General features: G+C 72.8%; 106 protein-coding genes and 4 tRNA genes (2 of these 110 only partly in view). 85 read left to right on the top strand and 25 right to left on the bottom strand.

The window, feature by feature from the left end; translation table 11 throughout:
• The 3 genes in view from Cch01nite_RS06000 to idi are tightly spaced (each overlapping or abutting the next) and all read right to left on the bottom strand, a layout consistent with a single transcriptional unit that may run on beyond the window.
• Positions 1-814, bottom strand: the 5' portion of a protein-coding gene (locus Cch01nite_RS06000) for a phytoene/squalene synthase family protein (protein WP_203749857.1). The gene continues 98 nt to the left of window position 1, outside the view; only the first 814 of its 912 coding nucleotides appear in the window; its start codon is at positions 812-814; its stop codon lies off the left edge, out of view.
• On the bottom strand, positions 811-1,845 hold the full coding sequence (locus Cch01nite_RS05995) for a polyprenyl synthetase family protein (protein WP_203749855.1): 1,035 nt from the start codon (positions 1,843-1,845) through the stop codon (positions 811-813). The genes Cch01nite_RS06000 and Cch01nite_RS05995 overlap by 4 nt, the downstream gene beginning before the upstream one ends.
• Entirely contained in the window at positions 1,842-2,417 is a 576-nt protein-coding gene (gene idi / locus Cch01nite_RS05990) for an isopentenyl-diphosphate Delta-isomerase (protein ID WP_203749853.1), read from the bottom strand. Before idi ends, Cch01nite_RS05995 begins: the two co-directional genes overlap by 4 nt.
• 61 nt (positions 2,418-2,478) lie before the next feature.
• Here idi and Cch01nite_RS05985 point away from each other — a divergent pair, with 61 nt between their 5' ends.
• The gene (locus tag Cch01nite_RS05985; protein ID WP_239069952.1) at positions 2,479-3,003 is read left to right on the top strand and encodes a MarR family winged helix-turn-helix transcriptional regulator; all 525 of its coding nucleotides are present in this window, start codon (positions 2,479-2,481) and stop codon (positions 3,001-3,003) included.
• A 10-nt stretch (positions 3,004-3,013) separates the two neighbouring features.
• Here the strand turns inward: Cch01nite_RS05985 and Cch01nite_RS05980 are convergent, their stop codons facing one another.
• Together Cch01nite_RS05980 and Cch01nite_RS05975 are read right to left on the bottom strand one after the other, a co-directional pair.
• Positions 3,014-3,805 (bottom strand): transglutaminase-like domain-containing protein, encoded by a 792-nt coding sequence (locus tag Cch01nite_RS05980; RefSeq protein ID WP_203749851.1) that lies wholly within the window; start codon positions 3,803-3,805, stop codon positions 3,014-3,016.
• Between the two features lie 45 nt (positions 3,806-3,850).
• Positions 3,851-5,341: an SDR family NAD(P)-dependent oxidoreductase gene (locus tag Cch01nite_RS05975; RefSeq protein WP_203749848.1), complete on the bottom strand. Its 1,491-nt coding sequence runs from the start codon at positions 5,339-5,341 to the stop codon at positions 3,851-3,853.
• A 214-nt stretch (positions 5,342-5,555) separates the two neighbouring features.
• On the opposite strand from Cch01nite_RS05975, the gene gad reads away from it, so the two are divergent.
• From gad to Cch01nite_RS05940, 7 genes are all read left to right on the top strand, one after another.
• Entirely contained in the window at positions 5,556-6,977 is a 1,422-nt protein-coding gene (gene gad, locus Cch01nite_RS05970; RefSeq protein ID WP_203749845.1) for a glutamate decarboxylase, read from the top strand.
• On the top strand, positions 6,974-7,837 hold the full coding sequence (locus Cch01nite_RS05965; RefSeq protein WP_203749842.1) for a YrhK family protein: 864 nt from the start codon (positions 6,974-6,976) through the stop codon (positions 7,835-7,837). Before gad ends, Cch01nite_RS05965 begins: the two co-directional genes overlap by 4 nt.
• Positions 7,838-8,454: 617 nt before the next feature.
• Entirely contained in the window at positions 8,455-9,825 is a 1,371-nt protein-coding gene (locus Cch01nite_RS05960) for a DUF6421 family protein (protein WP_373309809.1), read from the top strand.
• Between the two features lie 43 nt (positions 9,826-9,868).
• A complete protein-coding gene (locus Cch01nite_RS05955; RefSeq protein WP_203749838.1) occupies positions 9,869-10,282 on the top strand; it encodes a VOC family protein in 414 nt (137 codons plus the stop codon).
• Between the two features lie 123 nt (positions 10,283-10,405).
• Positions 10,406-10,657, top strand: a complete 252-nt coding sequence (locus Cch01nite_RS05950; protein WP_203749835.1) for a BatC protein — start codon at positions 10,406-10,408, stop codon at positions 10,655-10,657.
• On the top strand, positions 10,654-11,904 hold the full coding sequence (locus Cch01nite_RS05945) for a cupin domain-containing protein (RefSeq protein WP_203749832.1): 1,251 nt from the start codon (positions 10,654-10,656) through the stop codon (positions 11,902-11,904). The genes Cch01nite_RS05950 and Cch01nite_RS05945 overlap by 4 nt, the downstream gene beginning before the upstream one ends.
• A gap of 69 nt (positions 11,905-11,973) precedes the next feature.
• Positions 11,974-12,897, top strand: a complete 924-nt coding sequence (locus Cch01nite_RS05940) for a ferredoxin family protein (RefSeq protein WP_203749829.1) — start codon at positions 11,974-11,976, stop codon at positions 12,895-12,897.
• Position 12,898: 1 nt separating this feature from the next.
• Here the strand turns inward: Cch01nite_RS05940 and Cch01nite_RS05935 are convergent, their stop codons facing one another.
• On the bottom strand, positions 12,899-13,303 hold the full coding sequence (locus Cch01nite_RS05935; RefSeq protein WP_203749826.1) for a DUF6855 family protein: 405 nt from the start codon (positions 13,301-13,303) through the stop codon (positions 12,899-12,901).
• A gap of 152 nt (positions 13,304-13,455) precedes the next feature.
• Between Cch01nite_RS05935 and Cch01nite_RS22680 the strand changes: the two genes are divergently transcribed.
• The 4 genes from Cch01nite_RS22680 to Cch01nite_RS05920 all read left to right on the top strand — a co-directional run bounded on the left by Cch01nite_RS22680 (position 13,456) and on the right by Cch01nite_RS05920 (position 19,402).
• Positions 13,456-16,731, top strand: coding sequence for a hypothetical protein (locus Cch01nite_RS22680; RefSeq protein ID WP_239069950.1), 3,276 nt, complete (start codon positions 13,456-13,458; stop codon positions 16,729-16,731).
• Complete coding sequence (locus Cch01nite_RS22675) at positions 16,728-18,656, top strand: alpha-amylase family protein (protein ID WP_239069949.1); 1,929 nt, start codon at positions 16,728-16,730, stop codon at positions 18,654-18,656. Before Cch01nite_RS22680 ends, Cch01nite_RS22675 begins: the two co-directional genes overlap by 4 nt.
• Positions 18,657-18,863: 207 nt before the next feature.
• On the top strand, positions 18,864-19,175 hold the full coding sequence (locus Cch01nite_RS05925; RefSeq protein WP_203749823.1) for a hypothetical protein: 312 nt from the start codon (positions 18,864-18,866) through the stop codon (positions 19,173-19,175).
• A gap of 14 nt (positions 19,176-19,189) precedes the next feature.
• Positions 19,190-19,402: a hypothetical protein gene (locus Cch01nite_RS05920; protein ID WP_203749820.1), complete on the top strand. Its 213-nt coding sequence runs from the start codon at positions 19,190-19,192 to the stop codon at positions 19,400-19,402.
• Positions 19,403-19,459: 57 nt separating this feature from the next.
• Here Cch01nite_RS05920 and uxaC read toward each other — a convergent pair whose 3' ends face one another.
• Genes uxaC through uidA form a run of 3 tightly spaced genes read right to left on the bottom strand, consistent with a single transcriptional unit; the run spans position 19,460 to position 24,144 of the window.
• Complete coding sequence (gene uxaC, locus Cch01nite_RS05915) at positions 19,460-20,884, bottom strand: glucuronate isomerase (RefSeq protein WP_239069944.1); 1,425 nt, start codon at positions 20,882-20,884, stop codon at positions 19,460-19,462.
• A gap of 3 nt (positions 20,885-20,887) precedes the next feature.
• Positions 20,888-22,312, bottom strand: coding sequence for a glucuronide transporter (gene uidB / locus Cch01nite_RS05910; RefSeq protein ID WP_203749817.1), 1,425 nt, complete (start codon positions 22,310-22,312; stop codon positions 20,888-20,890).
• 47 nt (positions 22,313-22,359) lie between these two features.
• Complete coding sequence (uidA, locus tag Cch01nite_RS05905; protein WP_203749814.1) at positions 22,360-24,144, bottom strand: beta-glucuronidase; 1,785 nt, start codon at positions 24,142-24,144, stop codon at positions 22,360-22,362.
• 121 nt (positions 24,145-24,265) lie between these two features.
• On the opposite strand from uidA, the gene Cch01nite_RS05900 reads away from it, so the two are divergent.
• From Cch01nite_RS05900 to Cch01nite_RS05880, 5 genes are all read left to right on the top strand, one after another.
• Positions 24,266-25,279: a LacI family DNA-binding transcriptional regulator gene (locus Cch01nite_RS05900; RefSeq protein WP_203749812.1), complete on the top strand. Its 1,014-nt coding sequence runs from the start codon at positions 24,266-24,268 to the stop codon at positions 25,277-25,279.
• Positions 25,280-25,376: 97 nt separating this feature from the next.
• A complete protein-coding gene (locus Cch01nite_RS05895) occupies positions 25,377-26,762 on the top strand; it encodes a mannitol dehydrogenase family protein (RefSeq protein ID WP_239069941.1) in 1,386 nt (461 codons plus the stop codon).
• Positions 26,759-27,985, top strand: coding sequence for a D-mannonate dehydratase ManD (manD, locus tag Cch01nite_RS05890; RefSeq protein ID WP_203749808.1), 1,227 nt, complete (start codon positions 26,759-26,761; stop codon positions 27,983-27,985). Before Cch01nite_RS05895 ends, manD begins: the two co-directional genes overlap by 4 nt.
• Positions 27,982-28,482 carry a gluconokinase gene (locus tag Cch01nite_RS05885; protein ID WP_239069933.1) on the top strand — a complete coding sequence of 167 codons (501 nt, stop codon included), beginning with the start codon at positions 27,982-27,984 and terminating at the stop codon, positions 28,480-28,482. Before manD ends, Cch01nite_RS05885 begins: the two co-directional genes overlap by 4 nt.
• A gap of 161 nt (positions 28,483-28,643) precedes the next feature.
• On the top strand, positions 28,644-28,799 hold the full coding sequence (locus tag Cch01nite_RS05880; RefSeq protein WP_203749805.1) for a hypothetical protein: 156 nt from the start codon (positions 28,644-28,646) through the stop codon (positions 28,797-28,799).
• A gap of 103 nt (positions 28,800-28,902) precedes the next feature.
• Here the strand turns inward: Cch01nite_RS05880 and Cch01nite_RS05875 are convergent, their stop codons facing one another.
• The 7 genes from Cch01nite_RS05875 to Cch01nite_RS05845 form a co-directional block, all read right to left on the bottom strand.
• Entirely contained in the window at positions 28,903-29,568 is a 666-nt protein-coding gene (locus Cch01nite_RS05875; RefSeq protein WP_203749802.1) for an NUDIX hydrolase, read from the bottom strand.
• Entirely contained in the window at positions 29,565-30,644 is a 1,080-nt protein-coding gene (locus Cch01nite_RS05870) for an AAA family ATPase (protein ID WP_203749798.1), read from the bottom strand. The genes Cch01nite_RS05875 and Cch01nite_RS05870 overlap by 4 nt, the downstream gene beginning before the upstream one ends.
• The gene (gene pnuC / locus Cch01nite_RS05865) at positions 30,641-31,345 is read right to left on the bottom strand and encodes a nicotinamide riboside transporter PnuC (RefSeq protein WP_203749795.1); all 705 of its coding nucleotides are present in this window, start codon (positions 31,343-31,345) and stop codon (positions 30,641-30,643) included. Before pnuC ends, Cch01nite_RS05870 begins: the two co-directional genes overlap by 4 nt.
• Positions 31,346-31,864: 519 nt before the next feature.
• On the bottom strand, positions 31,865-32,425 hold the full coding sequence (locus tag Cch01nite_RS05860) for a GrpB family protein (RefSeq protein WP_203749792.1): 561 nt from the start codon (positions 32,423-32,425) through the stop codon (positions 31,865-31,867).
• Positions 32,426-32,983: 558 nt separating this feature from the next.
• A tRNA-Val gene (locus Cch01nite_RS05855) sits at positions 32,984-33,058 on the bottom strand.
• 28 nt (positions 33,059-33,086) lie between these two features.
• A tRNA-Cys gene (locus Cch01nite_RS05850) sits at positions 33,087-33,157 on the bottom strand.
• A 52-nt stretch (positions 33,158-33,209) separates the two neighbouring features.
• Positions 33,210-33,281: transfer RNA gene (locus tag Cch01nite_RS05845), tRNA-Gly, on the bottom strand.
• A 185-nt stretch (positions 33,282-33,466) separates the two neighbouring features.
• Between Cch01nite_RS05845 and Cch01nite_RS05840 the strand changes: the two genes are divergently transcribed.
• Positions 33,467-34,330, top strand: coding sequence for an aminotransferase class IV (locus Cch01nite_RS05840; RefSeq protein ID WP_203749789.1), 864 nt, complete (start codon positions 33,467-33,469; stop codon positions 34,328-34,330).
• A gap of 63 nt (positions 34,331-34,393) precedes the next feature.
• On the opposite strand, the gene Cch01nite_RS05835 is transcribed toward Cch01nite_RS05840, so the two are convergent.
• Positions 34,394-34,822 (bottom strand): SsgA family sporulation/cell division regulator, encoded by a 429-nt coding sequence (locus tag Cch01nite_RS05835; RefSeq protein WP_203749786.1) that lies wholly within the window; start codon positions 34,820-34,822, stop codon positions 34,394-34,396.
• A gap of 257 nt (positions 34,823-35,079) precedes the next feature.
• Between Cch01nite_RS05835 and Cch01nite_RS05830 the strand changes: the two genes are divergently transcribed.
• The 9 genes from Cch01nite_RS05830 to Cch01nite_RS05790 all read left to right on the top strand — a co-directional run bounded on the left by Cch01nite_RS05830 (position 35,080) and on the right by Cch01nite_RS05790 (position 43,084).
• Positions 35,080-35,152, top strand: a tRNA-Val gene (locus Cch01nite_RS05830).
• A gap of 193 nt (positions 35,153-35,345) precedes the next feature.
• Positions 35,346-37,346, top strand: coding sequence for a threonine--tRNA ligase (gene thrS / locus Cch01nite_RS05825; protein WP_203750104.1), 2,001 nt, complete (start codon positions 35,346-35,348; stop codon positions 37,344-37,346).
• A 3-nt stretch (positions 37,347-37,349) separates the two neighbouring features.
• Positions 37,350-37,922, top strand: a complete 573-nt coding sequence (locus Cch01nite_RS05820; RefSeq protein ID WP_203749784.1) for an HIT family protein — start codon at positions 37,350-37,352, stop codon at positions 37,920-37,922.
• Positions 37,923-37,929: 7 nt separating this feature from the next.
• Positions 37,930-38,541: a phosphatidylinositol phosphate synthase gene (gene pgsA, locus Cch01nite_RS05815; protein WP_203749780.1), complete on the top strand. Its 612-nt coding sequence runs from the start codon at positions 37,930-37,932 to the stop codon at positions 38,539-38,541.
• Positions 38,538-39,500: a phosphatidylinositol mannoside acyltransferase gene (locus tag Cch01nite_RS05810; RefSeq protein ID WP_203749777.1), complete on the top strand. Its 963-nt coding sequence runs from the start codon at positions 38,538-38,540 to the stop codon at positions 39,498-39,500. The genes pgsA and Cch01nite_RS05810 overlap by 4 nt, the downstream gene beginning before the upstream one ends.
• A 32-nt stretch (positions 39,501-39,532) precedes the next feature.
• Positions 39,533-40,729, top strand: coding sequence for a glycosyltransferase family 4 protein (locus Cch01nite_RS05805; RefSeq protein WP_203750102.1), 1,197 nt, complete (start codon positions 39,533-39,535; stop codon positions 40,727-40,729).
• Positions 40,726-41,391: a hypothetical protein gene (locus tag Cch01nite_RS05800; protein WP_203749774.1), complete on the top strand. Its 666-nt coding sequence runs from the start codon at positions 40,726-40,728 to the stop codon at positions 41,389-41,391. The genes Cch01nite_RS05805 and Cch01nite_RS05800 overlap by 4 nt, the downstream gene beginning before the upstream one ends.
• A 98-nt stretch (positions 41,392-41,489) precedes the next feature.
• A complete protein-coding gene (gene pdxS / locus Cch01nite_RS05795; RefSeq protein ID WP_203749771.1) occupies positions 41,490-42,422 on the top strand; it encodes a pyridoxal 5'-phosphate synthase lyase subunit PdxS in 933 nt (310 codons plus the stop codon).
• Positions 42,423-42,442: 20 nt separating this feature from the next.
• Positions 42,443-43,084, top strand: a complete 642-nt coding sequence (locus Cch01nite_RS05790) for an NUDIX hydrolase (protein ID WP_203749768.1) — start codon at positions 42,443-42,445, stop codon at positions 43,082-43,084.
• 6 nt (positions 43,085-43,090) lie between these two features.
• Here Cch01nite_RS05790 and kynU read toward each other — a convergent pair whose 3' ends face one another.
• Positions 43,091-44,344, bottom strand: coding sequence for a kynureninase (gene kynU / locus Cch01nite_RS05785; protein ID WP_203749765.1), 1,254 nt, complete (start codon positions 44,342-44,344; stop codon positions 43,091-43,093).
• Between the two features lie 61 nt (positions 44,345-44,405).
• Between kynU and pdxT the strand changes: the two genes are divergently transcribed.
• From pdxT to Cch01nite_RS05735, 10 genes are all read left to right on the top strand, one after another.
• On the top strand, positions 44,406-45,017 hold the full coding sequence (gene pdxT, locus Cch01nite_RS05780) for a pyridoxal 5'-phosphate synthase glutaminase subunit PdxT (protein WP_239069931.1): 612 nt from the start codon (positions 44,406-44,408) through the stop codon (positions 45,015-45,017).
• 15 nt (positions 45,018-45,032) lie between these two features.
• On the top strand, positions 45,033-45,788 hold the full coding sequence (locus tag Cch01nite_RS05775) for a YebC/PmpR family DNA-binding transcriptional regulator (protein ID WP_203749761.1): 756 nt from the start codon (positions 45,033-45,035) through the stop codon (positions 45,786-45,788).
• Positions 45,789-45,839: 51 nt separating this feature from the next.
• Positions 45,840-46,406, top strand: a complete 567-nt coding sequence (gene ruvC, locus Cch01nite_RS05770; RefSeq protein ID WP_203749759.1) for a crossover junction endodeoxyribonuclease RuvC — start codon at positions 45,840-45,842, stop codon at positions 46,404-46,406.
• Between the two features lie 81 nt (positions 46,407-46,487).
• Positions 46,488-47,099 (top strand): Holliday junction branch migration protein RuvA, encoded by a 612-nt coding sequence (ruvA, locus tag Cch01nite_RS05765; RefSeq protein ID WP_203749757.1) that lies wholly within the window; start codon positions 46,488-46,490, stop codon positions 47,097-47,099.
• Positions 47,092-48,144 carry a Holliday junction branch migration DNA helicase RuvB gene (gene ruvB / locus Cch01nite_RS05760; protein ID WP_203749754.1) on the top strand — a complete coding sequence of 351 codons (1,053 nt, stop codon included), beginning with the start codon at positions 47,092-47,094 and terminating at the stop codon, positions 48,142-48,144. Before ruvA ends, ruvB begins: the two co-directional genes overlap by 8 nt.
• Before the next feature lie 121 nt (positions 48,145-48,265).
• Positions 48,266-48,679, top strand: a complete 414-nt coding sequence (gene yajC, locus Cch01nite_RS05755; protein ID WP_203749752.1) for a preprotein translocase subunit YajC — start codon at positions 48,266-48,268, stop codon at positions 48,677-48,679.
• A gap of 129 nt (positions 48,680-48,808) precedes the next feature.
• Entirely contained in the window at positions 48,809-50,698 is a 1,890-nt protein-coding gene (gene secD, locus Cch01nite_RS05750; protein WP_239069930.1) for a protein translocase subunit SecD, read from the top strand.
• Positions 50,698-51,789 carry a protein translocase subunit SecF gene (gene secF / locus Cch01nite_RS05745; protein WP_203749746.1) on the top strand — a complete coding sequence of 364 codons (1,092 nt, stop codon included), beginning with the start codon at positions 50,698-50,700 and terminating at the stop codon, positions 51,787-51,789. The genes secD and secF overlap by 1 nt, the downstream gene beginning before the upstream one ends.
• Positions 51,790-51,836: 47 nt before the next feature.
• Entirely contained in the window at positions 51,837-52,373 is a 537-nt protein-coding gene (locus Cch01nite_RS05740; RefSeq protein ID WP_203750100.1) for an adenine phosphoribosyltransferase, read from the top strand.
• 133 nt (positions 52,374-52,506) lie between these two features.
• A complete protein-coding gene (locus tag Cch01nite_RS05735; RefSeq protein ID WP_203749743.1) occupies positions 52,507-54,840 on the top strand; it encodes a RelA/SpoT family protein in 2,334 nt (777 codons plus the stop codon).
• A 121-nt stretch (positions 54,841-54,961) separates the two neighbouring features.
• Here Cch01nite_RS05735 and Cch01nite_RS05730 read toward each other — a convergent pair whose 3' ends face one another.
• The 3 genes from Cch01nite_RS05730 to Cch01nite_RS05720 form a co-directional block, all read right to left on the bottom strand.
• A complete protein-coding gene (locus Cch01nite_RS05730; protein WP_203749740.1) occupies positions 54,962-55,522 on the bottom strand; it encodes a hypothetical protein in 561 nt (186 codons plus the stop codon).
• A gap of 145 nt (positions 55,523-55,667) precedes the next feature.
• Complete coding sequence (locus Cch01nite_RS05725; protein WP_203749737.1) at positions 55,668-57,449, bottom strand: DUF349 domain-containing protein; 1,782 nt, start codon at positions 57,447-57,449, stop codon at positions 55,668-55,670.
• Positions 57,446-58,240 carry a peptidylprolyl isomerase gene (locus tag Cch01nite_RS05720; protein ID WP_239069927.1) on the bottom strand — a complete coding sequence of 265 codons (795 nt, stop codon included), beginning with the start codon at positions 58,238-58,240 and terminating at the stop codon, positions 57,446-57,448. Before Cch01nite_RS05720 ends, Cch01nite_RS05725 begins: the two co-directional genes overlap by 4 nt.
• 160 nt (positions 58,241-58,400) lie before the next feature.
• Between Cch01nite_RS05720 and Cch01nite_RS05715 the strand changes: the two genes are divergently transcribed.
• From Cch01nite_RS05715 to Cch01nite_RS05695, 5 genes are all read left to right on the top strand, one after another.
• Positions 58,401-59,132: an MBL fold metallo-hydrolase gene (locus tag Cch01nite_RS05715; protein ID WP_203749730.1), complete on the top strand. Its 732-nt coding sequence runs from the start codon at positions 58,401-58,403 to the stop codon at positions 59,130-59,132.
• A 45-nt stretch (positions 59,133-59,177) separates the two neighbouring features.
• Positions 59,178-60,566, top strand: a complete 1,389-nt coding sequence (hisS, locus tag Cch01nite_RS05710; RefSeq protein WP_203749728.1) for a histidine--tRNA ligase — start codon at positions 59,178-59,180, stop codon at positions 60,564-60,566.
• Between the two features lie 70 nt (positions 60,567-60,636).
• Positions 60,637-61,692: an Rv2578c family radical SAM protein gene (locus Cch01nite_RS05705; protein WP_203749726.1), complete on the top strand. Its 1,056-nt coding sequence runs from the start codon at positions 60,637-60,639 to the stop codon at positions 61,690-61,692.
• A 103-nt stretch (positions 61,693-61,795) separates the two neighbouring features.
• On the top strand, positions 61,796-63,586 hold the full coding sequence (gene aspS, locus Cch01nite_RS05700) for an aspartate--tRNA ligase (protein WP_203749725.1): 1,791 nt from the start codon (positions 61,796-61,798) through the stop codon (positions 63,584-63,586).
• Complete coding sequence (locus Cch01nite_RS05695; RefSeq protein ID WP_203749723.1) at positions 63,583-64,386, top strand: GNAT family N-acetyltransferase; 804 nt, start codon at positions 63,583-63,585, stop codon at positions 64,384-64,386. The genes aspS and Cch01nite_RS05695 overlap by 4 nt, the downstream gene beginning before the upstream one ends.
• A gap of 20 nt (positions 64,387-64,406) precedes the next feature.
• On the opposite strand, the gene Cch01nite_RS05690 is transcribed toward Cch01nite_RS05695, so the two are convergent.
• Together Cch01nite_RS05690 and Cch01nite_RS05685 are read right to left on the bottom strand one after the other, a co-directional pair.
• Complete coding sequence (locus Cch01nite_RS05690) at positions 64,407-64,742, bottom strand: hypothetical protein (protein ID WP_203749721.1); 336 nt, start codon at positions 64,740-64,742, stop codon at positions 64,407-64,409.
• An 8-nt stretch (positions 64,743-64,750) separates the two neighbouring features.
• Entirely contained in the window at positions 64,751-66,994 is a 2,244-nt protein-coding gene (locus Cch01nite_RS05685; protein ID WP_203749718.1) for an MMPL family transporter, read from the bottom strand.
• A gap of 127 nt (positions 66,995-67,121) precedes the next feature.
• Between Cch01nite_RS05685 and Cch01nite_RS05680 the strand changes: the two genes are divergently transcribed.
• The 31 genes from Cch01nite_RS05680 (at position 67,122) to nusB (ending at position 100,054) form a co-directional block, all read left to right on the top strand.
• On the top strand, positions 67,122-68,495 hold the full coding sequence (locus tag Cch01nite_RS05680) for a replication-associated recombination protein A (RefSeq protein WP_203749716.1): 1,374 nt from the start codon (positions 67,122-67,124) through the stop codon (positions 68,493-68,495).
• 246 nt (positions 68,496-68,741) lie between these two features.
• Positions 68,742-69,368, top strand: coding sequence for a 30S ribosomal protein S4 (gene rpsD / locus Cch01nite_RS05675; RefSeq protein ID WP_203749714.1), 627 nt, complete (start codon positions 68,742-68,744; stop codon positions 69,366-69,368).
• Between the two features lie 147 nt (positions 69,369-69,515).
• Positions 69,516-69,881: a DUF948 domain-containing protein gene (locus tag Cch01nite_RS05670; RefSeq protein WP_203749712.1), complete on the top strand. Its 366-nt coding sequence runs from the start codon at positions 69,516-69,518 to the stop codon at positions 69,879-69,881.
• A complete protein-coding gene (locus Cch01nite_RS05665) occupies positions 69,881-70,237 on the top strand; it encodes a hypothetical protein (protein WP_203749711.1) in 357 nt (118 codons plus the stop codon). Before Cch01nite_RS05670 ends, Cch01nite_RS05665 begins: the two co-directional genes overlap by 1 nt.
• Positions 70,238-70,317: 80 nt before the next feature.
• Positions 70,318-72,996 (top strand): alanine--tRNA ligase, encoded by a 2,679-nt coding sequence (gene alaS, locus Cch01nite_RS05660; protein ID WP_203749709.1) that lies wholly within the window; start codon positions 70,318-70,320, stop codon positions 72,994-72,996.
• A gap of 1 nt (position 72,997) precedes the next feature.
• Positions 72,998-73,564, top strand: coding sequence for a Holliday junction resolvase RuvX (gene ruvX / locus Cch01nite_RS05655; RefSeq protein ID WP_203749707.1), 567 nt, complete (start codon positions 72,998-73,000; stop codon positions 73,562-73,564).
• Positions 73,565-73,622: 58 nt separating this feature from the next.
• Positions 73,623-74,774 (top strand): endolytic transglycosylase MltG, encoded by a 1,152-nt coding sequence (mltG, locus tag Cch01nite_RS05650; protein ID WP_239069925.1) that lies wholly within the window; start codon positions 73,623-73,625, stop codon positions 74,772-74,774.
• 104 nt (positions 74,775-74,878) lie between these two features.
• The gene (locus Cch01nite_RS05645; RefSeq protein ID WP_203749703.1) at positions 74,879-75,775 is read left to right on the top strand and encodes a shikimate dehydrogenase; all 897 of its coding nucleotides are present in this window, start codon (positions 74,879-74,881) and stop codon (positions 75,773-75,775) included.
• A 113-nt stretch (positions 75,776-75,888) separates the two neighbouring features.
• Positions 75,889-77,562, top strand: coding sequence for a GspE/PulE family protein (locus Cch01nite_RS05640; RefSeq protein WP_203749700.1), 1,674 nt, complete (start codon positions 75,889-75,891; stop codon positions 77,560-77,562).
• Between the two features lie 229 nt (positions 77,563-77,791).
• The gene (locus tag Cch01nite_RS05635) at positions 77,792-79,330 is read left to right on the top strand and encodes a type IV pilus twitching motility protein PilT (RefSeq protein ID WP_275407170.1); all 1,539 of its coding nucleotides are present in this window, start codon (positions 77,792-77,794) and stop codon (positions 79,328-79,330) included.
• Positions 79,327-80,559 (top strand): type II secretion system F family protein, encoded by a 1,233-nt coding sequence (locus Cch01nite_RS05630; RefSeq protein ID WP_203749698.1) that lies wholly within the window; start codon positions 79,327-79,329, stop codon positions 80,557-80,559. The genes Cch01nite_RS05635 and Cch01nite_RS05630 overlap by 4 nt, the downstream gene beginning before the upstream one ends.
• A gap of 153 nt (positions 80,560-80,712) precedes the next feature.
• On the top strand, positions 80,713-81,147 hold the full coding sequence (locus tag Cch01nite_RS05625; protein ID WP_203749696.1) for a type II secretion system protein: 435 nt from the start codon (positions 80,713-80,715) through the stop codon (positions 81,145-81,147).
• A 206-nt stretch (positions 81,148-81,353) separates the two neighbouring features.
• Entirely contained in the window at positions 81,354-81,803 is a 450-nt protein-coding gene (locus Cch01nite_RS05620) for a type II secretion system protein (protein WP_203749693.1), read from the top strand.
• Between the two features lie 122 nt (positions 81,804-81,925).
• A complete protein-coding gene (locus Cch01nite_RS05615; RefSeq protein ID WP_203749691.1) occupies positions 81,926-83,848 on the top strand; it encodes a type II secretion system protein in 1,923 nt (640 codons plus the stop codon).
• A 56-nt stretch (positions 83,849-83,904) separates the two neighbouring features.
• A complete protein-coding gene (locus Cch01nite_RS05610) occupies positions 83,905-84,606 on the top strand; it encodes a PulJ/GspJ family protein (protein ID WP_203750096.1) in 702 nt (233 codons plus the stop codon).
• Positions 84,603-86,501, top strand: a complete 1,899-nt coding sequence (locus Cch01nite_RS05605) for a hypothetical protein (protein ID WP_203749689.1) — start codon at positions 84,603-84,605, stop codon at positions 86,499-86,501. The genes Cch01nite_RS05610 and Cch01nite_RS05605 overlap by 4 nt, the downstream gene beginning before the upstream one ends.
• A 178-nt stretch (positions 86,502-86,679) precedes the next feature.
• The gene (locus Cch01nite_RS05600) at positions 86,680-88,449 is read left to right on the top strand and encodes a type IV pilus modification PilV family protein (protein ID WP_203749687.1); all 1,770 of its coding nucleotides are present in this window, start codon (positions 86,680-86,682) and stop codon (positions 88,447-88,449) included.
• Positions 88,442-89,137 carry a PulJ/GspJ family protein gene (locus Cch01nite_RS05595; protein WP_203749685.1) on the top strand — a complete coding sequence of 232 codons (696 nt, stop codon included), beginning with the start codon at positions 88,442-88,444 and terminating at the stop codon, positions 89,135-89,137. The genes Cch01nite_RS05600 and Cch01nite_RS05595 overlap by 8 nt, the downstream gene beginning before the upstream one ends.
• Positions 89,138-89,157: 20 nt before the next feature.
• A complete protein-coding gene (locus tag Cch01nite_RS05590) occupies positions 89,158-90,768 on the top strand; it encodes a hypothetical protein (protein WP_203749683.1) in 1,611 nt (536 codons plus the stop codon).
• On the top strand, positions 90,765-91,556 hold the full coding sequence (locus Cch01nite_RS05585) for a prepilin peptidase (protein ID WP_203749682.1): 792 nt from the start codon (positions 90,765-90,767) through the stop codon (positions 91,554-91,556). The genes Cch01nite_RS05590 and Cch01nite_RS05585 overlap by 4 nt, the downstream gene beginning before the upstream one ends.
• A 92-nt stretch (positions 91,557-91,648) precedes the next feature.
• Positions 91,649-92,713, top strand: a complete 1,065-nt coding sequence (gene pilM, locus Cch01nite_RS05580) for a type IV pilus assembly protein PilM (protein ID WP_203749680.1) — start codon at positions 91,649-91,651, stop codon at positions 92,711-92,713.
• Positions 92,710-93,408 carry a PilN domain-containing protein gene (locus Cch01nite_RS05575; protein ID WP_203749677.1) on the top strand — a complete coding sequence of 233 codons (699 nt, stop codon included), beginning with the start codon at positions 92,710-92,712 and terminating at the stop codon, positions 93,406-93,408. Before pilM ends, Cch01nite_RS05575 begins: the two co-directional genes overlap by 4 nt.
• Before the next feature lies 1 nt (position 93,409).
• Positions 93,410-94,210 carry a type 4a pilus biogenesis protein PilO gene (locus Cch01nite_RS05570; protein ID WP_203749675.1) on the top strand — a complete coding sequence of 267 codons (801 nt, stop codon included), beginning with the start codon at positions 93,410-93,412 and terminating at the stop codon, positions 94,208-94,210.
• A 157-nt stretch (positions 94,211-94,367) separates the two neighbouring features.
• On the top strand, positions 94,368-95,558 hold the full coding sequence (aroC, locus tag Cch01nite_RS05565; protein ID WP_203749672.1) for a chorismate synthase: 1,191 nt from the start codon (positions 94,368-94,370) through the stop codon (positions 95,556-95,558).
• 39 nt (positions 95,559-95,597) lie between these two features.
• A complete protein-coding gene (locus Cch01nite_RS05560) occupies positions 95,598-96,164 on the top strand; it encodes a shikimate kinase (protein WP_203750093.1) in 567 nt (188 codons plus the stop codon).
• Positions 96,161-97,276, top strand: coding sequence for a 3-dehydroquinate synthase (aroB, locus tag Cch01nite_RS05555; RefSeq protein WP_203749669.1), 1,116 nt, complete (start codon positions 96,161-96,163; stop codon positions 97,274-97,276). Before Cch01nite_RS05560 ends, aroB begins: the two co-directional genes overlap by 4 nt.
• Before the next feature lie 42 nt (positions 97,277-97,318).
• On the top strand, positions 97,319-97,759 hold the full coding sequence (aroQ, locus tag Cch01nite_RS05550; RefSeq protein WP_203749668.1) for a type II 3-dehydroquinate dehydratase: 441 nt from the start codon (positions 97,319-97,321) through the stop codon (positions 97,757-97,759).
• Between the two features lie 58 nt (positions 97,760-97,817).
• Positions 97,818-98,420, top strand: a complete 603-nt coding sequence (locus Cch01nite_RS05545; protein WP_308439208.1) for a hypothetical protein — start codon at positions 97,818-97,820, stop codon at positions 98,418-98,420.
• A 43-nt stretch (positions 98,421-98,463) separates the two neighbouring features.
• A complete protein-coding gene (locus Cch01nite_RS05540; RefSeq protein WP_203749664.1) occupies positions 98,464-98,937 on the top strand; it encodes a hypothetical protein in 474 nt (157 codons plus the stop codon).
• Between the two features lie 135 nt (positions 98,938-99,072).
• Complete coding sequence (efp, locus tag Cch01nite_RS05535; protein WP_203749662.1) at positions 99,073-99,636, top strand: elongation factor P; 564 nt, start codon at positions 99,073-99,075, stop codon at positions 99,634-99,636.
• 1 nt (position 99,637) lies between these two features.
• Complete coding sequence (nusB, locus tag Cch01nite_RS05530) at positions 99,638-100,054, top strand: transcription antitermination factor NusB (protein WP_203749660.1); 417 nt, start codon at positions 99,638-99,640, stop codon at positions 100,052-100,054.
• A gap of 98 nt (positions 100,055-100,152) precedes the next feature.
• Here nusB and Cch01nite_RS05525 read toward each other — a convergent pair whose 3' ends face one another.
• On the bottom strand, positions 100,153-102,453 hold the full coding sequence (locus Cch01nite_RS05525; protein WP_239069924.1) for a putative bifunctional diguanylate cyclase/phosphodiesterase: 2,301 nt from the start codon (positions 102,451-102,453) through the stop codon (positions 100,153-100,155).
• 197 nt (positions 102,454-102,650) lie between these two features.
• Here Cch01nite_RS05525 and pyrR point away from each other — a divergent pair, with 197 nt between their 5' ends.
• Genes pyrR through pyrF form a run of 7 tightly spaced genes read left to right on the top strand, consistent with a single transcriptional unit; the run spans position 102,651 to position 111,482 of the window.
• Entirely contained in the window at positions 102,651-103,238 is a 588-nt protein-coding gene (gene pyrR, locus Cch01nite_RS05520; RefSeq protein ID WP_275407169.1) for a bifunctional pyr operon transcriptional regulator/uracil phosphoribosyltransferase PyrR, read from the top strand.
• Positions 103,235-104,263 carry an aspartate carbamoyltransferase catalytic subunit gene (locus Cch01nite_RS05515; RefSeq protein WP_203749657.1) on the top strand — a complete coding sequence of 343 codons (1,029 nt, stop codon included), beginning with the start codon at positions 103,235-103,237 and terminating at the stop codon, positions 104,261-104,263. Before pyrR ends, Cch01nite_RS05515 begins: the two co-directional genes overlap by 4 nt.
• Positions 104,260-105,582 carry a dihydroorotase gene (locus Cch01nite_RS05510; protein ID WP_203749654.1) on the top strand — a complete coding sequence of 441 codons (1,323 nt, stop codon included), beginning with the start codon at positions 104,260-104,262 and terminating at the stop codon, positions 105,580-105,582. The genes Cch01nite_RS05515 and Cch01nite_RS05510 overlap by 4 nt, the downstream gene beginning before the upstream one ends.
• Entirely contained in the window at positions 105,579-106,118 is a 540-nt protein-coding gene (locus Cch01nite_RS05505) for a PH-like domain-containing protein (protein WP_203749651.1), read from the top strand. The genes Cch01nite_RS05510 and Cch01nite_RS05505 overlap by 4 nt, the downstream gene beginning before the upstream one ends.
• Complete coding sequence (gene carA, locus Cch01nite_RS05500; RefSeq protein ID WP_203749648.1) at positions 106,115-107,293, top strand: glutamine-hydrolyzing carbamoyl-phosphate synthase small subunit; 1,179 nt, start codon at positions 106,115-106,117, stop codon at positions 107,291-107,293. Before Cch01nite_RS05505 ends, carA begins: the two co-directional genes overlap by 4 nt.
• Entirely contained in the window at positions 107,293-110,631 is a 3,339-nt protein-coding gene (carB, locus tag Cch01nite_RS05495) for a carbamoyl-phosphate synthase large subunit (protein ID WP_203749645.1), read from the top strand. Before carA ends, carB begins: the two co-directional genes overlap by 1 nt.
• Positions 110,628-111,482, top strand: coding sequence for an orotidine-5'-phosphate decarboxylase (gene pyrF / locus Cch01nite_RS05490; RefSeq protein WP_203749642.1), 855 nt, complete (start codon positions 110,628-110,630; stop codon positions 111,480-111,482). Before carB ends, pyrF begins: the two co-directional genes overlap by 4 nt.
• Before the next feature lie 305 nt (positions 111,483-111,787).
• Here pyrF and Cch01nite_RS05485 read toward each other — a convergent pair whose 3' ends face one another.
• Entirely contained in the window at positions 111,788-111,958 is a 171-nt protein-coding gene (locus Cch01nite_RS05485; protein WP_203749639.1) for a hypothetical protein, read from the bottom strand.
• A gap of 234 nt (positions 111,959-112,192) precedes the next feature.
• On the opposite strand from Cch01nite_RS05485, the gene mihF reads away from it, so the two are divergent.
• The 5 genes in view from mihF to metK are tightly spaced (at most 53 nt apart) and all read left to right on the top strand, a layout consistent with a single transcriptional unit that may run on beyond the window.
• Positions 112,193-112,504: an integration host factor, actinobacterial type gene (mihF, locus tag Cch01nite_RS05480; RefSeq protein ID WP_203749636.1), complete on the top strand. Its 312-nt coding sequence runs from the start codon at positions 112,193-112,195 to the stop codon at positions 112,502-112,504.
• Positions 112,505-112,552: 48 nt separating this feature from the next.
• Positions 112,553-113,122: a guanylate kinase gene (gene gmk, locus Cch01nite_RS05475; protein WP_203749633.1), complete on the top strand. Its 570-nt coding sequence runs from the start codon at positions 112,553-112,555 to the stop codon at positions 113,120-113,122.
• 53 nt (positions 113,123-113,175) lie between these two features.
• Positions 113,176-113,439, top strand: coding sequence for a DNA-directed RNA polymerase subunit omega (gene rpoZ / locus Cch01nite_RS05470; RefSeq protein ID WP_203749630.1), 264 nt, complete (start codon positions 113,176-113,178; stop codon positions 113,437-113,439).
• Between the two features lie 10 nt (positions 113,440-113,449).
• Positions 113,450-114,661, top strand: a complete 1,212-nt coding sequence (coaBC, locus tag Cch01nite_RS05465) for a bifunctional phosphopantothenoylcysteine decarboxylase/phosphopantothenate--cysteine ligase CoaBC (RefSeq protein WP_203749627.1) — start codon at positions 113,450-113,452, stop codon at positions 114,659-114,661.
• Between the two features lie 21 nt (positions 114,662-114,682).
• Positions 114,683-115,343 carry the 5' portion of a methionine adenosyltransferase gene (gene metK, locus Cch01nite_RS05460; protein ID WP_203749624.1) on the top strand. It continues 542 nt past the right edge of the window, so 661 of the gene's 1,203 nt are visible here — the first part of the coding sequence; it begins with the start codon at positions 114,683-114,685; its stop codon lies beyond the right edge, outside the window.

The following is a 115,343-nucleotide window of genomic DNA, read 5'->3' as shown; positions in this document are numbered from 1 at the left end:
CCCGGCGGTGCTCGATGGTCGTCGCGGGCGTGGCGCGCAGGCGCCGGGAGAGCGCGGCGAACAGGTCGTGGGCCGCGCGGACCCCGCGCCGGCTGGACGGCGGGAGCGCGTCGATCGCCCGCGCGGCGGCGGCGAGGTCGGCGTCGACGTCGTCCAGCAGCGCGTCCCGACGTGCGTCGGTGAGGCTGCCCGGGCCGAGCCCGGGGAAGTACGCGCGCCCCAGGTCGTCCCGGTCCGCGGCGAGGTCGCGCAGGAAGTTGACCTTCTGGAACGCCGCGCCGAGACGCCGTGCGCCGTCCGCGAGGTCCGCGTAGCGCGCGTCGCGCTCGGCCGCCGTGCCGGGCTCGGACGCGAGGAAGATGCGCAGGCACATGAGACCGACGACCTCGGCCGACCCGTGCACGTACGTCGCGAACGTCCGCTCGTCGTGCGTGGACCGGACGAGGTCGGTGCGCATGGACGCGAAGAACGGGTCGACCAGGTCGGGCCCGATCCCGCACTCGCGCGCGGTGAGGGCGAACGCGTGCACGACGAGGTTGGTGGAGAAGCCCCGGGCCGTGGCGCGTGCGGTCTCGGCCTGGAGGTCGTCGAGCAGCGCGGCCCGCTCGTCACGGGTCAGGGGCAGCGAGGGCGCGTCGACGAGCTCGTCGGCGAGCCGGACGAGGCCGTACACGTCGCGGACGTGGCCGCGGACCGGCTCGTCGAGCAGGCGGCACGCGCGGGCGAACGACGTCGAGTACTGCGAGATCACGCACGTCGCGCTGGCCCGGGCGGTCGCGTCGTACAGGTCCGACGAGGAGGCGACCGTGCTCATGGCGTCCTCCCCACGGGTGCGAGCAGGTCGGCGGTGAGCCGTTCGACGACGCCCGCGACGGGCCCGGTGTCCCGCGCGACGAGCCGGGCCTCGCGGACGTGCTGCGCGACGAGGTCCTCGACGGCCTGCCGCGACCCCGAGCGGGTGAGGGCGTCGCGCACGTCGTCGGCGGCGGCCGCGGTCAGGTCGGGGTCGCCGAGGTGCAGCGCGACGACGGGCCAGGCCGCGGTCGTGCGCGCGTGCGCGACGAGGGCGGTGACGGTGCCCTCGCGGAGGTCGGACAGCGTGCTCTTGCCGGTCACGGCCTCGTCGCCGAACGTGCCGAGCAGGTCGTCCTGGAGCTGGAACGCGATGCCGAGGAGGCGCCCGAGCCGGTCGAGCCGGGGGAGCAGGTCGGCGGGGGCGTCCGCGAGGACCGCACCGGCCTGCATCGGCAGCGAGAACGAGTACACGGCCGTCTTGTGCTCCTCGACCGTGAGGACCTCCGCGAGCGACGGGTCGTCGACGCCGAGCCCGAGCCGGACGTCGCCGAGCTCGCCGCCGGCGGTCACGCGGACTGTCTCGTCGAGCAGGGCCAGCAGCCGGGCGACCGTCCCACGGTCCGTGTCGGTGGTCGCGATCAGCCGAGCGGCCCCGACGAGCGCGAGGTCGCCGGCCAGGATGCCGGCGGCCTGGCCGTACCGGTGGGCACGGGGGGCGGACGCGCCCGCCGCCCGGCCGCGTGCCTCGAAGGCGCCGGAGACGTTGGGCCGGCCGCGGCGGTGCAGGTCGTGGTCGATGACGTCGTCGTGCATGACGAAGGCAGTGTGCAGGAGCTCGACGGCGTCGGCGACGTGCCGGGCGACGTCGGCGCGGGTCCCGCCGAGCGCGTCGTAGGTGGCCAGCAGGAGGGTGGGCCGCAGCCGCTTGCCACCGGCGGATGCGCCCGCCATCGCGTCCCACAGCGCGCGGGACTCGGCGTCGGCCGCGCCGGCGGCCCCCGCGGCGAAGAACGCGGGGAAGGTCTGGCGGTCGAGCACCTGTGCCGTCATGACGGTCGGGTCAGTCCGGGTGCGCCGATCTCGGCGAGGCCGCGCACCTGCTCGACCATCCACGGGCTGAACGCCCACGGTGTCGCGGCCACGGCCCGTCCGAGGTCGACGGTCTCGACCCAGCGGACCTCGGCGACCTCGTCGGGGTTCGGCGTGGGCTCGGCGTCGGTGGTGGCGAACCACACGGGGCAGACCTCGTTCTCGACGACCCCGCCGGCGTCCGTCGCGCGGTACCGGAAGTCGGGGAGCAGCACCTCGACGTCGTCGACGCGCAGGCCGAGCTCGTGCCGTGCGTGCCGGGCGATCGCGTCGGTCAGGTCCTCGCCCGGGCGCGGGTGCCCGCAGAACGAGTTGGTCCAGACGCCCGGCCAGGTGGCCTTGCTCAGCGCCCGACGGGTGACGAGCAGCTGCCCGGCGGCGGAGAAGAGGTAGCACGAGAAGGCGAGGTGCAGGGGCGTCGTGGTGGTGTGGACCGTGGGGCGCGGCGCGGTGCCGCAGGGCCGGCCCTGGTCGTCGAGCAGGACGACGAGGTCGTCGGGGTCCTGCTCGGTGGTCACGTGCTCGGGCGCCATGGAGACACCGTAGGGCACGATTGCTAGACAGGCTAGTTGTCTCTCCGGCTAGCATTACCGCGTGGCAGACGACCCGGCGACACCTCACGCGGCGCACTACTGGTACGCCGACGATCCGTCCGTCGTCGAGGTCCTCGAGGCCGTCCGCCGGTTCCGGCGCGCGGACCAGGAGATGCGCCGTCGTCTCAGCGCCGGCATGGACATGAACGAGACCGACCTGCAGGCCCTGCAGCTCGTCATCGCCACCGAGTCCCGCGGCGGCCAGGCGCACCCGCGCGACATCGCCGCGCACCTGCGCATCTCCACCGCCTCCACCACCAAGCTGCTCGACCGTCTCACCGCGTCCGGCCACCTCGTGCGTGGCGTGCACCCCACCGACCGCCGCTCCGTCGTCGTGTCCAGCACGCCGCACGCCCACCAGGAGATCCGCGAGCGCCTGGAACGGATGCACGCCGCGATGGCGGCGATCGTCCGTGACGTCCCGCCCGACGCACGACCGCACGTGCGGGACTTCCTGCGGGCGATGGCCGCACAGCTCGACACCGAGGGGACGGTCGCACCGCTGACCCCAGGCCCGGCGCGCTGACTCGCCGCCCTCAGCCGAGCTCGACGAGCTCGCGCACGTCGTCGTCCGGCAGCGTGTCGGCGACCGCCGTCACGACGAGCTCGTCGAGCCGCGCGTACCCGTGGTGCACGTTGAGGAAGGCCGTGTCGGACGCGTCCCGACCGGTCGCGATGCGCACGAGCGTCGACCGCGGCGCGAGCGTCGTCGCGTCCACGACGCACCAGCGGCCGTCGACGAACGCCTCGGCGACGGCGTGGAAGTCCATCGGCGCGAGGCCCGGCGCGTACACGGAGACGAGGCGGGCGGGCACGTCCAGCGCCCGCAGCAGCGCGACGACGAGGTGCGCGTAGTCGCGGCAGACGCCACGGCGGTCCAGCAGCGTGCTGACCGCCCCGTCGGTCGGCTGGCTCGACCCGGGCACGTACGACAGCCGCGACCCGACCCACGAGCTGACCGCCGCGAGCAGGTCCACGCCGTGCAGCCCCGCGAACTCCGCGTGCGCCGTCGGGCCCAGCGTGTCCGACTCGCAGTACCGGCTGGGACGCAGGTAGCGCAGCAGGTCGACGTCCTGCGCACCCACCCCGGGCGCGCGACCGCGGACGGACGCCCGGTAGTCGAGCACGAGCCGCCCGGGGTCGGCGCGGACCACGTGCACCCGGGTGCCGTGCAGGTCGGCGAGCTCGCTCACCTCGACGGCGCGGCCGTCGAGCGTGACCGAGAGGTCCTCGTCGGCCGCGAGCTGGGCCGAGACGGCGAGCTCGAACGCCAGGGTGACGGAGGACGTGACGTCGAGGCTCAGATGGGCCGACAGGTCGCGTTGCACGCGCTCATCGTGCTGGACGCAGGGTCGGACCGCCCGGCGACGGGCTCACCAGGACGAGCGCACGTAGTCCTTGAGGAAGCACCCGAACAGCGGCTCGCCGGCCTCGCCGCGCACGATCGGGTCGTACACGCGGGCGGCGCCGTCGACGAGGTCGAGGGGTGCGTGGAAGCCCTCCTCCGCGAGCCGGACCTTCGTGGGGTGCGGGCGCTCGTCGGTGATCCAGCCCGTGTCGACGCTCGTCATGAGGATGCCGTCCTCCGCGAGCTCGGTGGCGCTCGTGCGGGTGAGCATGTTGAGCGCGGCCTTCGCCATGTTGGTGTGCGGGTGGCCGGGGCCCTTGTAGCCGCGGGAGAACACCCCCTCCATGGCGGACACGTTGACGACGTAGGCACGCCCGGCCGCGGTCGCGCGCATCGCGTGGCGCAGGCGGCTGACCAGGATGAACGGCGCGGTCTGGTTGCAGAGCTGGACCTCGAGCAGCTCCATCGGGTCGACCTCGTCGACCGTGGCGACCCAGCTGTTCGTCTCGGCGACGTCCGGCACGAGCCCGCCCGCGTCGATCGCGGTGCCGGCCACCAGGCGGCTCAGCGACGCCGCCTCGGCGGTCAGGGCCAGCTCGGCGACCCCCGCCTCGCGGGTCAGGCCGAGGGACGGGCTCGTGAGCTCGGTGACCGAGCCCGCGAGCGCGGCGGGGTGCGCAGCGCTGGTCCGCCCGAACGTCGTGATCTCGGGCAGCGGGCCGCCGGGCAGCGGCTCGAGCTCGGCGTCGACGAGCTTGGAGTAGGCGCCGGGGGAGCGGCGCACCGTCTGCGCGGCGTTGTTGATGAGGATGTCGAGCGGACCCTGCGCCGCGACGGTGTCGGCGAGCGCGACGACCTGGGCGGGGTCGCGCAGGTCGATGCCCACGATGGAGAGGCGGTCGAGCCAGTCGGCGCTGTCCGGCATCGCGGCGAACCGGCGGGCGGCGTCGCGGGGGAACCGGGTGGTGATCGTGGTGGCGGCACCATCGCGCAGCAGGCGCAGCGCGATGTACATGCCGATCTTGGCGCGCCCGCCCGTGAGCAGCGCGCGCTTGCCGGTGAGGTCCGTGCGGGCGTCCCGCTTCGCGTGGTTCAGGGCCGCGCACGCCGGGCAGAGCTGGTGGTAGAACGCGTCGACCTCGACGTACGGCTCCTTGCAGATGTAGCACGGGCGGGCCTTGAGCAGCGTCCCGGCCGTGGCGCCCTGCGCCGACGAGACGAGCGGGATGCCCTTCGTCTCGTCGTCGATGCGGCCCGGGCTGCCCGTCGCGGTCGCGTGGATCACGGCCCGGTCGGCGGCGCTGATCGCGTCCCGGCGCTCGGCGCGGCGCTGCTTCTTGGCGGCCTTGAACAGGGCGGACGTCGCACGGCGGCCCAGGGCGAGGTGCGGGTGGTCGGACGGCAGGCGGCTGATCTGGTCCGCGACGCGCAGGAAGACGTCCAGGTCGGCCGGGTCGACGCCGTCGGGGACGGCGGCGAGGCTGTCCGTCGAGAGGGCGGGGCTGGGCGCGGTCATGGTGGTGTCCTCGGTCGTCGTCGGGGGAGCCGACGAGCAGACGGGCACGGGAGCCGGGCGCGCAGGCCCGTCGATCCTACCGGCCCGGCACCAGCGCCTGAGGGGGACCATCGTCCGGCATGTCAGGTTCGTCACGAGTTGCTACGTTCGGGAGCGCGAGCCCCGCCGGAGACGGCAGCAGGCCGGCCCCCGACGGACGGACGGAGGAGCCACGGTGAGCGAGACGCCAGACAGCACGAACCCGTTCGGGCCGATCCACGGCCGGGCGAGCTTCCGCCAGCACTTCGACCGGACGGTGTTCCCGGAGCACGGGCTCAGTCCCGACGAGACCTACGAGCTGTTGCACACCGGCCTGATGCTCGACGGGCGCGAGACGCTCAACCTCGCGTCGTTCGTCACGACGTGGATGGAGCCGCAGGCCGAGGCGCTCATCCACGACTCGCTGCGCAAGAACCACATCGACCACGAGGAGTACCCCGCCGCGTCGCTCGTCGAGGAGGCGTGCGTGCACATGCTCGGCGACCTCTTCCACGCGCCCGACCCCGCGGCCGTGGTGGGTGTGGCGACGATCGGGTCGTCGGAGGCGATCATGCTCGGCCTGCTCGCGCACAAGCGTGCCTGGCGGGACCGCCGGGCGGCGCAAGGGCTGCCGACGGACCGGCCCAACGTGGTCTTCGGTGCCGAGACGCACGTGGTGTGGGACAAGTTCGCGAACTACTTCGACGTCGAGATGCGCAAGATCCCGATGAAGCCGGACCGTTTCGTGCTGGGTGCGGACGACGTCGAGGCACAGGTCGACGAGAACACCATCGCGGTGGGCGCCGTGCTCGGCACCACCCACATCGGTGAGGCCGACCCGATCGAGGAGATCAACGACCTCCTGGTGCGCATCAAGGCCGAGAAGGGGTGGGACGTCCCGCTGCACGTCGACGGTGCGAGCGGCGCGTTCGTCGCCCCGTTCGCCGAGCCGGACCTGCGCTGGGACTTCCGCCTGTCCCAGGTCGCGTCCATCAACGCGTCGGGGCACAAGTACGGGCTCGTGTACCCCGGGGTCGGGTGGCTGGTGTTCCGCGACGCGTCCAAGCTGCCCGAGGACCTCGTGTTCAGCGTCAACTACCTCGGCGGCGCGCAGCCGACGTACACGTTCAACTTCTCGCGCGGGTCGGCCATGATCCAGGCGCAGATGTACAACTTCCTGCGGCTGGGTCGCGACGGTTACACCGCCATCGTCGAGACGATGATCGCCAACGCCCGCCACCTCAACGAGGCCCTCGCGGCGTCCGGGCGCTTCGAGATCCTCAACCCGGGCCTCGCGGAGCCGGTCGTCACGTTCCGCATGAAGGACGACCCCGGCTTCGACGTCTACCACCTGTCCGCGCGGCTGCGCGAGGACGGGTGGATCGTGCCCGCGTACAGCCTGCCGCCGGACGCCGACGACGTGCACCTCATGCGGATCGTCGTCCGCCTGGACCTCAGCCGGCCGATGATCGACCTGCTGCTGCGCGACATCGACCACGCGTGGGACGCGCTCGTGGCCGAGCAGCCGGTGCTGCGGGCGTCGAAGAAGCCCGACGTGTGGACGGCGCCGGACAAGGCCGCCGCGCACAGCAAGGCCCGCACCGGTCTCGGGCGGTGACCACGCCCGACCTGGGGCCGCTGCCCGACCTGCCGGCGGGGTGGACGGCGGTCCGGACGCGCGGGCCCGGGCCGTTCGTCACGCACGCCGTGCTGGAGCGGCCAGACGGGGTGCAGGTCGAGTGGACCTCCCGGCGGCACCGCAAGGGCCTCGGGCTGCGCGCGCCCGGCGCCGCCCGTGCGCGTGGGCGGGCGTCGGCGTCGAGCTGGTGGATCGGGTCCCTGTTCGCGATCGGGTCGGTGTGCTTCGCGCTCGGGTCGCTGCCGCTGTTCTTCGACGCCGTCCCGGAGCGGGCGGTGGGGTGGACGTTCTTCGTCGGGTCGATCTTCTTCACGAGTGCCGCCTACCTGCAGTACGACGAGGCGGTGCACGCGCCGGCGGACGTGGTCACCGTGCAGCGCCGACCGCGCAGGCTGGCCTCGCTGCTGCACTGGCACCCGCGCCGCATCGACGCGTGGGCGGCGACGATCCAGCTCGTCGGGACCGTGTTCTTCAACATCAGCACGTTCGCCGCGACCCGCGCCGACCTCGCGGTGAGCCAGGAGCGGCACCTCGTGTGGGCGCCGGACGTGCTGGGGTCGGTGTGCTTCCTCGTGGCGAGCTGGCTGGCGTACTCGGAGGTCAACCGGGGGGTGCTGCCGCGGCCGGACCGGTCGGTGGGGTGGTGGGTCGCCGGGGTGAACCTCGCGGGGTCGGTCCTGTTCGGAGCGGCCGCCGTCGGGGCGCGCTACCTGCGCTCGACGGGGGAGCTCGCGAACGTGGCGCTGGTGAACGCGGGCACGTTCCTCGGGGCGGTCGGGTTCCTCGTGGGGGCGGCGCTGCTGCCCGTGGAGTCGGCGCGGGACCGGGCCGAGGCCTGAAAGGGGGCGGCCGTCCGGACCGTTGACCGCCTCCGGGCCGCCACGTACCGTGCAGTAACGCTGCCGTCCGAATGGTGAGATCGCTGATGACGCTCTTCCCGACCGTGGTCCTGACCGGCGCCCTGCCCCCTGCCTCACGGGCGCACCTCGAACGGCACGGCGTCGCCGTCGTCGGGGCGGACGACGACCCGGACGTCGAGGTCGTCACCGCTGGCGCCGTCCCCGCCGGGACCGCACGCGCGACCGTCGTGCTCACCGGCGCGCACCCGTCGCCCGAGGTCGTGACGCTGCTGCACACCCGGGGCGTCACCGTGCAGGACACCGGGCCCGGACGCGTCACGCTCGGCCGCCCCGTCCCGCTCGCCGGCGCGCCCGTCGACCCGGACCTGCTCGCCTGGACGTCCGACCTGCGCGTGGACGTCCCCGCGACCCTGACCCTCGACCCGGACACCGCCCGTGCCGCGGTCCGGGTGCTGCGCGACACCGACGCCGAGGGCGCCACGGGCCCGGTCGTCGTCGCGCTGTGCGACAGCGCTGCCGACGGCGCAGGACCGGTCGTGGTCGTGTCGGCGGACCTCGACCAGGAGCCGGCCGCGGTCGAGGTGCTGCTCGACGCCGTGCTCGCCGCGGCGGCCCACCGGCCCCTGACGGTCGAGCCCTCCGCCGCGGCCGACGCGAGGGCGGACCTCGCGTCGCACCCGGCCTGGCTGCGGCTGCGGGACGACGTCGGTGCGCTGCGCGCCCTGCAGGTCAAGGACGGCTCCATCCCGGACACCGACGCGCACCCGGAGGCCCGCCGGCTGGCCGCCGCCATCGCCGCCGCCGTGTCGACCCTCGTGCCGTTCGTCCCGCACGACGAGGACTACCTCGCCGCGGTCACCAAGGACCTCGCCCGGTGGGTGGACGACGGGTTCGGCGTGCCGGACTTCCTCGACTCGCTCGTCCTGTTCCACCCCGAACGGCTCCGCGTCGACGGCCTGCGCCACCTCGTGCTGTTCCCGATGTACACGCAGAACGGCAGCACCGACCGCCGGTTCGAGGCCGTCCTGCTCGAGGTCCGCTGGCCCGACGTCGTCGCGCACCTCGAGGCGACCCGGTTCTCGAACGCGATGTTCGTGCCGGTCCGGTTCCTCGACTTCACCGCCGGCTACGACACCAACTCCGCGGTGCTGTTCCCGGAGACCGTCGCGGTGCGCGAGATCCCCGTGTTCACGTGGGGAGCGATCTTCGCCGACCGGGAGGCCGCCCGGTTCCGCCGGGTCGTGCGCGCGGCCGCGGAGACGACGCGGCTCGCCCTCCCGCCCGACGCCGCCCGGCTCCTCGACGACCAGCGGCTCGCCGAGGAGACGTTCGTGCTGTGGGACCTCGTCCACGACCGCACCCACATGCGCGGCGACCTGCCATTCGACCCGTTCATGATCAAGCAGCGGATGCCGTACTTCCTCTACTCGCTCGAAGAGCTCCGCTGCGACCTCACCGCGTTCCGGCACGCCGTCGCGCTCGAGCGCGACGGCGTCCCGCACGCCCGGTACGTGCAGTACGCCGTGCTGTTCGACCGCATCTTCCGGTTCCCCGTCACCGGCACCCGCGTCCGCAACTACGACGGCCTGGGCGGGCAGCTGCTGTTCGCGTCGCTGCACCAGCACCACGTCCTGGACTGGACGGACTCCCGGCTGACCGTCGACTGGCCGCGTGTGCCGGACGCCGTCATCGCGCTCGGCGAGCAGATCGAGCAGCTGTACTGGCGCTCGATCGACCGGCCCAAGACCGCGCACTGGCTCGCCGCCTACGAGCTCGTCTCCGGCACGCTCACCCCGCACCCGGCGTCCGTGTGGGCAGGGGGCACGGCCGCGCTCCCCGTCGACGGGCTGCCCAAGGACCTCACCGACGCGGTGCTGCCCGACGAGTTCCCGCTGTCGATGTTCTACGAGGCGCTCGCCCGCAAGATCGGCGACGTCGTCGCGTCGACCTCGGGCATCACCGCCTGACGAACCCTCGTCACGGCCACGACGTCGTGCCACGGTAGGAGGCATGGCCGCACCCGACGTCCCCGTCGTGTCCGTGATGCTCGCCGTGAGCGACGCCGACGCGGCCGCCCGCTGGTACTGCGAGGCGCTCGGCGCGCGCGTGCTCTGGGACCTCGGCGGCGTGGTGGGACTCAGCATCGGCGGCGCCCCGTTCTTCCTCGGCGAGCCCGCGTCGAACGGCTGGGCCACCCCCGCCGACGCGGGGACCCGGACCGTGCGCGTCGAGGTGTTCGTCGACGACCCCGACGCCTTCGTCGCCCGTGCGGTCGCCGCCGGGGCCGACGGGACCGTCGACCCCGTCCGGGACCACCAGATGCCGTGGGGCCCGCACCGGCAGGGCGCGTTCGACGACCCGTTCGGCCACAAGTGGCTCGTCGGCGACCGCTCCCCGCTCGCCGCGCACCCCGCACCCGGCTGACCTGCGGCCGCACCACCGCGACCAGGACCCGGGACGGTCGGTCGCAGGGGTTGCCGCGCCCGGAGCCGCGCGTAGGTTGAGTCCGGGCGGCGACCGCCGCGGACACCGGCTACGGAGGTTCCGATGGGCTCGATCAACGACGACGACATCACCACGAGCGACGTCCCCGGCGGTGAGGGGGTCGCGGACGGCGGTGCCAACCCGGGCGGCCACGACGGCGGCGCGGACGGCGCGGCGGCGGGCGAGGGTCCCGCGGACGGCGGGGCGAACCCGGCCGGTCACGACGGCGGCGCCGACGGGTCCGCCGGTGAAGGACCGGCCGACGGGGGAGCGAACCCGGCCGGTCACGACGGCGGCGCCGACGGGTCCGCTTGAGCACCGACGGTGCGGGCCGGTCCACGGACCGGCCCGCGCTCGCACGCTGCGTCGCTGTCGACCACGGGACGTTCGCCCGCGAGCACTGGGGTCGCGCGCCGCTGCTGTCACGTGCCGCCGACCTCGGTGCCGGCTTCGCCGACCTGTTCTCGCTGGACGCGGTCGACGAGCTCCTGTCGGGGCGTGCCCTGCGCACGCCGTTCGTCCGCATGGCGAAGGACGGCGAGGTCCTGGCCGCCGACCGCTTCACGGCCCCCGGCGGGTACGGCGCGGAGGTCGGTGACCAGGTGAGCTCCGCGAAGGTGCTCCGGGAGGTCGCCGACGGCGCCACCCTCGTGCTCCAGGGTCTGCACCGCACGTGGGAGCCGATCGCCGAGCTCACCCGGGAGCTCGCCGCGGAGCTCGGCCACCCGTGCCAGGTCAACGCGTACGTCACGCCCGCGCAGTCGCGCGGCTTCGACCCCCACTACGACGTGCACGACGTGTTCGTGCTGCAGGTCCACGGGGAGAAGCACTGGACGATCCACGCTCCCGTCCACCCGGACCCGCTGCGGTCGCAGCCGTGGTCCGACCACCGTGACGCCGTCGTCGAGCGCGCGGCCGGGCAACCGGTCGTCGACGCGACGTTCCGGCCCGGCGACGCGCTGTACCTGCCGCGGGGGTGGGTCCACTCGGCGACCGCGCTCGGCGGCATCTCGGTGCACCTGACGATCGGGGTGTCCGCGTACACGCGGTACGACGTCGCCCAGGAGGTGCTCACCCTGCTCGCCGCGGACCCGGACCTGCGTGCCTCGCTCCCGTTCGGCCTCGACCTGACGGACCCCGCGACGGCGACGCCGCTCGTCGAGCGGACCGTCGCCGAGCTGGTCACCGCGCTCGAGAAGGCGCAGTCCGACCCGGCGACCCTCGAGGGTGTCCGGGGCGCGCTCGCCGCCCGCTTCGCGCGTGACGTCCCCGCCGCACCGGTCCGGCCGCTGGCGACCGTCGACGCGCTGGCCCGGTTCGGTGCCGACGACGTCGTTGTGCTCCGCGGCGGCCTGCACGCACGCCTGACGGTCGAGGGTCCGCGCGTCGTCCTGGCGATGCCTCGCACCGCGATCACCCTGCCCGTCGCCGCGCACCCCGCGCTGGAGGCCCTGCTCGCGGGTGACCCGCTGCGCGTCGGTGACCTGCCCGGGCTCGACCCGCAGTCCGCGGTCGTCGTCGCGCGCAGGCTCGTGCGCGAGGGCGTCCTCGTGGTGCGCTGACGCGCAGGACGAGGCGGGACAGGCGGGACGGGACAGGCGGGACGGGACAGGGACGGACGGGCCGAGGAGATGACCGGAACGAGCCGGCGGCCGGCCGGCTGGCGCCCGTGCAGCGACCTGTCGCTCGAGCGCGGCGACCCGTTGCGCGGCACCGCGGGCCGGGGTGAGCGTTGGCTGCTCGTCGAGGTCGACGGCGCGTGGGGCAAGCACGCGTTCCTCGACTCGACCCTCGACGCCGACCTCGCGGACCGGCTCGTGTCCCGCGTCGAACGCGCCGGGATCCGGACCCTCGCGATCCGGCGCACCGGCCTGCGCGCCGACGTGCGGCGCGCCCAGCAGACCTGGTCCTGGGCGTTCGTCGACGCCCGCCCGGGGCACGAGGAGGTCCGGTGGGGGAGCGTCGACAACCCGGTCGCGCTGCTGGACGTCCCCCTCGACGGCTCCGCGGGCGTGCCGTCGTCCGAGCCGGTGCTGTGCGTCTGCACGCACGCCCGGCACGACCAGTGCTGCGCGGTGCGGGGCCGACCCGTGGTGGAGACGCTCGCGGCGGCCTACCCGGAGCTGACGTGGGAGTGCTCGCACCTGGGTGGCGACCGGTTCGCCGCGACGATGGTCGTGTTCCCGGAGGCGCTCCTGTTCGGGCGGGTCGAGGAGGGCGACGCGACCCGGCTCGTCGAGCGGTACCGCGCCGGGCGGGTCGACGTCGGGACGTTCCGCGGCAGGGCGTCCCTGTCCAACGTCGAGCAGGCGGCGCACGCGTTCGCGCGCGACCTGACGCAGGACGACCGGATCGGCGCGTTCACCACGGTCGCGCACACCGAGCACGACGGCGGGTGGACCGTCGTGCTCGACCACGGGCCGGACCGGCTCGTCGTCGAGCTCGGCGCCGAGCTGTCGGAGCCGATGCTCAGCACCTGCGGCGCGACGCACACCGTGCGCGTGCGCCAGTTCGTGCTCCGCTCGCTCGCGACTCCCGGGCCGCTGCCCGGGTGAGCTACGGCAGCGCCCGGACCTGGTTGTTGCGCGCGTCGTGCGTGAGCTCGACGAGCCCCATCGCCTCGAGCAGCGGCGGCAGGTACATCCCGAACCGCCCGCGGTAGCCCGACCGGAGCCCGTACCACCCGCCGACCGGGTTGTCCGGCGAGCGCCCCCAGGACTCGACGGTGCCGTCGGCCGCGGGCTTCTTCTCGTCGGCGGCGCCCAGCGGCACCCAGTCGCCCCGCTCGACGAGCCACGCGTGCAGGTCCTCGACGGCGCGCAGCCGGTACCGCAGCGTGGTGGAGCCGACCTGGCACACCCAGACGGGCGGGTCGGCAGCCTCGTCCCGGTGCATCGTGTACTGCGACGTCCCCGGTGCCGTCGTGAGCACCCACGGGTCGTCCTTCGTCCCGGCGACCATCGTCCGCTCCTTCGCGTCGACCTGCGCGAGCCCATCGTGGCACCCCCACGCCCTCGCGGCGCGGGCCCGGTTGCGGCCGTCGCGGACACCACCTGGAATGTCAGGACGGACCGTCTCGGGCCGGCCGGGCGGCGGTCGCGACAGGGAGACCCGTGCGCCATCTTCTGCGTCCTGCCGGTCTCGGGCTCGTCGTCGCGGTCCTGTCGACGTTCACGACGGTCGGCGCCGCGCCGGCCGTCGCCCAGGTCGACCCGGCCGTCACCGGCACGCTCTCGCTGTTCAAGCGGATCGAGAACCTCGACACCGGGGCCAGCGAGGGCCGCCGAGAGCTGTGGACGATGACCGCGGTGAACACCGAGGACGCCACGTACACGTTCCAGGGGAACGGGCTGAACGGTGTCCAGTCGACCGTGGTGCCCGCGGGCGCCTACACGATCAGCGAGTCCGGCGGCGTGCCGGGGTACGCGTTCGTGAGCTGGGACTGCGGCGGTGCGGGGACGTTCACGTCGCCCACGCCCGTCGTGACCGTCCCCGCAGGCGGCTCGGTGACGTGCACCGTGCGCAACGACGCGCAGCAGTCGTTCCTCACGCTGCGCAAGGCGGTCGTGGGCGGCCCCGCGGCACCGTCGAGCTGGCAGCTGCAGGCGCAGGGCCCGACGAACGTCACCGGCACGGACGGCGTGCGCGTGCCGGTGAGGATCGGCCAGTACCAGCTGTCCGAGCAGGGCGGTCCCGACGGGTACGCGCCGAGCGACTGGGTGTGCACCGGCGGGCAGCAGGTCTCGGGCACGTCGGTCGTCGTCGCCCTCGAGCAGGACGTCGTGTGCACCGTCACGAACACGCGCGAGCAGACCACGGCGCACCTGCTCACGCTGGCCAAGGACGTCGTCGGCGGCCCGGCTCAGCCGACCGACTTCCTGCTGACCGGCACCGGCCCCGGCGGGACGGCGCAGGGCGTGTCCGGGTCGCCGAACGTGACCGACGTCCCCGTGGAGTCCGGCACGTACACGCTCGCCGAGAGCGCGCTGAACCCGCCCGCGGACGCCGGCTACACGGCCGGGCCGTGGACGTGCTCCGCCGGGACGGTCGTCGGCGACACGCTCACGCTGACCGACGCCGACGGGGACGTGACCTGCCGGATCACGAACACGTGGACCGGCGGGTACCTCACGCTCGTCAAGGAGGTCGTCGGCGGGACCCTGATCCCGGCGGCGTGGGTCCTGACCGCCGCCGAACCCGGAGGGGCGGGTCTGACGGGCCGCTCCGGCGAGCCGGCGGTCACCCATGTCGCCGTCCCCGCGGGGACCTACACGCTCGGGGAGGTCGGGCCGAGCAACTACACCGCGTCCCCGTGGACGTGCACGGCCGGCGGCACCGGTCCGACGACGGTCGCGGTCACGCCGGGCGCCGACATCACGTGCACGGTCACGAACACGATCGAGCGGGCCAGCCTCACGCTCGTCAAGCAGGTGGTCGGCGGGACGGCCGCCCCGGAGGACTTCACGCTGCACGCGGTGAGCCCGGGTGTCGTGATGAGCGGGACCTCCGGGTCTCCCGAGGTCACCCAGGTCGCGATCGAGACCGGCCAGACGTGGGCGCTCGCGGAGGACCCGGTCCCCGGCTACACCCCGGGACCGTGGTCGTGCACGGGCGCCACGGCGGTCGACGACGCGGTCGCGATCCTCGACCCCGTGGACGTGACGTGCACGGTCACGAACACCTGGACCGGCGGGACCCTGACGCTCGTGAAGGACGTCGAGGGCAGCTCCGCCTCGCCCGCGTCCTGGACCCTGACGGCGCAGTCCGCCGACGCGACCGTGCAGGGGACCAGCGGCTCGGTGCCCGTGACCGCCGTCCCGGTGCCGCCCGGCGACTTCACGCTGTCGGAGTCGGTCGTCGCCGGCTACACCGCCTCGGACTGGGACTGCGGCGTCGCGCCCGTGGTCGCGTCCGTCGTCACCGTCGGCGCGGGGCAGGACGTCGTGTGCACCGTCGTGAACACCGCGACGCAACCCCACCTGACGCTGACCAAGGTCGTGGACAACGGCGCCGGAGGCACCCTGCCCGCCTCGACGTGGCTGCTGGCGGCCGCAGGCCCGCTCACGATCTCCGGACTGACCGGCGACCCGTCGGTGACGCTCGCGGCCGTCGTGCCGGGCACGTACGCGCTCAGCGAGCAGCCCACCACGACCCCCGGCTACGACACGTCCCCCTGGGTGTGCCGCGCGGGTGCCACGGCGTTGCCCACCGTCGGCAGCACCGTGACGATCCCGGTGACCGCACCCGACGGGTCGCCCTTCACCGAGGACGTCGTCTGCACCGTGACCAACACCGCCCGGGCGCCGTTGCTGACCCTGCGCAAGACCGTCGACAACACCGGCGGCGGCCAGGCCGCCCCGACGGCGTGGACCCTGCTCGGCATCGGGGCCGGCGACCTGCTCGTCGGGTCCACCGGGACCGCCCCGGTCACCGACGTCCCGGTGCGCGCAGGGACGTACTCGCTGCTCGAGCTCGGCCCCCCGCTGTACGTCTCCGACGGCTGGAGCTGCGTGTCCGCCGCGGGCGTGGCCGTCGGGGTGTCCGCGGCAGGAGAGGTCACCCTCGGTCTGGGCGACGACGTGACGTGCACGGTCCACAACCGGTGGACCCGCGCACAGGTCACGCTCACCAAGAACGTCGCCGGCGGTCCCGCCGCCGCGACGGACTGGACGCTCGTCGGTGCGAGCGCGATCGGCGGGTTCTCGGGCGTGTCCGGCACCCCGGGGGCCACGGGGGTCGTCGGCCCGGGGGTGGTGACGCTCACCGAGGTCGCGCGCACGCCCACCGCAGCCCAGGGCTACACGCAGGTCGGGTGGGACTGCGGGCCGGAGCACCCCGTCGCCGGCGACCAGGTCACGGTGGCAGCGAACGACGAGGTGACCTGCGCGGTCACGAACGAGTGGCACGGCTCGCTCCTCACGCTCGCGAAGGTGGTGGACGGCGGCACCGCGTCCGCGACCGACTGGACCCTGTCGGCGGCCGGCAGCGTCTCGCAGGCCAGCGGCACGTCGGGCTCCACCGCGGTCACCGCGGCGTTCGTCGTGGCGGGTGGCTACCGGCTCGCCGAGTCGACCGGACCCGCGGGCTACCGCAGCGGAGGCTGGACGTGCGACGGTGGGACGCTGCTCGGCGACTTCCTCGCGATGCCGGGCGACACCGAGGTGACGTGCACGGTGACGAACACGTTCGAGGCGCTTCCCCCGCCGCCACCCCCGCCCGTCGGGCCCGTGGTGCCGGACCCGGGCACCGGCGACGACGTCGCGGCCGGCGGCCTGACCCTCGCCGCGACCGGTTCGGATGCGCTCGCGGGTGGTGTGCTGGCCCTCACCGCGCTGCTGATCGGCGTGGGGATGGTCGTGACGCGGCGCGCGCGGAGGGCCCGGGCGTGACCGTCCCGGCGGACGTCCGGGCAGCCGCGCGACGACGGCTCGCCGAGGTCACGCCGGACCGCCGCGACCTGTTCGAGCTTCGCCTCGAGCGCTGGTGGGAGGACCTGAGCGACGGCATCGGAACCGTCTACCCGGATGCCGGGGGCCTGCTCGTGGACCTCGTCGACGCCGCCGCGCAGGCCTACGTGGAGCGTGACCCCGAGCTGCACCGGCTCGACCAGGAGCGCACGCTCGCCCCCGACTGGTTCCAGCGCCCCGGGATGCTCGGGTACGCGACGTACGCCGACCGGTTCGGGGGCGACCTCGCGGGCGTCGCCGAGGGGATCGGCTACCTGCGCGAGCTCGGCGTCACCTACCTGCACCTCATGCCGCTGCTGCGCCCGCGGGAGGGCGACAACGACGGCGGCTACGCGGTCGCCGACTACCGGGCGGTCCGTGCGGACCTCGGCACGATGGACGACCTGCGCGACCTCGCCACCCGGCTGCGGCGCGCGGGCATCAGCCTGGTGCTGGACCTCGTGCTCAACCACGTCGCCCGTGAGCACCCGTGGGCGCAGGCGGCCCGCGAGGGCAGCGCCCAGCACCGGGACTACTTCCTCGTGTTCCCGGACCGCACCGTGCCGGACCAGTACGAGCGGACGCTCCCGGAGGTGTTCCCCGACTTCGCGCCCGGCAGCTTCACGTGGGACGACGACCTGCACGGGTGGGTCTGGACGACGTTCAACTCCTGGCAGTGGGACCTGAGCTGGGCGAACCCCCGGGTGTTCGCCGAGCTCGCGCGCGTCGTGCTGTTCCTCGCCAACCAGGGCGTCGAGGTGCTGCGGCTCGACGCGATCGCGTTCCTCTGGAAACGGATGGGCACGTCCTGCCAGAACGAGCCGGAGGTGCACGCCATCACGCAGGCGCTGCGGGCGCTCGCCCGGATCGCGTGCCCCGGGGTGCTGTTCAAGGCCGAGGCCATCGTCGGGCCGGCGGACCTCGTGCACTACCTCGGCGCGGGCGCCCGGCACGGGAAGGTCAGCGACCTGGCCTACCACAACGCGCTCATGGTGCACGTGTGGTCGATGCTCGCGGCGAAGGACGTGCGGCTCGCGTCCCACGCGCTGCGGGCGCTGCCCCCGGTGCCGTCGACGACGGCGTGGGTGACGTACGTCCGCTGCCACGACGACATCGGCTGGGCCGTCGACGACGGTGACGCGGCGGCCGTCGGGCTGTCCGGGCACGCGCACCGGGCGTTCCTGTCCGACTGGTACTCCGGCGCGTTCCCCGGGTCGGACGCGCGGGGGCTCGTCTTCCAGCACAACCCCGCGACGGGCGACCGGCGGATCAGCGGGACCACGGCGAGCCTCGCCGGGCTCGAGGCGGCCCGGGACGCAGGTGACGCCGACGCGGTCGACGCGGCCGTCGCGCGCGTGCTGCTCGCGCACGCCGTCGTCATGGGCTGGGGCGGCATCCCCGTGCTGTGGTCGGGCGACGAGGTCGCCCTGCCGAACGACCCCGACTGGGCCGACGACCCGGCGCACGCCGACGACAACCGGTGGGCGCACCGGCCGCCGCTGGACCTCGCGGCGCTCGCGCGCGCCCAGGACCCGTCGACCGTGGAGGGGCGGGTCCTGGGCGGCCTGCGACACCTCGCCCGGACCCGCGCCGACCTGCCGCACCTGCACGCCTCCGTCCGGCCCGACGTGCTCGGGCCCGACGACCCGGGTGTCCTCCTGGTGGCACGCCGGCACCCACGGGGAACGATGCTCGCGGCGTACAACGTGACCGGCCAGTGGCGGCCGGTCACCGGCTGGCGGCTGCGTGAACAGGGGCTCGAGGCGGCGGTCGACGCGCTGAGCGGCGAGCGCGTCACGCCCGGGGACGACGACCAGGTGTGGCTCGCACCGTGGCGCGCGGTGTGGCTGACGGCCGCCGAGCCGTGACGGCGGCCGAGGCGTAGCAGCCGCTGAGAGGTGACGGTCACGACTGGGGCTCGGACCGGGGTTTCCCCGCTGCCGGACAGCGACCCTTGCTCCCTACCGTCGACCCATCGGGCCGACCAGCGGCCCGCACCGCACAAGGGGGCACACCATGAGGCAGCACCAGCACCGTCCCGACGACGTCGGGGCCCCGCACCGCAGGGGGCACCGATGACCGCCACCGTCGACCACGTCCACTTCGAGTTCTTCGACTCGTCCGGCTTCACCGCCGGCACCACGAAGACCAAGAAGATCCACCTGCCCGCGCACGGGACGCTCTCGGAGACGAGCGTCACCGCGTCGGCCACGCCGTTCGACGCGTCGAACGAGGACCGCCAGCTCAAGGTCACGTCGATCGCGATCAGGTCGAAGATCCCGAACGCCGCCACCAACGACGACCCGACGGTCCGCGTGGAGGTCGAGAGCGTCGGCCCCGACGCACCGTTCATCTGGTACCTCAACCTCGCGATCGTCGAGCCGTAGGACGGAGCAGACCCATGAAGGCGCACGTGACGTACACGCAGGACGGCAAGATCACCTCCGTCGGGCTCGGCGGCCACCTGGCGGCCGAGGACGACGAACGGGTCGCGGAGGTCGACCTGCCCGCGAGCTTCCCGAAGCTGTCGGGACCGGACGCGGAACGGGCGGTCGCCCGGGCCGTGGCCGCACTGGTCGTCAGACCGGGCGGCACGCTCGGCACCGCGACGTGAGCGACCGAGCCCCCACCGGCCCGCCTCCCCGGCCGGTGGGGGCTCGACCGCGCACGCTCACAACCCGAAGACCTCGCGCGGCCGCCCGCGGACCAGGTCGACCACCGCCTCGGCGGCCTCGTCCTCGTCGAGGCGGTGGTCGGCCACGAGCCCGGCGAGGTAGCCGGCGTCGAGGCGCCTGGCCATGTCGTGCCGCGCGGGGATCGAGCACAGCGCCCGGGTGTCGTCGATGAACCCGCTGGTCCGGGACAGGCCGGCCGTCTCCGTGACGGCCGAGCGCCACCGGCGGATCGCGTCGGGGGCGTCCAGGAACCACCACGGCGCCCCGACGTACACCGACGGGTAGAACCCGGCCAGCGGCGCGAGCTCGCGGGAGAAGACGGACTCGTCGAGCGTGAACAGCACGAGCCTGAGGTTCGGGTGGGTGCCGAACCGGTCGAGCAGCGGGCGCAGCGCGTCGGTGAACGCACCGGGCAGCGGCAGGTCGTGCCCGGTGTCCGGCCCGAACCGCGCGGCCGTCGGACCGTGGTGGCCGCGGCGCACCCCCGGGTGGAGCGTCATCGTCAGGCCGTCCTCCGTCGCCATGCGCGCCATCTCCAGCAGCATGTGCCGGCGCAGCGCCGTCGTCCCGGACGGGGTCGCGACGCCCGCGAGCGCGGCCGAGTAGAGCCGCTCGGCGTCCGAGGCGTCGAGCGGCTCGGTCCCGACGTCCTCGTGGCTGTGGTCGGTGGAGACCCCGCCGTGCGCCCGGAACCACGCGCGGCGGTCCTCCATCGCGGCGACCCACCCGGCGTACGACCCGGTGTCGACCCCGGCCACCGCACCCAGGTGCAGCACGTCGCGGGCCCACTGCGGGCGCCCGGCCTCCAGGTACCGGTCGGGCCGGAACGTCGGCACGACCCGCCCGGTGAACGTCGGGTCGTCACGCAGCGCCGCGTGGGCCGCGAGGTCGTCGGCCGGGTCGTCCGTCGTCGCGAGGACCTCGATCCGGAACCGGTCGAACAGCGCTCGCGGACGGAACCCCGGCTCGGCGAGCCGGTCGCGGACCGTGTCGAACAGGTCGTCGGCCGTGGCCGCGCTCGGCCGCAGCGCGACGCCGAAGACGTCGACGAGCGTGCTCTCCAGCCAGTACCGCACGGGTGTCCCGCGGTAGACGTCCCAGTGCTCGCACAGCAGCCGCCACGCCGAGCGGGCCGCGTCGGGGGACAGCGGTCCCTGTCCGACGCCGAGCCGCTCGAGCGGGACTCCCGACGCGTGCAGGAGCCGGGTGACGTAGTGGTCGGGCGTGACCAGCAGCGTCGTCGGGTCGGGGAACGGCCGGTCGTCGAGGAGCAGCTGCGCCTCGACGTGGCCGTGCGGCGACAGGATCGGCAGGTCGCGGACCTCGTCGTACAGGCGTCGGGCGATCGAGCGCACCTCGGGCGCCGACGGCAGCAGCCGGTCGGGGTGCAGGCGCAGCGCCTGGGCGGTGAGCGTCGGCACGTCTCAGCCCTCCTGCGCGGCGCGGCGGGCGGCGACGTCGGCCACCATGGCCCGGAAGCGGGTCTCGGTGAGCGGGTAGAACACCATGATCACGACCCCGACGAGGATGAACGCCGCCGGGACGAAGCCCGCGATGTACCGGATGCCGTCCTGGGTCGCCTGGCTCTGCACGTCCTGGTGCGCGACGTACCCGACGATGCCGAGCCCGAACGCCGCGGCCGCGCCGCCGACGGCCTGCCCGACCTTGCGGGTGAACGAGAACACGGCGTACGTGGTGCCCTCGGTGCGCACCCCGGTCCGCCACTCGCCGTACTCGACGGTGTCGGCTTCCAGCGCCCACATCAGGGTGTTGACCGCCGCGAGCCCGACCCCGTAGAGGCCGAAGAACGCGATGGCGAGCCCCGGCAGCGTCGACGGCGTCAGCGCGATGCCGACGGCGGCGACGATCGCGACGACGCTGCTCGCCAGGTAGGCGGGCTTCTTGCCGACGGCCCGCACGATCCGGGGGATGAACCCGGCGACCACGAACATCACGCCGGTGCTCACGAGGGTCAGGACGATGAAGTAGTTCGCGTCGCCGAGCACGTCGCGGGCGTAGTACGCCTGCACGGTCTGCAGCGTGAACATGCCGACCAGGAACGACAGGGCGGACAGGCACAGCATGAGCAGCGGCCGGTTGCCCTTGAGCGTGGCCAGGCTCTGCTTGAGGCTCACGTGCGCGACGGTCCGGACCACGCGCTCCTTCGACGTGGAGAACAGCAGCATGTAGAGGCCGAACCCGAAGACGACGAACAGCAGTGTGGTGAGCGTGAGCGACTGCTGCAGGTTGTCCGAGCTCTTGATCTGCGGCGCGACGATGAACGCGAGCGCGATGATCGTCGCCGCGGTGCCCATCGACCGGAAGCTCGCCAGGCGAGCCCGCTCGACGGGCTCCTGCGTCATCGCGGACGCCAGCGACCCGTACGGGATGTTCACGAGGCTGTACGCCAGGCCCAGCAGCGCGTACGTGAGGTACGCGTAGATGAGCTTGCCCGTGCCGCCCAGCCCGCCCGGGACCGTGAACGTCGCCACCGACAGCAGCAGCAGCGGCAACGAGCCGAACAGGAAGAACGGCCGGAACTTGCCCCACCGCGTCATCGTCTTGTCGACCTGCCGGCCGGCCCAGATGTCCGCGAACGCGTCCCAGACCCGCACGACGAGGAACAGGGTCCCCGCGGCGGCGGCCGAGATGCCGACGACGTCGGTGTAGTAGAGCAGCAGGAACATCGACGTCATCGAGAACGCCAGGTTGTTGCCCGCGTCCCCGGCGGCGTACCCGAGGTACGAGCGGAAGCGGAGCTTCGGCGCGGCCGCCCCAGGTGCGGGCGTCTCGGGTGCGGGCGTCTCGGGTGCGGCAAGGACGGCAGGGACAGCGACGGTGCTGGTCATCTCGGCTCCTCGGTCGGGTGCGGCGGCGGCGGCACCTCGGGCGACGGTCACGGCTTGGTGGTCCAACGGCGGCGCAGCACGTGCGCGGCGGCCTTGGGGCGGCGGTCCCGGGTGAAGACGCCCTTCTTGTTGCCGTCCACCCGGAACACGCTGTTCGCGGCGGTGGCGAAGTCGGCGAAGTTCCACACCTGCTCACCGACCACCGCGTCGACCGCGTCGAACACGCGGTGGTTCATCTCCAGGTACTCGACCTGGTACTCCTCGGACCACGGCTGCGGGGTCAGGGAGTGCACACCGGCGACGGTGTCCGCGCCGTACTCGGTGATGATGATCGGCTTGCCGTCGGTCGCCCACGCCTGCAGCTCGGCGAGCCACGCCGCCTCCGCGGCGACCAGGTCGCCGGTGTTCACGTACCAGCCGTAGTAGCGGTTGAGCATGAGCACGTCGCCCAGCTCGGAGACCTGGCACCTCCCGTGCGGCGCGAGCATCACGTTGACGAAGCCGACGGGCCGCGTCGGGTCCAGCGACCGGGTCAGGGCGAACAGCGGCTCGAAGTAGGCGCGGGCCGCGTCCGTGTCGGACTCCGGCTCGTTCGCGATCGACCACAGCACGACGGACGGGTGGTTCTTGTCCCGCCGGACGAGCTCGCGGATGGCCTGCTCGTGGTTCCTCCGGCTGGCCTCGTTGATCGTCGACGGGGAGAACGTCACGTAGCTCTGCCCGCCGAAGATCCCACCCGCCAGGCCCATGTTCTGCCCGACCGCGGCCACCTCGTCGATGACCACGATCCCCTTGCGGTCCGCGTACTCGTACACCTCCTCGGCGTACGGGTAGTGCGACGTGCGGAACGAGTTCGCCCCGATCCAGTCGAGCAGCTCGAAGTCGTGCACCAGGTACGCGTCGTCGTGCCCCTTCCCGCGCACCGCGGTGTCCTCGTGCTTGCCGAACCCCTGGAAGTAGAACGGCTCGCCGTTGATCAGGAACTGCGTGCCCCGCACCTCGACCGTGCGCACGCCGACGCTCTGGTGGTAGCTGTCGAACGGCGCGCCCGCGGCGTCCAGCAGCTCGACCTCCGCGTCGTACAGGTACCCGGCACCGGGCTGCCAGCGGTGCACGTCGGGAACCGTGAGCTCGCCGCTCGCACCGTGCGCGGTCGCGACGACCAGGCCGCCGGCGTCCCGCAGCGTCACCCGCACCGAGTGCTCCGCGCCCCCGGCGACCGTGACGTCGTACGCGACGACACCCGTCGTGCCCTGCAGGTCCGTCACCACGACGACGTCGTCCACGTACGTCGTCGGCGTCGCGTGCAGCCACACCGACCGGTGCAGACCCGCGAAGTTGAAGAAGTCGTGGAAGTACCGCTGCCGGCGACCCTGCGGGGTCTGCTCGACGACACCCGGCGGGATCGTCTGGAACGACAGCTCGTTGTTCACGACGGCCGTCACCCGGACCTCCTCGCCCGGCGTCACCAGCGCGGTCACGTCCGCCTCGAACGGCGTGTACCCGCCCTCGTGCCGCGCCACCTCCGTGCCGTCGACCCACACGACCGCCGCGTGCGTCGCCGAGTCGAACCGCAGCGCCACCCGCTGACCGGCCCACCCCCGCGGCACCCGCACCGTCGTCTGGTACCAGGCGTCCCCGACGTGGTCACGACCCACGGTCCCCACCAGCACGTCGTTGTAGCTCGCAGGCACGGGCATCGCCTGCGCACCCGCCAGCGGGCCGTCCTGCCACCCCTCACGGCGACCCGCACCCTCCGGATCGAGCCGGAAGTCCCACACGCCGTTCAGCGACTTGCGCTCGCGGCTCACGGTGTCCTGGGGACGAAGCATCGGTGCTCTCCTCTCATCGCCGGCGGCGCATCTGCGCAGCAGCCGGTGCACCCATTGACCGCCCGCCGTCACCGGGCGACAAGCGGTTGCCATCACTTGCCGCCGTGCCTACGTTCGGCGCGTGGACGAACGTCGGGTGCCGACGATCTACGACGTCGCGGAGGCCTGCGGGGTCGCCCCCTCGACCGTGTCGCGGGCCTTCTCACGGCCGGGACGCGTCAATGCCGACACCGCCGCCCGGATCCGACGCGTCGCCGAGGAGATGGGCTACCGCGCCAACCCCCTGGCACGAGCCCTGCCCACCGGGAAGACGTCGCTGCTCGCCCTCGTCGTCTCCGACGTCACCAACCCGTTCTACTTCGAGATCATCCGCGGCGCCGAGCTCGCCGCCACCGAGGCCGACTACACCCTCCTCGTCGCCGACGTCCACGAGTCCGCGACCGCCGAGCGCACCGCCCTCGAACGCGCCCTGCCGCTCGTCGAGGGCGTCGTCCTCGGTACCTCACGCATGTCCGACTCGACCATCCGGGTCATGGCCAAGCAGCGCCCCACCGTCGTCCTCAACCGCGTCCTCACCGGGATCCCCAGCGTCATCACCGACAACGCCCGCGGCACCCGCCGCGCCGTGGAGCACCTCGCCGAGCTCGGCCACCGCTCACTCGCCTACGTCGCCGGACCCGAGGCCTCCTGGGCGGACGGGATGCGCTGGCGCGCGATGCGCGAGACCGCCGAGGAGCTCTCCCTCCGCGTCCACCGCGTCGGCCCGTACGCACCCACGCTCACCGGCGGGACGGAGGCGGCGCTCGCGGTCGCCGGCTCGCCCGCGACGGCGGTCGTGGCGTACAACGACCTCGTCGCGATCGGGCTGATGCGCGGGCTCGCGGCCGCGGGGGTGCGGGTCCCGCGGGACGTGAGCGTCGTCGGGTTCGACGACATCTTCGGCGCCGAGCTGTGTTCGCCGGCGCTCACCACGGTCGCCGCGCCGCTGCAGTCGCTGGGCCGGTTCGCCGTCCAGACCCTGCTGTCCGGCATGCGCTCGCGCACACCGCCCGACGCCCGGGCCGCCCTGCTGCCCGCGCAGCTCGTCGTCCGGGAGTCGACGGCCCGGCGGTCCTCGAGGCGGCGCGGCGCCTGACGCACGGCAAGTCATGGCAACCGATTGCCATCCGGTGTCCGGGGGGCGCTGAATCGTCGTATGCCCGACACCGGGCACACGACGTGGAGGTGGTGCCGTGCACGACGAGACGGGCTGGGTGCGCAGCGAGCCGCCGGCCCCCGTACGGGTCGTCCATCTGGGGCTCGGCGCGTTCGCCCGCGCCCACCAGCTCTGGTACACCCACCAGGCCAACGAGCGGGTCGACCCCGCGGACCGCTGGGGCGTCGCCGCGTTCACGGGCCGCTCGCCGGTCGCCGCCCAGGCCCTCGCGACGCAGGACGGCCGGTACACGGTGCTCGTGCGCTCGGCGGACGGGGACACGCCCACGGTGGTGGACTCCCTCGTCTCGGTGCACGACGGCACCGACGGGACCGCGTGGCGCGGGCATCTGAGCCGGGCCGAGGTCGGCGTCGTGACGCTCACCGTGACCGAGGCCGGCTACCGGCGTCTCCCGTCGGGCGGGCTCGACCGCGACCATCCGGGAGTCGCCCGCGACATCGCACGCCACGCGCGGGACGCCGAGACCGCCCCCGGGCGGCTCGTCGACGGGCTCCGGGCCCGCCGCGCCGCGGGAGCCGGGCCGATCGCCGTCGTGAGCTGCGACAACCTGCCCGACAACGGCGACGCGACCCGCCGCGTGACGCTCGAGCTCGCCCGTCAGGTCGACGCGGGCCTCGCCCGGTGGATCGAGGAGAACGTCTCGTTCGTCTCGACCATGGTCGACCGCATCACGCCCGCGACGACCGACGCCGACCGCGCCGCCGTCCGGACCCTCACCGGCCGGGACGACCGCTCGCCCGTCGTGACCGAGCCGTTCAGCGACTGGGTGCTGCAGGGCGGCTTCCCTGCCGGGCGGCCCGCGTGGGAGCTCGCCGGCGCGCGGTTCGTCGACGACCTCGCGCCCGAAGTGCACCGCAAGCTGTGGCTGCTCAACGCCGGCCACTCGCTGCTCGCGTACGAAGGTCTCGCCCGCGGCCGGTCCACGGTCGCGGAGGCGTTCGCCGACCCGGTGTGCCGGGCCGACCTCGAACGGCTGTGGTCGGAGGCCGCCGAGGTGCTGCCGGTGCCCGTCGACGGCCCGGTCGCCGACCTGCGCACCCGGTTCGCGAACGCGCGCATCGAGCACCGGCTGGACCAGATCGCCCGCGACGGCTCGCAGAAGCTCCCGGTCCGCGTCCTCGCCGTGGCGCAGGCACGGTCGGCCGCCGGCCTGCCCGTCGGGCGCGCGGGCGCCGCCGTCGTCGCCGCGTGGATCCAGCACCTGGAGGCCACCGACGTGTCGGCCTCCGACCCGGGCGCCACCGCCCTCGCGGAGCGCCTGCCCGGCCGGGGGAGCGCCGCCCGTGCCCGCCTCGCCCTCGACCTGCTCGCCCCCCGCCTCGCCCGCTCGGACGTGTTCGCGCGGCACGTCGCGGAGTCGCTCGCCGTCCGTCAGCCCACCCTCACAGGAGCACGACCATGAAGATCATCGCCGCCGACGTCGTCGTCACCAGCCCGAACCGCAACTTCGTCACCCTGAAGATCACCACCGACGAGGGCCTCACCGGCCTCGGTGACGCGACCCTCAACGGCCGCGAGCTCGCCGTCGTCAGCTACCTGCGCGACCACGTCGCGCCGCTGCTGATCGGCCGGGACGCCGCCCGCATCGAGGACACCTGGCAGTTCCTGTACCGCAGCGGGTACTGGCGCCGGGGACCGGTGACCATGGCCGCGATCGGCGCGGTCGACATGGCGCTGTGGGACCTCAAGGGCAAGGCCGCCGGCATGCCCGTCTACCAGCTGCTCGGCGGCGCGAGCCGTGACGGGCTGATGGCGTACGGCCACGCGTCCGGCACGACGCTGCCCGAGCTCTTCGACTCGATCCGCGCGCACCAGGAGCAGGGCTACCGCTCGATCCGTGTGCAGACCGGCGTGCCCGGCCTCAAGGCGATCTACGGCATCGCCGCGCAGTCGACGACGGGGGAGCGGTACGACCACGAGCCCGCCCAGCGCGGCGCGTACCCCGCCGAGGAGGACTGGGACACCCGGGCGTACCTGCGCCACGTGCCGACCGTGTTCGAGGCGGTCCGCAACGAGTTCGGCCCGGACCTGCCGCTGCTGCACGACGGGCACCACCGCATGACCCCGATCCAGGCGGCGAAGCTCGGCAAGTCGCTGGAGCCGTACGACCTGTTCTGGCTCGAGGACTGCACGCCGGCGGAGAACCAGGAGGCGCTGCGGCTCGTCCGTCAGCACACGACGACCCCGCTGGCGATCGGCGAGATCTTCAACACCGTCTGGGACTTCCAGGCGCTCATCAAGGAGCAGCTCATCGACTACGTCCGGGCGGCGTCCACCCACTTCGGCGGCATCAGCCCGCTGCGCAAGGTCATGGACTACGCCGCGCAGTACCAGGTGAAGTCGGGGTTCCACGGCCCCACGGACATCTCCCCGGTCGGCCTCGCCGCGCAGATGCACGTCGGCCTCGCCATCCACAACTTCGGCATCCAGGAGTACATGCAGCACGGGGCGAAGACGAACTCCGTGTTCCGCCAGTCGTTCACGTTCACCGACGGCTACCTGCACCCCGGCGACCAGCCGGGGCTGGGTGTCGAGCTGGACGTCGACGAGGCCGGGAAGTACCCGTACGAGGTCGCGTACCTGCCGTACAACCGGCTGGCCGACGGCACGGTGCACGACTGGTGACCCACGTCGTCGTCATGGGCGTCTCCGGCTGCGGGAAGTCGACCGTCGGGTCGCTCCTCGCGGACCGGCTGGGCGTGCCGTTCCTCGACGCCGACAGCCTCCACCCGCCCGCCAACGTCGCGCGGATGGCCGCCGGCGTCCCGCTGACCGACGAGGACCGGTGGCCGTGGCTGCGTCTCGTCGGCGACGCGATGGCGTCCCGGCCGGCCGGCGCCGTCGTGGCGTGCTCGGCCCTGCGCCGCTCCTACCGGGACCTGCTGCGCGCGTCCGTCCCCGACCTGCGGCTCGTCCACCTCGTCGGCACCCGCGAGCAGCTCGCCGCCCGCATGCGAGCGCGCGAGCGCCACTTCATGCCGGTCTCCCTGCTCGACACCCAGCTCGCGACGCTCGAGCCTCTCGGCGCCGACGAGCACGGCGTCGAGCTGGACTGCGCGCGCGACCCGGCCGGCCTCGCGGCCCACGCGGTGCGTACCGTCCGGTCCACGACCGGGGCGTGACGGCCCGCCGACGCTCCCCGGAACCCGGCACGCCCGACGTCGCCGGGGCACGCCCGACGTGCGGCTCCGACGGTGCAGCGCGACGATGCGAGGATCCGGTCGAGGAACGGCCGCCCCCTGGCGACGGGTCACCCCCCGTCGCGGACCGTGAGGAGCCCACCATGGCTCTGTGGCTCATCCTGATCATCGTCGGCGTCGTCATGATCGTCCTCGGCGTCGCCGTCACCGCCGCGAAGGTGCTGCTGTGGATCGGCATCGCCCTGCTCGTCATCAGCCTGATCGGCTGGATCGTCGGCCGCGGCCGGGCCCGCGCGTAGCGGCGTGGGGGCTCAGGCGCCGGAACCTCGTTCGAGCTGGACGAGCCGTCGGGCTCGGTGCCGAAGCTCGGGCGGGTCGCTCGTCACGGCTCCGGGTCTCCGATCAGTCCGTCCGTCGGCGGTACAGCTCGGCCGGCTTGCCGCGTCGCCCGTGGCTCAGGCGGCCGGTCTCCACGAGCTCGGCCCGCATCGAGCGGCGGAACGTGTCGGGCGGCAGCCTGCGCCCGGCGACGCTCTCGTGCGTCAGCCGCAGCTCACGCAGCGTGAACGACCCGTCCGGCTCTGCCGGTTCCATGAGCTCGAACGGGTCGGGCGAGGCTTCGTAGCGCTTCTGCAGCGCCTCGACCGCGACGTCGATGATGTCTCGATGGTCGAACGGGAGCTCGGGGACGTCGGCAGCCGGCGCGAGCCGGATCCGGGCGGTGGTGGGGATGCGATCAGCACGGACGACGTCCAGGTGCGCGACCGACAGGACCCATCCGCGGTCGTCTCGCTGCGGGTCGTCGAACACGCGGAGCTGCTGGGGGCGGAGGCCGGTGACGCCGGCCTTGTCCCGCAGAGAGCGTGCGACGGCGTCGGACAGCATCTCGCCGGGATGCAGGAACGTGCCCGGCAGGCGCCAGGCCGTCGCGTCGTCGGCGTCCGCCGCCCGGACGAGCAGGACGCACAGCTGACCGTCCTCGACGGTCAGCACCGCGGTGTCGACGGCGACGGACGGTCGTGGGTAGTCCTCGAGCGACCTGCCGGCGGCGTCGAGCGGCGACGTCATCGGTCACGTCCTGCGGTCCGGTACTCGGCACCCCGGCGCTGGTAGGCGAGCGGGTCGCCGAACAGCCCCCGCAGCTCAGCGACCACCCGCTCCTCACGCGACGCCGGATCGGCCTCGTCGACCAGGACCCAGTGCAGACCCGCGCTCTCGCACAGGTCGGTCCAGAACGCGTCATCGGACTCGCGGCGGTCACCGCCGTACCGGAGTGGATCGGCTGCGAAGGGCACGGCATCCTGCCCGAGGACGATGTACAGGTCGCTGGCGTTCCTGGCGGCGTCGGCCCACAGTGCCGGTGGGACGTCGGGCTCTCCGAACTCAGCACCCTTGAGCAGCCAGTACCCGACGGTCGAGAAGAGATCGGTGTCCTGGGCGACGAAGGCCCTGCCTCGCCGGGTCGCGATCGCCTCGGCGGCGAGCTGCTGGGCCAGCTGTCCCTGCCAGATCGCCCGCATCTTCTCGGCGGTGACCTCGTGACCCACCACGTCGAGCTCGAGGTAGGGGCGTGCCCACTCGGGGAACCCGGCGGCCAGGCCGAGCTCGTCCAGCCGGTTCGTCATGGTCGTCTTGCCGACCGACTCCGCTCCGAACAGGGTCACCCGCTTGCGCAGGAACGGCTGGAACTCCGCGAGCAGGTGCGCGAACGACTCGATCGGCTTCTCCCGGACACGAGTGGCCTTCACGGGGTTGATCGTCCGGTCCGGGTCGTACGGGAGGAACCTGCCGTCGATCGCCGACGCCAGCTCCGCTCCGTAGGGCTCCGAGGCGACGACCAGGTCTCCCGGCCGGGCGCCCAGGTCGCGCAGCATCCCGCTCCACAGGTCCCAGAAGTCGGGTGCGTCGGCGGGCTCCTGCGGCAGCTCCTGGTGGACGCGGTGCACGCGGATCGCTCCGCCGAACTCCGCCCGTGCGGCGAACGCGCGCAGCGCTGCATCACGCTCGTGCGCGAGCGGCTCGCTCGGCTGGGTGCACAGCACGAGCTGCACCGTCCGGGCGCACCGGGTCGCGAACCGGATGAGGTCCTCGTGCCCGGTGGTCGGCGGCAGCGCGGTCATGAGCACCCAGGCGCGCTCGCTCATCGCGTGCTCCGGAGCCACGCGGCGAACCCGAGCACGGCCGTGCCGATGAAGATGACGTACTGCACGCCGGCCACGACGAGGCCGGCCGTGAAGTACGTCCAGATCGCGATGACGTTCACGGCGATCCAGACGAACCACGTCTCGATCCGCTTGTTGTCGAGCAGGAGCTGAGCGAGGATCGAGCCCGCGAGGATCGCCGAGTCTGCCCAGGCCAGCTGCCCGTCGAGCACCCCGACCAGCCAGGCGGCGACGAGGTACGCCACGACGGTGACCCCCACGTAGGCGGGTACCCACTTCCGGTCGGCCGAGAGCCAGGTCACCGGTCGCGTCCGGTCGTCCCGACGCCAGCGCACCCACCCGTAGGCGAGCTGCGGCGTCAGGTAGACGTTCAGGAACGCCGACGCGACCAGCCCGTGCCGGAAGAAGAGCACGGCGTAGAGCGCGGTGCTCACCGCACCGAACACGTAGTTGAACCGGCGCTGGAAGATGCACAGCGCTGTGCTCGCGTACGACGTGGCCACGGCCAGCGCCTCCAGCCACTCGACCCGGGTGACCCACCCCGCAGCGAGGCCGAGGCCGTAGCTCGCGGCGGTCAGCAAGGCTGCGGCCACGACGGCGACGACGAGGTCGCGGCGGCGAGCGGTGGTGGTGGCGACGGCACGGTCGGCCGTCGTCGTGGGTGTCCCGACATCGAGGAGCATGGCGGAGGGCCTCTCACGTGGTCGATCGCGTGGTGCGGTGCCGCCACCGTAGCGCATTAACGCAGAACTGCGCTAAAGCTTGACGGTCGTCGAGTGCGATTGGTGCGTCATCGAAGGCACCTTCTCGACCCATGCGCCGTCGCGCAGCCAGCCGATGACGCACACGGTCGACCCGTGGCCGCACCGAGGCCGGGCGTCCGTCGAGCGAATGCGTGCGGGCGACAGGCTCGATGGCCTCACAGTCGGCGGACGCGGCGCCGGCTGGCACGTCCCGCGAACCCGGAGGATGGCGATGCCGCGGATCGCGGAGGTGGCCTGCAACATGCGACCTGGAGGTCGCTCACAAGGTCGCACCGGCCGTGTCGTCCGCGGCGCCCTTCAGTAGCTCGACGAGCGTGTCGAGCATGCCTTCCTCGCGAGGCTCGAGCATGCCGGGCGTAGTTCAACTGCACTGAACCCGAACCGAAGTGCTTCAACGCGTGGCGCGTGGCCCTCGCGGACGCGGGCGACGCTGCGGCCTCAGCATGGCTCATCGGCGCGGGCTCGGGACATGATCTGCTCGACCACGGATGCCTTGGCATCGGCGTAGTCCTGGGCGTAGCTCCATTGGTGAGCTGCGAGCGAACGCTTGGTGCGCTCGTACAGATCGCGATCGCTCGGGCAGGCGCGCAGCCGGTCTCGGAAAAGGACCATCCGCTGCACCTCGGTCGACCCGACGGTGAAGACATGTATCTGGATCGCCCGCGGTTGATGCCCGACGAGGAATCGGTGCTCGTGCCACGCTGGCTCGCGGAAGTGCAGTCGGTAGCCGGCGGCCTCCAGGGCCGGGACGTACCCGGCCTCGTCTGCGGAGTCGGCGACCACCAGGATGACGTCGATCACCGGCTTGGCCGCGAGACCAGGCACCGATGTCGACCCCACGTGCGCGACCTGGAGGGCCCGGGTACCCAGCGCGCCTCGGATCCGATCCTCCGCATCGGCATACCAGTCGGCCCACGCGGGGTCCGACTCGGCGAGTGCTATCGGCCCGTCTATCGGCACCGGCGCGATCACGTACTCAGGACTCGGTGGATCGTTCACACATCCAGTATCCGGCTGGCCACTCGGTTGCTGAGCTCTCGACTCAGAACCAGAGGTCGCAGGTTCGCGCGCGAGGACGATCCCGGGCTCTCACTCCCTAGGTCCACGTTCGACGGTCTGCGGGATATCTTCCCTGGCGCCCACATCAGCTACCAGGTGGTCGACGTCGTCGGGCGGCGGTGGATCTGGGCCAACGGCGTGGACCCAGGTGGCACGCCGTCCGTGGACCTCTTCAATGGTCCGCGGGCCGCCGAGAACCTCATACTGTCCCCCCGCGATGGCCTGATGGCTTGTTCCGACCATGGACGCGGACGTACCGGACGGTCGCGCGACACGCGCCAAGCGCGCTACCGACCGCTGGACCTCTGAGGCCGGCAGGTTGGCAGGAACACCGACCGCACGGGTCCGCGTTCTACGACCGATCAGGGCCGTTGCTCGGCCCTGTCTGACCCTCGCCAGGACCACATGGTGGAACCTGGTGATGTTCCGAGCTGGCACGCATCTGGCACGGCAAACAAGAAAGCCCCGGTGGTTACCGGGGCTGACCTGCATAAATCCTGGTGGGCGATACTGGGATCGAACCAGTGACCTCTTCCGTGTCAGGGAAGCGCGCTACCGCTGCGCCAATCGCCCAAAGGGTGTTGCTGGGGGAGTGCTACCGAGGTGGAGATGGGATTCGAACCCACGTATACGGCTTTGCAGGCCGCTGCCTCGCCTCTCGGCCACTCCACCCTGAGACCGCAGTCCAAAGCGGCTGAAAGCCGATCAGGAGTGTCTGCCTCCGAGCGGACGACGGGATTCGAACCCGCGACCCTCACCTTGGCAAGGTGATGCTCTACCACTGAGCCACGTCCGCGCTGCACGTCCTGCCGGTTCTCACCGGCGTTCCGTGTGCGTCCCAGACTCTAACCGAGTTTCTCGGCGAGAGTCCAACTGGCTCCCGCCGTCCGCGTGATCCTGCGGATCCGGCCTCCGAAAACCCCCGTTCGGCCGTCTCCGGACCCTCCCGGACCAGGTCATAACGGGTGTCAGACTGGTCCCATGAGTGTCGTGATCTGGTCCGACGGAGTCCTGCACAGCCCCGATGAGGCGCTCGTCACAGGTGTCGACCACGGGTTGACCGTGGGCGACGGCGTGTTCGAGACGTGCGCCGTGTACGGCGGGGAGGCGTTCGCGCTGAGCCGGCACCTGCGCCGGCTGCGCCGGTCCGCGCTGGGCCTCGGGCTCACGGAGCCGGACGAGGACGCGGTACGCGACGGCGTGAAGGCGGTGCTGGCTGCGTCCGGCCCGGACACCGGGCGCCTGCGGATCACCCTCACGGGTGGTCCTGGTCCGCTCGGGTCGCACCGGTTCGCGCCGCGGGAGCAGCGTCAGACGGTCGTCGTGCTCGCCGGACCGGCGGTCCGTGCGGAGACGTCGCGGGCGGTCCGGGTGCCGTGGGTCCGCAACGAGCGGTCGGCGGTGGCGGGGCTCAAGACGACGTCCTACGCCGAGAACGTGGTCGCGCTGGCCGAGGCGTACCGGCGCGGTGCCGACGAGGCGGTGCTCGCCAACACCGTCGGTGAGCTGTGCGAGGGGACCGGGTCGAACGTGCTCGTCGAGCGCGGGGGCGAGCTCGTCACGCCCCGGCTCAGCAGCGGGTGCCTCGCGGGCATCACCCGGGAGCTGCTGCTCGAGTGGTCGGCGGACGCCGGGCTGCCTGTCCGGGAGGCACGGCCGGGCGAGCTCCCGTACGAGGTGCTCGACGAGGTGGTCGCGGGGGAGTCGTTCCTGACCCTCAGCGGGTCGATCCGCAACGTGTCGCCGGTGGCGTCGCTCGACGAGGTCGACATCTCGCTCGGGCCGGTCTCCGTGGAGGCGCAGCGGCTGTTCCAGGCGAAGGTCGCCGAGGACGTCGACCCGTAGAGCCGGCCCGGACGTGCGGCGACCGGCCCTGCCGTGGGGCAGGACCGGTCGTCGAGGTCGGTGTCAGGCCGTGAGGAGGGCGGCGATCAGGGCGGTGATCTCCGTCTCCATGCGGGCGCTCTCCGTGCCGAGCGGCACGAGTGCCTCGGTGGCGGCGAGGAAGCGGGCGATGGGCTCGGTCGGTGCCGCGAGCAGCGCGCTGCCTTCGACGCCGCTGAGCGAGATGAGGGTGTAATCGGGGTCTTCGTCGCGCCACACCTGCACGTCACCCGTCCCGGCGGGCGCCTCGGATCCCGCGTGCATCCCCAGAGAGAGGAGCTCGCGGCCGAGGAGCCACGTCGACATGGTGTGCGGGCCCGTGAAGACTGCGCGCACCGTGTACGGATCGGTTGTCCGGAAGGAGAACTCGGAGCTGACCGGGATGACACTGGCGTCGGACCCGATGAGCTGCATGGCGACGACCTCGACGACGTCGTACGACGGCTGCGTCATCGGGTCCTCCTGTTCACAAGGGCTGGAGGTCTCATCATGGCAGGCCAGGTGCCGGATTGGACCGGTCCTTGCACCGAGTTCACCCGGAGGGACGCGGTGACGGGTGACGACGGTGGGTGTCACCACCCGTTCGGTCCGGCGGCCACGAGCGCGCCGCCCGCCGGGACGGCGGTTCGGAATATGCGCTCGGGTTGGGTAGCATCCTCCTCGACGCCGCCCCCGGGTGGCACTCCGACCTCGTGCTCCGCACGCGGTACGGGCGATTGGCTCAGTTGGTAGAGCGCCTCGTTCACACCGAGGAGGTCATCGGTTCGAGTCCGGTATCGCCCACAAGAGGACAGCGAGGGTCGCCCGTGACGGGCGGCCCTCGCTGTCGTTGTTTCACCCCTTGCGTCGGCGCGTCGGACCGGCGTCGTGGTGGTCGCGTCCTGCTGCTCGGGCGGCCGCCGTCACGCCGGTAGCATCGAGGAGCCCTCCGCCCGGGTGGGCCACCACGAAGGAGACAGCACCGGTGCCCGAGCTGATGACCCTCACCGTCGACGGATCTGCGACCACGGCGGAGCCGGGCACGACGGGCACCGACCTGTTCGGCGACCGGCGTGACGTGCTCGTCGTCCGCGTCGACGGCGAGCTGCGCGACCTGCACCTGCCGATCCCGGACGGCGCCGTCGTCGAGGCGGTCACGATCGACGAGCCCGACGGCCTCGCGGTCCTGCGGCACTCCGCGGCGCACGTGCTGGCGCAGGCCGTCCAGGAGGTCAACCCGACCGCGAAGCTCGGCATCGGCCCGCCCATCACGGACGGCTTCTACTACGACTTCGACGTCGAGACCCCGTTCACCCCCGAGGACCTCAAGGCCGTCGAGAAGGTGATGGGCCGGATCGTCAAGGAGGGCCAGACCTTCCGCCGGTGGGACGTCACCGAGGACGAGGCCCGCAAGGAGCTGCGCGACGAGCCGTACAAGCTCGAGCTCATCGGCCTCAAGGGTGACCCGGCCGCGGCCGACGGCGCGTCGGTCGAGGTCGGGCTCGGCGGCCTGAGCATCTACCAGAACGTGCGCGGCGCCGGCCGGGAGAGCGAGCAGGTCGTCTGGCAGGACCTGTGCCGCGGCCCGCACGTCCCGAGCACGCGCGTGCTGGGCAACGGGTTCCAGCTGACCCGGTCGGCGGCCGCGTACTGGCGCGGGTCCGAGAAGAACCCGCAGCTGCAGCGCGTGTACGGCACGGCGTGGCCGACGAAGGACGAGCTGAAGGCGTACCTCGAGCGCATCGCCGAGGCCGAGCGCCGCGACCACCGACGGCTGGGCACCGAGCTCGACCTGTTCTCGTTCCCGGACGAGATCGGCTCGGGCCTCGCGGTGTTCCACCCCAAGGGCGGCGTGATCCGCATGGAGATGGAGCACTACAGCCGGCTGCGGCACGTGCAGGGCGGGTACGAGTTCGTCAACACCCCGCACATCACCAAGAGCAAGCTGTACGAGATCTCGGGCCACCTCGACTGGTACGCGGAGGGCATGTACCCCCCGATGACCCTCGACGAGGAGCGCGACGCCGACGGGCACGTGCGCAAGGCGGGGCAGCAGTACTACCTCAAGCCGATGAACTGCCCGATGCACAACCTGATCTTCGCGGCGCGCGGCCGCTCCTACCGGGAGCTTCCGCTGCGGCTGTTCGAGTTCGGCACCGTGTACCGGTACGAGAAGTCGGGCGTGGTGCACGGCATGACCCGAGCGCGCGGGTTCACGCAGGACGACGCGCACATCTACTGCACCCGCGAGCAGATGGCGGACGAGCTCACCACGACGCTGAAGTTCGTGCTCGACCTGCTCAAGGACTACGGCCTCGACGACTACTACCTCGAGCTCTCCACCAAGAACCCGGACAAGTTCGTCGGCTCCGACGAGGTCTGGGAGGAGGCGACCGAGACGCTGCGGCAGGTCGCCGAGGCGTCCGGGCTCGACCTGGTGCCCGACCCGGGCGGCGCCGCGTTCTACGGTCCGAAGATCTCGGTGCAGGTCAAGGACGCGCTGGGTCGCACCTGGCAGATGTCCACCATCCAGCTCGACTTCAACCTGCCGGAGCGGTTCGAGCTCGAGTTCACGGCGTCCGACGGCAGCCGTCAGCGCCCCGTGATGATCCACCGCGCGCTGTTCGGCTCCGTCGAGCGGTTCTTCGCGGTGCTCACCGAGCACTACGGCGGCGCGTTCCCGGCCTGGCTCGCGCCGGTGCAGGTGCTCGCGGTGCCGGTCGCCGAGCCGTTCGAGGGGTACCTCGACGACGTCGTCCGGCAGCTGCGCGAGCAGGGCATCCGGGCCGAGGTGGACCGCTCCGACGACCGGTTCGGCAAGAAGATCCGCAACGCCAGCACGCAGAAGATCCCGTTCGTGCTCATCGCCGGAGGCGAGGACGCGGAGGCCGGGGCGGTCTCGTTCCGGTACCGGGACGGGCGCCAGGACAACGGGGTGCCCGTCGCGGAGGCGATCGAGCGGATCGTCTCGGCGGTCCGCGAGCGCGTGCAGGTCTGACGCGTGAGCGACGGCGTCGAGCCGGCCGACGTGTTCGCCGGCGAGCCGGACGGCTTCCAGCGACTGTGGACGCCGCACCGGATGGCGTACATCGGCGGGCAGGACAAGCCGACCGACGACGAGCCGGGCGACGGCTGCCCGTTCTGCCGGCAGCCGACCCTCGGCGACGAGGAGGCGCTGATCGTCGCGCGCGGGACGGTCTCGTACGTGGTCCTCAACCTCTACCCGTACAACTCCGGCCACCTGCTCGTGTGCCCGTACCGGCACGTGGCGGACTACACGGACCTGACGGACGACGAGGTCGCCGAGGTGGCGTCGCTGACGCGCACGGCGATGCGCGTGGTGCGGGCTGTCTACGCGCCGCACGGCTTCAACCTCGGGATGAACCAGGGGCCGGTGGCCGGAGCGGGGATCGCCGCGCACCTGCACCAGCACGTCGTGCCTCGGTGGGGCGGCGACTCGAACTTCCTGCCGATCGTCGCCCGCAGCCGCGCGCTGCCCGAGCTGCTCGCCGACACGCGGGCGAGGCTCGCCGCCGCGTGGCCGGACCCGACGACGACCGATCCGAAGGGATGATCGAGACGTGCTGAACCGACTGCGAGGCCTGATGTCGCGCGTCATGACCCCGCCGGCCGACGCCCTCCTGCGGGCCGGCGTCTCGCCGGACGCGGTGACGATCGTCGGCACGCTCGTCGTGGTCGTCACGGCGCTGTGGGCGTTCCCGACGGGCCACCTGTTCGTCGGGGCGCTGGTCATCGGCGTGTTCGTGCTGACCGACTCGCTCGACGGCGTGATGGCGCGCCGGTCGGGCCGGTCGGGGCCGTGGGGGGCGTTCCTCGACTCGACGCTCGACCGGTTCGGCGACGGGGCGATCTTCGCGGGTCTGCTGCTGTGGTTCGTCGGGGACGGTGACGACCGGCTGACGGCGGTGCTCGCGCTGGCGTGCGTCGTGCTCGGCTCGATCGTGCCGTACGCCCGGGCGCGGGCCGAGGGCCTGGGCATGACGGCGTCGGGGGGCATCGCGGAGCGGGCGGACCGGTTGCTCATCGCGCTGGTCGCCACCGCCGCCGTCGGTCTCGGTGCGCCCGACGCCGTGCTCACCGTCGCGCTCGGGTTCCTCGCGGTCGCGTCCGCCGTCACGATCGTGCAACGGATGGCCAAGGTGCACCGGCAGGCGGTCGGGGTGACGGAGTGAAGGTCGACGTCGCCCGGCTGTACGCGACCGCGTGGCGGGTCGCGGGGCATGTGCCGGGTCCGGCCCTGCGGGGCCTGTGCAACGCCGCGGCCGACATCGCCTGGCTGCGCCACGGCCAAGGTGTGCGACGGCTCGAGGGGAACCTCGCCCGGGTGCGACCGGGGCTCGACCGGCGCGCGCTGCGCCGGCTGAGCCGGGCGGGCATGCGCTCGTACATGCGGTACTTCGGGGAGACGTTCGCGCTGAGCACGATGACGCGCGAGCAGATCGAGGCCCGCGTGCGCGTCGTGCGCGACCCGCGGCTCGACGAGGAGCTCGCGGCGGGCCGGACCGTCCTGCTCGCCCTGGGCCACGTCGGCAACTGGGACCTCGCCGGGGCGTACTGCACCCGCGCGCTCGCGCCCGTGACGACCGTCGCGGAGCGGCTCGAGCCCGAGGAGCTGTTCCAGGAGTTCGTCGGCTTCCGCGAGTCCATCGGGCTGCGCATCTTCCCGCTGACCGGTGGGGGCGACGTCTTCCGGGACCTCGTCCGCGCGGCGCGCGGCGGCCCCGGCCTGCTGCCCCTGCTCGCGGACCGCGACCTGACGGCACGCGGCGTCGAGGTCGACCTGTTCGGGCATCGTGCGCGGGTTGCCGCCGGCCCCGCCGCCCTCGCCGTGAGCACCGGGGCGACGCTGATGCCGACCGTCGTCAGCTACGAGCGGCTGGCCGGGTCGCGTCGCCGGGCGGCGGGGTCGCCGTGGGGGATCGTCGTCGAGTTCTGCGCCCCGGTCGACGTGCCGCCCGGGCTCCCGCGGGCCGAGCAGGTGCGTGCCGTGACGCAGGCCTGGGTCGACCGGCTCGCGCTGGGCATCGCCGAGCACCCCGAGGACTGGCACATGCTCCAGGCGGTGTTCGTCGAGGACCTCGACCCGGCCCGGTACGCCGCGACGCTCGAGGCGGAGCGGAGCGTCACGTGACGACCACGCCGGGCAGGACGGACGGGCGACCGTTGCGCGTCGGCATCGTGTGCCCGTACTCGTTCGACGTGCCCGGCGGTGTGCAGTTCCACGTGCGCGACCTCGCCGAGGCGCTGCTCGCGCGCGGCCACGACGTCTCGGTGCTGGCCCCTGCGGACGACGACACGCCCGTCCCGCCGTACCTCGTCGCCGCGGGCCGCGCCGTGCCCGTCCGGTACAACGGGTCGGTCGCGCGTCTCACGTTCGGCCCGGTGACGGCGGCGCGGGTGCGCAAGTGGCTGGCGACCGGCCAGTTCGACGTGCTGCACCTGCACGAGCCGGTGACGCCGAGCCTCGGGATGCTCGCGCTGTGGATCGCGGACGGGCCCGTCGTCGCGACGTTCCACACGTCGCTGATCCGCTCGCGCCCCCTGCAGGTCGCCTACCCGCTGGTCAAGCAGTCGCTGGAGAAGATCTCCGCCCGGATCGCGGTCTCCGAGGACGCCCGGCGCACGCTCGTCGAGCACCTCGGCGGTGACGCGGTCGTGATCCCCAACGGGGTGTACGTCGACCAGTTCGCCGGCGCCGAGCGCGACCCGCGCTGGACGGGCACCCCGGACGCGCCGACGATCGCGTTCCTCGGCCGGCTCGACGAGTCGCGCAAGGGCCTGCCGGTGCTGCTGGGCGCGATGGGCCGCGTGCTCGACGCCGTGCCGGGTGCCCGGCTGATCGTCGCGGGTCGTGGCGAGACCGGTGCCCAGCAGGCCCGCGAGCTGCTGGGGGAGCGCGCGGGTGCCGTGGAGTTCCTCGGCAGCGTGTCCGACGAGGACAAGGCGAGGCTTCTCGCGTCGGTCGACGTGTACTGCGCGCCGCAGACCGGCGGCGAGAGCTTCGGGATCGTGCTCGTCGAGGCGATGAGCGCGGGTGCCACCGTCGTGGCCAGCGACCTCGGCGCGTTCAGCCGGGTGCTCGACGACGGCGCCGCAGGCGTGCTGTTCGCCACGGGGGACAGCGCCGACCTCGCGGCGACCCTCGTGCGCGTGCTCGGTGACGCCGAGCTGCGGGCCGCGGTGACCGAGCGGGCCTCCGAGGCGGTGCGCCGGTACGACTGGTCGGCCGTCACGGACCAGGTGCTCGCCGTGTACGAGATGGTCGTCGCCGGCGCGGCCGCGCCGGTCGGGGAGGACCCGTCGTCGGTGCGCGGCGCCCGGTTGCTCGAGCTGCGTCGCACGCGAGGTGAGACCCGGTGAGCTGGTCGGAGATCACCGTCGTCATCACCGTGCTCCTCGGGCTCGGCCTCTGGTGCGTCTGGGTCGCCGCGTCCCGGCTCGACCGGCTGCACCGCAAGATGAACGCCTCCCGGGCCGTGGTGGACGCGCAGCTCGTGCGTCGCGCCACCGTCGCCGCCGAGCTGGCGACGTCCGGGCTGCTCGACCCGGTGAGCTCCGTCCTCGTCGGCGAGGCGGCGTGGGCGTCGTTGTCGGCGGGTCTGTCGGACACCACGGCGCTGCCGCCCGACCTGGCCGGGCTCCTCGCGGGCGACGACCACGAGACGTCCGGCACCGACCTGCCGCTCGACCGGTCCCGCGTGGAGAGCGAGCTGTCCGCGACGCTGCGCGAGGCGCTCGACGACGAGGACGAGGTGACCGTCCTGCGTGCCGACCCGTCCGGTGACGAGCTCCTCGGCGCCCTCGGTTCCGCCTGGTACCGGCTCCAGCTCGCCCGCAGGTTCCACAACGAGGCCGTCGCCCAGGCGGCCCGCGCGCGCCGCGGACCGGTCGTCCGGGCCCTGCGTCTCGCGGGCCGCGCACCCACTCCCCGGACGCTCGACCTCGACGACGAGTGGCCCGAGAGCCTCGGCCGGCCGGGCGCCCGCGCGCACGGCGCCGACGGGTCCCGCTCGGGCGTCTGAGACGTGCGGGAGACGCCCGCGACCACGGACTACGATGACCCGATCGGGCCGCCGGACGGCGCGGCCGACCCATCCCGCACCACGATGTGAGGCTTGACGTGACCAGCGAGAACAGCCAGCCCACCACCACGACCGGCGCACCGGCAGCCGGCGTCATCGGCACCGCGCGGGTCAAGCGCGGGATGGCCGAGATGCTCAAGGGCGGCGTCATCATGGACGTCGTCACCGCGGACCAGGCGAAGATCGCCGAGGACGCCGGAGCGGTCGCCGTCATGGCCCTCGAGCGGGTGCCCGCGGACATCCGCGCCCAGGGCGGCGTCGCGCGCATGAGCGACCCCGACCTCATCGACGGCATCATCGAGGCCGTCTCCATCCCCGTCATGGCGAAGGCGCGCATCGGCCACTTCGTCGAGGCGCAGGTGCTGCAGTCGCTGGGTGTCGACTACGTGGACGAGTCCGAGGTCCTCACGCCCGCCGACTACGCGCACCACATCGACAAGTGGGCGTTCACCGTCCCGTTCGTGTGCGGCGCGACCAACCTGGGCGAGGCGCTGCGCCGGATCACCGAGGGCGCGGCCATGATCCGCTCGAAGGGCGAGGCGGGCACGGGTGACGTCTCGAACGCGACGACGCACATGCGCACGCTGCGCGACGAGATCCGCCGGCTGCAGTCGCTCCCCGAGGACGAGCTGTACCTGGCCGCCAAGGAGCTGCAGGCGCCGTACGACCTCGTCAAGGAGGTCGCGACCGCGGGCAAGCTCCCCGTCGTGCTGTTCACGGCCGGCGGCATCGCGACCCCCGCGGACGCCGCGATGATGATGCAGCTCGGCGCCGAGGGCGTGTTCGTCGGCTCCGGCATCTTCAAGTCGGGCAACCCGGCCGAGCGCGCCGCGGCCATCGTCAAGGCGACGACGTTCTTCGACGACCCGGACGTGCTGGCGAAGGTCTCCCGTGGCCTCGGCGAGGCGATGGTCGGCATCAACGTCGACGACGTCCCGGTGCCGCACCGCCTGTCCGAGCGGGGCTGGTGACCCAGGGGCACCCAGTGCCGATGGACGTGCCGGGGGCCGCGGACGACGCAGTGGCGTCCGCGGCCCCCGGCGTGTCCGCGCCCGACCCCGACCCCGCGCCCGTGGACGGGGCCGTCGACGGGCCGGGGCACTCGCTGGGGCCCGAGTGGGTCCCGGGCGAGGACGGGCTGCTCTTCCGGCGAGCGGCGCGGGTGATCCTGCTCGACGAGTCCGACCGGGTGCTCCTCATCAGGGGTCACGACGTCGACCAGCCGGAGCGCAGCTGGTGGTTCACGATCGGCGGCGGCATCGACGACGGCGAGGACGCGCTGTCGGCCGCCGTCCGCGAGGTGCACGAGGAGACGGGCATCGTCCTCGACCCGGCCGACGTCCACGGCCCGGCGTTCACGCGGTCGGCGATCTTCGACTTCTACGCCCAGCACTGCCGGCAGGACGAGGAGATCTTCGTCGCGCGCGTGCCGTCGACGGCGTTCGCTGGCGTCGACCGGGCCCGGTGGACGGCCGTCGAGCACGACGTGATCGACGAGCTGCGCTGGTGGTCGCTCGACGACCTGGCCCGCGTGCGGATCGAGGTGTTCCCCGAACGGCTCGCGGAGCTGGTCGCGAGCCTGCTGCCACGGTGGGACGGCACCACGCGCCACCTGGGGCTCGCCCGCGAGTGACGCCGGTCAGGTGACGAGGTTCCGTCGTGCGTGGGCGGGATCGAGGTGCTCACCTGCGGCGAGGACGTCCGCGAGCGCGTGCGCGGCCGCGAGCATGTCGCGGTGCGTGAGGTACGGCGCGGCGACGCCGAGGCGGACGACGTCCGGGGTCCGGAAGTCCGCGACGACCCCGCGGCCCGCGAGCGCCTGCACGAGCCCGTAGGCGTCCGGGTGCCGGACCGCGACCTGCGACCCGCGCCGGGCGTCCTCGGCCGGCGAGACGACGTCGACGTCGGGGACCAGTGCCTCCAGGCAGGTGCGCAGGAACCGGGTCAGTGACGACGACCGGCGCCGGACGTCCCGCACGTCGACCCCGTCGAAGGCCTGCAGCGCGGCCTCCAGGGCGAGCAGCGAGAGCATCGGAGGCGTGCCGATGCGGGCCCGGGCGATCCCCGGGGCGCCCTCGTACCCGTCCGCCATCGCGAACGGGTCGGCGTGGCCGTTCCACCCCGGCAGCACGTTGACGAAGCCGTCCTGGTGGCGCGTCGCGACGTACCCGAACGCCGGCGAGCCCGGACCGCCGTTGAGGTACTTGTAGGTGCACCCGACGGCGAGGTCGACACGGTGCACGTCCAGGTCGACGGGTACCGCGCCGGCCGAGTGGCACAGGTCCCAGACGGCGAGCGCACCGGCGTCGTGGGCGGCCCGCGTGAGCGACGGCAGGTCCCAGAGGCGACCGGTGCGGTAGTCCACGTGCGACAGGACGACCGCGCCGACCCTCTCCCCGCGGCCCGCGAGATCTGCGAGGAGGGCCGGCACGTGGTCGGGCGACGCGTGCTCGACCCGCCATCCGACCTGGGCGGCGACCCCGTCGACGACGTAGCGGTCGGTCGGGAACGACCCGGGGTCGGTGACGACGACGCGTGCGTCCGGGCGCAGCGCGACCGCGGCGTGCAGCGCCTGGTGCAGGCGCACCGTCGTCGAGTCGCCCACGACGACCTGGCCGGCCGCGGCGCCGACGATCCGTCCGACGGCGTCGCCGACCCGCGTGGGGGCCTCCCACCAGCCGTGGGCGTTCCACGACGACACGAGGTCCCCGCCCCACTGGTCACGGACGGCGGTCGCGAGCGCCTCGGGGACCGTCGCCGGGAGTGCGCCGAGCGAGTTGCCGTCGAGGTACACCGTCCCGGCCGGCAGCAGGAAGCGGTCGCGCAGGTCGGTCGCGGCGTGCTCGTCGTCGAGCGCGGCGGCGCGCAGGGCGAGGGCGGCGGGGTGCGGCATGGCACGGGAGCCTACGGACGTGTGCCGACCGACGGCGCGCTGCCACCTAGAATCGCCCGTCGTGACCGTCACGATCGGAGTCCTCGCCCTGCAGGGCGACGTGCGCGAGCACGTGCACGTCCTGTCCTCGCTCGGCGCCCGGGCCGTCCCGGTCCGTCGCGAGACCGAGCTCGCAGCGGTCGACGCGCTCGTGATCCCCGGCGGCGAGTCCACGACCATCGACAAGCTGCTGCGGGCGTTCGAGCTCGTGGAGCCGATCCAGGAGCGCCTGCGGGCGGGGATGCCGGCGTACGGATCGTGCGCGGGGATGATCCTGCTGGCCGACCGCGTGCTGGGCGGCATCGAGGGCCAGCAGACGCTCGGCGGGGTCGACGTGACGGTCCGCCGCAACGCGTTCGGCCGGCAGGTCGACTCGTTCGAGACAGACCTCGTGATCGACGGCGTCGAGGACTCCGCCACCGACCCCGTGCACGCCGTGTTCATCCGTGCGCCCTGGGTCGAGGAGGTCGGTCCGGCGGCGACGGCGATCGGCCGCGTGGAGGTCGGGCCGGCCGCCGGTAGGATCGTCGCCGTCCGTCAGGGTCCGCTGCTCGTCACCTCCTTCCATCCGGAGGTCACCGGCGACACCCGCGTGCACCGCCTGTTCGTCAAGATCGTCCGCGAGAGCGTGTAAGGGGTAGCGAGAGCGATGTCGGGTCACTCCAAGTGGGCCACCACGAAGCACAAGAAGGCCGTGGTCGACGCCAAGCGCAGCAAGCTCTTCGCGAAGCTGATCAAGAACATCGAGGTCGCGGCCCGCACGGGCGGTGGTGACCTCGCGGGCAACCCGACGCTCTTCGACGCGGTCCAGAAGGCGAAGAAGAACTCGGTCCCGATCGACAACATCAACCGCGCGGTCAAGCGCGGGTCCGGCCAGGAGGCCGGCGGCGCCGACTACACGACGATCATGTACGAGGGCTACGGCGCGGGCGGCATCGCGGTGCTGGTCGAGTGCCTCACCGACAACCGCAACCGTGCCGCCTCCGACGTGCGGGTCGCGTTCACGCGCAACGGCGGCCAGATGGCCGACCCCGGCTCGGTGTCGTACCTGTTCTCCCGCAAGGGCGTCGTCATCGTGCCCAAGGACGGCACCGACGAGGACGCCGTCATGGAGGCGGTCCTGGACGCCGGCGGCGAGGAGGTCAACGACCTGGGCGAGGCCTTCGAGGTCCTGTCCGAGGCGACCGACCTCGTGCCCGTCCGCACGGCCCTGCAGGAGGCGGGCATCGAGTACGACTCGGCCGACGTCGTCTTCTGGCCCGCCACGCAGATCGAGGTGGACGCCGAGGGCGCCCGCAAGATCCTGCGGCTCATCGACGCGCTCGAGGACTCGGACGACGTGCAGAACGTGTACGCGAACTTCGACGCCTCCGACGAGGTCATGGCGGAGCTCGAGAACGACTGACGCGCCGCCCGGCGTCCCCGCGGGCGCCTGCCCGGCTGCGACCATACGAGCGTGCGCGTCCTCGGTGTCGACCCCGGCCTGACCCGGTGCGGTCTCGGGGTCGTCGACGGCCTGCCCGGCCGCCGTGCGCGGCTCGTGGCCGTCGGTGTCGCACGTTCCGAGGTGGGCCTCGACGTCGACCAGCGGCTGCTCGCGATCGAGCGGCAGATCGAGGAGTGGATCGAGGAGCACGGGCCCGACGCGGTGGCCGTCGAGCGGGTGTTCGCGCAGCAGAACGTGAGCACGGTCATGGGGACCGCGCAGGTCGCCGGCCTCGCGATGGTCGCCGCCGCGCGCCGGCGCATCCCGGTCGCGCTGCACACGCCCAGCGAGGTCAAGGCCGCCGTCACCGGCAACGGTCGTGCGGACAAGGCCCAGGTCCAGACGATGGTCGCGCGGCTGCTGTCGCTCGACGAGCTGCCGAAGCCCGCCGACGCCGCCGACGCCCTCGCCCTGGCCGTCTGCCACCTGTGGCGACCCGCTGGCGCGCTGGGAGCCCCGCAGCGCGCCCCCGGGTCGCTGACGTCGGCGCAGCGGGCCTGGGCGGCGGCGGAGCAGGCGGCCCGGCGGCGCGGCTGACCGCGTGTCCTTCGTACAGGTGTTCGTCTCGGTGTGCCAGAGTGGGGGCGGCACGGTTCGGTCGACGAGAGGGGTGTGCCGGTGATCGCGTCGGTGCACGGCACGGTGCAGGCGGTCCGTCTGGACGCGGCGGTGGTCGAGGTCGGGGGAGTCGGTCTGCTCGTGCAGGCGACCCCCACCACGCTCGCGGGGCTCCGGGTCGGTGCGACCGCGCAGCTCGCCACCTCGCTCGTGGTCCGGGAGGACTCGCTTACGCTGTTCGGCTTCGCCGACGCGGACGAGCGTGAGGTGTTCGAGCTGGTGCAGACGGTGAGCGGCGTGGGGCCGCGCCTCGCGCTCGCGATGCTCGCGGTGCACACCCCGGACGGGCTGCGGCGCGCGGTGGCGGACGAGGACCTGGCGGCGCTCAAGCGCGTGCCCGGCATCGGCCACAAGGGCGCGCAGCGGATCGTGCTCGAGCTCGGCGACAAGCTCGGGCTGCCCACCTCGACGGCTGTGCCGGGAACGGCCTCGCCCTCGGACGACCGGCGCGACCAGGTCGTCGAGGCGCTCGTCGGCCTCGGCTGGACGGCCCGCGCCGCAGGCGACGCGGTCGACACGGTGCTGGAGTCCAGCCCCGGGCCGGTCGGTGCCGACGAGGTCGCCGGCGTCCTGCGCGCTGCGCTGCGCACGCTCGGCGGCGGCCGTGGCTGACGAGGAGCTCGTCACCGAACGGTTCGACGCGGAGTCGCTGGTCCGCACGGCCGCGGACGACGTCGAGCGGGCCGCGGAGGCGGCGCTGCGCCCGCGTCGGCTCGACGAGTTCGTCGGGCAGCGCGTGGTGCGCGACCAGCTCTCGCTCGTGCTGCAGGCGGCCCGCGCACGGGGCCGGGCACCCGACCACGTCCTCCTGTCTGGACCGCCGGGCCTCGGCAAGACGACGCTCGCGATGATCGTCGCGGCCGAGCTCGGGGCGTCGCTCCGCGTGACGAGCGGCCCCGCGATCCAGCACGCCGGCGACCTCGCCGCCGTGCTGTCCTCGCTCGAGGAGGGCGAGGTCCTGTTCCTCGACGAGATCCACCGCCTGGCGCGGCCGGCGGAGGAGCTGCTGTACGTCGCCATGGAGGACTTCCGGGTCGACGTGGTGGTCGGCAAGGGGGCGGGCGCGAGCGCGATCCCGCTGGCCCTGCCGCCGTTCACCGTCGTCGGTGCGACGACCCGCGCCGGGCTGCTCCCTGCGCCGCTGCGGGACCGGTTCGGATTCACCGGCCACCTCGACTTCTACGCGACCGAGGAGCTCGAGCGGGTCCTCGTCCGGTCGGCGGGCCTCCTCGGCGTCCCGCTGGCGGGGGAGGCGGCCGCCGAGATCGCCTCCCGGTCGAGGGGGACGCCCCGGATCGCCAACCGCCTCCTGCGCCGGGTCCGCGACTGGGCGGAGGTGCGGGGCGACGGCACGCTCAGCCTGGCGGCGGCGCAGTCCGCGCTGGAGGTGTACGAGGTCGACGAGCTCGGCCTCGACCGTCTGGACCGCGCGGTGCTATCGGCGCTGTGCACGCGCTTCGGCGGCGGGCCCGTCGGCCTCACGACGCTCGCCGTCGCGGTCGGCGAGGAGCCCGAGACCGTCGAGACGGTCGCGGAGCCGTTCCTCGTGCGCGAGGGGCTGGTCGGCCGGACGCCGCGCGGCCGCGTGGCGCTGCCGGCCGCGTGGGAGCACCTCGAGCTCCCGGTGCCGCCGGGGCCCGGCACGCTGTTCGGCTGAGCCCGCTCCCACCGGGTGCGGGGGCTGCCGGAACTTCGCGTTCCGGTCGCACGTTGGAGGGTCCGGCCGCTGCGCCTAGACTGCGGCGGACACCGACGACAGATCCGGAGCCGTAACCCGCATGGGCAACCTCTCGTTCCTCATCATCCTCATCATCGCGTTCGGCGCGTTGTGGCTCATGTCGAGCCGCACGCGCAAGCAGCAGCGCGCCGCGTCCGAGTTCCGGAACAACCTGGTGGCGGGTGACGAGGTGATGACAGGCTCCGGCCTGTTCGGGACCGTCGTGGACGTCGAGGACGACGTCATCACGCTCGAGACGAGCCCGGGCGGCAGCCGTACGCGGTGGATCCGCGCAGCCATCGCGAAGCGCATCGACCCTGTCGTGGAGGACACCAGCCTCGACGACGACGAGATCGAGCCGGCCGACGCGGAGGCCGACCGCCTCACGCGCGGCGACGACGAGGTCATCGATGTGCCCGACGACCTGTCGTCGCTGTCCGACGTCCGCAAGGATGACGAGCCGGACACCAAGTAATCGCACGGCCCGGGTGACGACGCCCGGGCCCGGACCCCACCAGCCGCTCCCCGTGGCTGGTGCGCGCACGAGAGAAGAACTCCGTTGGCCCCTCCCTCACGCCGTCAGAGGCCCGTCCGCACGCTGAGCGTGCTCGGGATCCTCATCGTCGCCATCGTCGCCTCGCTCTTCGCGGGCACCAGGTGGTCGGACGCGACCTGGACCCCGAACCTCGCGCTCGACCTCGAGGGTGGGACGCAGATCATCCTCCAGGCGAAGCCCATCGGGGACGAGAAGGTCACCTCCAACACGATCACGCAGGCGATCGACGTGATCCGGCAGCGCGTCGACTCGTCGGGCGTCTCGGAGGCGGAGATCACGAGCCAGGGCTCGGACCAGATCGTCGTCGGGCTGCCGGGCAAGCCGAGCGAGGAGACGCTCAAGCTCGTCCGCACGTCGGCGCAGATGGAGTTCCGTCCGGTGCTGGCCACCGCGGTCGGCACGCCGACCACGGACCAGGCGTCGGCGGCCCCGACCCCGACAGCGACCGCCGGTGCGGCGACCGAGCCCACGCCGGCCGCCACCGAGCAGGCGCCGGCGGAGGACGCCGCGACCCCCGCGCCGAGCCCGTCGGCCAGCGCGCCCGCCTCGGACACGCCGGCCAAGGCGGCCCCGGACAACGCCAGCGACGCCGCCTACTACGTCACGCCGGCGGTCCAGGAGCAGTTCGACAAGCTCGACTGCACCGACGCGGCGAACCGCACGGGCGGCACCCCGGGCGACCCGGACAAGGCGTTCGTCACCTGCGACCCCGAGGGCGTCTACAAGTACATCCTCGGCCCCGTCGAGATCGAGGGCTCCGAGATCGCGAGCGCGAGCTCCGGCCTGAACACGCTGCCGAGCGGCGGCGTCGGCAACGAGTGGGTCGTCAACCTCAAGCTCAAGTCCAAGGGCACCGAGCAGTTCACCAAGGTGACCACGCGCCTGCAGGGCCTGACGGACCCGCAGAACCGGTTCGCGATGGTCCTCGACGGCCTCGTGATCTCCTCGCCGAGCCTCGCGCCGAACGTCATCATCTCCAACGGCCAGGCGGAGATCTCCGGCAGCTTCACGCGGGAGTCCGCCGCGACGCTGGCGAACCAGCTCAACTTCGGCGCCCTGCCCGTGACGTTCGAGCCCCTGAGCGAGGAGCACATCTCCGCGACGCTCGGCGCCGAGCAGCTCGAGAAGGGCCTCCTCGCGGGCCTCATCGGCCTGATCCTCGTGGTCCTGTACTCGATGCTGCAGTACCGCGCGCTCGGCCTGCTCACGGTCGCGTCGCTCGTGGTGGCCGCCGCCCTGACGTACGGCGTCATCACGCTGCTGTCGTGGACGCAGGGCTACCGCCTGTCGCTGCCCGGTGTCGCCGGTCTGATCGTCGCCATCGGCATCACCGCGGACTCGTTCATCGTGTACTTCGAGCGCATCCGCGACGAGCTGCGCGAGGGCCGGACCCTCGGTGCCGCGGTGGACCGCGGCTGGGAGCGTGCCCGGCGCACGATCCTGGCGTCCGACGCCGTGAACTTCATCGCCGCGATCGTGCTCTACCTGCTCGCGGTCGGCGGGGTGCGCGGCTTCGCGTTCACCCTGGGGCTCACGACGATCATCGACGTCGTCGTCGTGTTCCTGTTCACGCACCCGATGATGCAGCTGATCGCCCGCATCCGGTTCTTCAACACCGGCCACCCGCTGTCCGGGCTCGACCCGCGGCGGCTCGGGGTCGACGCGACCCGGTACGTCGGACGCGGCAAGGTCGCGACGGGGCCCCGGACCGCCACGACGGACGAGGCCGTGACGGCCGACGCCGGCACGCCGGCGCCCGCGTCGCGCGTCCCGGTCGGTGTCGGCGGCGGTCAGACGATCGCCGAGCGTCGCGCGGCGGCGAAGGCCGCGGCGCAGGACGCGTCCGCCGCGCCGCCACCGCCGAGCGGGGTGAGCCCCGACGACGCCGCGCAGGAGTCCGGGACCGAGTCCGGTCGCACCGAGGGGAACGAGCACTGATGGCCGCGGGATTCGCCCAGTGGGGCAACGACCTGTACGCCGGTCGCCGGTCGTACGACATCGTCGGTCGCCGGCGCATCTGGTTCACGATCTCGACGATCCTCGTGATCCTGTCGGCGATCCTCCTGATCAAGCCCGGCCTGAACCCGGGCATCGAGTTCCGGGGCGGTTCGCAGTTCATCGTGTCGGGCGTCCCGAACGCCGACGAGCAGCTCGCCATCGACACGGTCAAGTCGATCGCGCCCGAGGAGTCGCCTGAGGTCACCGCGCTCGGGACCGACAGCCTGCGGATCCAGACGTCGAAGCTCGCCAACGACCAGGTCGAAGAGGTCGCGTCCGCCCTGCAGGCCGCGTACGGCGTGTCCGAGGACGAGGTCGCCAGCTCGTTCATCGGCCCGTCGTGGGGTCAAGACATCTCGCGCAAGGCGATCACGGGCATCCTCGTGTTCCTCGTGTTCGTCACGATCGTGATGACGATCTACTTCCGGAACTGGCGGATGGCCCTCGCGGCGCTCCTCGCCCTGTTCCACGACCTCATCATCACCGTGGGTGTGTACGCGGCCGTCGGCTGGGAGGTGACACCGGCGACGGTGATCGGCTTCCTGACGATCCTCGGGTACTCGATCTACGACACGGTCGTCGTGTTCGACAAGGTGCGCGAGAACACCGCCGACACCCTCGACCAGACCCGGTACACCTACGCCGAGAAGGCGAACCTCGCCGTCAACCAGACCCTCGTCCGGTCGATCAACACCTCGGTCGTGGCGCTGCTGCCGGTCGGCGCGATCCTGTTCGTCGGCGCGGTCATCCTCGGCGCAGGCACGCTGCGCGACATCGCGCTCGCGCTGTTCGTCGGCATGCTGATCGGCACGTTCTCGTCGGTCTTCCTTGCGACGCCGTTCGAGGTGACCCTGCGCGAGCGGGAGCCCGCGATCCGCGACCACACCCGCAAGGTGCTCGCGGCCCGCAAGGCCCGTGTCGAGGCCGGGGAGGTCGACGAGCCCCTGCTCGCGCCGGCGATCCACGGTGCGACCCAGCTGCGGCCGGGCGCGCACCAGGGTGTCCAGGCCCAGCCGAAGCGACGCCGGTGACGAGTCCGTCCCAGGCCGCGCGGCCGGCCGGGGAGCCTGCGGGCACCCTGGCCGGCCGTGCGGCCGTGCTGGCCCGGATCGACGAGCTGGTGCGGCTGGTGCCCGACTACCCCCAGCCCGGTGTGCTGTTCCGGGACATCACCCCGCTGCTAGCCGACGGCGAGGCGTTCGCGGCGGTCATCGACCAGCTCGCGGCGTCCGTCGGCGGACCGGTCGACCTGGTCGCCGGGATGGAGGCCCGCGGGTTCCTGCTCGCCGCCCCCTTGGCCGTCGCGCTGGGTGCCGGGGTCATCCCGGTGCGCAAGGCCGGCAAGCTTCCCGGTCCGACCGTCGTCGAGCACTACCAGCTCGAGTACGGCGAGGCGTCCGTCGAGGTCCACCCGTTCACGGTGCCCGAGGGCTCGCGCGTCCTTGTCGTCGACGACGTCCTCGCGACGGGCGGCACCGCCGCGGCGACCGTCCGGCTGATCGAGAGCTGCGGCGCGCACGTCGTGGGCCTGTCCTTCCTCGTCGAGCTCGACGGGCTCGCGGGGCGTCAGCAGCTCGGGGAGCACCCGATCGACGTGCTCGTCCACGTCCCCTGACACAGCTCCGGTCCAGGTCCGCAGCCAGTCGGTCGTAGACTGCTGCGAATCCGGTCCCCCCGCCGGCTTCGGCCCACCGCCCCGAGCGGATCCGCAGGGCGGGGTGGGACCGTCAGGGCGGGGAGGGACACGTTTGAGCGAGGACGTACGCACGCCTGAGACCGGCGTGCCGGCGACATCCGACCCGGCAGGGGCTGCGTCGGGCCGTGTCCGTGCGCGTCTCGCCCGGTTCGGCTCCCGCGCGTCCGTGGCGTCGCCCGCCCTCGAACCCGTGCTCCAGGCCGCCCGCACCAACCACCCGAAGGCCGACCTCGCGGTCGTCGAGCAGGCGTACGTCGTCGCCGAGCGGGCCCACCGCGGCCAGCTGCGCAAGAGCGGCGACCCGTACATCACGCACCCGGTGGCGGTCGCGACGATCCTGGCCGAGCTCGGGATGACGCCGTCCACGCTCGCGGCGGCGCTCCTGCACGACACCGTCGAGGACACCGACTACTCGCTGGACCAGCTCCGACGCGAGTTCGGTCCCGAGGTCGCGATGCTCGTCGACGGCGTCACGAAGCTCGACAAGGTCCAGTACGGCGACGCCGCCCAGGCGGAGACCGTCCGCAAGATGGTCGTCGCGATGTCCCGCGACATCCGGGTCCTCGTCATCAAGCTCGCCGACCGGCTGCACAACGCGCGGACCTGGAAGTTCGTGGCGAGCTCGTCGGCCGAGAAGAAGGCCCGCGAGACCCTCGAGATCTACGCGCCGCTGGCCCACCGCCTCGGGATGAACACGATCAAGTGGGAGCTGGAGGACCTGTCGTTCGCGACGCTGTACCCCAAGCTCTACGACGAGATCGTGCACCTCGTCGCCGAACGCGCCCCCGCCCGCGAGGAGTACCTCGCGGTGGTCCGCGAGCAGGTCGGCGCGGACCTGCGGACCGCCAAGATCAAGGCGACCGTCACGGGCCGGCCGAAGCACTACTACTCGATCTACCAGAAGATGATCGTCCGCGGCCGCGACTTCGCGGACATCTACGACCTCGTGGGTGTCCGGGTGCTGGTCGACACGGTCCGGGACTGCTACGCGGCGCTCGGGGCGCTGCACGCGCGGTGGAACCCGGTGCCGGGCCGGTTCAAGGACTACATCGCGATGCCCAAGTTCAACCTGTACCAGTCGCTGCACACGACGGTGATCGGGCCCGGCGGCAAGCCGGTGGAGATCCAGATCCGCACGCACGACATGCACCGTCGCGCGGAGTACGGCGTGGCGGCCCACTGGAAGTACAAGGAGACCGCGAAGAACGCCGCCGGCGGCCAGACGGGTGACACCGCGGGCAACGACATGGTGTGGCTGCGCCAGCTCGTCGACTGGCAGAAGGAGACGGCCGACCCGAGCGAGTTCCTCGACTCGTTGCGGTTCGAGATCGCCGGGTCCGAGGTCTACGTGTTCACGCCCAAGGGCGACGTGATCGGGCTGCCGTCCGGGTCGACGCCCGTCGACTTCGCGTACGCCGTGCACACGGAGGTCGGCCACCGCACGATGGGCGCCCGCGTGAACGGGCGGCTGGTGCCGCTCGACTCGACGCTCGAGAACGGCGACGTCGTCGACGTGTTCACGTCGAAGTCCGAGACGGCAGGTCCGTCGCGCGACTGGCTCGGCTTCGTCAAGAGCCCCCGGGCGCGCAACAAGATCCGCCAGTGGTTCTCCAAGGAGCGCCGCGAGGAGGCCATCGAGCACGGCAAGGACGCGATCGCAAAGGCGATGCGCAAGCAGAACCTGCCGATCCAGCGGCTGCTCTCGCACGAGTCGCTCGTCGCGCTCGCCAACGAGATGCGGTACGCAGACGTCTCCGCGCTCTACGCCGCGATCGGTGAGGGGCAGGTGTCGGCCGCGACCGTCGTGCAGCGGCTCGTGCACTCGCTCGGGGGCGAGCCGGCCGCCGAGGAGGACCTCGCCGAGGCCGCCCGGCCCGGGCAGGTCAGCCGCCGCGTGCGGACCGGCGACCCCGGGGTCGTGGTCAAGGGCGTCGACGACATCTGGGTGAAGCTCGCCAAGTGCTGCACGCCGGTGCCGGGCGACGACATCGTCGGGTTCGTCACCCGCGGCGCCGGTGTCAGTGTGCACCGCAGCGACTGCATCAACGTGGAGGCCCTGCGGGCGCAGCCCGAGCGGCTGGTCGACGTCGAGTGGAGCCACACCAGCTCGTCGCTGTTCCTCGTGCAGATCCAGGTCGAGGCGCTCGACCGCAGCCGGCTGCTGTCCGACGTGACACGGGTCCTGTCGGACCACCACGTGAACATCCTGTCCGCGTCCGTCTCGACGTCGCGGGACCGGGTCGCGCTGTCGCGGTTCGTCTTCGAGATGGCAGAGCCGTCGCACCTCGCGTCCGTGCTCGCGGCCGTCCGGAAGGTCGAGGGCGTGTTCGACGTGTACCGGATCACGGGGGCGAAGGCCTCGGAGGAGCCGGTCATCCGCGCCTGACGCCGCGGGGCACGGTCGCTGCGCATGGTGGCGGCCCACTGTCACGCGCGCTCGGTGACGGGCGCTCGGTGACGGCGCACCGCGGCGGCGCTCGGTCACGGCGGCCGACCTCGACGTTCGGTCACAGCGCGCGCAGGACGTCGCGCGCGGCTCGCACCCCTCGTTGCCCGGGCATCGCGTCGAGGTCGCGCAGCGCGCGGTGAGGGTCGAAGCCCACCGCGCAGAGGTCGACGAGCACGAGCGGCGCGTGCGCGGCCGGCACCCAGCGGGCGACGTCGGTCCCGGTCCGCTGGACCGTCGTGACCTTCAGCGGTCCGATCCGTTCCACGTCGTCCGCGGGGAGCGTCGCCTCGGCGGCCGTCCGCCGCGGGTCGGGGTCGGCGCGGTGCGACCGCGACGCCACGAGCACGTCGACGCGTGCGGGCGGCCGACGGCCGGTGTGCACCCACGCCGCGCTGCACCGTCCCACGACGCCCCGGCGGGGCACGAGGTCCGCCAGGGCCGCGGACCGCAGCGCGGGCGTGTCGTCCAGGTCGGCGACGAGGCCGACGTCACCCCACAACGGTCGCAGGACCTCGTCCCGCAGGAGCGCGTGCCAGGCGGCAGCGCCGACGTCGGCGCGGCGGACGAGGGACGGCAGGGTCGTGTTCGGTGGCCGGTAGGCGGCGAGCCGGGAGCTCATGCCCGCAGGATGTCGCGTCGCGGCGACCGGTGGGATGGGGGCTGTGGACAACGCGGTGCTCGTCGGGTCCGCGCTGCGTGCAGGAAGGGCGAGCCCCGCCGTCGCGGTGGCGACGGCGGGGCTCGTGGGACAGTGCCGCGGGGCCTCAGCCGCGCGCTTCCTCCGCTGCCCGCTGCACCTGCTCGAGCCAGCTGCGACGCGCGTCGAGGGCGGCACGGGCGTCCGCGATCCGGCGGGCGTCACCCGCGGCCTCGGCCTTCGCCAGGTCCGCCTCGAGCCCGGCGATCGCCTGCTCGAGCTGCGCCGCGGCACCCTCGGCGCGCGCCCGCGTCTCGGGGTTGGTCCGACGCCACTGGTTCTGGTCCGCGTCGCGGACCGCGGTCTCGACGGCCCGCAGCCGCCCCTCGATCCGCTGGATGTCGCCGCGCGGCACCTTCCCGGCGGACTCCCAGCGGTCCTGGATCGAGCGCAGCGCCTGCTTCGCGGCCGCGAGGTCGCTGACGGGCACGAGCGCCTCCGCCTCGACCAGGAGCGACTCCTTGACCTCGAGGTTCGCCCGGAACTCGGTGTCGGTGGCGGCAGCCTGCGCGTCGCGCGCCGCGAAGAACGCGTCCTGCGCCGCACGGAACCGGGCCCACAGGGTGTCGTCGTCGGCGCGGCTGGCCCGACCGGCGGCCTTCCACTGCGTCATGAGGTCGCGGAACGCGCCTGCGGTGGCGCCCCAGTCCGTGCTGGACTGCAGCTTCTCCGCCTCGACGACGAGGGCCTCCTTGGCGGCCTTCGCGCTCGCATTGCGGGTCTCGAGCTCGGCGAAGAAGTGCCGGCGCTCACGGTCGAACGTCGTCCGGGCGTGGCTGAACCGCTTCCAGAGCGCCTCCTCCGTCGGCCGGTCCAGGCGCGGACCCGTGCGCTGGGCTTCCTTCCACTGGTCGAGGAGCCCGCGCAGCTGCTCGCCCGCCGGCCGCCACTGGATGCGTGACGGGTCGGTCGACGCGACGCGCTCGGCCTGCTCGACGATCTCCGTGCGGGCCACGACGGCGGCCTCCCGCGCGGCGGCACGCTCGGCCTCCGCAACTGCTCGCCGCTCGGCGGCCGTGGTGCGCAGGGCGTCGAGACGGGTCCGCAGACCGTCGAGGTCGCCGACGGCGGCCGGCTCCGCGAGCTCGTCCGTCAGCCGGGCGAGCGTCTGGTCGATCTCCTTGACCGACAGGTCCGTGGCGGTCAGGCGCGCCTCGAACAGCGCGACCTTCGCCTGCAGGTCGAGGTAGCGACGGACGTACAGCGCGAGCGCCTCGTCGGACGTGGCACCGGGGAACTGGCCCACGACCCGCTCCCCGGCGCTCTCGCGCACGAACACCGTGCCCTCGTCGTCCACGCGCCCGAACGTGGCGGCGGTGGCCGCCTCGGCCGCGTCGAGCGGGGGAGCGGTGGGTGCGGGGGCTGCGGGCGCGCCCGCAGCAGCGGCGACCGGGTGCGTCGGCGGGTGGGGGACCGGACGCGGGGACGGGTGGGGCCGGGGCGTCGGGTGGACCGACGCGGGCGTGGGCCGCGTCGGGGCCGGGACGGCGGCCGCCGTCGTGCCCGCGTCCGTCTCGTCCGCGTCCGCCTTCGCGTCGGCCTCGACCGGTGCCGTGGCGGTGTCAGCCTCCGCCTCCGCCTCCGACGCCGACACGGCAGCCGCGTCCGTGTCCGTCGCGGCGTCCGGAGCGGCCTCCTCGGCGACCGGTGCGGCCTCCTTGGCGGGCGCCTCGACGTCCTGGGTGACCGTCTCGACGTCCTCGGTGGCCGCGGAGTCGTCGGCGGGCGTCTCGTCCACCTCGGCGGACGGCGCGTCGGCGCCGGCCGTCTTGTCGTCAGGTACCTGTGTCGAGGGGGCAGCGGCTGTCGTCTCGTCGGGCTCGGACGCCGGTGCGGGGGTCTCGGTCATTGGGTCTCCACTCCCTCGATGATGACGTCGGACGCCGGGGCCGTGTAGCTGCCCTTGTTGACGGTGCCCGCGTCAGCGATGGCCTGCAGCACGTCCATCCCGGACGTGATGTGGCCAAACACGGTGTAGCCGCCCGCCGAGTCCGACGGGATGGTGCTGTCCTCGTAGACGAGGAAGAACTGGCTGCCCATCGAGTCGCCGTTCTCCGGCTGGCGCGCCATGGCGACCGTCCCCGCAGGGTAGAAGTCCGAGGCCGGTGCGTTCTCGATGGGTCCCCACGAGTAGCCGGGGCCGCCGCTGCCGGTCGCCGTGGGGTCGCCGCACTGCAGGACGTAGATGCGCTCGTCCGTGAGCCGGTGGCACTTCGTGCCGTCGAAGAACCCCTCCTGCGCGAGCGTCACGAAGTTCGCGACGGCCTGCGGGGCCGCGGCGCCGTCGAGCGAGATGCCGATCGGGCCCTGCGTCAGGTTGATCGAGCCGGTCCACTCGCGACCCTCGGCGAGCGACGCGGCGGGCAGGACGCCGCCGTTGCCCGTGCGGGGGGTCGCGCTCGCGTTGGGGGTGGCAGCGTCCGTCGGGGCCGTCGGGGCCGTCGTGGTGTCGGCGGCGGGCGTCGAGTCGGGTCGCGTGAGCGCGACCGCCGCACCGATGCCGACGACGAGGACGAGCGCACCGGCGACGCTGCCGGCGATGACCCGCTGACGGTGGTGGCGGGCGCGGGACTTGGCCTGGCGCTCCTGCCACTTCTCGTACCGGCGGCGCTCGTACTCACGCTCGCGCTTGCTTGACACGCACACTCTCCTCGCGTCGAGGTGCGGTGGGGCAGGAGCACTACCTGCCGCACTGCACGAAGGGACCCGGGACAGTCTAGGCAAGCCGAGGCCCTCACGAGCCAGCGACCGACGCGCGGACGTCAGCGCGTCGCCCCGGTCACCGTCTAGCGTGCGGTGCATGCAGCTGTCGACGGTGGTCGCCCCCGTGTTCGCGGCCCGGTGCACGCTCGTGGTGGCGGACCACGGGGACTGCGTGCTGGTCGATCCCGGTGCGGGTGTCGCCGACCAGGTCACGGAGCTCGTCGAACGGCACGGCCTGCGTCCGCGGGCGCTGCTCGCGACGCACGGGCACGTGGACCACACCTGGGACGCGGCGGTGCTCTCCGCACGGTTCGACGTGCCGTTCGTCGTGCACACGGCGGACGCGTACCGGCTCGCCGACCCGTTCGGCACCCTCGGCGTGCTCGGCGGCCGGACGTCCCCGCACGACCCCTCCGGGCCGCTCGCGCAGGCGCTGGCGGCAGCAGGCATCGGCCCGTCGACGTACGTGGAGCCCGCCCGCGTCGAGGAGCTCGGGACGGCGCCCGGGATGCGCTCGGACGACGTCGCCCTCGCGTTCGGGACGGTCAAGCTGCTCGCCCGGCACGCGCCGGGCCACACCGAGGGGTCGACGCTGTACCTCCTCGACGTCGACGGTGCTGGGCCCGTCGCGCTCACCGGGGACGTCCTGTTCGCGGGCAGCATCGGCCGCACCGACCTGCCCGGCGGCGACGACGCCGAGATGCGCCGCACGCTCCGGGAGGTCGTCGCGGCGCTCCCGCCCGAGACCGTCGTCGTGCCGGGGCACGGGCCGACCAGCGACATCGGCACGGAGCTGGCCACCAACCCCTACCTGCGCGCGGCCACCTGAAACAAGGACGCGGGGTCCCGCCCGCGTCTGGAAGGATTCGGCCCCATGGCACGACCGACCCCCTTGTCCGGATTCCCCGAGTGGCTGCCCGAGGGCCGCCTCGTCGAGCAGCACGTGCTCGACGTCCTGCGCCGCACCTTCGAGCTCCACGGGTTCGCCGGCATCGAGACGCGCGCCGTCGAGCCGCTCGAGCAGCTGCTGCGCAAGGGGGAGACCTCCAAGGAGGTCTACGTCCTGTCGCGCCTGCAGGAGGACCCGGACAGCGCGCCGGACGCCACCGACCGGGCCGGGAGGCTCGGCCTGCACTTCGACCTCACCGTGCCGTTCGCCCGGTACGTGCTCGAGAACGCCGGCCACCTGGCCTTCCCGTTCCGGCGCTACCAGATCCAGAAGGTGTGGCGCGGAGAGCGGCCCCAGGACGGGCGGTTCCGGGAGTTCGTGCAGGCCGACATCGACGTCGTCGGGGCCGGTGACCTCCCGTACCACTACGAGGTCGAGCTGCCGCTCGTCATGGCGGAGGCCCTCGGGGCGCTCCGGGAGATCGGCGTGCCGCCCGTGCGGATCCTGGTGAACAACCGCAAGGTCGCCGAAGGCTTCTACCGGGGCCTCGGCCTCACCGACGTCGACGCGGTGCTGCGCGGCATCGACAAGCTCGACAAGATCGGCCCGGACGCCGTCGCGGCTCTCCTGGTCGACGAGGCCGGTGCCACCCAGGCCCAGGCCGCCGCGTGCCTCGAGCTCGCGGCGATCAGCGGGGACGACGAGTCGATCGTCGACCGTGTGCGCGAGCTCGCCGAGCGGCACGGTGCCACCCACGAGCTGCTCGACACCGGCCTGACCGAGCTCGGGGCCCTCGTGCGCGCGGCCGCCGAGCGCGCGCCGGGCGTGGTCGTGGCCGACCTGAAGATCGCCCGGGGCCTCGACTACTACACCGGCTCCGTGTACGAGACCGTGCTGGTCGGGCACGAGCAGCTCGGGTCCATCTGCTCGGGCGGCCGCTACGACACGCTGGCGTCCGACGGGACGACGACGTACCCCGGTGTCGGCCTGTCCATCGGCGTCTCCCGGCTCGTGTCCCGCCTCGTCGGCGGCGGGCTCGTCCGTGCCACCCGCTCGGTCCCGAGCGCCGTGCTCGTCGCGGTCACCCAGGAGGAGGACCGGTCGCGGTCCGACGCGGTCGCCGTCGCGCTGCGGGCTCGCGGGATCCCCGTCGAGGTCGCGCCGTCCGCCGCGAAGTTCGGCAAGCAGATCCGGCACGCGGACCGTCGGGGGATCCCGTACGTGTGGTTCCTCGGGCAGACGGACGACGACGGCGTGGTCGCGGGCGACCAGGTCAAGGACATCCGGTCCGGCGAGCAGGTCCCGGCGGACGCGACGACCTGGCGCCCGCCCGCCGAGGACCGCTGGCCGAGGGTGGTGCCCGCCGAGGGCTGACGCCGCCGGGGGAGCGCGACGCGCCGTCGGCGCGGTTGACGGCGGCTCGAACACGTGTTCGACTGACGCCATGAGGTGGGACGGGCAGCGGCTGACCGCGGAGCGTGACGAGGGGACCCTGCCGGGGCTCCCGCTCGCCGGCCTCGTGCGGACCGTGCGCACGCCGGAGTTCGCGGGCGTCACGTTCCACGAGGTGCTGTGCCGGAGCGCCCTCAACAAGGTGCCCGACGCCTCGCAGATGCCGTTCCGCTGGACCATCAACCCGACCCGGGGCTGCCTGCACGCCTGCCGGTACTGCTTCGCCCGCCCCACCCACGAGTACCTCGACCTCGGCCCGGGGGTCGACTTCGAGACCCAGATCGTCGTCAAGACGAACGTCGTCGAGGTCCTCCGCGCCGAGCTCGCCCGCCGTTCCTGGGGGCACGAGCACGTCGCCCTCGGCACCAACACCGACCCCTACCAGCGCGTCGAGGGCCGGTACCAGCTCATGCCTGGGATCGTCACGGCGCTCGCGAGCAGCGGGACGCCCCTGTCGATCCTCACCAAGGGAACGCTGCTGCGCCGGGACCTGCCCCTGCTCGTCGACGCGGCCGGTCAGGTGCCGGTCGGTCTCGGGGTCTCGCTCGCCGTGGGGGACGAGTCGCTGCAGCAGAGCGTGGAGCCGGGCACGCCGACCCCGCGGGCGAGGCTCGACCTGATCCGCGCGGTCCGGGAGGCCGGGCTGCCCTGCGGGGTCATGGTGGCGCCCGTCCTGCCGTGGCTGACGGACGGGGCGGACCAGCTCGACGACCTGCTCGGACGGCTCGCGGACGCCGGCGCCACGGGTGTGACGGTGCTGCCCCTGCACCTGCGCGGGTCCGTGAAGCCGCTGTTCCTCGGGTGGCTCGCGGAGCACCACCCGCAGCTCGTCGGGCGCTACGAGGCCCTGTACGGCCCGCGTGCGTCGGTGCCGGCCGAGTACGCGCGGTGGCTGCGCGACCGCACCGCGCCGTTGCTCGTCCGGCACGGGTTCGGGTCGTCGGGGCACCGCTCGCAGCGCGGCGAGGGTGCGTACCCGGTCGGGAGCATCCCGTGGCGGCAGGCCGCGGCGCCCGACCCGGAGGTGGCGCAGCCCACCTTGTTCTGACCCCACGGGCGACCCGCTCGGCGGCGTCCCGGCAGGCGGTGGGCACTAGGATCGTGCGGGCGCCCGGTGGGCGCGACCCACCCCCGACCCCGAAGGACCTTCCGTGCTCCGCACCCACACGGCCGGCTCGCTGCGAGCCGAGCACATCGGCACCACCGTCACCCTCACGGGCTGGGTGGACCGTCGCCGTGATCACGGCGGCGTCGCGTTCGTCGACCTGCGGGACGCGTCGGGCATCGCGCAGATCGTCATCCGCGACGAGGCCGTCGCGCACGGCCTGCGGGCCGAGTACGTGCTCAAGGTGACGGGTGTCGTGGGCCGGCGGCCCGAGGGCAACGAGAACCCCCATCTCGCGACGGGTGAGGTCGAGCTCGTCGCCGCCGACGTCGACGTGCTCAACGAGGCCGCGCCGCTGCCGTTCCAGGTGTCGTCCTCGCTCGACGAGCCGGTCGGCGAAGAGGCCCGCCTCAAGCACCGCTACCTCGACCTGCGCCGGCCCGCGCCGGCCCGGGCGATGCGCCTGCGGGCGAAGGCGAACCAGGCGGCGCGCGCGGTGCTCGACGCGCAGGACTTCGTCGAGGTCGAGACGCCGACGCTGACCCGCTCCACCCCGGAGGGTGCGCGCGACTTCCTGGTGCCGGCCCGGTTGGCGCCCGGCTCCTGGTACGCGCTGCCGCAGTCGCCGCAGCTCTTCAAGCAGCTCCTCATGGTCGGCGGGCTCGAGCGGTACTACCAGATCGCCCGCTGCTACCGGGACGAGGACTTCCGTGCCGACCGGCAGCCGGAGTTCACGCAGCTCGACGTCGAGATGAGCTTCGTCGAGCAGGACGACGTCATCGCGCTCGGCGAGCAGATCGTCGTGGCGCTGTGGCGCCTCATCGACGTCGAGATCCCCACGCCGATCCGGCGGATGACGTTCGCGGACGCGATGGCCCGCTACGGCAGCGACAAGCCGGACCTGCGGTTCGGGCTCGAGCTCACCGAGCTGACGGAGTACTTCCGGGAGACGCCGTTCCGGGTGTTCCAGGCGCCGTACGTCGGCGCCGTCGTCCAGCCCGGTGGTGCCGCGACACCGCGTCGCGGGTTCGACGCCTGGCAGGACTGGGCGAAGCAGCGCGGCGCGAAGGGTCTCGCCTACGTCACCGTGGGTGAGGACGGCGAGCTCGGCGGCCCGGTCGCCAAGAACATCACCGAGTCGGAGCGCGCCGGTCTCGCGGCCGCGGTCGGGGCGAACCCGGGCGACGCGATCTTCTTCGCCGCCGGGTCGGTCAGCGAGGCGCGCGCGCTGCTCGGTGCGGCGCGCCTGGAGATCGGCCGCCGCGGCGGCCTGATCGACGAGGACGCGTGGGAGTTCGTCTGGGTCGTGGACGCGCCCCTGTTCAAGCCCACGGGCGAGGACGACGACGTGGCGGTCGGCGGCGGTGCGTGGACGGCCGTGCACCACGCGTTCACGTCGCCGACGCCCGAGTGGATCGACACGTTCGAGCAGGACCCGGGCGCGGCGCTCGCGTACGCGTACGACATCGTGTGCAACGGCAACGAGATCGGCGGCGGCTCGATCCGTATCCACCGCCGGGACGTGCAGGAGCGCGTGTTCGACGTCATGGGCATCGGTCACGACGAGGCGCAGGAGAAGTTCGGCTTCCTGCTCGACGCGTTCCAGTTCGGTGCACCGCCGCACGGCGGGATCGCGTTCGGCTGGGACCGGATCGTGGCGCTCATGACGAGGTCGGAGTCGATCCGCGACGTCATCGCGTTCCCGAAGTCCGGCGGCGGCTACGACCCGCTGACGGCCGCGCCCGCGCCGATCACGCCCGAGCAGCGCCGGGAGGCCGGGGTCGACGCCAAGCCGAAGCCGGCCGCACCGCCGGCACCGGAGCAGCCGACCGCGTGAGCACGCTGCTCGACCGGCTCCCCGAGGTCTGGCGGCGGCACCGCATGCTCGACGGCGTCGACGGCCGCTGGCGGGACGCCGTGGTCGTCGGCGACGGGCGTGCGGTGCTGCTCGCGTCGCCGTCGCCCCGGGGGCCGTTCGTCCTGACGCTCGGCGGCGCACCCGAGGTGGAGCGGCTCCTCGCGGACGTCGTCGCGCGTCGCCACGAGCCCGGGTCGCCGTTGGCGCGTGCCGGATTCGTCGACCGGGTGGGCTGGCTGAACGTCGCGCGTGGTGCGCAGGTGCCCGTCTCGGTGCTCTCCGCGCTGAGGCTCGCGCCGTTCTCCGTCTGGGACTGGCTCTCGACCGAGCACGCCCCGCCGGCACGGGCAGGGGACTCGGTCGTGCGGCGCCTCGACCCGGCTGCGGAGGCCGACGCCGTCCGCGCGTGCCTCGCGCTCGGCAACCCCGGGACGTCCGCGGACCCGGCCGGCCCGGGCGAGGCGGGCTGGTGGGGCGTGGACGGACCGGACGGCTTGCTCGGCGTCGTCGGCGCCACGTCCCGGGGGGCCGCCAGCGGTGTGGCGTCGTGGCACGTGCACGGGCTCGGGGTCGTGCCGGCAGCGCGATCCGCCGGCCTCGGCACGGCGCTGACCCGCGTCGCCGTCCGTCAGGCCTTCGCCGAGGGCATGGCGTTCGTCAGCCTCGGGATGTACGCCGAGAACGCGGTGGCCCGGCGGCTCTACGCGCGGCTCGGGTTCACGGTCGACGCTGAGCTCGCGTCGTTCGGACCCGTCGGCGCGGAGCGCCCGCCGGCCTGAGCGCCCGACCGACGGTCCCGTCACCAGCGTCGAGGCGGCGCGACCTTCCCCGAGATGCCCTCGTGCGCCCGGGGCTCCGCGATCTCGTCGAGCCGCGCCGGCACGTCTGGCTGTGGGCGCTCCGCCAGGACCCAGCGCCACAGCGGCCGGAGGAGCACCGCGCCGACGACCACGACCATGGCCTGGAAGACCCAGCCGAACGCCGCCTCGGTGTGGTCCCGCCTGAGCACCGCGACGAGGACGAGCGAGACCAGCAGCAGCGCGAGGACGGCGGACAGGATGGTCCCGACCGCGACGCGCCGTGCGAACGAGCGTGACTGGCTCGTGGGCGGCGTGACGTGCAGGCGGTCGGTCATCGGACGGCTCAGTGGCTGATCGAGAACCGCGCGTACAGGCGGCGCAGGAACCGGGGCGACCACCAGTTGGCGCGGCCCAGGATCGTCATCGTCGCGGGCACGAGCAGCAGGCGGACGAGCGTCGCGTCGACGAGCACGGCGACGGCGAGCGAGAAGCCCACCTCCTTGATGACCAGCATCTGCCCGGCGACGAAGCCGGCGAAGACCACGATGACGATCGCGGCGGCCGACGTGATGATCCGGCCGGACCGCTGCAGCCCGAGCCGCACCGCGGCGTCGTTGGGCAGGCCGCCGTCGTAGAGCTCCTTGATGCGTGACAGCAGGAACACCTCGTAGTCCATCGCGAGCCCGAACGCGAACGCGATGACGAGCGCGACGACGTACGTCTCGATCCCGCCCGTCGAGGTGAACCCGAGCACGCCGGACAGGTGCCCGTCCTGGAACACCCAGACGAGCACGCCGAGCGACGCGGCGAGCGAGACCGCGTTCGTGAGCAGCGCCTTGACGGGGATGACCACGGAGCCGGTCATGAGGAACAGCAGGACGAGGGTCGCGACCGCGACGATGCCGATCGCGACGCGCGCCCGGTCCTTGAGCGCGGTGGTGAAGTCGATCTGCGTCGCGGCCTGACCGGTCGTCCACGTGGGGAACGGGGCGTCGAGGGCGCGGATCTCCTGCACGACCGACCGTGCGACGTCACCGCCCGGGTCGTCGGTGTCGGGCCGCACGCCGATCACGACGTACGAGCCGAGCACGGACGGGGGATCGACCGACGCCACGCCGTCGAGGTCCTCGAGCGTCGCGGCCCAGGCGGTCGCCTCCTCGAGGGTCGTCTCCGCGACGACGGTGATCGCGGGCGTGGTCGACGCGGGGTACTGGTCGGCGAGCAGGTCGACGAACTCGCGCTGCGTGCTCCCGGCGGGCAGCAGCTCGGTGGTGGAGTTGCGCAGCTCGATGTGCCGCAGGGGCAGCGCGAGCAGCCCGAGGAGCGCCAGGCTGCCGAGCAGCACCCACCAGGGGTGGCGCTGCACCCGCTGGGTGCTCCGGGAGAACACGCCCTCCTCGGACTGCACGTCGGACGTGCGGGCCAGGATTGAGCGCAGCCCGGGGACCCGGGACAGGATGCTCGGCCTGATGAGGCGCCGGCCCGCGAGCACCACGAGCGCGGGGACGAGGGTGAGGGCGGTCGCGACGGCGACGACGATGACGGCGACGCCGGCGGCGCCGATCGCCCGCAGGATCTGCGGCCGGAACACGAGCAGGCCGGCGATCGAGATGGCGACGATGACCGCGGAGAACGTCACGGTCCGGCCCGCCGTCGCCATGGTTCGCTCGAGCGCGTGGATCACGGCGCCGTCGCCGCGTCGCCGTCGGCTGCCCTCGCCGCCGTCGGCGTCGACCAGCTGGTGCAGCTCCTCGCGGAACCGGGACACGATGAGCAGCCCGTAGTCGATCGACAGGCCGAGGCCGAGGAGCGTGACGACGTTGACGACCGACGCGTCGAGGTCGAGCAAGTAGGAGAAGCCGAGGAGCACGGCGAGCCCGCCCGCGATGGAGGCGAGCGCCCCGGCCATCGGCATCGCGGCGGCGAGGAACCCGCCGAACACGAGCACCATGATGAGCAGCGCGATCGGCAGGGCGATGGTCTCCCCGGTGCGCAGGTCGGTCTCCACCTGCGCGTTGATCGCGCCGACGATGAGGGTCGTCCCGCCGACGATCCCCGTGACGTCCGGTGCGACGTCGCGCAGGTCGTCGGGTACCTGCTCGAGCCGGTGCTCCACGTCGTCGAGCGCCGTCTGCCGGGCGCCCTCCGCGAGGTCCGGGTCGAGCTCGACGACCACGAGGAAGCCGTCGCCGTCCTGCGCGACGAGCGGCGCGGCCGCGGGGTTCGTGATGCCCTCGGGCAGCGCGAGCGGGTCGATGACGGCCTCGACGCCGTCGATCGCCGCGAGGTCTTCGCGCGCCGGTGCGAACGCCGTGGCCACCTCGGGGTCGGCCGGGTCCACTCCTTGCAGCACGAGGGTGAGCGACGAGCCGCGCGCCCCGCTGGCCTCGAGGATCGCCTGCGCCTGCTCGCTCTGGGACCCGGGGACGCCAGGGGCGCCGGACGTCAGCCGGTCGAACAGGCTCTCTCCGTGCACGCCGAAGACCGCCAGGGCGTACCCCGCGACGGCGACCACCACCCAGACGAGCACGGTGAGACGGGGGTGGTGGGCCACGGTGCGGCCGAGTCGCGCGAACACGCCGGTCATCGTCGCAGGTCGACGCCCGGGGGCGCACTCCTGCGGGCGTGCCCCGTGCGGGTGAGTCACAGCGGCCTCCGGGCCCGTGACCTCGACGCGGTCGGGCGGGGTGGGCGGTCGTGCGTACCCTGCCCGCATGGACTTGTTCGACGCCGTCACGTCGACCGCGACGGGCGTGCCCGCGGTGGGGGCGAACGCACCGCTCGCCGTCCGCATGCGGCCGCGGACGCTCGACGAGGTCGCGGGCCAGGGACATCTGCTGGTCGCGGGCTCGCCGTTGCGCCGGCTGGTCGAGCCCGCGAACGACGCCGCCCGCCGCGCGGCGCCGACCTCGGTCGTCCTGTGGGGTCCGCCCGGCACGGGCAAGACGACGCTGGCGTACCTGATCGCCGCCACGTCGGGCCGCCGCTTCGTCGAGCTGTCGGCCGTGACCGCCGGCGTCAAGGACGTGCGGGCCGTCATCGAGGACGCCCGCCGGCGACTCGCCACCGACGCGTCCGAGACGGTGCTGTTCATCGACGAGGTGCACCGCTTCACCAAGGCCCAGCAGGACGCGCTGCTGCCGAGCGTGGAGAACCGCTGGGTGACGCTCGTGGCGGCGACGACGGAGAACCCGTCGTTCTCGGTGAACTCCCCGCTGCTGTCACGGTCCTTGCTGCTCACGCTGCAGCCGCTCGGCACGGACGACGTCCGCACGCTCGTCCGCAGGGCCGTGGCGGACGAGCGCGGGCTGGGCGGGGCCGTCACGCTCGCGGAGGATGCCGAGGAGCACCTGCTGCGCCTGGCGGGCGGGGACGCGCGCAAGGCGCTGACGATCCTCGAGGCCGCCGCCGGGGCTGCGCTGTCCGACGAGCGGGCCGGCGAGGACCCGGTCCTCGTGGACCTCGCGACCGTCGAGCGCGCGATCGACGTGGCGGCGGTCCGCTACGACCGGGACGGCGACCAGCACTACGACGTGATCAGCGCCTTCATCAAGTCGGTGCGGGGGTCGGACGTCGACGCGTCGCTGCACTACCTCGCACGGATGATCGCGGCGGGGGAGGACCCGCGGTTCATCGCCCGGCGGATCGTCATCTCGGCCGCGGAGGACGTGGGCATGGCGGACCCGAGCGCGCTGCAGACGGCCGTAGCGGCGGCGCAGGCGGTCGCGCTCATCGGCATGCCCGAGGCGCGGATCATCCTGGCCGAGGCCGTCGTCCACCTCGCGACGGCCCCGAAGTCGAACGCCGCGTACACGGGCATCAACAAGGCGCTGGCGGACGTGCAGGCGGGCCGGCTCGGCTCGGTGCCGTCGCACCTGCGGGACGCGCACTACCCGGGCGCACGGCAGCTGGGCCACGGCACCGGGTACGTGTACGCGCACGACGAGCCGCACGCCGTGGCGGCGCAGCAGTACCTGCCCGACGAGCTCGTCGGCACGCGGTACTACGAGCCGAGCGACCGCGGGTACGAGCGGCAGGTCGCCGAGCGGCTCGAGCGCGTGCGGGCGATCCTCGACGACCGGGACTGACCGGGCCGAGGGTGACGCCGGGCGGGCTGACGGCTCTGCCGGCCCGCGATTCGGCCTGCGGGCGTCGAGACGGTAAGGTATCCAGGTCGTCCTCGGGACGGGTGCTGCGCATCTGTCGGTGAACCGTGAGGTCGACCACCTGGGGCCTTAGCCGCGCGGCACCCGTCGCGCACCATGGTCGGCCCCACGCCCGCCGGAACTCCACCTCGCGGGTGTGACGTCAATCAAACGACAGGAAGTATCTCTGTGAGCAGTGTGACCCGTTCGCGCCGCCAGGTCCGCCTGAGCCGCGCACTCGGCCTGGCCCTGACGCCGAAGGCCGTCAAGCACTTCGAGAAGCGCCCCTACCCGCCCGGCGAGCACGGCCGTGCCCGTCGCCGCACCGAGTCGGACTACGCGGTCCGTCTGCGCGAGAAGCAGCGTCTGCGCGCCCAGTACGCGCTCCGCGAGAAGCAGCTCGCCCGTGCGTACGAGGACGCCCGCAAGGCCCCGGGCCTGACCGGTGAGGCGCTCGTCGAGAACCTCGAGACGCGTCTCGACGCGCTCGTCCTGCGGTCGGGCTTCGCCCGGACCATCCTGCAGGCCCGCCAGGTCGTGGTGCACCGCCACATCCTGGTCGACGGCAAGATCGTGGACCGCCCGTCGTTCCGCGTGAAGCCCGGCCAGACGCTGCAGATCAAGCCGAAGAGCCAGGCCACCGTGCCGTTCCAGGTCGCCGCCGCCGGTGCGCACCGCGACGTCCTGCCGGCCGTCCCGGGCTACCTCGACGTGCAGCTCGAGAAGCTCAGCGCCGTCCTGGTCCGCGCCCCCAAGCGCGCCGAGGTCCCCGTGACCTGCGAGGTCCAGCTGGTCGTCGAGTACTACGCCCGCTGACCCAGGCACCACGAACGCCCCGCTGCGCCCGTCGCACGCGGGGCGTTCGTGCGCCAGCGGTCGACCGGGGGCGTCGTGCGCGTGCGCGACGCGTTCGTGGGTAGGGTTTCCGGCGGGGTCGTCGGGACCCCGGACTGGAGGGGTGGCATGTCGGTCGGTGACGTCGCAGGCCTCATCGCGGCGGTCGCGTTCGTGGGGCTCGTCGGGTTCCTCGCCGTGCCGCTGGTCAAGCTGGGGCGGACGTTCGACGGGGCCACCGCCTCCCTGAAGGAGCTCACGGACCACACGGTGCCGGTGCTCGACGAGACGGCCACGCTCGTCGCGTCGTCGAACACGCAGCTCGAGAACATCGACACGGTGACCACGGCCGCCGCGCAGGTGTCGGAGAACGTCTCGGCGCTGACGTCCCTGTTCGCCGCGACGGTCGGTGCGCCGATGATCAAGGTCGCGGCGTTCTCGTACGGCGTGCGACGTGCGCTGTCCGGGCTCACCGCCCCGCGTCGGGGCAAGTGATGCGCAGGCTCGTGTGGGTGGGGGTCGGCGTCGTGGCGACGATCCTCGTGGTCCGCAAGGGCCGCGCGCTCGTCGACGCGTACGTGCCGGCGGGCACCGCGGACGCCGTGCAGGGGGTCGGCCGGCTCATGACGGCCGTCCGGACGGCGCAGCACGAGTTCCGCACGGGGATGGCCGAGCGCGAGGAGCAGCTCCGGCACGACCTCGTCGGCGACGTGGACGTCGAGGCGCTGCGGGCGCAGCGTCCGGAGCGGGTCGCCGACCTACGCCGCACGTGGGCCGCGCGCCGCGCCCGCGAGGACTGGGTCGGTCCCACGGAGGACCCGGACGACGACGACGGGTACGCGTTCTTCTGACCTGATTGCCGTCGCCAGGCGGTGCACCACCGAGAAGGATGTCCCGACCGGGACAGGACCGAACGACATACGAGGACACCATGCGTACCGCCGAGATCCGCCAGCGTTGGCTCGACTACTTCGAGGGCCAGGGCCACGCCGTCGTGCCGTCGGCACCCCTCATCTCGCCGGACCCGTCGACGCTGTTCGTCATCGCGGGCATGGTGCCGTTCATCCCGTACATGCTCGGCGAGCAGACCCCGCCGTGGCCGCGCGCCACGAGCGTGCAGAAGTGCGTGCGCACCCTCGACATCGAGGAGGTCGGCAAGACGACCCGGCACGGCACGTTCTTCCAGATGAACGGCAACTTCTCGTTCGGCGACTACTTCAAGGAAGGCGCGATCACGCACGCGTGGCGCCTGGTGACCTCGTCGCAGGCGGACGGTGGCTACGGCTTCGACCCGGACAAGATCTGGGTCACCGTCTACCACGACGACGACGAGGCAGTCGCGCTGTGGAAGCGCATCGCGGGCCTGCCCGACGAGCGCATCCAGCGCCGGGGGATGAAGGACAACTTCTGGTCCACGGGTGCGCGAGGCCCGGCCGGTCCCTGCTCGGAGATCTACGTCGACCGCGGCCCCGAGTTCGGCGCCGAGGGCGGTCCGGTCGTCGACGAGGACCGGTACCTGGAGATCTGGAACCTCGTCTTCATGCAGTACGAGCGCGGCGACGGCGGGGGCAAGGAGGACTTCCCGATCCTCGGCGAGCTCAAGCAGAAGAACATCGACACCGGCATGGGGCTGGAGCGGGTCGCGTACCTGCTGCAGGGCGTCGACAACATGTACGAGATCGACCAGGTGTTCCCGGTCATCCAGGGCGCACAGGACCTGTCGGGGCGTCGCTACGGCGCGAACCACGACGACGACGTGCGCATGCGGGTCGTCGCGGACCACGTCCGGTCCGGCCTGATGCTCATGGGCGACGGCGTGACCCCGTCGAACGAGGGCCGCGGGTACGTGCTGCGCCGGCTGCTGCGCCGCTCGATCCGGGCGATGCGCCTGCTCGGCGTCGAGGACCTTGCGCTCCCGGTGCTGCTGCCGATGAGCCGCGACGCGATGAGCCCGTCGTACCCGGAGCTCGCACGCGACTGGGACCGGATCAGCCAGGTCGCGTACGCCGAGGAGGAGACGTTCCGGCGCACCCTCGCGGCGGGCACGACGATCCTCGACACGGCCGTCCAGGCGGCGAAGGGCGCGCCGTCGCCCGTGCTGTCCGGCGACCAGGCGTTCGCGCTGCACGACACCTACGGCTTCCCGATCGACCTCACGCTCGAGATGGCGGCGGAGCAGGGCGTCTCGGTCGACGAGCAGGCGTTCCGGACGCTCATGCAGGCGCAGCGGGAGCGCGCGCGGGCCGACGCGCTCGCGAAGCGGGCGGGCCGTGCCGACACGGCGGCGTACCAGGAGCTGCACTCGACGCTCAGCGAGGCCACCGCGAAGCCGGTGCAGTTCGTCGGGTACACCGACGCGGAGGCGCGGTCGCAGGTCGTCGGCCTGCTCGTCGACGGCGTTCCCGCGCCCGCCGCCACCGCACCGGCGGACGTCGAGGTCGTCCTCGACGTGACCCCGTTCTACGCGGAGGCGGGCGGCCAGCAGGCCGACACCGGCGTGATCGTGCTCGACGGCGGCGCCCGGATCGAGGTCGACGACGTCCAGGCGCCGGTCAAGGGCCTGTCCGTGCACCACGGGCGCCTCGTCGACGGCACGGTCACGTTCGGCGAGCGCGGCACCGCGAAGATCGACCTCGGCCGCCGCCGGGCGATCGCGCGTGCTCACACCGCGACGCACCTCGTCCACAAGGCGCTGCACGAGTCGATCGGCGAGTCGGCCACGCAGGCCGGGTCCCTCAACGCGCCGAGCCGGCTGCGGTTCGACTTCCGCTCGCCCAGCGCGACCCCGAGCGAGGTCGTCGCGGAGATCGAGGAGCGCGTCAACCAGCGCCTGCAGGACGACCTCGAGGTCACCGACTCGGTGATGCGGATCGACGAGGCGCGCGCCAAGGGCGCGATGGCGCTGTTCGGCGAGAAGTACGGCAACGAGGTCCGGGTCGTCGACATCGGCGACGGCTGGTCGCTCGAGCTGTGCGCCGGCACGCACGTGAAGCGGTCGGGGGAGCTCGGCCTGGTCACCCTGCTGTCGGAGTCGGCCATCGGCTCGGGCGTCCGTCGCGTCGACGCGCTCGTCGGCGCGGGCGCGTACGGCTACCAGGCCAAGGAGCGGGCGCTCGTCGGCCAGCTCTCCGGGCTGCTCGGCGCCCGCCCGGACGAGCTCGCGGACCGGGTGTCCTCGCTCCTCGCACGTGTCAAGGACTCCGAGAAGAAGCTGGCGACGATGCGCGCCGGTCAGCTCCTGGCGTCAGCGGGCTCGCTCGTCGAGGGTGCGCAGACGGTCGGTGCCACGCGTGTCGTCACGCACGATGCGGGCGAGGTGTCCGCGGACGACGTGCGGACCCTCGTCCTCGACCTGCGCTCCCGCCTCGGCGAGTCGGCGCCCGCCGTCGTCGCCGTCGGCGGGACGGGCAACGGGCGTCCCGTCGTCGTCGTCGCCACGAACGCGGCGGCGCGTGCTGCGGGTGTGCGGGCCGGGGCGCTGGTGCGCACCGCGTCGGGCATCCTCGGTGGCGGGGGCGGCGGCAAGGACGACCTCGCGCAGGGCGGCGGCACCGACGCGAGCCGGCTCGGCGAGGCCCTGGCGGCGGTCGTCGGCGCCCTGGGCGACTGACGTGCCGCGCGACGCGGAGGAGGTCGTCCGCGGGGTCCGGCTCGCGGTCGACGTCGGGTCCGTGCGGGTGGGGCTCGCCACGAGCGACCCGGACGGTCTCGTCGCCACGCCCGTCGCGACGCTCGCGCGTGACGGGCGGAAGCCGGCGGCCGGGCAGGTGCCGGCGGATGTGGCGCAGATCGTGCACGAGGTGGGCGAACGTGGTGCGGCAGTCGTGTACGTCGGACTTCCCAGACATCTATCCGGTACCGAAGGTGCCGCATCAGGTGCCGCCCGCGCGTACGCTGTCCAACTGGCGCAGGCTGTCGCACCCGTGAGGGTGCGGCTGGTCGACGAGCGGATGAGCACGGTGTCCGCCCATCAAGCGCTGCATGCGTCCGGCCGATCCGGACGCAGCCACCGGCAGGTCGTCGACCAGGCGGCCGCGGTGGTGATTCTGCAGTACGCGCTGGACGCGGAGCGTGCGACGGGACGGCGTCCCGGAGAGCGGGTCGACGCCGACCCACCTCAGCACGGTCCTGTGGCGCGCGGGGGGGCTGCAGGTGACGGAGGAACGACTCTGGAGTGACGCACACGTGAGCAACAGCCAGACCGACTGGTGGGCACCGGTGGAGCGGAGTGACCAGGTGACAGATCTGTTCGGCGACCCCGCCGCAAGGTCGTCGTCGCCCGAGTCGCGACGCTCCCGGTCCCGCGGCCGCGCACGTGCCCAGCGCGAGCGCCAGAAGCGACGTCGCCGCTCGATCTGGGTGCTGATCGTGGCGCTCGTGCTCGTCGCGGGTGCGGGGTACGTGGTCTCCGAGCTGCTCGGCGGCGTCTTCGGCGGCGGCAGCGGGAACGAGGCCGGCGTCGAGGACTACCCGGGCCCCGGGCACCCGGCGGCGCGCGTCGTCGTGGCGGACGGCGACACGGGCGCGATGATCGCGCACACGCTCCAGGTCGCCGGTGTCGTGGCGACCGAGAAGGCGTTCAACCGTGCGTACGCGGCCAACCCCGACTCGATCTCGATCCAGCCCGGCACGTACAACCTGCTGCTGGAGATGAAGGCGTCCGACGCGGTCCTCGCGCTGCTCAACCCGTCGAGCCGCGCGACCATCGGCGTGACGATCCCGGAGGGCTACACGACCGAGCAGACGCTCGCGAAGGTCAACGAGGTCACGCTCATCCCGATCGAGGACCTCAAGGCGGCCGCGGCCGACCCGGCGGCCATCGGCCTGCCCGCGGAGGCGGGGGGCGCCGTCGAGGGCTGGCTGTTCCCCGCGACCTACCCGGTGGAGCCCGGCGCCTCGGCTGCGAGCGTCCTGCAGCAGATGACCGCGAAGACGGTCGAGGTCCTCACGGTCAAGGGTGTCCCGAACGACCAGTGGGAGACGGTGCTGAACAAGGCGTCCATCGTCGAGCGTGAGGCGAAGCTCGCGGCGGACCGTCCGAAGGTCGCGCGAGCGATCGACAACCGGCTCGACAAGCAGATGCCCCTGCAGGTCGACGCGACGGTCGCGTACGGCCTGGGCATCTCGGGCAAGCAGCTCACCACCGAGATGACGCAGGACCCGTCGAACCCGTACAACACCTACCGCCACCTGGGGCTGCCGCCGACGCCGATCGCCTCCCCGGGGGAGGTGTCGATCGACGCCGTCCTGAACCCCGAGCCCGGTGACTGGCTGTTCTGGGTGACCGTCAACCTCGACACGGGCGAGACGCTCTTCGCGAGCAACTACGACGACCACCAGCTGAACGTCGAGAAGCTGCACGAGTGGCAGGCGGAGCACGGCGGGTAGCACGCACCGCGCCGCGTGACCGGTCGGCGGCGCACCGGTGGCAGGACCTTCCGACGGGCGACCACGCGCGAGTGGTCGCCCGTCGGGCACCTATGCTCCGGGCCATGGATCGTCACGACCCGCAGGCCCCGGTCGGGCACGCGCCGGGCACGCGCGCACGGTCGCGGGCGGCCGTCCTCGGCCACCCGATCGCGCACTCCCTGTCGCCGACGCTGCACCGCGCCGCGTACGAGTCGCTCGGGCTCGCCGACTGGCGGTACGACGCGGTCGACGTGACGGAGGACGGGCTCGCCGCGTTCGTCGGGTCGCTCGACGACACCTGGGCGGGCCTCAGCCTCACGATGCCGCTCAAGCAGACGGTGCTCGGCCTCCTCGACCACGTCGAGCCGCTCGCGGAGGTCGTCGGCGCCGTGAACACGGTGCTCCTGCAGGGGTCCGGTGCAGGACGGGTCCTGGTGGGCGCGAACACCGACGTGTACGGCCTCGTGACCGCCCTCGGCGAAGGGCTGACCGGCGGCACCGCCGCCCGGGTCGGCACGGCCGCGGTGCTCGGCGCGGGCGCGACGGCGGCCTCGACGCTGGCGGCGCTCGGCCAGCTCGGCTGCACCACCGCCGTCGTGTACGTGCGCTCCGTGCCGCGGGCCGGCGGGCTGGTGCGTGCCGCGCACCGGATGGGCGTGCAGCCGGTGCTCCGGTCGCTCGACGACGCGGTGGACCAGATCGGCACCGCGGACGTCGTGGTGTCGACGTTGCCCCCGCACGCGGCCGACGACCTCGCGGCGGCGCTCCCCGGTGCGCGGCCGGCGGGCGTCCTGCTCGACGTCGCGTACGACCCGCGGCCGACGGCGCTCTCCGCCGCCTGGGCGGCACGCGGCGGGGTCGTCGTCGGGGGAGAGCGGATGCTCCTGCACCAGGCCGTCGAGCAGGTCCGGCTCATGACGGGCCGGCCCGGTCCGGTCGACGCCATGGCGGCGGCGCTCGACGCGCGTCTGGCGTCCTAGCCACCGCGGACGTATCCCTCCGAATCCCTCAGGCCGCACCCTCGTCCTGCCGATGAGGGCAGTGGACCCGTGCGCGAGAGAGCCGGCCGGGCCTGCAACCGGAGGGAACGCGCGTGAAGCAGCTCGGGGAGATCCTGCTCGACGAAGGCCTCGTCTCGGAGGCGCAGCTGCTCGCCGCGATGGACGAGCAGATCACGCGGGGAGGCTCCCTCGGCCGCACCATGGTCGAGCTCGGCATCCTGTCCGAGGGGCAGCTCGTCAAGGCCCTCGCCGCCCAGGTCGGCATGGACTTCATCGACCTCGACGAGTTCCAGGTCGACCGTGCCGCCGTGGCGATCGTGCCGGCTGCCCTGTGCCGCAGGTACACGGTGCTCCCCGTCGGCTTCCAGGGCGGCTCGGTCGTTCTCGCGACCGCCGACCCGGGGAACGTCATGGCCGTCGACGACGTGCGCACCATGTCGGGCATGCCGGTCATCTCGGTGATCGCGACGTACGACAACCTGGCGCGGGCGATCGACCGCTTCTGCCGCGCCGACGGCGAGATGGAGGACCTCTCCTCGGCGTTCGAGGAGGAGGCCGCCGAGCCTCAGGCCGACCTGTCGAAGATGGGCGACTTCGTCGACGACGACGCCCCGATCGTGCGGTACGTCAACCTGCTGGTGACGCAGGCGATCACCGACCGTGCCTCCGACATCCACATCGAGCCGACCGAGCACGACCTGCGCGTCCGGTACCGCATCGACGGCGTGCTCCACGAGACGCAGCGCTCGCCCAAGCAGATCCAGGGCGGCGTCATCAGCCGCGTGAAGATCATGAGCGACATCGACATCGCCGAGAAGCGCAAGCCGCAGGACGGCCGCATGTCCGTGGTGCACAACGGCCGCAAGATCGACCTCCGCGTGGCGACGCTGCCGACGGTGTGGGGCGAGAAGATCGTCATGCGAATCCTCGACAACTCGACGGCGAGCCTCGACCTGCGTGACCTGTCGTTCCTCGACCACAACTACGAGACGTACCGCGAGTCGTACACCAAGCCCTACGGGATGATCCTGGTGACCGGCCCGACCGGGTCGGGCAAGTCGACCACCCTGTACGCGACGCTCAACGCGGTGTCGAAGCCGGAGATCAACGTCATCACCGTCGAGGACCCGGTCGAGTACCGGCTGCCCGGCATCAACCAGGTGCAGGTCAACCCGAAGGCCGGCCTGACGTTCGCGGGTGCGCTGCGCTCGATCCTGCGGTCCGACCCGGACGTGGTGCTGCTCGGTGAGATCCGTGACCACGAGACGGCGCAGATCGCCATCGAGGCCGCCCTCACCGGTCACCTCGTGCTGTCGACGCTGCACACGAACGACGCGCCGTCCGCGGTCACGCGGCTCACGGAGATGGGCATCGAGCCCTTCCTCGTGGGGTCGGCGCTCGACGCGGTCGTGGCCCAGCGCCTCGCGCGTCGGCTGTGCGGCAAGTGCAAGGAGGCGTACCTGCCGACGCCCACCGAGCTCGAGGCGGCCCGGTTCCCCTGGGTGCCGGGGGAGCCCGTGCCGGAGCTCATGCGACCGGTGGGCTGCGTGACGTGCTCCAACACCGGCTACCGGGGGCGGCTGGCCCTGCACGAGGTCATGCGCGTGACCGAGGACATCGAGCGTCACGCCGTGGCCCACTCGTCGAGCGCGGACATCGGTGCGACGGCGGTGAAGCAGGGCATGATCACGCTCCGCGACGACGGCTGGCACAAGGTCGCGCTGGGTCACACGTCGATCGAGGAGATCCTGCGCGTCGTCGCATGACCGTCTGCGCCGCGGCGTGCACCGCCGCCTCAAGTCGGGCACGCCGTGCGCCGATGAACGCTCGAGAGCACCCGGTCAGGAGCTGGCGCGACCGCACCGGCGGGCGCCACTGGACCTTGTGGGAGGAAATGACGTGAGCGAGTCCTATCAGGGCGCCGCAGGTGAGCCGACGAGGCCCCTGCCGCCCTACCGCCCGGTCGGTCCCCAGGTCGGGGCGCCGACCGGTCCCATGCCGACCGAGTTCTCACCGATCCCGTCGCAGAGCACGGTCCGCCCGCCGGCGCCCGCCGCCGCCCCCGGCGGGTACGCGCCGCCGAGCGCGTCCGCCGCGCCCTGGTCGCAGAGCACGCCGGCCGCGCCCTACACGCCCGCACCCCAGCGGCCTGCCGCGCCCGCGCCCGGCCCGGCCGCGGCGTTCCAGCCGGCACCGCCCGCGGGGCCGCCCGCCGGCCCGCCGACGGCGTACCTGCCTGCCCCGACGGCCCTGGCCCCGGGCGCGCCCGGGCACCAGCCTGCGGCGCCTCCCGCCGAGCCCGTGCAGCAGCCGAAGGCCCCGGCGCAGGCTGCCCCAGTCCGTGACCGTGGCCCGCGCCGCGGCATGGGCGACGAGCAGCGCGAGGACGACCTGCCGATCGACGAGGTGCTCGCCCAGATGGTGAAGCTGGGCGCGTCCGACGTGCACCTCACCAGCGGCGCGGCGCCGATGGTCCGGATCTCCGGGTCGCTGCGGGCGCTCGACGGCTTCGGCACGATGAACCCGGAGAGCCTGCGTCGCGTCCTGTACGCGATCCTCACGCAGAAGCAGCGGGAGACGTTCGAGGCGAACCTCGAGCTCGACCTCTCGTACGCCGTGCGGGGGCTGGCGCGGTTCCGCGTGAACATCTACCAGCAGCGCGAGTCGATCGGCGCGGCGTTCCGGGTGATCCCCTACGAGATCAAGCCGCTCGAGGCGCTCGGCGTCCCGGCCGTCGTCGGGACGTTCGCCGGTCTGCCGCGCGGGCTCGTGCTCGTCACCGGGCCCACCGGCTCCGGCAAGTCGACGACGCTCGCCGCGATCGTCGACCTCGCGAACCGGACCCGCGAGGACCACATCATGACGGTCGAGGACCCGATCGAGTTCCTCCACCGGCACAAGAAGTCGCTGATCAACCAGCGGGAGGTCGGCGCGGACACGCACTCGTTCGCGAACGCCCTCAAGCACGTGCTGCGGCAGGACCCCGACATCATCCTCGTCGGCGAGATGCGTGACCTGGAGACGATCTCGGTCGCCCTGACCGCGGCGGAGACCGGTCACCTGGTGTTCGCGACGCTGCACACGCAGGACGCGGCGCAGACGATCGACCGTGTCATCGACGTCTTCCCGTCCCACCAGCAGGCGCAGGTCCGCACGCAGCTGGCCGGTGCCATCCAGGGCGTCGTCTGCCAGACGCTCTGCAAGCGGTCCGACTCGCCCGGCCGGTCCGTCGCCACCGAGGTGATGGTGGCCACCCCGGCCATCCGCAACCTCATCCGTGAGGGCAAGACCCATCAGATCTACTCGGCCATGCAGGCCGGTGCGAAGCAGGGGATGCACACCATGGACCAGCATCTGGCCGACCTGGTGAAGACCGGGAAGATCGCGTACGAGACCGGCCTCGAGAAGTGCCACCACGTCGAGGACTTCAACCGGCTCACGGGTCGGTTCTCCGGCGGCTCGCAGGGTGCGGCAGGCCTCGGTGACGCGGTCACCATGGGCGGCGGCCACAACTTCGGAAGCCAGGCCCTGTGATGGCGGCGACGAAGACGTTCGAGTACGCGGTCCGGGACAAGGCCGGCAAGCTCGTCAAGGGCCGGGTCGACGCCCCCAACCAGGCGGCGGTCGCCAACCGGCTGCGTGACATGGGCCTGGCGGCGGTCTCGATCTCCGAGGTCAGCACCGGCGGCCTCAACGCCGAGATCAGCATCCCGGGCTTCGGCGGGAACAAGATCACGCTCAAGGACCTCGCCGTCATGTCGCGCCAGCTCGCGACGATGATCGACTCGGGCCTGTCGCTGCTGCGCGCCCTGTCGATCCTCGCGGACCAGACGGAGTCGAAGGCCCTCGCGAAGGTCATCGGCCAGGTGCGCAACGACGTCGAGGTCGGCGGCGCGTTCTCGACAGCGCTGAACAAGCACCCGGACGTGTTCCCGCCGCTGATGATCAACATGGTCAAGGCCGGCGAGGTCGGCGGCTTCCTCGACCAGGTGCTCGTCTCGGTCGCGGACAACTTCGAGGCCGAGGTCAAGCTCCGCGGCAAGATCAAGTCGGCGATGACCTACCCGGTCGTCGTGTTCGTCGTGGCGATCCTCGCCACGACGGGCATGCTCCTGTTCATCGTGCCGATCTTCGCGGGCATGTTCTCGACGCTCGGCGGCACGCTGCCGCTGCCCACCCGCATCCTGATGATGCTGTCGCAGGGGCTCAAGATCACGATCATCCCGATCGTGGTGGTGCTCATCGGCTTCTCCATCTGGTGGTCCCGGCACAAGAACGACCGGAGCATCCGGGAGCGCGTCGACCCGTGGAAGCTCAAGGTCCCCGTCTTCGGCAACCTGTTCCGCAAGATCGCGGTGTCCCGGTTCACCCGTAACTTCGGCACGATGATCCACGCCGGCGTGCCGCTGCTGCAGGCGCTCGACATCGTCGGCGAGACGAGCGGCAACCTCGTGATCGAGCGTGCCGCGAAGGCCGTGCAGGAGTCCGTGCGCCGCGGTGAGTCGCTCGCCGGCCCGCTGTCCCAGCACCCGGTGTTCCCGCCGATGGTCGTGCAGATGATGGCCGTCGGTGAGGACACCGGTGCGCTCGACACGATGCTCGGCAAGGTCGCGGACTTCTACGACCAGGAGGTCGAGTCGACGACCGAGCAGCTCACGAGCCTCATCGAGCCTTTGATGATCGTCGTGATCGGCGCAATTGTCGGTTCCATGGTGATTGCGATGTACATGCCCATCTTCGGCATCTTCAACCTCATCAGCTGACGGCTGCGCCCAACGAGTGAATCTGTGCCCAGCAGACATTTGTGCTCAAGTAGGCGGACCAACCGGCCGATGTCCGGGATGTATGACTGGACCGGCCTCGGCCGGACGAACTTGAAAACTCGGCAGACGTTCTCGAACCGTGAGGGAGCAGACATGATCGCTCGTATCCGCAAGTCCATGGAGGAGAAGGACCAGGGCTTCACCCTGATCGAGCTCCTCGTCGTCATGATCATCATCGGCATCCTCGCGGCGATCGCGATCCCGGTGTTCCTCAACCAGCGCAAGAAGGCCGAGGACACGGCTGCCAAGGCCGACGTGTCTACCCTCGGCAAGGAGCTGGCCACGTACTTCGTCGACTGGGACGGCAGCACCGCCGCGACGGTCTCGCTGAACACGACGACGAAGAAGTGGGAGATCAACGGCGCATCTGTCGGCAACGCGTCGAAGAACGTCTACCTCGGCACCACGAAGGACCTCGACAAGGACCAGTCGTGGTGCGTCTCGGTGAAGGACGACTCGGGCGACAAGGCCAAGTCCACCGGCTTCCGGTACTCGGCGGCCGGCGGCCTCGAAGCGGGCCAGTGCTGACGTAGTACCACAGGCGAGGGCCGGTCGGGAAATCACTCCCGACCGGCCCTCTGCCTTTTCGGGCGAACTGGGCTACTCCGGTCGGGTGAGTGTCGAAAGTGCCCTCAAGTCCCATTGTGTGGACGTCGATAACACGGACAGGTCGCACAGGCCCCGCTTGGACGGCTTTGAGGACGATGGCAACCCGAAAACTCAGGGAGTACACAGTGATCGCTCGTATCCGCAAGTCCATCGACGAGAAGGACCAGGGCTTCACCCTGATCGAGCTCCTCGTCGTCATGATCATCATCGGCATCCTCGCGGCGATCGCGATCCCGGTGTTCCTCAACCAGCGCAAGAAGGCCGAGGACACGGCCGCCAAGGCCGACGTGTCGACCCTCGGCAAGGAGATCGCCACGTACTTCGTCGACTGGGACGGCACGACCGACCCGGCCATCACGCAGACGGTCGCCACGGGTGGCGGCAAGTACAAGCTCGGCACGAACGAGCTCGGCAACGCGTCGAACAAGGTCGTCCTCGGCGACGGTGTCGAGTTCCTCGGCACGCCGCACGACACGAACTGGTGCGTCGACGTGACGGACGCGTCGGGTGACAAGGCTGTCGTCGGTTTCAAGTACTCGGCGGCGAGCGGCCTCGAGGCCGGTAAGTGCGCCTGATGCACTGACGCGTGACACGACGGGCCGACCTCAGTGGTCGGCCCGTCGTGTACGCCCCTCACACCGAACTGCCGCGTCGGTACCGAGCAGCACACGTCATCTCATGGTCGGAGGACTCCCGCATGCAGCTCCCGCGCAGATCGCAACGGCGCGATCAGGGCTTCACGCTCATCGAGCTCGTGGTCGCCATGGTGGTCCTCGGAGCGATGGCGGCGGCCGTCATCGGTGTGATCATGACCGCGCAGACCAAGGCGGTGAGCAACCGCAACCGGGTCGCCGCGGCGAACCTGGCGTCCCGCGAGCTGGACCTGGTGCGCGAGCAGTTCGCGACGAAGACCGGACCGCTCGAGCTGGCGAACGCCGGGCTCGCGGTCAACCCGCACCATCTTCCCGGTGGGACCGACGGCCAGCCCCTGGTCGTCGACGGCACCGGCTACACCGTCCGTCGCTCCGCCCAGTGGAACGTCGGGGGCAACGGCGCCTCCGCGTGCGAGGGCGGCTCCCTCGTCTCGTACCCGACGCTCGGCGTCACGGTCACCGTCAGCTGGCCGAACATGGGCAGCACGAAGCCCGTCGTGAGCACCGCCCAGCTCGCGCCCCCGAAGAAGATGGGGGTCGCGACGACCGACGCGTTCATCGCGTCGAAGGTCGTCGACCAGGACGGCAAGGCGCTCAGCGGCATGGCGGTGAGCGCGACCGGCGGCTCGGTCTCCACCGGCTACACGGACGCCAGCGGCTGCGCCGTGATCCAGGTGACCCCGGTGGCGGCGGGCACGGTCTACACCCTGCGGGTCGTGGACTCGGCGTACGTCGACATCTCCAGCACGCCGAACCCGTCCAAGATCACGGGCCTGGTGCAGCCGGGCACGATCTCCAGCGGCGCCGACTTCACGGTCGGCCGGGCGGGCACCGTGACGGTCCGTCTCGTGCGGGAAGACGACGTCACCCTCACCGACGCGCAGGTCGCCGGTTCGACGATCACCCTTGTCGCCTCCCAGTACTCGGGTGCCAGCGGGGCGACCACGAAGGTCGTCACCGGTGTGACCACCACGTTCACCGGCATGTGGCCGACGACGTACGGCGCGTACTTCGGCACGACCGCGCCGACCACCGGCTACAAGGCGGCACCGCTGCCCGGTGGCGGGTCGGTGCAGATCGACGCGAAGTTCGAGATGGCGCGCGTCGAGATCGACACGCTGCCGGCCGGTGCCCAGAAGGTCTTCGCGTACCCGTCGGCGGCGGCCACGAAGACGTGCGCATCCGGCACAGGTTTCTCGGAGGTCGTGAGCGGCGTGCAGTCCCACCTCGTCCTGCTGCCCGGCAAGTACGACCTGTTCGTGCAGGGCACCGGTTACGCGTGCTCGCCTGGACCGACCGGGGTCGTCCTGACCAGCGGCGACAACGACGAGCAGCTGTGGGGCACGCAGACGCTCCGGCTCACGAGCGTCCCGGCCGGCGGGAAGGTGTGGGCGGTCGACAAGGCGCTGATCAGCCCGTCGACCCTGACGACCTGCCCGACGAGCCTCCCCGCGGGGGCTGTCGCCCTCGACGTGGACGCCGCCAGGAACGCGCCGATGGACCTGCCCGCCGGCAACTGGTACGTCTGGCTGAGCAGCGACACGGACGTCGCGACCGCGGGGACCTGCCTGAGCTACCCGGACCTCATCAGCGCCGTCAGCCTCTTCTACAAGACGCCGGTGAGCAGGGCGTGGGCCGCGTCACCGCTGTACGCGACGCTCACCGTCACGGGCATCCCGGCCTCGCGGTTCCTCCTCGTGAGCACCTCGAGCACGATGACCTGCAGCGCGACGACGACGACGCCGTCCGGTGCGTCGGTCCTGCAGGCGGGGCCGACGGGGGCCTCGGGGGGCAACCTGTTCGTCACCAACGCCCTGCGGCCCACCTCGGGGACCACGACGTACTACGCGTACATCTGGAACAAGAGCTCCGGCAGCACCAACAAGTGCTCGGGGGCCGGCTCGTTCCTCGTGAAGCCCGGCACCACGTCGTTGACCAAGGACACGGGTGGGGGGCAGGTCCAGTGATCGCAGCGCTGCGTCGGAGGGTCGCCGGCACGGACCGGGGGTCGTCGCTCACGGAGATGCTCGTGACGATGCTGGTGTTCGCGGTGATCCTCGCCGCGACAGGTGCCCTGACCATCGGGTTCATGCGCACCAACGCGCAGACGGTGAACCTGCAGGACCAGGTCGACGCCGGACGCACCGCGGTCGAGACGATGTCGAAGACGCTGCGGACCGCAGTCATGCCGAACCAGATGACGACCTGCACGCCGACGTGCAACCAGGACGCGTTCGTCGTCGGGCAGAACTTCTCCGTGAAGTTCTACGCCAACATCAACAACCCCGGGAACGTCATCGGACCCAGCCAGGTGACGTACACGGTCGTGACGAGCGGGGCGGACAAGGGCAAGCTCATCGAGAAGATCCAGGTGCACGACCCGTTCGTCGGTGCGGACACCAACTACCTGTACTGCGACGCCGACGCCGTCGGGGCCACCGCCGCGTGCAAGGCCCGGGTCAAGACCCGTGTCGTCGCGCGGGGTGTCCAGGTGAGCGGGCCCGCGGTCTTCTCGTACTACAAGCCCGGCGCCGGGTCGCCGCTGACGCCCGGTGCCTCGGGGCTCACCGGCACGGAGCTCTCGTCGGTGCTCGCGGTCGAGCTGTCCGTCACCGTGCAGGCGGGCAAGTCGAACCTCGCCGCCCCGACCACGTACATCCAGCGCATCACCCTGCCGAACGCGCAGTCGGTGCTCCGTAAGAAGGAGGAGGCGGCCACGCCGTGACGACACGTCTGCGAGTGCTCCGCGAGCACCAGGAGGGCGGCTTCGCGCTGGTCTTCGTCGTGGGTTCGATGCTCGTCCTCGCCATGCTGGCGATGGCGGCGCTGGCCTACACGATCTCCAGCACCAAGTTCGCCCGGTACGACCAGGACCACGGCGGCGCGATGTCCGCGGCGCAGTCGGGCATCGAGGACTTCGCCGCCCACCTGAACCGGGACGACGAGTACTACAAGAAGCTCGACTGCGACAACAAGGCGCTCGAGGGCCCGATGACCGTCGCCAACCTCTGCAGCTGGAACGCGGCGACGACGGTCAAGTGGCTGCCGGTGACGCCGGGCAAGACCGGCCCCAAGGACGCGTTCTTCCACTACTCGTTCGACGCGTCCGCCGCCCAGACGGAGGGGACGATCATCGTCCGGTCCACGGGCAAGGTGAACGGCCGCTACCGCACCGTCGAGGCCTCGCTCACCAAGGGCGGGTCGACCGACTACGTGTACTACACGGACTTCGAGTCGGCGGACCCGGCCAACGTGCAGGCGTACAACCCCACCAAGGTCGCGTCGATCACCGCGGCGAACAAGCCGAAGTGCGGCCTGACCGGCAACGCCCCCAAGCACTTCTGGGAGGGGCGCGAAGGGGCCGGCTGCGTCGAGATCCAGTTCGTCTCGGGCGACGAGCTCGTGGGGTCCGTGTTCTCGAACGACTCGGTCCTCGCGAGCGGGCCCAAGTTCGACGACACGTTCACGTCGGCCAACCCGACGTGCGCGAACGTGACGGGCGACCCGAACACCTGGAAGTACTGCCTGCGCAACACCGGTGGCTCGTGGAGCACGGCCGACTTCAGCACCAAGCAGCCGCAGCTGTCCGACAAGGGGGAGCTGCTGAAGCTCGACGACAACTCGGCGAAGTTCGCCGAGTACCCGGGATGCCACTACTTCGGCTCGACGCGGATCAAGTTCAACCCGTCGGGGACCATGACCGTCTGGAACAAGACGGCCAACAACGGCGGCAAGGAACCCGTCTCGACCCCGCCGCCTGCGGGGACAGCGCCGAGCTGCGGCACGCTCGGCGACCTGAACTCGCTGGCCGGCGCCACCGTCGCGGTCCCGCAGAACATGGTCGTGTACACGTCGGGCGAGCCGACGGGGATCACCCGTTCCCGCTGCGACGCCGGGCAGATCAGCGGCGACGCGACGTACCCCGAGCTCCCGCTCGGCACGTTCACGAAGGCGGTCGCCGCCGCCAAGCCGGCGACGACGTCGTCGAAGTACACGTACGACGAGACCATGACGGAGACGACGAAGTTCTGCCAGGAGGGCAACGTCTACATCGAGGGCGTCGTCAAGGGGCGGGTGACCGTCGCGGCCGAGCAGTCCGTGGTCCTCACCGGTGACCTCGTGCTCGCCGGCGGCGTCAGCCTCGACAGCCCCGACATGGTCGGACTCGTGGCGACGAACTCGATCGAGGTCTTCCACCCGTGGATGTACGAGGTCGCGGCCACGGGCAGCCCGTGCCCCGGCGGGTCGTCCTGCAAGTGGAACACGCCGGTCGAGAAGGCCAGCGTCGCCGGCTGGCCGCACGACTACGCCGACCCCACCGGCGCGGTGGTCGTGAGCGGCATCACGATCATGGCGTCGATCCAGACGCTCCAGCACTCCTTCTACGTCCAGAAGTACGACGAGGGCACCCAGCTCGGCCAGCTCCAGGTCAACGGCTCGATCGCCCAGCGCTGGCGAGGCATCGTCGGTCAGGCGTCGACCACGGGGTACCTCAAGCACTACGTCTACGACGGCCGCCTGAAGTACTCGGCACCGCCGTACTTCCCCCGCTGGGTCAACGCCCAGTGGACGCAGCGCTACTTCGGTGAGACGACGACACCGGCCTCGGTGCGGAACTGACGTCCGGTACGGCCCCGCTCGGGCGAATGCTCCCGAGCCTCAGATGAGAGATGCGTGAGATCTCGGCCTCATTTCCTCGGCCCTGCTCAGGAAGCCCGGTCCACCTGCCGTTAGGAGGGTGGACCGGGTCCTGAGCGCCTGCGAGCGCCCTTGGTCCCGACGGGCGACGGAGGTGTGCGTGCAGGTGCGACGAGCGCGACTCGAACGGTGGCGTGACGACGACTCCGGGTTCACCCTCATGGAGCTGCTCGTCGCGATGATGATCATCACGGTGGTCCTGCTCAGCCTCATGGTGGTGCAGACCTCCGCCCTCGTGACCAACGCGCAGTCCCGCCAGCGCACGCAGGCCACCGCGGTGGCCAACCAGGTCATGGAGGAGCTGCGGGCGCTGCCGTGGCTGGTGCTCAGCAAGGGCATGAGCACGAGCTTCCTCGCCGCCGGAGGTCCGGACACGAACGTGGTGGGCGGCAAGCTGCACCCGACGGTGAACCTCGCGATCGACGAGACGCTCGTGACGGCCAGCGACCAGGCGATGGATAAGCTGCCGCTGTCCGGCCCGGGCGGCACCAACAAGATGGTCGACACCGACCCGGCGATCCCGGGCGTGAGGTTCACGAGCCGCACCTACGTCACGCGGTCGGCGAGCACCGACGGCGACGTGGTCACGCTCTCGGTCATCACCTCCTGGTCGGCCAACAAGACCGGCAAGCTGCGCCAGGTGCTGGTGCGCTCGGAGGCCTACGCGCCGTCCGGCGGGTGCGGTGACGCGTCGAACCAGCCGTTCCTCGGCGCGTGCCAGGCCCTGTTCACCGGGAGCGCGAGCGCGAGCGGCGCGACCACCACGGTGACGGCGTCGTCGGGCAGCGCGCCGGCCGGACCGACCCCCGTGCAGCCCCTGCTGCCCGGGTCGGACTACACGCTCGCGACCGTCACGGGCGGCCAGGCCGGCATCGGCATCACGTCCCAGCAGTCCACGACCGTCGACTCGACCGTGCTGCACGCCGGGTCCACGCTGGCGAAGGCCGACCCCACGGTCGCGCCGCTCCAGGACGGCGGGACCAAGCTCAGCAACGCGTCGTCGAACGACGTCGGCTCGAGCGGCGCCGCACCGAGCAGCCCGCCGGACGTCGGCTCCACCGGCGTGACGTCGCCGCTGGTCCTCTCGTCGGGCAACCTGGCGCTGAACCTGCTCGCGTCCGGGTCCCGGGTCGGGCTCGCGAAGGCGTCGATGGCGGCCTCGTGCGCGTCGGGCATCCCCGCGGGCCAGGGCTGCGGCGCGTCGACGCTGACCGGCGGCACCGGGTCGAGCGTGGTGCTCACCGTCGACGGGACCACCTTCACGGGTGCGTCGGTGGCCGGTGGCGGGTCCGCCAAGGCCTACGGCGGCCGGTTCACGACGGCCGGCGGTGCGATCGCGGTCGGGTGCGCGACGCTCACCGGCCCCGGGTGCACCGCAGCCGTCGCCGAGCGCAGCCTCGGGAACGCCGCGTTCGGCGTCGGCCCCTGGGCGGGCGGCGCGGCCCCCAGCGGGCTGGCGACCGTGACGTCGTACACGGACTCCGTGCGCGTCGAGCGTGGGCTGTCCCAGCGCACGGGAGACGCGACGAGCGCCCGGTCGGCGCAGGTCGCCTACTGGAACGGCACCGGGTACACGACCCTGGTCGTCGGCACGACCACGAGCTCCACGGTCACGACGCCGAGCGTCACGTGGACCGCGGGCGCCTCGACGGTGCAGGCCGCCGTCACCGTGACGGTGACGCCGGCGATGTCGATCAAGTCGAACCCCGACCCGGCCGCCTGCGGGCTCGAGGGGTGCACGATCGACGCCGACACGGGCACCATCACCGTCACGGTGACCTGGACCGTCGCGGGGCAGACGCTCACGTCGTCCACCAGCCTCGGGACGTCCCACGTGAGCGCCGCGTTCAAGGCGGCTCCCAGTGCGTGAGCTCCGCGCCGCGATGCGGCGCCGACTGCAGCACGACGACGACCGCGGCTGGACGCTCATCGAGCTCCTCGTGTCGATGACGATCTTCATCGGGCTGCTCGGGATGGTGTTCACCATCCTGGTGACCGTCAGCCAGCAGACGAAGGACAACCTCGCGCGGACGCGCGCCGTCGACCAGGCGCAGCTCGGCCTGATGCAGCTCGACCGCCAGGTCCGCTCCGGCAACGTGATCTCCGACCCGGCCCTCGAGACGTCCGCGGGGTCCGGCGTCCCCACGTACTACTCCTTGCGCGTCTACACGCAGACCGACGGCGTGTTCCAGTGCGTCCAGTGGCGGGTGCGGTTCCCCGCCGGCTCCAGCTACGGCGTCCTCGAGTTCCGCTCGTGGAAGCCCAACTGGCAGGCCGTCGGGGGAGTCTCGGCGTGGCGCGTGACCGCACGGAACCTCGTGCAGCCGTCGAGCAGCACCGTGAACCCCGCCGACCCGGCGACGTGGCCGCCGTTCTTCGTGCAGCAGCATGACGCCGAGCTGTCGTCCCAGGCGCAGACGATCCGCGTGACCCTGCGTCTCAAGGACCCCGCGCAGCGGGCGTCGTCGAAGCCCGAGACCGTCTCGTCGGTGCTCACCGGCCGCAACACCGTCTTCGGCTACCCGGCCGACAGCTGCGCGATCGTCCCCGCCCCGTGACCCGAACCCCTGGAGACCTGATGCTCGTCGCCCTCCGTCGCCGGCTGGGGTCCGCGGACCCCGAGCGAGGAAGCGCCCTGATCGCCGCCCTCGCGGTCGCGCTCATCGGTATCGCCCTCGCGTCCGTCGTGGTGGCGAACACCGTCTACTCCGCGAACGAGTCCGGCGCCGACCGGGCACGCACCTCCGAGGTGCACAGCGCCGAGGGGGCCGTCGACGCGGTGTTCGCCGAGCTCGAGGCCGGCACCCCCTGCGCGTGGCCGGCGTCCGGCACGTTCGCGTCCGGCACCGCCCCGACGACGACGACCGTGAAGGCGACCGTCGCCTACTTCGACGCGGCCGGGACGGCGCTGCCGTGCGCGGCGGGGGTCGTCACCGGCACGCCGGCGCAGGCCGTGGTCACGGCGACGTCGACCGCCGGGGGAGCCGCGGCCCAGGGCGGCGGCACCAAGCGCTCGGTGCAGACGAAGGTCAACCTCAAGCCGACGGCCATCCAGGGTCGCGGCGCCGCGATCTTCGCCGCGAACCAGATCATGACGACGAACTCGTTCACGCTCGAGACGTCGCTGCCCGACACCGCCGTGGACGTGTGGGTCGACACGGGCGACGTGGACTGCAACTCGAACGTCAAGATCGACGGCAACCTCATCGTCGTCAACGGCACGACGGCGATCTCGGGCGGCTGCCGCGTCACCCAGAACCTCTGGAGCAAGAAGAAGCTCACCGTCAACACCGCGCAGAGCGCCGGCCTCACGACCGTCGGGCAGGACACGTACGTGTCGGCCGACGCCACCGTCGCGGGCGGCTCGAAGTACGGGCGCGACCTCATCGTGGCCGGTGCGCTGACCACGTGGGGCGCCGGGCCGTCGGTCGCGGGCGTCAAGAAGTCCGGCGTCGGCGCCTCGGCGATCCCGCAGTACGTCCCCGTCGGCCTGCCCGAGGTCAACTACAAGCCGTCGGACTGGGCCGGGTTCGCCAACACCGGCGACCGCGCGCAGGCGTACAAGGACTGGGTGACCGCCAACGCGGTCACGAACAACGCCCCGACCTGGTCCGAGGCCTACAAGCCGACCGGCAACAAGTGCGACCTCGCGGGGGAGAGCTACGGCCTCAACGGCCCGCTCCTCGGCCCCACCGTGCCCACCGTCTTCGACACCCGGTTCTGCGCGCAGACGAAGTTCCAGGGCAGCCTGAACATCAAGCTCCGTGCGGACCTCGTCATCTTCGCGAACGACTTCTACGCGACCGGCAACTTCCAGATCACGTCGGCCGACGGCAACCAGCACCAGGTGTGGGTCATCGTGCCGGACCCGGACACGACGCCCAACGGCGTCGCCGAGTGCGGCAAGATCGTCGGTGCGAACAAGTCGGGGAACATCAAGTTCGACTCCGGCAGCATCGCCATCGCCCCGATCACGTTCTTCGGGTACACGCCCTGCACGCTCGAGACGAACAACACGATGACCTTCTACGGACAGCTCTACGGCGGCAACGTGGTGCTGCGAAACTCGATGACCATGCGCTACGTCCCGATCGGCATCCCCGGCGTGAACCTGCCCAGCACCAACCCGACCGCCAGCTCGGGCTTCCGGGTCGACGTGGTCTACAAGCGTGAGGTCAGGAACCCGTGACGGGTGCACTGGTGATCGTCGCGGGGCTGTTCGGGCTCGCGATCGGCTCGTTCCTCAACGTCGTGGTGTGGCGCGTCCCGCGCGGCGAGTCGGTCGTGCGCCCGCCGAGCGCGTGCCCGCGGTGCGGTCACGAGATCCGCGCGCGCGACAACGTCCCCGTCGTGTCGTGGCTGCTGCTGCGCGGGCGGTGCCGTGACTGCGGTGAGCCCATCGCCGTGCGGTACCCGCTCGTCGAGGCGGGCACGGGCGTGCTCTTCGCGCTCACCGCGTGGTGGGCCGGGGCCGACTGGGTGCTGCCCGCCCTGCTCTACCTCGCCGCGATCTCGGTCGCCCTCGCGCTCATCGACCTGGACACGAAGCGTCTCCCCGACGCGATCGTCCTGCCGGCCTACCCGGTGTCGCTCGCGCTGCTGGCGCTCGCGAGCTGGAACCCCGGGGGCGCGTCGGACTGGACCGCGCTGTGGCACGCCCTCGTGGGCGGTGCCGCGCTCTTCGCGGTCTACTTCGTCCTGGTGATCGCGTACCCCGCCGGCATGGGTCTCGGTGACGTCAAGCTCGCCGGCGTGCTCGGCCTGTACCTCGGCTGGTTCGGCTGGGGCGCGCTCCTGGTCGGGTGGTTCGCGGCGTTCCTGCTCGGGGGGCTGTTCGCCGTCGGGCTGGTCGTGGCGCGCCGCGCCGGGCGTAAGTCGGGCATCCCGTTCGGCCCGTGGATGCTCCTGGGGGCCGCCGTGGGCATCGTCGCGGGCGAGCAGCTGTGGTCGGCGTACCTCTCGGCGATGGCCGGGTAGCACCCTCGCGACGGGAATGGCCGGAGCCCTCAAGTCCGGCCGTCGCACGCCCGATAGGACGGAAGTACGCCCACCATCCCGGAAGGATCTCCGTGGCCACCTCACGTGTTATCGGCCTCGACATCGCCTCGACCTGTGTCCGCGCCGCGGAGCTCGAGTTCGGCAGCGGTGGCCCGGCCGGCAAGAACCCGCCGACGCTCGTCCGGTACGGCCAGACCCCGCTCCCGATCGGCGCCGTGCGGGACGGTGAGGTCGTCCAGCCCGAGACCGTCGCGACCGCGCTGCGCCAGCTCTGGGCCCAGACGAAGTTCGAGTCGAAGGACGTCGTGATCGGCGTCGGCAACCAGCGCGTCATCGTGCGCGAGCTCGACCTCCCCTGGATGCCGCTCGCGCAGCTCAAGGAGTCGCTCCCGTACCAGGTGAACGAGCTCCTGCCGATGTCCACCGACGACGCGCTGCTCGACTACTTCCCGACCTCCGAGTCGGAGGGGCCGCAGGGGCGCACCGTGCACGGCATGCTCGTGGCCGCCCAGCGCGACACCGTCACCGCGAACGTGCTCACCGTCGAGGCGGCGGGGCTGCGCCCCAGCATGGTCGACCTCAACGCGTTCGCCCTGCACCGGGCCCTCGCCCGTGGTGACGCGCTGCGCGGCACCGCGGCCTTCGTCGACATCGGCGCGACGATCACCACCGTCGTGATCTCCGCCAAGGGGTCCCCGAAGCTCGTCCGGTCGCTGCCGACCGGCGGCCAGCACGTGACGAACGCGGTGGCCAGCGCGCTGGGCATCGCCGGACCGGAGGCCGAGCTCCTCAAGCGTGAGGTCGGCATCGGGTTCGCGGTCGCCCCGGAGCGTGAGGACGCGGCCGAGGCCGTCGCGGGCGTGGTCCGTGCCCTCGTCGAGTCCGTGCGGAACACGTTCGTCTACTACGCGAGCAACCACCCGGGGGCGGGCATCGACGTCGTCGTGCTCACCGGTGGCGGCACGCACCTGCCCGGTCTCGGGCAGTACATCTCGAGCGCGAGCCGGCTCCCCGTGACGCTCGGCGACCCGCTCGCGGGCCTGCGCTCCGCGAAGACCGTCCAGCGCGAGGCGCTCAACGGTCACGAGTCGCTCATCGCCCTCCCTGTCGGCCTGGCCTACGGAGTTGCCGCATGACCACGATCCTCGACCGTCCCCGCAGCCGTACGGCGGGCGGGACCGCACTGAGCGGGACGCTGCCGCAGGTCAACCTGCTGCCCCCGGAGGTCCGGGTCGCCCGCGGGCTGCGGGCCACCAAGCGCTGGCTCGCGATCGGCATCGTCGTCGTCGTCGCGTTCGCCGCCGGCGGGTACGGCATCGCGCTCGTCGACGCCGCCTCCGCGGAGTCCGAGCTCGTGCAGGCGCAGGACGACACCGCGCGCCTGCAGGCCGAGCAGTCGAAGTACGCGGAGGTCCCGCAGGTGCTCAGCGCGCTGAGCAACGCGCAGCTCGCCCGCGCGCTCGGCATGGGCCAGGACGTGCAGTGGAAGTCGTACGTCGACGCGATGACGGCGGTCCTGCCGGAGCACGTCAACGTCGACACGCTGCTGGTGGCGCTGACGCCCGCGTCGTCGTCGGCGCCCGCCGCCACCACGCCGCTGCAGACCCCGAGCGTGGGGCAGATCACGTTCACCGCGCGTGCGCTCGCCGTGCCGGACACGGCCGCGTGGATCGACGCGCTCAACTCCGTGCCGGGCTTCGCCGGGACGACGATCACGTCCGCGGCCGTGACCGAGGACGAGAACGGCGCGTACTACCAGGTGTCCGGGACCGTGCAGATCACCGAGGCCGCGTTCTCGCACCGCTTCGACCCCAAGGATGGTGAGGGCTGACATGGTCGGCGCCAAGAAGAGCACATGGGTGGGCGGGGCGGTCTTCGTCGCGCTCGTCATCCTGGCGGCGGCGTGGTTCCTTGCCATCTCGCCGAAGATGTCGTCCGCGTCGGACGTCCGCGACCAGGCGGAGCAGACCCGTCAGCAGAACGAGCTCCTGCAGATGCAGGTCGCGAAGCTGAAGGCCGAGTTCGAGAAGCTGCCCGAGTACAAGACGGAGCTGGCGGCGCTGCAGACGCAGATCCCGACGGACGTCCAGCTGTCGGAGTTCCTGCGTCAGCTCGACCAGATCGCGGTCGCGCACTCGGTGACGATCACGACGCTCTCGCCGGCGGCGCCGACGGCGGTCGCCGCCGCGGTCGCCGAGGCGCCCGCGCCGGCGCCGGCCGACGGCAGCACCGAGGCCGCACCCGCCGACGGTGCTGCGGACGACGCGGCCGGTGCCACGGTCAACGACGTCGCCGCCGCCCTGGTGCCGCCGGGCTTCACGGCGATCCCGGTCTCGATCACGGTGCTGGGCTCGTACGACAACACGACCGGGTTCCTGTACGACCTGCAGAACGTCACGCCGCGGCTGTTCCTCGTGACGGGCTTCACCGGCACGGCGCAGAAGGACAACCCGGCCTCCGGTGGGAAGCCGGCGACGAGCCCGGGCGACCAGGAGCTGCTCATCTCCGGGCTGATGTACAGCCTTCCCGACCCGCTGGCCACGCCGCCGGCCGCGGACCCCGCTGCGACGCCCGCGCCGCTGCAGGGTGCCGTGCCCGGCAAGAACCCGCTGGTGCCGATCCAGGGTCGCTGACCCGGTACCTCCCGCAGGCCCGTGCCGTCCCTCGGACGGCACGGGCCTGCGGCGTCCCCGCGTGCTGCCCTGCGTGCTGCCCTGCGCGCTTCCTGGCGCGTTCCAGGCCGTGGGACCGTGCCGGGCGGCCCCCGGCAGACATGGAAGGATGCCGCCCATGCTGCGTTGGCTGACGTCCGGTGAGTCCCACGGTCCCGCTCTGGTCGGGATCCTCGAGGGGCTTCCCGCCGGCGTGGAGGTCCGGACGGACGACGTGCAGGCCGCGCTGGCCCGCCGGCGGCTCGGCTACGGCCGCGGTGCCCGCATGAAGTTCGAGCAGGACGAGGTCCGGCTGCTCGCCGGTGTCCGGCACGGTCTGTCGCAGGGCGGCCCGGTCGCGATCGAGGTCGGCAACACGGAGTGGCCGAAGTGGGTCGAGGTCATGTCGGCCGACCCGGTCGACGACCCGGACGTGCTCAACCGGGCCCGCAACGCGCCGCTGACGCGTCCGCGGCCCGGTCACGCCGACCTGGTCGGCATGCGCAAGTACGGGTTCGACGACGCCCGTCCGGTGCTCGAGCGGGCGAGCGCCCGGGAGACCGCGACGCGGGTGGCGCTCGGCACGGTGGCGGCGCGGTTCCTCGAGCAGGCGGCCGGCATCCGGCTCGTCTCGCACGTGGTCGCGATCGGCCCCGTGAGCGTCCCGGACGGCGCGGCAGCCCCGTCGCCCGACGACGTCGCGGCGCTCGACGCCGACCCGGTGCGGTGCTTCGACGCGGCGACGTCGGCGGCGATGGTCGCCGAGATCGACGAGTGCCACAAGGACGGCGACACGCTCGGCGGCGTCGTCGAGGTGCTCGTGCACGGGGTGCCGTCCGGGCTGGGCTCGTACGTCCACGCGGACCGTCGGCTGGACGCCCGGCTCGCCGCGGCGCTCATGGGCATCCAGGCGATCAAGGGCGTCGAGGTCGGGGACGGCTTCCGCACGGCGGCTCGTCGCGGGTCGCAGGCGCACGACGAGATCGAGCGGGACGCGAGCGGCCGCATCGTGCGCCGCACCAACCGGGCCGGTGGTCTCGAGGGCGGCATGACGAACGGCGAGGTGCTGCGCGTGCGCGCCGCGATGAAGCCGATCTCGACGGTGCCGCGTGCGCTGGCGACGGTCGACACGGCGACCGGCGAGGCCGCCCGGGCGCAGCACCAGCGCTCGGACGTCTGCGCGGTGCCGCCGGCGGCGGTCGTCGCCGAGGCGATGGTCGCGCTCGTCGTCGCGGACGCGCTCCTCGAGAAGACCGGCGGCGACTCGGTCGCCGAGGTGCGCCGCAACCTCGACGCGTACGTCGCCTCGATCCCCGAGCTGCTGTCCTGACCGCCGTGGTCGGACGGCTAGCCTTCCTGCGTGCCTGAGATGCTCCCGACCCCGCAGCGCCCGCGCATCGTCCTGGTGGGCCCACCCGGTTCCGGCAAGTCGACGGTCGCGGCGGCCCTGGCGGACCGGTGGCAGCTCGCCGCCCGGGACACGGACACCGACGTGGAGACCGCCGCCGGCAAGCCCATCGCCGAGATCTTCGTCGACGACGGCGAGCCCCACTTCCGTGCGCTGGAGCGCGACGCGGTGCTGCGGGCGCTCGCCGAGCACGACGGCGTGCTCGCCCTCGGTGGCGGCGCCGTCCTCCACGCCGACACGCAGACGGCGCTGGCGTCGTACCGGGCGGACGGCGGGGTCGTGGTGTTCCTGGACGTGACGCTGGCGCACGCGGCGCCCCGGGTGGGGTTCAACCAGTCGCGTCCGCTGCTGCTCGGCAACCCCCGGGCGCAGTGGCAGGCGCTCATGGAGGCGCGGCGTCCGGTGTACGAGCAGGTCGCGACGGTGCGCGTGCTGACCGACGGGCTGCGGCCGGCCGACGTGGCCGTGCTGATCGAGCAGGAGCTGGCGGCTCTTCGGTGCGCCGCCGCGGACGGGAGCGAGGCATGACGACGGTGCGCGTGGCGGGGGAGCAGCCCTACGACGTCCTGATCGGGCGGCACCTGCTCGGCGAGCTGCCGGGCCTGCTCGGCGACGGTGTGCGGCGGGTGCTCGTCGTGCACCCGGCCGCGCTGGCGACGTCCGCGGACGCGATCCGGGAGGACCTGCTCGCGCAGGGGTACGAGGCGTACGCCGCCGAGGTGCCGGACGCCGAGGAGGCGAAGACGGCGCAGGTGGCGGCGTTCCTGTGGGGGGTCCTGGGTCAGGCGGGGTTCACGCGGACCGACGCGATCGTCGGGATCGGCGGGGGCGCGACGACGGACCTCGCGGGGTTCGTCGCGGCGACGTGGCTGCGCGGCGTGCGGGTGGTGCAGGTGCCGACCACGGTGCTCGGCATGGTCGACGCGGCGGTCGGCGGCAAGACGGGCATCAACACCGCGGAGGGCAAGAACCTCGTGGGGGCGTTCCACCCGCCCGCGGGCGTGCTGTGCGACCTCGCGTCGCTCGAGTCGCTGCCGCGCCACGACTTCGTCGCCGGCCTGGCCGAGGTGGTGAAGTGCGGTTTCATCGCCGACCCGCGGATCCTGGAGCTCGTCGAGGAGAACACCGCGCTGCTCACCGACCCGGTGGCGGCGTCGTCGTCGGACGTGCTGGCCGAGCTGATCGAGCGGGCGGTCGCGGTGAAGGCCCGGGTCGTGGGGGAGGACCTGCGGGAGGCGGGGCTGCGGGAGATCCTCAACTACGGGCACACGTTCGGGCACGCGATCGAGCAGGTCGAGCGGTTCCAATGGCGGCACGGCGCCGCGGTGTCCGTCGGCATGGTGTTCGTCGCGGAGCTCGCGCGCCTGGCGGGCCGGCTCCCGGACGAGGTCGTCGAGCGTCACCGCTCCGTCCTGACGTCCCTCGGCCTGCCGACCGCGTACCGGGGTGACCGGTGGGAGCAGCTGCTGACGGCGATGCGCCGGGACAAGAAGACGCGGGGCGACCTGCTGCGGTTCGTCGTGCTCGAGGAGATCGGTCGCCCGGTGCGCCTCGAGGGGCCCGACCCGACGTTGCTCGCGGCGGCGTACGCCGAGGTGAGCGAGGGGGCGCCGGCGCCGACACGGGCCATCTCGCTGTAGCGGGCGCATCCAGGGGGTCGACGGTCGCCTAGGCTGCGTCTCATGATGCGTGTGCTCGTGCTCAACGGTCCCAACCTCGGCCGGCTCGGGGTGCGTGAGCCCGACGTGTACGGGTCCGCGTCGTACGAGGACCTGGCGGCCGCGGCGGAGAAGTGGGGCGCGGACGCGGGTGTCCAGGTCGAGGTGCGCCAGACGGACCAGGAGTCGGAGCTGGTGGGCTGGCTGCACGAGGCGGTCGACACGCGCGCGCACGTGGTCCTCAACCCGGCGGCGTTCACGCACTACTCGTACGCGCTGCGGGATGCCGCGGCGCAGGTGACGAAGGCCGGGCTGCTGCTGGTCGAGGTGCACATCACCAACCCGTACGCGCGGGAGGCGTTCCGGCACGTGTCGGTGATCGGGCCGGTGGCGACGGGGACGGTGGCGGGGTTCGGGCTGGATTCCTACCGGCTGGCCCTGGCCGCGATCGCCGGTCGCCAGTAACAAGCCCTTTCCCTTGTGTATCGAAGCACAAGGGTGGATCCTTGTCGTCGTGATCGTCATGACCATCGACCAGCGGGGCAGCCGTCGGGTCGGCGACCGCGTCGACGAGCTGCTGCACGACCTCGACCCCGGCCGCGCCGTCCGGACGTTCGAACGGACCGTCGGCGACGAGGTGCAGGGCGTCTACGACGACCCGGCCGAGGCGGTCGACGTGGCCCTGCGGGTGCTGCGGACCGGCGGGTGGAGCGTCGGCATCGGCGTCGGCCCCGTGGACGAGCCGCTGCCCGCCTCGGCCCGCGCGGCGGGCGGCCCCGCGTTCGTCCTCGCACGCGCCGCCGTCGAGGCGGCGAAGAGCCGCGCCCGCACGGTCCCGCTCGCCGTGCGTGGCTTCGACGACGGCGCCGGCCGGGACGCCGAGGCGGTGCTCGTGCTCGTCGCCGCCGTGGCGGCCCGCCGCTCGGAGGCGGGCTGGGTCGTCGCGGACGCGATGTCCGCGGGGGAGGTCCGGCAGGAGGTCGTGGCGGCGTCGCTGGGCGTGTCGCAGCAGGCGGTCAGCCAGCGGCTCCGCACCGCCCTGTGGACGGAGGAGCAGGCGGCCCGACGTGCCGCCGCGCGGCTGCTGGCGCTCGCCGAAGGCGTGCGGGAGGATCGCGGCGCCTGACCGTCGACCCGCGGCCCGGTGACCCGAACGACAGGAGCCCCGCGTGCCCGCAGCCCTCGTCGCCGCCCTCGTGGTGCTGGCGCTCGTCGTGTCGACCGTCGGCGGCTGGTTCGTCGTCATGGGCGTCCTGCGCCTCGCCGCCCGGTCGGCCGACGCCGGGGCCCCGAGCGGCGACCCGCGACGCCCGCCCGCGCACGCCCGCGGGGCCGGGCAGGACCCCGCGGACCAGCCGGTCATCACGCCGCTCGCCGTGTCCGACGGCCCCGAGGGCCTCGGGGCACGCGCGGTGCTGCGCGGCGGGACGTGGGTCGGCGTGCTCGAACGGCTGGCCGTGACGGCGTGCATGCTGGTGGGGCAGCCCGAAGGGATCGCCGTCGTCGTCGCCGTCAAGGGTCTGGGCCGGTACCCCGAGCTCCGCGAGAACCCCGGGGCGTCCGAGCGGTTCGTGATCGGGACGCTCGCCTCGCTGTTCTGGGCGGCGGCCGTCGGGTACGGGGCCGCGCTGCTGGTCGCCTGACGAGGCAGCACGCGAGCCACGGTAGGATGATCGGCGGTCTGCGGCCGGACCGGCCCTCGTGCACGAGCTGCTCAGCTGCCAGCACGCACCGGCGGACCGCCTGATGCTCAGAACCCTCGACAGGAAGCGACGATCGTGGCGACCACCAACGACCTCAAGAACGGCATCGTGCTGAAGATCGACGGCCAGCTGTGGACCGTCATCGAATTCCAGCACGTCAAGCCCGGCAAGGGTGGCGCGTTCGTCCGCACCAAGCTCAAGAACGTCCTGTCCGGCAAGGTCGTCGACAAGACGTTCAACGCCGGCCTCAAGGTCGAGACGGCGAACGTCGACAAGCGCGACTACCAGTACCTCTACAAGGACGGCGAGGACTTCGTGTTCATGGACACGGACACCTTCGACCAGCTCCACGTCTCGGAGGCGACCGTCGGGGACGCCGCGCACTTCCTCCTCGAGAACCAGAGCACGATGGTCGCCACGAACGAGGGCGTGCCGCTCTACGTCGAGCTGCCGCCGTCGGTCGTCCTCGAGGTGACCTACACCGAGCCCGGCCTGCAGGGCGACCGCTCGTCGGCCGGCACCAAGCCCGCCACGCTCGAGACCGGCTACGAGATCCAGGTCCCGCTGTTCCTCGAGGCCAACACCAAGGTCAAGGTGGACACGCGCGACGGCAGCTACCTGGGCCGTGTGAACGACTGAGGTGGCTGCTCGGAGCAAGGCCCGCAAGCGGGCCCTCGACGTCCTCTTCGAGGCGGACCAGCGCGGGCTGGAGCCGGTGACGCTGCTCGCCGAGCGCATCACCGAGCCCGGCACGGAGGCGGCGCTGCCGCAGTACGCCGTGGACCTCGTCGAGGGTGTCGTGGCGCACCAGGAGCGCATCGACGAGCTGCTCGCGACGCACGCGCACGGGTGGACGGTCGAGCGCATGCCGGCCGTCGACCGGGCGATCCTGCGGCTCGGCACGTGGGAGGTCCTGTTCAACGACGACGTCCCCGACGCCGTCGCGGTGGACGAGGCCGTCGAGCTCGCGCGGAACCTGTCCACGGACGACTCCCCGGCGTTCGTCAACGGCCTCCTCGGCCGGATCGTCGACCTGAAGCCGACGCTGCTCGCCTGACCCACCAGCAGGTCCGACGCCCGCTCGTGCCGACCCGGTCGGTGCGGGCGGGCGTCGTGCGTTCGAGGGGTGTCGTCGACGGGTGGGTCAGCGGGTGGTCAGCGGGTGCGGCGTGCGACCCCGACCCGGCCGCCCTCGGGTGCGGGAGCGGGGCGGGGGACGCCGATCGGCCGGACGTTGTGCGGCCGGTCGGGGACGACGGGGATCGCCTCGGTGACCGGTCGCGGCCCGCGCACGGGCAGGTTCGGCGCCGCCCGGCCGAGGAAGTTGCCCTGCACCCGGCCGACACCGAGGTCGACCAGGACGGTGAGGTCGGAGGCCTGCTCGACGCCCTCGGCGACGACGTCGAGCCCGTGGGTCTCGGCGAGCGCGATGATCGCCCGCACGACCCCCTGACCGCGTTCCGTGCCGACGTCGCGGACGAACGAGCGGTCGATCTTGAGCGAGTCGACGGGCAGCCGCGACAGGCGGGACATCGAGCTGTACCCGGTGCCGAAGTCGTCGACGGCGATCTGGACGCCCCGGGCCCGCAGCTCGGACAGCACCGGCACCGCGGTCGAGGTGCTGACGAGCGCGCTCTCGGTGATCTCGAGCGTCAGGTGCTCCCAGTACGCGTCGCCCCAGGCGGTCTCGATCTGCTCGAGCGCGTCGGGCTCCGCGAGCTGGCGGGCTGCGATGTTCACGGCGACGGGGACCTGGAACCGCTCCAGCGACCTGCGGGCGTGCGAGAGCACCGACAGGCCGATCGGCACGATGAGGCCGGACTCCTCCGCGAGCTCGAGCCAGTCGGCGGGCAGGATGAGGTGGCCGTGGTGGTCCCAGCGGGCCAGCGCCTCGACCTGGACCACCTCGAGGGTGCGGGCGTCGACGACCGGCTGGTAGTACGCGGTGAAGTGGCCGTCCTCGACGGCGGTCTCGAGCGCGACCCGGCGGTGCCGGTCGGCCTCGACCCGGCGGCGCAGGGCGCGGTCGAACACCCGGAACCCGGTCCGGGAGCGCTTCGCCTCGAGCATCGCGGTGTCGGCGTGGGACACGAGCGCGTCGGCGTCGACGATGTCGCCGGGCACCCAGGTGGCGACACCGACGGTGAGCCGCGCGGGCCGGCTGCCGAGCGCGCGGTCGATGAACCCCTCGCGGATCCGGCGGGCCAGCACGACGAGGTCCACGTCCTGCGGCGCCCGTGAGACGACCATGACGAACTCGTCGCCGCCGAGCCGCCCGACGAACGTGTCCTCGCCGGTGGCGATGCTGCGCAGGTAGTCCGCGACACGCATGAGCATCGCGTCGCCGGCGGAGTGGCCGAGCACGTCGTTGACCCGCTTGAAGCCGTCGAGGTCGCAGTAGACGAGCGAGACCCGCGTGCGCTCGACGTTCGCGCGGTCGAGCATGTCGGCCAGGTGACGCTGCACGGAACGCCGGTTCGGCAGCCCGGTGAGCGGGTCCGCGAAGGCCGTCTGGTTGAGCCGGTCGGTGAGGTGGTACCGCTCGGCCGCCGTGGCGACGAGCTGGGCCATGTCGACGAGGAACGCGCGCTCGCGCGGGCCGTGCTCGACCTTGGCGGGGGAGAAGAGCTCGGCGACGTAGCGGCCGTGGGAGATCGGGCGCAGCGACCCCTCGATGGTCTCGTCGCCGAGCACCGCTCGGACGTCGTCGCGGGCCTTGAGGAGGAGCGCGTCGGCGTCCTTCGCGAACCACGCGGTGTTCGAGAGCGCGGCGAGCGAGTCACGCATCCGGTGCTGGCGGCGGGCGGCGTGCTGCGCCTGGCGGAGCCGGACGAGGCCGAGCGCCTGGAGCCCGAGGGCGAGCGGGACGGCCCACAGCGCGGTGGCCCGCGTGGAGACGACGTGACCGGGCATGACGATGCCGAGGGTCATGAGGCCGAGCGACTCGGCGCCGGCCGTGACGAGCAGGGCGCCGAGGGCGGTGAGCCGGGTGCGCCCGACCGCGACGACGACGTACGCGACGACGACGGCGGTGGGGGTCAGGAGCAGGGCGACGGCGAGCGGGCTGGGGGCCGCGTCGCGCGAGCCGTCGAGCGGGGTCCACCACAGCACGGCACGCACGACGAGCAGAGCGGCCGTCGCGATCATCCACCAGCGCACCGAGGGCCCCCGGCCGAGCGCGCGGGTCGCGGGGAGGGCGAGGAGCAGGAAGCCGCCGAGGAGCAAGGAGTGCGCGAAGACGAGGACCTCGCGCACCACCCCGGAGGGGGCCACGGCGTAGAGGCCGCCTGCCAGGAGCATCAGGCAGATGTCGACGGACCAGGCCATCGACCAGGTGGCCTCCGCCCGGCTGATGCCGTCGCGCCACCACACCCACTGGAGCACGGCGAAACCGCCGACCAGACCTGCGGTGAGCAGCTGGAGGACGGTGACCCACACCGGTACGGACCCGAGCACGACTGTCTCATCGGCTGCCTGTGAGTCCGATATGAGTGGCATCCGGGTGACGCGTGTCGGTGCCGGTCCGCACGCCACGACGTGACGGACGCCGCACCTGGACGAGCGCGGGGTCGCCCGCGCCCGCACGGTAGGGTGGCGGGACACCAGACGTTCCTTTAAGACCCGTCCTGTGAGGCGGGGAAGGAGTCGCTCGGATGAGCACAGGCATGTCCGCGTCCACCGACGGACGCACGGACGACGCGAATGTCGTCCTCGGCGCCCCCGAGATCGGCCGGGCGCTCACGCGCATCGCGCACGAGATCCTCGAACGCAACAAGGGCGGCGCCGACGTCGTCCTGCTCGGCATCCCCACCCGCGGCCTCCCGCTGGCTCGGCGGCTGGCGACCCGGCTCGTCGCCGTCGAGGCGGGTCTCGACGCGGACGCGCTGGTGGGCAGCCTCGACGTGACGATGTACCGCGACGACCTCGCCCACCACCCGACCCGCAGCATCGGCGCGACCGACATCCCGGGCGACGGCATCGACGGCAAGGTCGTCGTGCTGGTGGACGACGTGCTGTTCTCCGGCCGCACGATCCGCGCGGCGCTCGACGCGATCAGCGACCTGGGCCGTCCTCGCGCGGTCCAGCTCGCGGCGCTCGTCGACCGGGGCCACCGTGAGCTGCCGATCCGCGCGGACTTCGTCGGCAAGAACCTGCCGACGTCGGTGCAGGAGCGGGTCCGGGTGCTGCTCGACGAGACCGACGGCCGCGACGCGGTCCTCATCGAAGGGGGCGCCCGGTGAGGCACCTGCTGTCCACGGCGGACCTCGACGTCGCCGAGGCCGTCCGCATCCTCGACACGGCGGGCCAGATGGCGGCGACGCAGGCCCGCGAGATCAAGAAGCTGCCCACGCTGCGCGGCCGCACGGTCGTGAACCTCTTCTTCGAGGACTCGACGCGCACGCGGATCTCGTTCGAGACGGCGGCGAAGCGGCTCTCGGCGGACGTCATCAACTTCTCGGCCAAGGGCTCGAGCGTCTCGAAGGGCGAGTCCCTCAAGGACACGGCCCTCACGCTGCAGGCGATGGGCGCGGACGCGGTCGTCATCCGGCACCACGCCTCGGGGGCCCCGCACACGCTCGCGCACGGCGGCTGGACCACCGGCTCGGTCGTGAACGCGGGCGACGGCACGCACCAGCACCCGACGCAGGCCCTGCTCGACGCGTACACGCTGCGACGCCACCTCGTCGGGGACGGCGGGCGGGCCGACGTGTCCGGCCGCGACCTCACCGGTCTGCGCGTCGCGATCGTCGGGGACGTGCTGCACAGCCGGGTCGCCCGCTCCAACGTGCAGCTCCTGCACACGCTCGGGGCGGAGGTCACGCTCGTCGCCCCTCCCACGCTCGTGCCGGTCGGTGTCGAGGCGTGGCCGGCGCGGGTGTCCTACCACCTGGACGAGGCGATCGCGGACGACAAGCCTGACGCGATCATGATGCTGCGCGTCCAGCGGGAGCGGATGTCGAGCGCGGGGGGCGGGTTCTTCCCGAGCCCGCTCGAGTACACGCGTGGCTACGGCCTGGACGCCCGTCGTCTGGCCTCGCTGCCCGAGCACGCGATCGTGCTGCACCCGGGGCCGATGAACCGCGGCCTGGAGATCTCGGCGGACGCGGCGGACTCGCCGCGGGCCGTGATCGTGGAGCAGGTCGCGAACGGCGTCGCGGTGCGCATGGCCGTCCTGTACCTGCTGCTCGCAGGCGGCGACGCCGCCGCCAGCACCCCGGTGAGCACCCCGACCAGCACGACGAACGAGACGAAGGTGGACGCGTGAGCACGAGGTACCTGCTGCGAGACGTGGCACCGCTCGGCGGCGAGCCGACGGACGTCCTGCTCGCGGACGGCGTGATCGCCGTGATCGGCGAGGCCGCCGCGTCGGAGGCGGGGGACGACGCGACGATCCTCGACTGCCACGGCCTCGTGCTCCTGCCGGGTCTCGTCGACCTGCACACCCATCTGCGTGAGCCGGGCCGGGAGGACGCCGAGACGATCCGGTCGGGCACCCGCGCGGCCGCCCTGGGTGGCTTCACCGCGGTGCACGCGATGGCGAACACGACGCCGACCCAGGACACCGCGGGCGTCGTCGAGCAGGTCTGGCGCCTGGGCCGCGAGGCCGGCTGGGTCGACGTGCACCCGGTCGGTGCGGTGACCGTCGGCCTGGAGGGCGAGCGGCTCGCGGAGCTCGGTGCGATGGCCGAGTCGCAGGCCCAGGTCCGCGTGTTCTCGGACGACGGGAAGTGCGTGCACGACCCGGTCGTGATGCGGCGCGCGCTCGAGTACGTCAAGGCGTTCGACGGCGTCGTCGCTCAGCACGCGCAGGAGCCGCGGCTCACCGACGGCGCGCAGATGCACGAGGGCGTCGTCTCGGCCGAGCTCGGGCTGGCAGGGTGGCCGGCCGTCGCGGAGGAGGCGATCATCGCCCGCGACGTGCTGCTCGCCGAGCACGTCGGTTCCCGCCTGCACGTGTGCCACCTGTCGACGGCGGGGTCGGTCGAGATCATCCGCTGGGCCAAGTCCCGCGGCATCGACGTGACGGCGGAGGTCACCCCGCACCACCTCGTGCTGACCGACGAGCTGGCCCGCGGCTACGACCCGGTGTTCAAGGTCAACCCGCCGCTGCGCACGCAGCGCGACGTCGAGGCGGTGCGCGCAGGCCTGGCCGACGGCACGATCGACATCGTCGCGACCGACCACGCGCCGCACACGCGTGAGGACAAGGACTGCGAGTGGGCGGCCGCCGCCTTCGGCATGACCGGTCTCGAGACGGCGCTCTCGGTGGTGCAGGAGACGATGGTCGACACCGGCCGGATGACCTGGGCGGACGTCGCGCGCGTGATGTCCTTCGCCCCGGCGCGCATCGGGCGGGTCGACGACCACGGCCGGCCCATCGCGGTCGGCGAGCCGGCCAACCTGGTGCTCGTCGACCCGGCCGCGCGCCGCACGGTCGAGCCCGAGCAGCAGGCGACGAAGAGCGTGAACTCGCCGTTCCGCGGCCGTGACCTGTCGGGCTGCGTGATCGCCACGTTCCTGCGGGGACGGGCGACGGTCCTCGACGGCTCGCCGTGCGACGAGAGCGTGGTGGTGCGCGGATGACGAGGACCGAGGTCTCGGTCGCGATCCTGGTGCTGCTCGTCGTCCTCGCGCTCGGCGGCATGTGGATCGGCTGGCGCGGTCGACGACGACGCTCCGAGGGCGTCGTCCCGGCGCTCCCGGAGGCCCCCGCCGGGCTCGGCACCGCTCGCCTCGGCCCGCTCGACGCCGTGTACGTGTCGACCACCCGGGCGGGGGACTGGCTCGACCGGGTCCCGGCCCACGGGCTCGGGGTGCGCAGCCCCGCCACCGTGGAGGTGTTCGACGCCGGCGTGCGGATCGGTCGCACCGGTGCTCCCGACGTGTTCGTCCCGGCCGCGGCGCTGCGCGGTGCGACGACGGCGCCCGGCATGGCCGGGAAGGTCGTCGGCGGCGAGGGCCTCGTGGTGCTGACCTGGCAGGCCGACCCTGACGACCCGCGCGGGCTGGACACCGGCCTGCGCCCGCGGCACGCCGCCGACCGCCCCCGGCTGGTCGAGGCGGTCGCCGCACTCATCGACGTGACGCCCGGGACGCCCGGGCAGGAGGAGAAGCCATGACAGACGCAGTGCTCGTCCTCGAGGACGGCAGGACCTTCACCGGGCAGGCGTACGGCGCCACCGGCTCGACGCTCGGCGAGATCGTCTTCAACACCGGCATGACTGGGTACCAGGAGACCCTGACCGACCCGTCGTACCACCGCCAGATCGTCGTGATGACCGCGCCGCACATCGGCAACACCGGCGTGAACGACGACGACCCCGAGTCGGCCCGCATCTGGGTCGCCGCGTACGTGGTGCGCGACCCCGCCCGCCGGGCGTCGAACTGGCGCTCGCGCCGCACCCTCGACGACGACCTCGCGGCGCAGGGCATCGTGGGGATCAGCGGCATCGACACCCGTGCGCTGACCCGTCACCTGCGCGAGCTCGGCGTGATGCGCGCCGGCATCTTCTCCGGCGACGCGCTCGTCGACGGTGGCGGCGACCGCCGTCCGGACGACGAGCTGCTCACCGAGGTGCTCGCCGCCCCGGCGATGGCGGGCGCCGACCTCGCGGGCGAGGTGTCGACGGACACCGCCTACGTCGTCGAGGCGCTCGGTCCGGACGGCGAGCCGCTCGGCACGCCGGTCGCGACCGTCGCCGCCGTCGACCTCGGCATCAAGGCGATGACGCCGCAGCGGATGGCCGAGCGCGGCATCCGCGTGCACGTCCTGCCGTCGACGGCGTCGATCGACGACGTCCTGGCCACCGAGGCGGACGGCGTGTTCTTCTCGAACGGCCCCGGTGACCCGGGGGCCGCGACGCACGAGATCGACCTGCTGCGCGAGGTCCTCGACCGGCGGATCCCGTTCTTCGGCATCTGCTACGGCAACCAGCTCCTCGGCCGCGCCCTCGGGTTCGGCACGTACAAGCTGGGCTACGGCCACCGCGGGGTCAACCAGCCGGTCATCGACCGCGCCACGGGCAAGGTCGAGATCACGGCGCACAACCACGGGTTCGCGGTGGACGCTCCGCTGGACGGCGAGAGCGTCGCGCCGCACGACGGCGGCCGGTACGGCCGGGTCGTGGTGTCGCACGTCGACCTCAACGACGACGTCGTCGAGGGCCTGCGCGCCCTGGACCTGCCGGCGTTCAGCGTCCAGTACCACCCCGAGGCCGCGGCCGGCCCGCACGACGCCGCCTACCTCTTCGACCGCTTCCTCGACCTCATGAACGACCAGAAGGGTGCCGCCTGATGCCCCGCCGCACAGACATCTCCAGCGTCCTGGTGATCGGGTCCGGCCCGATCGTCATCGGCCAGGCCTGCGAGTTCGACTACTCGGGGACGCAGGCGTGCCGCGTGCTCAAGGAGGAGGGCCTGCGGGTCATCCTCGTGAACTCCAACCCGGCCACGATCATGACGGACCCGGAGTTCGCCGACGCGACGTACGTCGAGCCGATCACCACCGAGGTCCTCACCACGATCATCGCCAAGGAGCGCCCGGACGCGATTCTGCCGACGCTGGGTGGCCAGACGGCCCTCAACGCGGCGATCGCCCTCGACGAGGCCGGCGTGCTCGAGAAGTACGACGTCGAGCTCATCGGCGCGAACATCCCCGCCATCCAGAAGGGCGAGGACCGCGAGCAGTTCAAGCAGGTCGTCGAGGTCTGCGGCGGCGAGAGCGCCCGCTCCGCGATCGTGCACACCATCGAGGACGCGCTGGCGGCCGTCGAGGACCTGGGCTACCCGGTCGTCGTGCGCCCGTCGTTCACCATGGGCGGCCTCGGCTCGGGCATCGCGTACGACGAGGCCGACCTGCGCCGGATCGTCGGCCAGGGCCTGCACTACTCGCCGACCACCGAGGTGCTCCTGGAGGAGTCGATCCTCGGCTGGAAGGAGTACGAGCTCGAGCTCATGCGCGACAAGCACGACAACGTCGTGGTCGTCTGCTCGATCGAGAACGTCGACCCGGTCGGCGTGCACACGGGCGACAGCGTCACCGTCGCGCCCGCGCTCACGCTGACGGACCGCGAGTTCCAGAAGCTGCGCGACATCGGCATCGCGGTCATCCGCGAGGTCGGCGTCGACACCGGCGGCTGCAACATCCAGTTCGCGGTCGAGCCCGACACGGGCCGCGTCGTCGTCATCGAGATGAACCCGCGCGTGTCGCGCTCCTCGGCCCTCGCGTCGAAGGCGACCGGCTTCCCGATCGCGAAGATCGCCGCGAAGCTCGCGGTCGGCTACACGCTCGACGAGATCCCGAACGACATCACGGGCTCCACGCCCGCGTCGTTCGAGCCGACGCTCGACTACGTCGTGGTCAAGGTGCCGCGGTTCGCGTTCGAGAAGTTCCCGGCCGCCGACGACACGCTGACGACCACCATGAAGTCGGTCGGCGAGGCGATGGCCCTGGGCCGCAACTTCACCGAGGCGCTCGGCAAGGCGATGCGGTCGATCGACAAGAAGGGCTCCGTCTTCCACTGGGACGGCCAGCCGGCGACGGGCGAGGCCCTGGACCGGCTCGTCGAGACCATCGCGCGGCCCACCGAGGGGCGGCTCATCGACGTCCAGCAGGTGCTGCGCGCCGGGGTCTCGATCGAGACGGTCTACGAGCGCACGGGCATCGACCCGTGGTTCCTCGACCAGGTCCAGCTCATCAACGAGGTCGCCCAGGCCACCGCGGACGCCGAGGCGCTGACCCGCGAGGTGCTCGCGCACGCCAAGCGGCACGGCCTGTCCGACGCGCAGATCGCCCAGCTCCGCCGCACGTCCGAGGACGCCGTCCGCGGCACCCGGCACGCGGTCGGCCTGCGCCCGGTGTTCAAGACGGTCGACACGTGCGCCGCCGAGTTCGCCGCCCAGACGCCGTACCACTACTCGTCGTACGACGAGGAGACCGAGGTCCAGCCGCGCACCCGCCCGGCGATCCTCATCCTCGGCTCGGGCCCGAACCGCATCGGCCAGGGCATCGAGTTCGACTACTCGTGCGTGCACGCCGCGCTGGCGCTCAAGGGCGAGTACGAGACCGTGATGGTCAACTGCAACCCCGAGACCGTCTCCACGGACTACGACACCTCCGACCGGCTGTACTTCGAGCCGCTCACGTTCGAGGACGTGCTCGAGGTCTACACCGCCGAGCTCGCCGCCGGTCCCGTGGCGGGGCTCATCGTCACGCTCGGCGGCCAGACGCCGCTGTCGCTCGCGCAGCGCCTGCAGGACGCCGGGCTGCCGATCCTCGGCACGTCGCCGCAGGCCATCGACGCGGCGGAGGACCGTGGGGAGTTCGGCAAGGTGCTCGCCGCCGCCGGCCTGCCCGCCCCGGCCTTCGGCACGGCCACCACGCTCGCGGGGGCCCGCGAGACGGCGCAGCGCATCGGCTTCCCGGTGCTCGTGCGCCCGTCGTACGTGCTCGGCGGCCGCGGCATGGAGATCGTCTACGACCAGAACCAGCTCACCGGCTATGTCGAGCGCGCGCTGGAGAACGCGGCGGACGGCGGGCGCGCGGGCACCCTCCCGCCGCTGCTCATCGACCGCTTCCTCGACGACGCGATCGAGATCGACGTGGACGCGCTGTTCGACGGCACCGAGCTGTTCCTCGGCGGTGTCATGGAGCACATCGAGGAGGCCGGCATCCACTCCGGCGACTCGGCGTGCGCCCTGCCGCCCGTCACGCTGTCGAACGCCGAGCTTGAGCGGATCCGCCTGTCCACCGAGGCGATCGCCCGCGGCGTCGGCGTGCACGGGCTGCTCAACATCCAGTTCGCGCTCGTCTCCGACGTGCTCTACGTCCTCGAGGCCAACCCGCGCGCGTCGCGCACCGTGCCGTTCGTCTCCAAGGCGACCGGCGTCTCGCTCGCCAAGGCAGCGGCCCTGGTCATGGCGGGCCGGTCCATCGCGGACCTGCGCGCCGCGGGGATCCTCCCGGAGCAGGACGCGTCGGTCGTCGACCTCGACTCGCCGGTCGCCGTCAAGGAGGCCGTGCTGCCGTTCAAGCGGTTCCGCACCAAGGAGGGCGTGGTCGTCGACACCGTCCTCGGCCCGGAGATGCGCTCCACGGGCGAGGTCATGGGCTTCGACGTCGACTTCCCGACGGCGTTCGCGAAGTCGCAGGACGCGGCGTTCGGCGGCCTGCCGACGGGCGGTCGCGCGTTCATCTCGGTCGCCGACCGGGACAAGCGCTCGATCGTGTTCCCGGTGAAGCGGCTCGCGGAGCTCGGCTTCGAGATCCTCGCCACCGAGGGCACCGCCGCGGTCCTGCACCGCAGCGGCATCCGTTCGACGGTCGTGCGCAAGCACTCGTCGGGCCGCGGGCCCGCGGGGGAGCCGACGATCGTCGACCTCATCACCTCGGGCGACGTCGACATGATCGTCAACACGCCCTCGGGCCAGGGTGCCCGTGCCGACGGCTACGAGATCCGCGCCGCGGCCGTCGCCGCCGACAAGGCGATGGTGACGACGGTCCAGCAGCTCGGTGCGGCCGTGCAGGCCATCGAGGCGGCCCAGGCGGGCCCGTTCTCGGTGACGAGCCTGCAGGAGCACGACGCGGCGGCCGTGGCACGGCGCGAGGCCCGTCGGCAGGCGGTCGTCGCGTGAGCCGCCCGTCGTTCGGCGCGCGTCTCGCGGCCGCGATGGACTCCCGCGGCCCGCTCTGCGTCGGCATCGACCCTCACCCGTCGCTGCTCGCCGCGTGGGACCTCACCGACGACGCGGCCGGGCTGAGGCGCTTCGCGCTCACGGTGCTGGACGCCGTCGGCGGCCGGGTCGCGGCCGTCAAGCCGCAGTCCGCGCTGTTCGAGCGGCACGGCTCGGCGGGCGTGGCCGTCCTGGAGGAGGTCGTGGCCGCCGGCCGGGAGACGGGCACGCTCGTCGTCGTCGACGCCAAGCGCGGCGACATCGGCTCGACGATGGAGGGCTACGCCGACGCCTACCTGCGCGACGGGTCCCCGCTCGCCGGCGACGCCCTGACGGTCTCGCCGTACCTCGGCTTCGGGTCGCTCGACCCCGCGGTCGACCTGGCGCTCGCCACCGGCCGCGGCCTGTTCGTGCTGTGCCTGACCTCCAACAAGGAGGGGCACGAGGTGCAGCACGCCCGCACGGAGGACGGGGTGAGCGTCGCCGCCGCGATCGCCGCCCGCGCCGCCGCGATCAACGCCGGTGCCGACCCGCTCGGGTCGGTCGGCCTCGTGGTCGGGGCGACGGTCGGCGACGCCGCCGATCGGACCGGCACGGACCTGACGCGGGTCAACGGGCCGCTGCTCGCACCGGGCGTCGGTGCCCAGGGGGCGGGTGCTCGCGAGCTCGCGGCGGTGTTCGGCGCGGCACGGCACCAGGTGCTCGCCTCGTCGTCGCGTGGCGTGCTCGCCGCCGGACCGGACGTCGCGGCGCTGCGCGCCGCAGCGGTCCGCGCCGCCGAGGAGGCCACGGCGGCCCTGCGCCCGTCCTGACGCCCCGGCACACCTCGTGGCGGCCTGACCGGCCCACGCGCGGCTGAACGACCGGCCCGACGCCCGCCGCGGCGCCGGGCCGGTCGTCGTCAGCGACGTCAGGGCACCGACCAGCACGCCGACCCCGTGCCCGTCGCGGGACGCCGTCAGCACCACCGCGCCGCCGAGCGCGACGCACGCGACCACCACGACCGGTGCGCGCACGGACGGATGGGCGCGGTGGCGAACGACGTGGGCGAGGATCCCGCCCATGACCCCGAACACGGCGGTCGACGAGCCGCCACACCTCGCCCGAGAGCAACCCGTCAGTCCCGCCGCAGCACCGCCAGCAGGTCCGGCGACACGAGCGCCGGCGCGGTCACGACGGCCGTCAGGCCGATGATGCCGATGCTGATCCACGGCCATCGGCGGACGTCGCCCCGCCGGCGCGGGTGGATCAGGAACGCGGTGCAGACGAGGGTGCCGACGACGACCACGGCATTCCCGACAATCCCGACGGCCTGTACGTCGCGCAGCGTACAAGGGCCTCCCCGTCGTCCGGTGCCGCAGGACCACGGCGCGCAGGTCGCCCGTCCGGGCGTCTGTGCAGGTCGCAACGACCCCGTCCCGCGCGCCCGCGTTGCCGAGGCGGGTCCTGCTCGCTAGTTTCGTTGTCACGGTCCCGCGCATCTCACGTGGATCGACGGCCCACTGACGAGAAGGTGACGCGCGTGGCTCTCCCTCCGCTGACTCCCGAACAACGAGCCGCAGCGCTCCAGAAGGCCGCCGCCGCGAGGCAGGCCCGAGCCGAGGTGAAGAACCGCCTCAAGTACTCGCAGGGCACGCTCTCCGAGGTCATCGAGCAAGGGCGCCAGGACGAGACGATCGGCAAGCTCAAGGTCGTCGCGCTCCTGGAGTCGCTGCCGGGCGTCGGGAAGGTCAAGGCGCGTGCGATCATGTCGGAGATCGGTATCTCCGACACCCGGCGGGTGCGCGGGCTCGGCCCGCACCAGGTGCAGGCCCTGGTCGAGCGCTTCGGGTGACGCGCCGGTCGCCGACGACCGCGCGCCACGAGGAGTACAGCACCACACATGACGACGACGCCCGCCCGGCTTACCGTTCTCGCCGGACCTACCGCCGTCGGCAAGGGCACGGTGTCCGCCGACATCCGCGCCCGCTACCCACAGGTCTGGCTGTCGGTGTCCGCGACGACGCGCTCACCGCGGCCGGGGGAGATCGACGGGGTGCACTACCACTTCCTGTCGGTCGACGAGTTCGAGCGCATGGCCGCACGCGGCGACCTGCTCGAGTGGGCCGTGGTGCACGGTCGCAACCGGTACGGCACGCCGCGCAGACCGGTCGAGGAGCGGCTGGCGGCCGGTGAGCCCGCGCTGCTCGAGATCGACCTGCAGGGTGCCCGGCAGGTGCGCGAGTCGATGCCCGACGCGCGTTTCGTCTTCCTCGCGCCGCCGTCGTTCGACGAGCTCGTGCGCCGGCTCGTCGGGCGGGGCACCGAGGACGCGGAGGAGCGCGAGCGCCGGTTGGAGACGGCGCGCGTCGAGCTCGCCGCCGAGTCGGAGTTCGACCACGTGATCGTCAACGACGACGTGCACCGGGCGACGGACGCCCTGGTCGAGGTGATGGGAATCCCGACCAGGTAGGATCGACCCAGACCTCTCGCCCGAGACCCACCCCCTGACGTACGGAGACCATCGTGTCCGGAACCGTTGCCGCCCCCACGGGCATCACCGACCCGCCGATCGACCAGCTGCTCGAGCGCGCCGACTCCAAGTACGCCCTCGTGCTGTACTCGGCGAAGCGCGCCCGCCAGATCAACGCGTACTACTCGCAGCTCAACGAGGGCCTGCTCGAGTACGTCGGCCCCCTCGTGGAGACGCGTCCGCAGGAGAAGCCGCTCTCGATCGCGATGCGTGAGATCGACGCGGGCCTGCTGACCTCCGAGGCCACGGAGGGCTGATCCTCCGCCCATGCGGATCGTCCTCGGTGTCGCGGGCGGCATCGCCGCCTACAAGGCCGTCCTCCTGCTGCGACAGCTCCGGGAGGGCGGCCATGACGTGCGTGTCGTGCCGACGCCCGCGGCGCTCGAGTTCGTGGGCCGCGCGACGTGGGAGGCCCTGTCCGGGCAGCCGGTGACGACCGACGTCTTCGAGGACGTCGACCAGGTCGCGCACGTGGCCGTCGGTCAGCAGGCCGAGCTCGTGATCGTGGCACCCGCGACCGCCGACCTGCTGGCGCGTGCCGCGACGGGTCGCGCGGACGACCTGCTGACGGCGACGCTCCTCGTCGCGCGCTGCCCGGTGCTGATGGCGCCCGCGATGCACACCGAGATGTGGCAGCACCCGGCCACCGTCGCGAACGTCGCGACCCTGCGTGCGCGGGGCGTGCACGTGCTCGAGCCGGCGTCCGGGCGGCTGACCGGCGCCGACACGGGCCCGGGCCGGCTGCCCGAGCCTGAGGCGATCGCGGCTGCGGCGCTCGCGCTGGTCGGTCCTCGCGACCTCGCCGGTCGTCACGTCGTCGTCTCCGCGGGAGGCACCCGCGAGCCCCTCGACCCCGTGCGCTTCCTCGGCAACCGCTCGTCGGGCCGTCAGGGTGTGGCGCTCGCGCGGACCGCGCTCGCCCGAGGCGCCCAGGTCACGCTCGTCGCCGCCAACATGTCGGTGCCCGCGCCGCCCGGTGTCGACGTGGTGCAGGTCGAGACCGCCGCCGAGCTGCGGGACGCCGTCCGGACGGCCGCGAAGGTCGCCGACGTCGTCGTGATGGCCGCCGCCGTCGCCGACTACCGCCCGGCCACGATCGTCGCCTCGAAGATCAAGAAGCGCGCGGACGGCTCGGCGCCGCCGCTCGAGCTCGTGCAGACGACCGACATCCTCGCCGAGCTCGCGCGCGACCGGCCTCGGCCGGGGCAGCTCGTGGTCGGGTTCGCCGCGGAGACCGGCGACGACGAGGGCTCCGTCCTCGACCACGGCCGGGCGAAGGCCGCACGCAAGGGAGCGGACCTGCTCGTCGTGAACCCCGTCGGCGACGGGAAGGGCTTCGGGGCGGAGACCAACGAGGTCGTCGTGCTCGACGGCACGGGCGAACTCGTCGCCCGGTTCGCCGGGTCGAAGGACGACGTGGCGCACGCCGTGTGGGACGCGGTCCTGGCAGCATCTGAACATGGCGTCATCCGGCCCTGATCGGCCGTTACGCTGTCGGCCATGACCGAGCCGAGCCTGCGCCTGTTCACGTCCGAGTCCGTGACCGAGGGGCACCCGGACAAGGTCTGTGACCAGATCTCCGACGCGATCCTCGACGCGATCCTCGACCAGGACCCGCAGGCCCGCGTCGCGGTCGAGACGATGGTGACGACGGGCCTCGTGCACGTCGCCGGCGAGGTCACCACCAGCGCGTACGTGGAGATCCCGCAGGTGGTCCGCGAGGTCGTCCGGGGCATCGGGTACACGTCCTCGCACATCGGCTTCGACGGGGAGTCCTGCGGGGTGTCGGTGTCGATCGGCCAGCAGTCGCCCGACATCGCGGCCGGTGTCGACAAGGCCATCGAGGTCCGCGAGGACACGTCCGACATGGACCCGCTCGACCTGCAGGGCGCCGGGGACCAGGGCCTGATGTTCGGGTACGCCTCGGACGACACCCCGACGCTGCTCCCGCTGCCCATCTGGGTCGCGCACCGTCTGGCGGAGCGGCTGGCCCAGGTCCGCAAGGAGGGTGTGCTGCCGGGTCTGCGGCCCGACGGCAAGACGCAGGTGACGATCGGCTACGACGGCGACCGTGCCGTCTCCGTGGACACGGTGGTCCTGTCGACGCAGCACGACCCGGACGTGCAGCTCGAGTCGACGCTGCGCCCGGCGATCGCCGAGC

It is taken from the genome of Cellulomonas chitinilytica, assembly GCF_016862675.1.
GTDB lineage: Bacteria > Actinomycetota > Actinomycetes > Actinomycetales > Cellulomonadaceae > Cellulomonas > Cellulomonas chitinilytica.
This window is presented reverse-complemented; position numbering and strand designations above follow the sequence as displayed.

What these genes read in the sequence shown, in the direction of transcription:
- Cch01nite_RS05995 (WP_203749855.1), bottom strand. Translation starts at nt 1,845, where the DNA reads ATGACGGCACAGGTGCTCGACCGCCAGACCTTCCCCGCGTTCTTCGCC.
- idi (WP_203749853.1), bottom strand. Translation starts at nt 2,417, where the DNA reads ATGGCGCCCGAGCACGTGACCACCGAGCAGGACCCCGACGACCTCGTC.
- Cch01nite_RS05975 (WP_203749848.1), bottom strand. Translation starts at nt 5,341, where the DNA reads ATGACCGCGCCCAGCCCCGCCCTCTCGACGGACAGCCTCGCCGCCGTC.
- Cch01nite_RS05955 (WP_203749838.1), top strand. Translation starts at nt 9,869, where the DNA reads ATGGCCGCACCCGACGTCCCCGTCGTGTCCGTGATGCTCGCCGTGAGC.
- Cch01nite_RS05950 (WP_203749835.1), top strand. Translation starts at nt 10,406, where the DNA reads ATGGGCTCGATCAACGACGACGACATCACCACGAGCGACGTCCCCGGC.
- Cch01nite_RS05940 (WP_203749829.1), top strand. Translation starts at nt 11,974, where the DNA reads ATGACCGGAACGAGCCGGCGGCCGGCCGGCTGGCGCCCGTGCAGCGAC.
- Cch01nite_RS05935 (WP_203749826.1), bottom strand. Translation starts at nt 13,303, where the DNA reads ATGGTCGCCGGGACGAAGGACGACCCGTGGGTGCTCACGACGGCACCG.
- Cch01nite_RS05925 (WP_203749823.1), top strand. Translation starts at nt 18,864, where the DNA reads ATGACCGCCACCGTCGACCACGTCCACTTCGAGTTCTTCGACTCGTCC.
- Cch01nite_RS05920 (WP_203749820.1), top strand. Translation starts at nt 19,190, where the DNA reads ATGAAGGCGCACGTGACGTACACGCAGGACGGCAAGATCACCTCCGTC.
- uidB (WP_203749817.1), bottom strand. Translation starts at nt 22,312, where the DNA reads ATGACCAGCACCGTCGCTGTCCCTGCCGTCCTTGCCGCACCCGAGACG.
- uidA (WP_203749814.1), bottom strand. Translation starts at nt 24,144, where the DNA reads ATGCTTCGTCCCCAGGACACCGTGAGCCGCGAGCGCAAGTCGCTGAAC.
- manD (WP_203749808.1), top strand. Translation starts at nt 26,759, where the DNA reads ATGAAGATCATCGCCGCCGACGTCGTCGTCACCAGCCCGAACCGCAAC.
- Cch01nite_RS05880 (WP_203749805.1), top strand. Translation starts at nt 28,644, where the DNA reads ATGGCTCTGTGGCTCATCCTGATCATCGTCGGCGTCGTCATGATCGTC.
- Cch01nite_RS05875 (WP_203749802.1), bottom strand. Translation starts at nt 29,568, where the DNA reads ATGACGTCGCCGCTCGACGCCGCCGGCAGGTCGCTCGAGGACTACCCA.
- Cch01nite_RS05870 (WP_203749798.1), bottom strand. Translation starts at nt 30,644, where the DNA reads ATGAGCGAGCGCGCCTGGGTGCTCATGACCGCGCTGCCGCCGACCACC.
- pnuC (WP_203749795.1), bottom strand. Translation starts at nt 31,345, where the DNA reads ATGCTCCTCGATGTCGGGACACCCACGACGACGGCCGACCGTGCCGTC.
- Cch01nite_RS05840 (WP_203749789.1), top strand. Translation starts at nt 33,467, where the DNA reads ATGAGTGTCGTGATCTGGTCCGACGGAGTCCTGCACAGCCCCGATGAG.
- Cch01nite_RS05835 (WP_203749786.1), bottom strand. Translation starts at nt 34,822, where the DNA reads ATGACGCAGCCGTCGTACGACGTCGTCGAGGTCGTCGCCATGCAGCTC.
- thrS (WP_203750104.1), top strand. Translation starts at nt 35,346, where the DNA reads ATGACCCTCACCGTCGACGGATCTGCGACCACGGCGGAGCCGGGCACG.
- Cch01nite_RS05790 (WP_203749768.1), top strand. Translation starts at nt 42,443, where the DNA reads ATGGACGTGCCGGGGGCCGCGGACGACGCAGTGGCGTCCGCGGCCCCC.
- kynU (WP_203749765.1), bottom strand. Translation starts at nt 44,344, where the DNA reads ATGCCGCACCCCGCCGCCCTCGCCCTGCGCGCCGCCGCGCTCGACGAC.
- Cch01nite_RS05775 (WP_203749761.1), top strand. Translation starts at nt 45,033, where the DNA reads ATGTCGGGTCACTCCAAGTGGGCCACCACGAAGCACAAGAAGGCCGTG.
- yajC (WP_203749752.1), top strand. Translation starts at nt 48,266, where the DNA reads ATGGGCAACCTCTCGTTCCTCATCATCCTCATCATCGCGTTCGGCGCG.
- secF (WP_203749746.1), top strand. Translation starts at nt 50,698, where the DNA reads ATGGCCGCGGGATTCGCCCAGTGGGGCAACGACCTGTACGCCGGTCGC.
- Cch01nite_RS05730 (WP_203749740.1), bottom strand. Translation starts at nt 55,522, where the DNA reads ATGAGCTCCCGGCTCGCCGCCTACCGGCCACCGAACACGACCCTGCCG.
- Cch01nite_RS05725 (WP_203749737.1), bottom strand. Translation starts at nt 57,449, where the DNA reads ATGACCGAGACCCCCGCACCGGCGTCCGAGCCCGACGAGACGACAGCC.
- Cch01nite_RS05715 (WP_203749730.1), top strand. Translation starts at nt 58,401, where the DNA reads ATGCAGCTGTCGACGGTGGTCGCCCCCGTGTTCGCGGCCCGGTGCACG.
- hisS (WP_203749728.1), top strand. Translation starts at nt 59,178, where the DNA reads ATGGCACGACCGACCCCCTTGTCCGGATTCCCCGAGTGGCTGCCCGAG.
- Cch01nite_RS05705 (WP_203749726.1), top strand. Translation starts at nt 60,637, where the DNA reads ATGAGGTGGGACGGGCAGCGGCTGACCGCGGAGCGTGACGAGGGGACC.
- Cch01nite_RS05690 (WP_203749721.1), bottom strand. Translation starts at nt 64,742, where the DNA reads ATGACCGACCGCCTGCACGTCACGCCGCCCACGAGCCAGTCACGCTCG.
- Cch01nite_RS05685 (WP_203749718.1), bottom strand. Translation starts at nt 66,994, where the DNA reads ATGACCGGCGTGTTCGCGCGACTCGGCCGCACCGTGGCCCACCACCCC.
- Cch01nite_RS05680 (WP_203749716.1), top strand. Translation starts at nt 67,122, where the DNA reads ATGGACTTGTTCGACGCCGTCACGTCGACCGCGACGGGCGTGCCCGCG.
- Cch01nite_RS05670 (WP_203749712.1), top strand. Translation starts at nt 69,516, where the DNA reads ATGTCGGTCGGTGACGTCGCAGGCCTCATCGCGGCGGTCGCGTTCGTG.
- Cch01nite_RS05665 (WP_203749711.1), top strand. Translation starts at nt 69,881, where the DNA reads ATGCGCAGGCTCGTGTGGGTGGGGGTCGGCGTCGTGGCGACGATCCTC.
- alaS (WP_203749709.1), top strand. Translation starts at nt 70,318, where the DNA reads ATGCGTACCGCCGAGATCCGCCAGCGTTGGCTCGACTACTTCGAGGGC.
- Cch01nite_RS05645 (WP_203749703.1), top strand. Translation starts at nt 74,879, where the DNA reads ATGGATCGTCACGACCCGCAGGCCCCGGTCGGGCACGCGCCGGGCACG.
- Cch01nite_RS05635 (WP_275407170.1), top strand. Translation starts at nt 77,792, where the DNA reads ATGCCGACCGAGTTCTCACCGATCCCGTCGCAGAGCACGGTCCGCCCG.
- Cch01nite_RS05625 (WP_203749696.1), top strand. Translation starts at nt 80,713, where the DNA reads ATGATCGCTCGTATCCGCAAGTCCATGGAGGAGAAGGACCAGGGCTTC.
- Cch01nite_RS05615 (WP_203749691.1), top strand. Translation starts at nt 81,926, where the DNA reads ATGCAGCTCCCGCGCAGATCGCAACGGCGCGATCAGGGCTTCACGCTC.
- Cch01nite_RS05610 (WP_203750096.1), top strand. Translation starts at nt 83,905, where the DNA reads ATGCTCGTGACGATGCTGGTGTTCGCGGTGATCCTCGCCGCGACAGGT.
- Cch01nite_RS05590 (WP_203749683.1), top strand. Translation starts at nt 89,158, where the DNA reads ATGCTCGTCGCCCTCCGTCGCCGGCTGGGGTCCGCGGACCCCGAGCGA.
- Cch01nite_RS05575 (WP_203749677.1), top strand. Translation starts at nt 92,710, where the DNA reads ATGACCACGATCCTCGACCGTCCCCGCAGCCGTACGGCGGGCGGGACC.
- Cch01nite_RS05570 (WP_203749675.1), top strand. Translation starts at nt 93,410, where the DNA reads ATGGTCGGCGCCAAGAAGAGCACATGGGTGGGCGGGGCGGTCTTCGTC.
- aroC (WP_203749672.1), top strand. Translation starts at nt 94,368, where the DNA reads ATGCTGCGTTGGCTGACGTCCGGTGAGTCCCACGGTCCCGCTCTGGTC.
- Cch01nite_RS05560 (WP_203750093.1), top strand. Translation starts at nt 95,598, where the DNA reads ATGCTCCCGACCCCGCAGCGCCCGCGCATCGTCCTGGTGGGCCCACCC.
- aroB (WP_203749669.1), top strand. Translation starts at nt 96,161, where the DNA reads ATGACGACGGTGCGCGTGGCGGGGGAGCAGCCCTACGACGTCCTGATC.
- aroQ (WP_203749668.1), top strand. Translation starts at nt 97,319, where the DNA reads ATGATGCGTGTGCTCGTGCTCAACGGTCCCAACCTCGGCCGGCTCGGG.
- Cch01nite_RS05545 (WP_308439208.1), top strand. Translation starts at nt 97,818, where the DNA reads ATGACCATCGACCAGCGGGGCAGCCGTCGGGTCGGCGACCGCGTCGAC.
- pyrR (WP_275407169.1), top strand. Translation starts at nt 102,651, where the DNA reads ATGAGCACAGGCATGTCCGCGTCCACCGACGGACGCACGGACGACGCG.
- Cch01nite_RS05505 (WP_203749651.1), top strand. Translation starts at nt 105,579, where the DNA reads ATGACGAGGACCGAGGTCTCGGTCGCGATCCTGGTGCTGCTCGTCGTC.
- carA (WP_203749648.1), top strand. Translation starts at nt 106,115, where the DNA reads ATGACAGACGCAGTGCTCGTCCTCGAGGACGGCAGGACCTTCACCGGG.
- carB (WP_203749645.1), top strand. Translation starts at nt 107,293, where the DNA reads ATGCCCCGCCGCACAGACATCTCCAGCGTCCTGGTGATCGGGTCCGGC.
- gmk (WP_203749633.1), top strand. Translation starts at nt 112,553, where the DNA reads ATGACGACGACGCCCGCCCGGCTTACCGTTCTCGCCGGACCTACCGCC.
- coaBC (WP_203749627.1), top strand. Translation starts at nt 113,450, where the DNA reads ATGCGGATCGTCCTCGGTGTCGCGGGCGGCATCGCCGCCTACAAGGCC.